Annotated in this window: 102 protein-coding genes and 3 tRNA genes (2 of these 105 only partly in view); 47 read left to right on the top strand and 58 right to left on the bottom strand. The window is 66.1% G+C overall.

The genetic code is table 11. The features are described from left to right. The 4 genes from K7G82_RS05510 to K7G82_RS05495 form a co-directional block, all read right to left on the bottom strand. Nucleotides 1–142, bottom strand: partial view of an Lrp/AsnC family transcriptional regulator gene (locus tag K7G82_RS05510; RefSeq protein WP_222988827.1) — the start only. Its footprint begins 350 nt before the window's first position; 142 of the gene's 492 nt are visible here — the first part of the coding sequence; its start codon is at nt 140–142; its stop codon lies beyond the left edge, outside the window. Nucleotides 143–144: 2 nt separating this feature from the next. Then, nucleotides 145–612, bottom strand: coding sequence for an Lrp/AsnC family transcriptional regulator (locus K7G82_RS05505; protein WP_246623288.1), 468 nt, complete (start codon nt 610–612; stop codon nt 145–147). Nucleotides 613–674: 62 nt separating this feature from the next. Beyond that, nucleotides 675–1,487, bottom strand: a complete 813-nt coding sequence (locus K7G82_RS05500) for an alpha/beta fold hydrolase (RefSeq protein WP_343228531.1) — start codon at nt 1,485–1,487, stop codon at nt 675–677. A 19-nt stretch (nt 1,488–1,506) separates the two neighbouring features. Continuing rightward, the gene (locus tag K7G82_RS05495) at nt 1,507–2,715 is read right to left on the bottom strand and encodes an acyl-CoA dehydrogenase family protein (RefSeq protein ID WP_222988824.1); all 1,209 of its coding nucleotides are present in this window, start codon (nt 2,713–2,715) and stop codon (nt 1,507–1,509) included. A 252-nt stretch (nt 2,716–2,967) separates the two neighbouring features. On the opposite strand from K7G82_RS05495, the gene K7G82_RS05490 reads away from it, so the two are divergent. Beyond that, the gene (locus K7G82_RS05490; protein WP_222988823.1) at nt 2,968–3,861 is read left to right on the top strand and encodes a VOC family protein; all 894 of its coding nucleotides are present in this window, start codon (nt 2,968–2,970) and stop codon (nt 3,859–3,861) included. A 182-nt stretch (nt 3,862–4,043) separates the two neighbouring features. Here the strand turns inward: K7G82_RS05490 and K7G82_RS05485 are convergent, their stop codons facing one another. Both K7G82_RS05485 and K7G82_RS05480 read right to left on the bottom strand, forming a co-directional pair. Beyond that, the gene (locus K7G82_RS05485; protein WP_222988822.1) at nt 4,044–4,709 is read right to left on the bottom strand and encodes a DUF2490 domain-containing protein; all 666 of its coding nucleotides are present in this window, start codon (nt 4,707–4,709) and stop codon (nt 4,044–4,046) included. Between the two features lie 332 nt (nt 4,710–5,041). Further along, nucleotides 5,042–5,117 (bottom strand) — tRNA-Glu (locus K7G82_RS05480). Between the two features lie 184 nt (nt 5,118–5,301). On the opposite strand from K7G82_RS05480, the gene K7G82_RS05475 reads away from it, so the two are divergent. Next, entirely contained in the window at nt 5,302–6,030 is a 729-nt protein-coding gene (locus tag K7G82_RS05475) for a L,D-transpeptidase family protein (RefSeq protein WP_222988821.1), read from the top strand. Nucleotides 6,031–6,045: 15 nt separating this feature from the next. Here K7G82_RS05475 and K7G82_RS05470 read toward each other — a convergent pair whose 3' ends face one another. The 5 genes from K7G82_RS05470 to K7G82_RS05450 form a co-directional block, all read right to left on the bottom strand. After that, complete coding sequence (locus tag K7G82_RS05470) at nt 6,046–6,504, bottom strand: hypothetical protein (RefSeq protein WP_222988820.1); 459 nt, start codon at nt 6,502–6,504, stop codon at nt 6,046–6,048. Nucleotides 6,505–6,630: 126 nt separating this feature from the next. Beyond that, nucleotides 6,631–8,832 carry an aldehyde oxidoreductase molybdenum-binding subunit PaoC gene (gene paoC / locus K7G82_RS05465; protein WP_222988819.1) on the bottom strand — a complete coding sequence of 734 codons (2,202 nt, stop codon included), beginning with the start codon at nt 8,830–8,832 and terminating at the stop codon, nt 6,631–6,633. Beyond that, nucleotides 8,829–9,785, bottom strand: coding sequence for an FAD binding domain-containing protein (locus tag K7G82_RS05460; RefSeq protein ID WP_222988818.1), 957 nt, complete (start codon nt 9,783–9,785; stop codon nt 8,829–8,831). Before K7G82_RS05460 ends, paoC begins: the two co-directional genes overlap by 4 nt. Beyond that, the gene (paoA, locus tag K7G82_RS05455) at nt 9,782–10,420 is read right to left on the bottom strand and encodes an aldehyde dehydrogenase iron-sulfur subunit PaoA (protein WP_222988817.1); all 639 of its coding nucleotides are present in this window, start codon (nt 10,418–10,420) and stop codon (nt 9,782–9,784) included. The genes K7G82_RS05460 and paoA overlap by 4 nt, the downstream gene beginning before the upstream one ends. A gap of 83 nt (nt 10,421–10,503) precedes the next feature. Then, on the bottom strand, nt 10,504–10,671 hold the full coding sequence (locus tag K7G82_RS05450) for a hypothetical protein (RefSeq protein ID WP_222988816.1): 168 nt from the start codon (nt 10,669–10,671) through the stop codon (nt 10,504–10,506). A gap of 165 nt (nt 10,672–10,836) precedes the next feature. On the opposite strand from K7G82_RS05450, the gene K7G82_RS05445 reads away from it, so the two are divergent. Beyond that, a complete protein-coding gene (locus K7G82_RS05445; protein ID WP_222988815.1) occupies nt 10,837–12,543 on the top strand; it encodes an Hsp70 family protein in 1,707 nt (568 codons plus the stop codon). Continuing rightward, nucleotides 12,540–14,297 (top strand): hypothetical protein, encoded by a 1,758-nt coding sequence (locus tag K7G82_RS05440; RefSeq protein ID WP_222988814.1) that lies wholly within the window; start codon nt 12,540–12,542, stop codon nt 14,295–14,297. The genes K7G82_RS05445 and K7G82_RS05440 overlap by 4 nt, the downstream gene beginning before the upstream one ends. Nucleotides 14,298–14,351: 54 nt before the next feature. On the opposite strand, the gene K7G82_RS05435 is transcribed toward K7G82_RS05440, so the two are convergent. Then, nucleotides 14,352–15,725 (bottom strand): class II 3-deoxy-7-phosphoheptulonate synthase, encoded by a 1,374-nt coding sequence (locus tag K7G82_RS05435; protein ID WP_222988813.1) that lies wholly within the window; start codon nt 15,723–15,725, stop codon nt 14,352–14,354. A 248-nt stretch (nt 15,726–15,973) separates the two neighbouring features. Further along, on the bottom strand, nt 15,974–17,416 hold the full coding sequence (locus K7G82_RS05430; RefSeq protein ID WP_246623287.1) for an 8'-apo-carotenoid 13,14-cleaving dioxygenase: 1,443 nt from the start codon (nt 17,414–17,416) through the stop codon (nt 15,974–15,976). 45 nt (nt 17,417–17,461) lie between these two features. On the opposite strand from K7G82_RS05430, the gene K7G82_RS05425 reads away from it, so the two are divergent. Next, nucleotides 17,462–18,046 carry a TetR/AcrR family transcriptional regulator gene (locus tag K7G82_RS05425; RefSeq protein ID WP_222988812.1) on the top strand — a complete coding sequence of 195 codons (585 nt, stop codon included), beginning with the start codon at nt 17,462–17,464 and terminating at the stop codon, nt 18,044–18,046. Between the two features lie 124 nt (nt 18,047–18,170). Here K7G82_RS05425 and K7G82_RS05420 read toward each other — a convergent pair whose 3' ends face one another. Continuing rightward, the gene (locus tag K7G82_RS05420; RefSeq protein WP_246623286.1) at nt 18,171–19,088 is read right to left on the bottom strand and encodes a tetratricopeptide repeat protein; all 918 of its coding nucleotides are present in this window, start codon (nt 19,086–19,088) and stop codon (nt 18,171–18,173) included. Nucleotides 19,089–19,222: 134 nt separating this feature from the next. Between K7G82_RS05420 and K7G82_RS05415 the strand changes: the two genes are divergently transcribed. The 4 genes from K7G82_RS05415 to K7G82_RS05400 all read left to right on the top strand — a co-directional run bounded on the left by K7G82_RS05415 (nt 19,223) and on the right by K7G82_RS05400 (nt 25,555). Beyond that, the gene (locus tag K7G82_RS05415) at nt 19,223–21,724 is read left to right on the top strand and encodes a cyclic nucleotide-binding domain-containing protein (RefSeq protein WP_425517247.1); all 2,502 of its coding nucleotides are present in this window, start codon (nt 19,223–19,225) and stop codon (nt 21,722–21,724) included. Nucleotides 21,725–21,976: 252 nt separating this feature from the next. Further along, entirely contained in the window at nt 21,977–22,849 is an 873-nt protein-coding gene (locus K7G82_RS05410) for a hypothetical protein (RefSeq protein ID WP_222988810.1), read from the top strand. 11 nt (nt 22,850–22,860) lie between these two features. Next, nucleotides 22,861–24,687: a cytochrome c3 family protein gene (locus tag K7G82_RS05405; RefSeq protein WP_222988809.1), complete on the top strand. Its 1,827-nt coding sequence runs from the start codon at nt 22,861–22,863 to the stop codon at nt 24,685–24,687. A gap of 19 nt (nt 24,688–24,706) precedes the next feature. Beyond that, the gene (locus K7G82_RS05400; RefSeq protein WP_222988808.1) at nt 24,707–25,555 is read left to right on the top strand and encodes a phosphodiesterase; all 849 of its coding nucleotides are present in this window, start codon (nt 24,707–24,709) and stop codon (nt 25,553–25,555) included. Between the two features lie 132 nt (nt 25,556–25,687). Here K7G82_RS05400 and K7G82_RS05395 read toward each other — a convergent pair whose 3' ends face one another. The 9 genes from K7G82_RS05395 to aroA form a co-directional block, all read right to left on the bottom strand. Beyond that, entirely contained in the window at nt 25,688–25,879 is a 192-nt protein-coding gene (locus tag K7G82_RS05395) for a hypothetical protein (RefSeq protein WP_222988807.1), read from the bottom strand. A 10-nt stretch (nt 25,880–25,889) separates the two neighbouring features. Next, nucleotides 25,890–26,024, bottom strand: coding sequence for an entericidin A/B family lipoprotein (locus K7G82_RS05390; protein WP_222988806.1), 135 nt, complete (start codon nt 26,022–26,024; stop codon nt 25,890–25,892). An 84-nt stretch (nt 26,025–26,108) separates the two neighbouring features. Next, the gene (locus tag K7G82_RS05385; RefSeq protein WP_222988805.1) at nt 26,109–30,131 is read right to left on the bottom strand and encodes a multiheme c-type cytochrome; all 4,023 of its coding nucleotides are present in this window, start codon (nt 30,129–30,131) and stop codon (nt 26,109–26,111) included. After that, nucleotides 30,131–31,972: a hypothetical protein gene (locus K7G82_RS05380; protein WP_246623285.1), complete on the bottom strand. Its 1,842-nt coding sequence runs from the start codon at nt 31,970–31,972 to the stop codon at nt 30,131–30,133. Before K7G82_RS05380 ends, K7G82_RS05385 begins: the two co-directional genes overlap by 1 nt. Next, complete coding sequence (locus K7G82_RS05375) at nt 31,972–33,894, bottom strand: heme-binding protein (RefSeq protein WP_425517248.1); 1,923 nt, start codon at nt 33,892–33,894, stop codon at nt 31,972–31,974. Before K7G82_RS05375 ends, K7G82_RS05380 begins: the two co-directional genes overlap by 1 nt. Nucleotides 33,895–34,061: 167 nt before the next feature. Beyond that, nucleotides 34,062–35,459: a cytochrome c family protein gene (locus K7G82_RS05370; RefSeq protein WP_246623284.1), complete on the bottom strand. Its 1,398-nt coding sequence runs from the start codon at nt 35,457–35,459 to the stop codon at nt 34,062–34,064. Between the two features lie 261 nt (nt 35,460–35,720). Beyond that, nucleotides 35,721–37,442 carry a 30S ribosomal protein S1 gene (rpsA, locus tag K7G82_RS05365; protein WP_222988804.1) on the bottom strand — a complete coding sequence of 574 codons (1,722 nt, stop codon included), beginning with the start codon at nt 37,440–37,442 and terminating at the stop codon, nt 35,721–35,723. Nucleotides 37,443–37,647: 205 nt separating this feature from the next. Beyond that, nucleotides 37,648–38,283 (bottom strand): (d)CMP kinase, encoded by a 636-nt coding sequence (gene cmk, locus K7G82_RS05360; RefSeq protein WP_222988803.1) that lies wholly within the window; start codon nt 38,281–38,283, stop codon nt 37,648–37,650. After that, nucleotides 38,280–39,617 (bottom strand): 3-phosphoshikimate 1-carboxyvinyltransferase, encoded by a 1,338-nt coding sequence (gene aroA, locus K7G82_RS05355; RefSeq protein WP_222988802.1) that lies wholly within the window; start codon nt 39,615–39,617, stop codon nt 38,280–38,282. Before aroA ends, cmk begins: the two co-directional genes overlap by 4 nt. 140 nt (nt 39,618–39,757) lie before the next feature. Here aroA and K7G82_RS05350 point away from each other — a divergent pair, with 140 nt between their 5' ends. The 3 genes from K7G82_RS05350 to K7G82_RS05340 all read left to right on the top strand — a co-directional run bounded on the left by K7G82_RS05350 (nt 39,758) and on the right by K7G82_RS05340 (nt 41,049). Then, nucleotides 39,758–40,087, top strand: a complete 330-nt coding sequence (locus tag K7G82_RS05350) for an FYDLN acid domain-containing protein (RefSeq protein ID WP_222988801.1) — start codon at nt 39,758–39,760, stop codon at nt 40,085–40,087. Between the two features lie 158 nt (nt 40,088–40,245). Then, a tRNA-Ala gene (locus tag K7G82_RS05345) sits at nt 40,246–40,321 on the top strand. Between the two features lie 158 nt (nt 40,322–40,479). Next, nucleotides 40,480–41,049, top strand: a complete 570-nt coding sequence (locus tag K7G82_RS05340; RefSeq protein ID WP_222988800.1) for a VOC family protein — start codon at nt 40,480–40,482, stop codon at nt 41,047–41,049. A 101-nt stretch (nt 41,050–41,150) separates the two neighbouring features. Here K7G82_RS05340 and K7G82_RS05335 read toward each other — a convergent pair whose 3' ends face one another. The 5 genes from K7G82_RS05335 to K7G82_RS05315 are packed head-to-tail and all read right to left on the bottom strand — an operon-like array spanning nt 41,151 to nt 46,494. Beyond that, a complete protein-coding gene (locus K7G82_RS05335; RefSeq protein ID WP_222988799.1) occupies nt 41,151–42,446 on the bottom strand; it encodes an MFS transporter in 1,296 nt (431 codons plus the stop codon). Further along, nucleotides 42,436–43,698, bottom strand: a complete 1,263-nt coding sequence (locus K7G82_RS05330; protein WP_222988798.1) for an acetyl-CoA hydrolase/transferase family protein — start codon at nt 43,696–43,698, stop codon at nt 42,436–42,438. The genes K7G82_RS05335 and K7G82_RS05330 overlap by 11 nt, the downstream gene beginning before the upstream one ends. After that, a complete protein-coding gene (locus tag K7G82_RS05325) occupies nt 43,695–44,513 on the bottom strand; it encodes an HpcH/HpaI aldolase/citrate lyase family protein (RefSeq protein ID WP_222988797.1) in 819 nt (272 codons plus the stop codon). The genes K7G82_RS05330 and K7G82_RS05325 overlap by 4 nt, the downstream gene beginning before the upstream one ends. After that, entirely contained in the window at nt 44,510–44,965 is a 456-nt protein-coding gene (locus tag K7G82_RS05320) for a MaoC family dehydratase (RefSeq protein WP_222988796.1), read from the bottom strand. The genes K7G82_RS05325 and K7G82_RS05320 overlap by 4 nt, the downstream gene beginning before the upstream one ends. Continuing rightward, nucleotides 44,962–46,494, bottom strand: a complete 1,533-nt coding sequence (locus K7G82_RS05315; protein ID WP_222988795.1) for an acyl-CoA dehydrogenase family protein — start codon at nt 46,492–46,494, stop codon at nt 44,962–44,964. The genes K7G82_RS05320 and K7G82_RS05315 overlap by 4 nt, the downstream gene beginning before the upstream one ends. A 171-nt stretch (nt 46,495–46,665) precedes the next feature. On the opposite strand from K7G82_RS05315, the gene K7G82_RS05310 reads away from it, so the two are divergent. The 7 genes from K7G82_RS05310 (at nt 46,666) to K7G82_RS05280 (ending at nt 53,212) form a co-directional block, all read left to right on the top strand. After that, nucleotides 46,666–47,637 (top strand): thiamine pyrophosphate-dependent dehydrogenase E1 component subunit alpha, encoded by a 972-nt coding sequence (locus tag K7G82_RS05310; RefSeq protein ID WP_246623344.1) that lies wholly within the window; start codon nt 46,666–46,668, stop codon nt 47,635–47,637. Next, complete coding sequence (locus K7G82_RS05305; RefSeq protein ID WP_222988793.1) at nt 47,634–48,626, top strand: alpha-ketoacid dehydrogenase subunit beta; 993 nt, start codon at nt 47,634–47,636, stop codon at nt 48,624–48,626. Before K7G82_RS05310 ends, K7G82_RS05305 begins: the two co-directional genes overlap by 4 nt. Nucleotides 48,627–48,637: 11 nt before the next feature. After that, nucleotides 48,638–48,877 (top strand): biotin/lipoyl-containing protein, encoded by a 240-nt coding sequence (locus K7G82_RS05300; RefSeq protein ID WP_222988792.1) that lies wholly within the window; start codon nt 48,638–48,640, stop codon nt 48,875–48,877. Next, nucleotides 48,874–49,554, top strand: coding sequence for a 2-oxo acid dehydrogenase subunit E2 (locus K7G82_RS05295; protein WP_222988791.1), 681 nt, complete (start codon nt 48,874–48,876; stop codon nt 49,552–49,554). Before K7G82_RS05300 ends, K7G82_RS05295 begins: the two co-directional genes overlap by 4 nt. Beyond that, nucleotides 49,551–50,417, top strand: coding sequence for an SDR family NAD(P)-dependent oxidoreductase (locus K7G82_RS05290; protein WP_222988790.1), 867 nt, complete (start codon nt 49,551–49,553; stop codon nt 50,415–50,417). The genes K7G82_RS05295 and K7G82_RS05290 overlap by 4 nt, the downstream gene beginning before the upstream one ends. 67 nt (nt 50,418–50,484) lie before the next feature. After that, the gene (locus K7G82_RS05285; protein ID WP_222988789.1) at nt 50,485–51,651 is read left to right on the top strand and encodes an acyl-CoA dehydrogenase family protein; all 1,167 of its coding nucleotides are present in this window, start codon (nt 50,485–50,487) and stop codon (nt 51,649–51,651) included. Nucleotides 51,652–51,655: 4 nt separating this feature from the next. After that, entirely contained in the window at nt 51,656–53,212 is a 1,557-nt protein-coding gene (locus tag K7G82_RS05280) for an AMP-binding protein (protein ID WP_222988788.1), read from the top strand. Here K7G82_RS05280 and K7G82_RS05275 read toward each other — a convergent pair. Next, on the bottom strand, nt 53,185–53,829 hold the full coding sequence (locus K7G82_RS05275; protein WP_222988787.1) for a TetR/AcrR family transcriptional regulator: 645 nt from the start codon (nt 53,827–53,829) through the stop codon (nt 53,185–53,187). The genes K7G82_RS05280 and K7G82_RS05275 overlap by 28 nt on opposite strands. A 102-nt stretch (nt 53,830–53,931) precedes the next feature. Beyond that, nucleotides 53,932–56,268 (bottom strand): TonB-dependent receptor, encoded by a 2,337-nt coding sequence (locus K7G82_RS05270; protein ID WP_222988786.1) that lies wholly within the window; start codon nt 56,266–56,268, stop codon nt 53,932–53,934. A 164-nt stretch (nt 56,269–56,432) separates the two neighbouring features. Here K7G82_RS05270 and K7G82_RS05265 point away from each other — a divergent pair, with 164 nt between their 5' ends. The 6 genes from K7G82_RS05265 to K7G82_RS05240 are packed head-to-tail and all read left to right on the top strand — an operon-like array spanning nt 56,433 to nt 64,020. Next, the gene (locus K7G82_RS05265; protein WP_222988785.1) at nt 56,433–57,545 is read left to right on the top strand and encodes a CaiB/BaiF CoA transferase family protein; all 1,113 of its coding nucleotides are present in this window, start codon (nt 56,433–56,435) and stop codon (nt 57,543–57,545) included. After that, nucleotides 57,542–59,089: a long-chain-fatty-acid--CoA ligase gene (locus tag K7G82_RS05260; protein ID WP_222988784.1), complete on the top strand. Its 1,548-nt coding sequence runs from the start codon at nt 57,542–57,544 to the stop codon at nt 59,087–59,089. Before K7G82_RS05265 ends, K7G82_RS05260 begins: the two co-directional genes overlap by 4 nt. Then, a complete protein-coding gene (locus K7G82_RS05255) occupies nt 59,070–59,882 on the top strand; it encodes an SDR family NAD(P)-dependent oxidoreductase (protein ID WP_222988783.1) in 813 nt (270 codons plus the stop codon). Before K7G82_RS05260 ends, K7G82_RS05255 begins: the two co-directional genes overlap by 20 nt. Then, entirely contained in the window at nt 59,879–60,706 is an 828-nt protein-coding gene (locus K7G82_RS05250; protein ID WP_222988782.1) for a mycofactocin-coupled SDR family oxidoreductase, read from the top strand. Before K7G82_RS05255 ends, K7G82_RS05250 begins: the two co-directional genes overlap by 4 nt. Nucleotides 60,707–60,717: 11 nt before the next feature. Continuing rightward, entirely contained in the window at nt 60,718–62,790 is a 2,073-nt protein-coding gene (locus K7G82_RS05245; RefSeq protein WP_246623283.1) for a 3-hydroxyacyl-CoA dehydrogenase NAD-binding domain-containing protein, read from the top strand. 33 nt (nt 62,791–62,823) lie between these two features. Continuing rightward, complete coding sequence (locus K7G82_RS05240; RefSeq protein ID WP_222988781.1) at nt 62,824–64,020, top strand: acetyl-CoA C-acyltransferase; 1,197 nt, start codon at nt 62,824–62,826, stop codon at nt 64,018–64,020. A 30-nt stretch (nt 64,021–64,050) separates the two neighbouring features. Here K7G82_RS05240 and K7G82_RS05235 read toward each other — a convergent pair whose 3' ends face one another. Continuing rightward, on the bottom strand, nt 64,051–64,692 hold the full coding sequence (locus K7G82_RS05235) for a helix-turn-helix domain-containing protein (RefSeq protein ID WP_222988780.1): 642 nt from the start codon (nt 64,690–64,692) through the stop codon (nt 64,051–64,053). A 502-nt stretch (nt 64,693–65,194) separates the two neighbouring features. Then, nucleotides 65,195–65,902: a helix-turn-helix transcriptional regulator gene (locus K7G82_RS05230; protein WP_222988779.1), complete on the bottom strand. Its 708-nt coding sequence runs from the start codon at nt 65,900–65,902 to the stop codon at nt 65,195–65,197. A 106-nt stretch (nt 65,903–66,008) separates the two neighbouring features. Between K7G82_RS05230 and K7G82_RS05225 the strand changes: the two genes are divergently transcribed. Beyond that, nucleotides 66,009–66,617 carry a glutathione S-transferase family protein gene (locus K7G82_RS05225; RefSeq protein WP_222988778.1) on the top strand — a complete coding sequence of 203 codons (609 nt, stop codon included), beginning with the start codon at nt 66,009–66,011 and terminating at the stop codon, nt 66,615–66,617. A 56-nt stretch (nt 66,618–66,673) separates the two neighbouring features. Here K7G82_RS05225 and K7G82_RS29685 read toward each other — a convergent pair whose 3' ends face one another. Continuing rightward, a complete protein-coding gene (locus tag K7G82_RS29685; protein ID WP_246623282.1) occupies nt 66,674–67,273 on the bottom strand; it encodes a YdeI/OmpD-associated family protein in 600 nt (199 codons plus the stop codon). A 163-nt stretch (nt 67,274–67,436) separates the two neighbouring features. Further along, on the bottom strand, nt 67,437–68,321 hold the full coding sequence (locus K7G82_RS05215; protein WP_222988777.1) for an alpha/beta hydrolase: 885 nt from the start codon (nt 68,319–68,321) through the stop codon (nt 67,437–67,439). A 102-nt stretch (nt 68,322–68,423) separates the two neighbouring features. Between K7G82_RS05215 and K7G82_RS05210 the strand changes: the two genes are divergently transcribed. Further along, a complete protein-coding gene (locus K7G82_RS05210; protein ID WP_222988776.1) occupies nt 68,424–69,407 on the top strand; it encodes an AraC family transcriptional regulator in 984 nt (327 codons plus the stop codon). 125 nt (nt 69,408–69,532) lie between these two features. Here K7G82_RS05210 and K7G82_RS05205 read toward each other — a convergent pair whose 3' ends face one another. The 7 genes from K7G82_RS05205 to K7G82_RS05175 form a co-directional block, all read right to left on the bottom strand. Further along, nucleotides 69,533–70,114, bottom strand: coding sequence for an aromatic-ring-hydroxylating dioxygenase subunit beta (locus K7G82_RS05205; RefSeq protein ID WP_222988775.1), 582 nt, complete (start codon nt 70,112–70,114; stop codon nt 69,533–69,535). Continuing rightward, the gene (locus K7G82_RS05200) at nt 70,101–71,447 is read right to left on the bottom strand and encodes an aromatic ring-hydroxylating oxygenase subunit alpha (protein WP_222988774.1); all 1,347 of its coding nucleotides are present in this window, start codon (nt 71,445–71,447) and stop codon (nt 70,101–70,103) included. The genes K7G82_RS05205 and K7G82_RS05200 overlap by 14 nt, the downstream gene beginning before the upstream one ends. Further along, nucleotides 71,444–72,337, bottom strand: coding sequence for an arylamine N-acetyltransferase (locus K7G82_RS05195; protein WP_222988773.1), 894 nt, complete (start codon nt 72,335–72,337; stop codon nt 71,444–71,446). The genes K7G82_RS05200 and K7G82_RS05195 overlap by 4 nt, the downstream gene beginning before the upstream one ends. A 53-nt stretch (nt 72,338–72,390) precedes the next feature. Beyond that, nucleotides 72,391–73,659 (bottom strand): amidase family protein, encoded by a 1,269-nt coding sequence (locus tag K7G82_RS05190; protein WP_222988772.1) that lies wholly within the window; start codon nt 73,657–73,659, stop codon nt 72,391–72,393. After that, nucleotides 73,656–73,823, bottom strand: a complete 168-nt coding sequence (locus K7G82_RS05185; RefSeq protein WP_222988771.1) for a hypothetical protein — start codon at nt 73,821–73,823, stop codon at nt 73,656–73,658. The genes K7G82_RS05190 and K7G82_RS05185 overlap by 4 nt, the downstream gene beginning before the upstream one ends. Nucleotides 73,824–73,900: 77 nt before the next feature. Then, nucleotides 73,901–74,788 carry an alpha/beta fold hydrolase gene (locus K7G82_RS05180; RefSeq protein ID WP_246623281.1) on the bottom strand — a complete coding sequence of 296 codons (888 nt, stop codon included), beginning with the start codon at nt 74,786–74,788 and terminating at the stop codon, nt 73,901–73,903. Then, on the bottom strand, nt 74,788–75,678 hold the full coding sequence (locus K7G82_RS05175; protein WP_222988770.1) for a VOC family protein: 891 nt from the start codon (nt 75,676–75,678) through the stop codon (nt 74,788–74,790). Before K7G82_RS05175 ends, K7G82_RS05180 begins: the two co-directional genes overlap by 1 nt. Before the next feature lie 223 nt (nt 75,679–75,901). Here K7G82_RS05175 and K7G82_RS05170 point away from each other — a divergent pair, with 223 nt between their 5' ends. From K7G82_RS05170 to K7G82_RS05130, 9 genes are all read left to right on the top strand, one after another. Beyond that, nucleotides 75,902–76,477 (top strand): amino acid synthesis family protein, encoded by a 576-nt coding sequence (locus K7G82_RS05170; RefSeq protein WP_222988769.1) that lies wholly within the window; start codon nt 75,902–75,904, stop codon nt 76,475–76,477. After that, nucleotides 76,474–77,691 (top strand): amidohydrolase family protein, encoded by a 1,218-nt coding sequence (locus K7G82_RS05165; RefSeq protein ID WP_222988768.1) that lies wholly within the window; start codon nt 76,474–76,476, stop codon nt 77,689–77,691. The genes K7G82_RS05170 and K7G82_RS05165 overlap by 4 nt, the downstream gene beginning before the upstream one ends. A gap of 63 nt (nt 77,692–77,754) precedes the next feature. Then, nucleotides 77,755–78,264 (top strand): flavin reductase family protein, encoded by a 510-nt coding sequence (locus K7G82_RS05160; RefSeq protein WP_222988767.1) that lies wholly within the window; start codon nt 77,755–77,757, stop codon nt 78,262–78,264. A gap of 37 nt (nt 78,265–78,301) precedes the next feature. Next, a complete protein-coding gene (locus tag K7G82_RS05155) occupies nt 78,302–79,786 on the top strand; it encodes a 4-hydroxyphenylacetate 3-hydroxylase family protein (protein ID WP_222988766.1) in 1,485 nt (494 codons plus the stop codon). Then, on the top strand, nt 79,783–80,184 hold the full coding sequence (locus K7G82_RS05150; protein WP_222988765.1) for a carboxymuconolactone decarboxylase family protein: 402 nt from the start codon (nt 79,783–79,785) through the stop codon (nt 80,182–80,184). Before K7G82_RS05155 ends, K7G82_RS05150 begins: the two co-directional genes overlap by 4 nt. Next, on the top strand, nt 80,177–80,737 hold the full coding sequence (locus K7G82_RS05145) for a MarR family winged helix-turn-helix transcriptional regulator (RefSeq protein ID WP_222988764.1): 561 nt from the start codon (nt 80,177–80,179) through the stop codon (nt 80,735–80,737). The genes K7G82_RS05150 and K7G82_RS05145 overlap by 8 nt, the downstream gene beginning before the upstream one ends. Nucleotides 80,738–81,013: 276 nt before the next feature. Then, nucleotides 81,014–83,332 (top strand): TonB-dependent receptor, encoded by a 2,319-nt coding sequence (locus tag K7G82_RS05140; RefSeq protein ID WP_222988763.1) that lies wholly within the window; start codon nt 81,014–81,016, stop codon nt 83,330–83,332. A 23-nt stretch (nt 83,333–83,355) separates the two neighbouring features. Beyond that, nucleotides 83,356–84,792, top strand: coding sequence for an NAD-dependent succinate-semialdehyde dehydrogenase (locus tag K7G82_RS05135; RefSeq protein ID WP_222988762.1), 1,437 nt, complete (start codon nt 83,356–83,358; stop codon nt 84,790–84,792). Nucleotides 84,793–84,857: 65 nt separating this feature from the next. After that, entirely contained in the window at nt 84,858–85,562 is a 705-nt protein-coding gene (locus tag K7G82_RS05130; RefSeq protein ID WP_222988761.1) for a glutathione S-transferase N-terminal domain-containing protein, read from the top strand. Nucleotides 85,563–85,702: 140 nt separating this feature from the next. On the opposite strand, the gene rutA is transcribed toward K7G82_RS05130, so the two are convergent. The 7 genes from rutA to K7G82_RS05095 form a co-directional block, all read right to left on the bottom strand. Then, complete coding sequence (rutA, locus tag K7G82_RS05125; RefSeq protein ID WP_222988760.1) at nt 85,703–86,770, bottom strand: pyrimidine utilization protein A; 1,068 nt, start codon at nt 86,768–86,770, stop codon at nt 85,703–85,705. A 19-nt stretch (nt 86,771–86,789) separates the two neighbouring features. Beyond that, nucleotides 86,790–87,614 carry a pyrimidine utilization protein D gene (rutD, locus tag K7G82_RS05120; protein WP_222988759.1) on the bottom strand — a complete coding sequence of 275 codons (825 nt, stop codon included), beginning with the start codon at nt 87,612–87,614 and terminating at the stop codon, nt 86,790–86,792. Then, complete coding sequence (gene rutC / locus K7G82_RS05115) at nt 87,611–87,997, bottom strand: pyrimidine utilization protein C (RefSeq protein ID WP_222988758.1); 387 nt, start codon at nt 87,995–87,997, stop codon at nt 87,611–87,613. Before rutC ends, rutD begins: the two co-directional genes overlap by 4 nt. 3 nt (nt 87,998–88,000) lie before the next feature. Beyond that, nucleotides 88,001–88,735: a pyrimidine utilization protein B gene (rutB, locus tag K7G82_RS05110; protein WP_343228530.1), complete on the bottom strand. Its 735-nt coding sequence runs from the start codon at nt 88,733–88,735 to the stop codon at nt 88,001–88,003. Nucleotides 88,736–88,786: 51 nt separating this feature from the next. Beyond that, entirely contained in the window at nt 88,787–89,623 is an 837-nt protein-coding gene (gene deoC, locus K7G82_RS05105; RefSeq protein ID WP_222988757.1) for a deoxyribose-phosphate aldolase, read from the bottom strand. Next, nucleotides 89,620–90,855, bottom strand: a complete 1,236-nt coding sequence (locus tag K7G82_RS05100; RefSeq protein ID WP_222988756.1) for a NupC/NupG family nucleoside CNT transporter — start codon at nt 90,853–90,855, stop codon at nt 89,620–89,622. Before K7G82_RS05100 ends, deoC begins: the two co-directional genes overlap by 4 nt. Before the next feature lie 383 nt (nt 90,856–91,238). Continuing rightward, nucleotides 91,239–92,813 carry an MFS transporter gene (locus K7G82_RS05095; RefSeq protein WP_222988755.1) on the bottom strand — a complete coding sequence of 525 codons (1,575 nt, stop codon included), beginning with the start codon at nt 92,811–92,813 and terminating at the stop codon, nt 91,239–91,241. Nucleotides 92,814–92,873: 60 nt separating this feature from the next. On the opposite strand from K7G82_RS05095, the gene K7G82_RS05090 reads away from it, so the two are divergent. Continuing rightward, nucleotides 92,874–93,341, top strand: coding sequence for a low molecular weight protein-tyrosine-phosphatase (locus K7G82_RS05090; RefSeq protein ID WP_222988754.1), 468 nt, complete (start codon nt 92,874–92,876; stop codon nt 93,339–93,341). 27 nt (nt 93,342–93,368) lie between these two features. Here K7G82_RS05090 and thpR read toward each other — a convergent pair whose 3' ends face one another. Then, entirely contained in the window at nt 93,369–93,902 is a 534-nt protein-coding gene (gene thpR / locus K7G82_RS05085) for an RNA 2',3'-cyclic phosphodiesterase (protein ID WP_222988753.1), read from the bottom strand. Nucleotides 93,903–94,022: 120 nt separating this feature from the next. Between thpR and K7G82_RS05080 the strand changes: the two genes are divergently transcribed. Continuing rightward, nucleotides 94,023–94,766, top strand: a complete 744-nt coding sequence (locus tag K7G82_RS05080; RefSeq protein WP_222988752.1) for a Bax inhibitor-1/YccA family protein — start codon at nt 94,023–94,025, stop codon at nt 94,764–94,766. 75 nt (nt 94,767–94,841) lie between these two features. Here the strand turns inward: K7G82_RS05080 and K7G82_RS05075 are convergent, their stop codons facing one another. Beyond that, entirely contained in the window at nt 94,842–95,459 is a 618-nt protein-coding gene (locus tag K7G82_RS05075; protein WP_222988751.1) for a glutathione S-transferase family protein, read from the bottom strand. Nucleotides 95,460–95,781: 322 nt separating this feature from the next. On the opposite strand from K7G82_RS05075, the gene K7G82_RS05070 reads away from it, so the two are divergent. The 5 genes from K7G82_RS05070 to K7G82_RS05050 all read left to right on the top strand — a co-directional run bounded on the left by K7G82_RS05070 (nt 95,782) and on the right by K7G82_RS05050 (nt 102,255). Then, nucleotides 95,782–97,653: a PhoX family protein gene (locus tag K7G82_RS05070; protein WP_222988750.1), complete on the top strand. Its 1,872-nt coding sequence runs from the start codon at nt 95,782–95,784 to the stop codon at nt 97,651–97,653. Between the two features lie 113 nt (nt 97,654–97,766). After that, nucleotides 97,767–98,234, top strand: coding sequence for a PH domain-containing protein (locus tag K7G82_RS05065; RefSeq protein WP_222988749.1), 468 nt, complete (start codon nt 97,767–97,769; stop codon nt 98,232–98,234). Further along, nucleotides 98,231–99,694: a PH domain-containing protein gene (locus K7G82_RS05060; RefSeq protein ID WP_222988748.1), complete on the top strand. Its 1,464-nt coding sequence runs from the start codon at nt 98,231–98,233 to the stop codon at nt 99,692–99,694. Before K7G82_RS05065 ends, K7G82_RS05060 begins: the two co-directional genes overlap by 4 nt. Beyond that, nucleotides 99,691–101,157 carry a phospholipase D-like domain-containing protein gene (locus K7G82_RS05055; RefSeq protein ID WP_222988747.1) on the top strand — a complete coding sequence of 489 codons (1,467 nt, stop codon included), beginning with the start codon at nt 99,691–99,693 and terminating at the stop codon, nt 101,155–101,157. The genes K7G82_RS05060 and K7G82_RS05055 overlap by 4 nt, the downstream gene beginning before the upstream one ends. Nucleotides 101,158–101,352: 195 nt before the next feature. Next, a complete protein-coding gene (locus K7G82_RS05050; protein ID WP_222988746.1) occupies nt 101,353–102,255 on the top strand; it encodes a helix-turn-helix domain-containing protein in 903 nt (300 codons plus the stop codon). A 13-nt stretch (nt 102,256–102,268) separates the two neighbouring features. On the opposite strand, the gene K7G82_RS05045 is transcribed toward K7G82_RS05050, so the two are convergent. The 5 genes from K7G82_RS05045 to K7G82_RS05025 form a co-directional block, all read right to left on the bottom strand. Then, a tRNA-Val gene (locus K7G82_RS05045) sits at nt 102,269–102,344 on the bottom strand. 72 nt (nt 102,345–102,416) lie between these two features. Continuing rightward, nucleotides 102,417–103,097: a murein L,D-transpeptidase catalytic domain family protein gene (locus K7G82_RS05040; protein ID WP_222988745.1), complete on the bottom strand. Its 681-nt coding sequence runs from the start codon at nt 103,095–103,097 to the stop codon at nt 102,417–102,419. A gap of 103 nt (nt 103,098–103,200) precedes the next feature. Continuing rightward, nucleotides 103,201–103,503, bottom strand: a complete 303-nt coding sequence (locus K7G82_RS05035; protein ID WP_222988744.1) for a hypothetical protein — start codon at nt 103,501–103,503, stop codon at nt 103,201–103,203. Nucleotides 103,504–103,505: 2 nt separating this feature from the next. Beyond that, entirely contained in the window at nt 103,506–104,987 is a 1,482-nt protein-coding gene (locus K7G82_RS05030) for a L,D-transpeptidase family protein (RefSeq protein WP_222988743.1), read from the bottom strand. 109 nt (nt 104,988–105,096) lie between these two features. Then, nucleotides 105,097–107,187 carry a TonB-dependent receptor plug domain-containing protein gene (locus K7G82_RS05025; RefSeq protein ID WP_222988742.1) on the bottom strand — a complete coding sequence of 697 codons (2,091 nt, stop codon included), beginning with the start codon at nt 107,185–107,187 and terminating at the stop codon, nt 105,097–105,099. Between the two features lie 112 nt (nt 107,188–107,299). Between K7G82_RS05025 and K7G82_RS05020 the strand changes: the two genes are divergently transcribed. Together K7G82_RS05020 and K7G82_RS05015 are read left to right on the top strand one after the other, a co-directional pair. Next, complete coding sequence (locus K7G82_RS05020; protein ID WP_246623279.1) at nt 107,300–107,818, top strand: homogentisate 1,2-dioxygenase; 519 nt, start codon at nt 107,300–107,302, stop codon at nt 107,816–107,818. Nucleotides 107,819–107,826: 8 nt separating this feature from the next. Beyond that, entirely contained in the window at nt 107,827–108,837 is a 1,011-nt protein-coding gene (locus tag K7G82_RS05015; protein ID WP_222988741.1) for a cytochrome-c peroxidase, read from the top strand. Here the strand turns inward: K7G82_RS05015 and K7G82_RS05010 are convergent. Together K7G82_RS05010 and K7G82_RS05005 are read right to left on the bottom strand one after the other, a co-directional pair. Further along, nucleotides 108,810–109,208, bottom strand: coding sequence for a winged helix-turn-helix domain-containing protein (locus tag K7G82_RS05010; protein ID WP_222988740.1), 399 nt, complete (start codon nt 109,206–109,208; stop codon nt 108,810–108,812). The two genes, K7G82_RS05015 and K7G82_RS05010, sit on opposite strands and share 28 nt — an antisense overlap. Nucleotides 109,209–109,299: 91 nt before the next feature. After that, the gene (locus K7G82_RS05005; RefSeq protein WP_222988739.1) at nt 109,300–109,932 is read right to left on the bottom strand and encodes a TetR/AcrR family transcriptional regulator; all 633 of its coding nucleotides are present in this window, start codon (nt 109,930–109,932) and stop codon (nt 109,300–109,302) included. A 109-nt stretch (nt 109,933–110,041) separates the two neighbouring features. On the opposite strand from K7G82_RS05005, the gene K7G82_RS05000 reads away from it, so the two are divergent. Then, nucleotides 110,042–112,243 carry a TonB-dependent receptor gene (locus tag K7G82_RS05000; RefSeq protein ID WP_222988738.1) on the top strand — a complete coding sequence of 734 codons (2,202 nt, stop codon included), beginning with the start codon at nt 110,042–110,044 and terminating at the stop codon, nt 112,241–112,243. A 19-nt stretch (nt 112,244–112,262) separates the two neighbouring features. After that, nucleotides 112,263–113,594 carry a sulfatase family protein gene (locus K7G82_RS04995; protein WP_343228529.1) on the top strand — a complete coding sequence of 444 codons (1,332 nt, stop codon included), beginning with the start codon at nt 112,263–112,265 and terminating at the stop codon, nt 113,592–113,594. Here K7G82_RS04995 and K7G82_RS04990 read toward each other — a convergent pair. Continuing rightward, nucleotides 113,591–114,150, bottom strand: partial view of an MFS transporter gene (locus tag K7G82_RS04990; RefSeq protein WP_222988737.1) — the end only. It continues 763 nt past the right edge of the window; only the last 560 of its 1,323 coding nucleotides appear in the window; its start codon lies beyond the right edge, outside the window; it ends in the stop codon at nt 113,591–113,593. The genes K7G82_RS04995 and K7G82_RS04990 overlap by 4 nt on opposite strands.

The raw sequence follows: 114,150 nt of genomic DNA, 5'->3' as shown, positions 1-114,150 counted from the left end.
TCTGCAGCCTTTTGATGCGGCCCCTCACCGTGCCTTCGGTGACGCCGAGCTGAGCGGCGATGGCGCGGTTCGACACGCGCGCATCCTGCGAGAGCAGGTCGATCAGTCGCCGGTCGAGTTCGTCGAGCTTGGCCGTCGCCATGGTCAGGCCTCCGGCTCGATGGGCACGACGTCGAACTGATATTTGACGATGTCGACGATGGTGGATGGCGTGACGCAGCGGATGCCCCGGATCGCGCCGATCCTGTCGAGCAGGAACGGCCCGAGTTCGTCGATCTCGTGCAGCGCGACCAGCAGGTCGATATCGTAGCTGCCCGTCACCAGATGCGCCGCGAAGACTTCCGGCAGCGCTGCGAGTTCGCGTGCGACATCCGATGCCGGCCGCCCCTCCACCTCGATGGTCACCCGCAGCAGCAGATCATAGCCATGCGCCGAAAAGTCGGATTCGGCGACGACGCGCAGCTGGTTCGCTTCCTCCATCCGCCGGATGCGCGTCGATACGGTCGTGGCGGTCAGCCCCAGGGCTTCCGCGATCTGCTGATTGGTCGCGCGGCCGTTGCTGCGCAACTGTTCGACGATGGCGTGATCGGTCGCGTCGAAACTGATGCTCAATTGACTGCCCTTCATCCGCGCGACGTCGCGATACCATATTCCCGGAGAGGTGGAACCGACTCTCAGACGTTTCCGAGAAAGGCGATCGAATAGCGGTTGAACTCCTCCGCGCGTTCCACCTGCACCCAATGGCCGGTGCGCGCGAAGCTGATCGTGCGGACATCCGGGCAACGCTCCAGGAACAGCCGGCTATGCGCTTCCGGGCAGAATTCGTCGTTCAGGCCCCAGAGCACCAGCATCGGATGGCTGACTTCGCCCAGCCTGGGGCTGAGATCGGGCGTACGCATCCGCGTCAGCACATCCTTGGGCTGGGTGCGCGCGACGGCGAAGCGTTCGGCGACGAGTGCGTCGGATATGCGCGATGCGAAATCGGGATGGACGAGATTCGAGACCAGCCTTTTCTGTTCGGCCAGGTCGAAATCCGGGCCGCCGAAACCCGATCGCATCTTCGCGATGCCCGGCATCGTGGCATAGGCGTCGAAAGGCGCAACGCAACCGGGCGCCATGAGGATCAGCCGGTCGACAAAGCCGGGGTCGTCGAGTGCGATCTGCAGCGCGACGCCGCCGCCCAGCGAATTGCCGACCAGTGTTGCGCGCTCCACGCCATGGGCCGCCAGCGCCGCGCGCAGCGTGCCGGCGAACAGCGCCAGGGTGTAATCCACACCCTCGGGCTTGGACGACGCGCCATAGCCGATCATGTCGGGCAGGATGACGCGGTAGCCCGCCGCGACGAAGGCATCGGCATTGGCCCGGAAGTTGGAGATGCCGGAGGCGCCGGGGCCGCTGCCGTGGATGAAGATGATGGCCGGGCCGGTTCCGATCTCCTTGATATGGATATCGTAACCGCCGGCGACGCGATGGGTGGTCTCGATCACTATGTCGTCTCCTGACCGACTAGAGATAATTGAAGGCAGGCATGTCGCCGGCCATGGTGGCGAGCACATCGGCGGTGCGGTTGCCGGGATCGTTGGCGACATGCGCGCGCGCGGCCTTCAGATCCAGCCAGGGCTGCACGATCGGGCTGGACATATAGACGGCGCGACTGCCGAGCAGCTTCACGATATCCTCGACCAGATCGCCCAGCCGCCGCACGACGGTTGCGGACTGATAGGCGAAGAGCGCGCGCCGCGCCATCGGGATCGTCGCGCCGGATGCGGCATGGCGCATCATTTCCTCGAAGCTCGCCTCGTGCGTCAGTTCCATCTCCTCCAGTTCGGCGACGGCGCGGGCAAGGGCTGCGTGAAGCAGGGGATCGGCCTTTGCCGCCTTGCCGGTATTGGTGGAGACCCGGCTGTTCATGATCTCGATGCCGGCATTGATCGCGGCGCGGGCGCTGCCCATCGCCGCGGTCGAAACCGCGCGCACGAATATCTGCGCCCAGGGCAGGCGATACAGCGGACCGTCATTCTCGATCTGCCCCGGGTTCGTGCCGGCAAAGCCGTCGATCGACCGATGTGTGCGATATTCGGGGACGAACGCGTCCTCGACCACGATATCGAAGCTGCCGGTGCCCTGCAGGCCGAACACCTCCCATGTGCCCTTGATCACCCGATAGTCCTGCGCGGGCAGCAGGAAGGTCCGCAGATCGGGTGGACTGTTCTCGGGAAAATGGAGCGAGCCGAGCAGGACCCAACCGCAGTGCGAGGATCCGGAGGAGAAACCCCAGCGGCCCGACAGGCGGAAACCGCCCTCGACCTTCTCGACCTTGCCGACCGGCTGATAGGTGGAGGAGACGAGCATGTCGGGATCGTCTTCCCACACCTCACGCTGGGCTTTGTCTGCGAACAGCGCCAGTTGATAGGGATGGCAGCCGAGCACGCCATAGATCCAGCCCGTCGACATGCAGGCTTCGGCAAGGATCTTCTGGACCGCGTAGAAGACGTTCGGATGCATTTCATAGCCGCCCCAGCGCCGGGGCTGGAGAATGCGGAAGAATCCCGCCTCGCGCATGTCCGCGATGGTCTCCGCCGGCACGTCTCCTTCGGCGACCGCGCGGCGCGCGCGTGCCCTGATCGCGGGCGCCATCGCGCGTGCTCTTTCGATCAGCTCCTCGGCTGAAGGCGGGCTCTGGATATCCGGTTGCGTCGAAGCTGCTGTTGCCATTTGCGCGATCCTCTCAGGTCGGACGTCGTTTGCCGAATGATTCGTAGTATGAGTGATAACTATTGCGCATTTTTTGATTTTGAAAGGGCAAGATTTTCGATATGTGCCGTTCGTGGCTGCTGCGATTCCGCATTTGCCGGATCGCGCGAGCCGGGTGGCGCATCCGTCCACCGTCGTGCTGGCGCTGCCGGCCCGGCGGGCAGGGAGGGGCGGGGCGCCACCCCAGGATCGATCGGCAAGGAGATGGTGAGGATGGGGATCAAGGCGCTTGGATATGTCGTCATCGAAACGACCAGGAGCGATGCATGGGACGATTATCTGACCGGGATCGTCGGCGCGATGCGGGGCGCCGGAGGGCTTGCCGGCATATCGCTCTATCGCATCGACGATCGGCCATTCCGCTTCTGGATCGAGCCTGGAACGGCCGACCGGCTGGTGCTGGCGGGTTATGAAGTGGGCGATGCGGGCGAACTGGCGCTATTGCGCGGCAAGGTTGCGGCGGCGGGGCGTCCGGTCGCCGATGGCTCGGCGGAGGAGGCGCGCGCGCGCGGCGTCTCCGCCTTTTTCCGCACGAGCGATCCGTCAGGCAATGGGCTCGAATTCTTCCATGGCGACCGGCGGGATACGGTTGCCTTCGTCTCGCCGGCCGGGGTCAGCGGCTTCGTCACCGGCGACATGGGCATGGGCCATGTCGTGTTCGCGGCCCCGGCCTTCGACGAGACCCATGGGTTCTACGAGGCAATCGGGTTCGGCGACACCGATGTCGCGCGCTTCCGCTTCAGCGAGGATCCCGCCGATCCGGGCATGGGCTTCACCTTCATGCATGCCGATAACGGCCGGCATCATTCGGTGGCGCTCGGCGACATTCCTCAGCCGCCCTCGGGCTGTGTCCACATCATGCTGGAGATGAAGACGCAGCTCGATGTCGGCCGCTGCCATGATCGCATGCGACAGGCGAATGTGCCCGAAAGCGCGACGCTCGGTTGCCATGTCAACGACAGGACCTTCGGCTTCTACATGCAGAGCCCGGCGGGCTTCGATCTCGAGATCGGTTGCGATCCGCTGGTGATCGATCCCGCGACCTGGGTGCCGACCGCGCATTGCAGGCCCAGCGAATGGGGGCATGTCTGGGCCTGGCAGAAGTAGCTTCACGGCCCGCCATTTCCGCCGCCGCTCGCGCTCCGTCGGAATGCGAGCGGTGAGCGGCCGACTGAAGCGCTGCTCCACCCGGTCGCGGAAGCGCGCGACAAGCGCCGCCTGGCGGCGCGGCGGCAGTTCGGCCGCCACCGCGTCCCCAGGCAGCGCCGGCGCCATCGGGTCGCGTTCGCCTAAAGCCGCACGAACATCGTCGCGCTGAGCACATGGTTCGTGCGGTCTTCGCCGGCGCGGAAGATGCGCTGGTTGAGATAGCCCGGCTCCAGCCGTGCGCGCCCGGTCACCGGAAAGCCCATGCCCATGAATGTGCGCCACTGGTCGACGCCGTCGCGCATGCCCCAGCTGGTCGTGTTGAGATTGAAAAAGCCTTCGGTGAACGCGACCGCCTGGATTTTGCCGTCCTTGGCCACCGGCAGCTGCACTCGTACGAACTGGCGCAGTCGCCAGCCGGTGCCTGTCCGGTTCTCGATCATGCGCTGCTCCAGCCGTGTCCGGCTGATGATGAACGGCATGCCGTTCGCATGGCGGACGGGCACGAACTGGACCTGTTGCCAGGGCCGATGCTCATGCGTCACGGCCCCGGATGCGGGGGCCGTGCGGACATAGGCATAGCCCGCCACCGCGTGCGCGTCGCTGCCGATGCGCGCACCGATCGCCGGTCGCAGGATGATCTGGCTGCCGCCGCCGATCTCGTCGGTGATCCGGCTCTGCCCCTCGAGCCACAGGAACAGGTTGCCGCTGACCGTGCCCGATGCCGCGATCGCACCCCAGGCCTGGATATCCTCTTCGGCCCGCGCCGGCCCGGCCAGCGCGATCGCGAACACAGCGCCACCGATCAAATATCTTCCAGGCCCGAACCGCATCAAAACCCTCCCGAAACAGTCCGCGCCGCCTAGCATGAACGCGCCCGCCCGCCAGACATCAGCGCCCGGCGGACCGGTTCGTGCGTCAGGCCGCCGCCAAATATTGCCATGGAAACAATGTGGCCGGCCGGAGCCGCCGCAAGGGGGCGCATCATAGTCGGCGCGTGGTCTGCAATGCGGGGGCGAATTGCGCCGAAAGGCCGATAATCGAACATATCGCCCAAGCCGGACCATGGCTGGCCATGGACGACATCTCGTTGATGCTTGGATCTGTCCCGGCGCTGAATGGACCAGGCAGTCGAAAAGCCTGGTGACCCCTACGGGACTCGAACCCGTGTTTTCGCCGTGAGAGGGCGACGTCCTAGACCGCTAGACGAAGGGGCCGCGGTGCGCGAGCGGCGTCCCTATGCCCGGCGGATGATTCCGTCAAGGGCGGCCGTGACACCATATGTCGATAATCCGTCATGATCGATCGGGTGGGGAAGGGTCGGGCGCGGATGCGACGATCCGTTCAGGCTTTTGTTAACCATGTCTTGCGGTCCGCCCCCCGCGATGAAATGCTGCGGTCATGGCCCGAGTCCCGTTCTCCCGGAGCGCCCTGGCGGCTGTTTCGCTGATGCTGACGGCCTGGCTGTGCGCCTTGCCCGCGATGGGCGGTGCACAGCCGATCGATGCCGGGGCGCGGCTGCATCGCGCCGCGGCTTCGCTGCAGCCGGGCGAATTTCTGTGGAATGCCGCCATCCCCGACGATTCGCCGCTGACGATCGGCATCAGCATCGCGCTCCAGCGAATCTATGTCTATCGTGGCGATACGCTGATCGGCGTTTCGAGCATCTCGACAGGCAAGCCGGGCAAGGAGACGCCGCTCGGCGATTTCCGCATCCTGCAAAAGGCCAAGTGGCATCGCTCCAATCTCTACAGCAATGCGCCGATGCCCTTCATGCAGCGGCTCACCTGGGACGGCATCGCGCTCCATGCCGGCTGGAACCCCGGTTATCCGGCTTCGCATGGCTGCATCAGGCTGCCCTTCGCCTTTGCGCGGGCATTGTTCGACATGACGACGCTGGGCAGCATGGTTTCCGTGACCGACTATCCGCTCCGTCCGCCCGTCTATCTGCGCTTCGCGGAACTGGAATGGGCGGCGATGGACGAGATCGTGACGCAGGACGATGGCCGGGTGATCGGCAATCACGGGCGCGTGCAACCCTTGCGACGCCCGTGGCGAGCGGGCGCCGGGGGGGATCGCATCGCCGCGATCCGGCTCGAATATTCGTCGGCGGTCTTCGCCTATGAATGATCCGGCGATCCGGGATCAGCGCGCCTGGATGCGGACGACGGGCAGGATGCCGCGAATCCGCGAATAAACAATCTGGACGCTCTGCATGTTGCGCCGCCGGCCATTCAGATCCCTGGGGGCCGTGCAGCTTCCCGCTCTGATGATCTGGCGCACGCGGATATCCTGACGTCCGCCATTGGCGAAACGGACGTCCAGATCGCGCATCTCGATGGAGCGGTTGAGCGCACAGACGCGGATCTGGCGATGGCGATCATTGCCGCGCACCCGGATCACGTCGCGGTCGCGGCCGGCGCCGACGGTGGTGTGGCCGATCGTCGTCCAGCTTCCGCCGGGGCCTTGGCCAGGATTGTGGCCAGGATTGGGGCCGGGAAGCGGCGGGCGCGGCGGCGGGCGATGATGCTGGGGCTGCTGCGCCGCTGCGATGCCGGTGCCGCCGAGAAGTGCGATCGTCGCAAGCAATGCGAATGGCTTCATGTCCTGCTCCTGTCCATGCCGCGGAAGCGGCCGATCATATCGGCTGCGTTCCCTTGCGGCTTCGTTCGAACGCGTGCGCGATGATTTGGGTCCCCGCATCACCGTGGACCGGTGTCTTTGCCCTTTTCAGGCTCTTTTCTCCGCCATGCCGCCGATGATCTTGTCCAGCGTCAGCGGATAGTCGCGGATGCGGACACCGCAGGCATTGTAGATCGCATTGGCGACCGCCGCGCCCGCGCCGCATATGCCGAGTTCGCCGACGCCCTTGGCCTTCATGGGTGAGGATTTGTCGTCGAGTTCCTCGATGAACAGCACATCCTGCTCGGGAATGTCGGCATGAACGGGCACATGATATTCGGCCATGTCGTGATTGACGAAATAGCCGAAGCGCGTGTCGACCGTCAGTTCCTCCATCAGCGCCGCGCCGACGCCCATCGCCATGGCGCCGATCACCTGGTTGCGCGCCGATTTCGGATTGAGGATGCGGCCTGCGGCAAAGGCGCCGCCCATGCGCCGCACCCGCGTCTCGCCCGTGAACATGTCGACGCCGACCTCGCAGAAATGCGCGCCGAAGGTCCCTTGCGCATAGCGTTCGGTCAGGTCGCCGAATTCGATCTTGTCTTCGGCGCTGGTGCCCCGGCGGCCGGCGGCATCCTTCAGCGGGATCGTCCGGCCGGCCGATCGGATCGCCCGGCCTTCGAAAACCGCATCCTCGGCATTGAAGCCCGCCTGCTGCGCCAGCTTGCCGCGCAGTGCGGCGCAGGCGGCATAGACCCCGGCGGTGGCGCTGTTCGCGCCCCATTGCCCGCCCGATCCCGCCGATTCCGGATAATGGCTGTCGCCCAGCCGGACCGTGACGTCGGACAGCGGCACGCCGAGCATCTCGGCGGCGGTCTGCGCGATCACGGTATAGCTGCCGGTGCCGATATCGGTCATGTCGGTTTCGACCACGACGCGGCCCTGGCCATCGACGCTGACCCGCGCGCCCGACGTCTGGACGAGGTTGTTGCGAAAGGCCGACGCCATGCCCATGCCGACCAGCCAGCGGCCGTCGCGCACCTGGCCGGGCACGGCCTTGCGCCGCGACCAGCCGAAACGATCCGCGCCCTGGCGCAGGCATTCGACGAATTTCCGGCTCGAAAAGGGGCGCTCCGGGCCCTTCTCCGGATCATATTGGACGTCGTTGCGGATGCGAAGTTCGACGGGATCGACGCCGCAGGCCTCCGCCAGTTCGTCCATCGCGACTTCCAGCGCGAGCAGGCCGACCGCTTCGCCCGGCGCGCGCATCGCATTGCCCTCCGGCAGGTCCAGCGTCGCCAGGCGATGCGCCGTCATCCGGTTGACGCCGCGATAGAGCAGTCGTGTCTGCTGCGCCGCGACTTCCGGTCCGCCGCCGGGCAGATCGCCGGACCAGACTTCATGGCCGATCGCGTCGATCACGCCATCCTTGCTCGCACCGATCCGGATGCGCTGGATGGTGGCGGGGCGATGCGTGGTGTTGTTGGGAATCTGTGGTCGTGCCAGCGCGACCTTCACTGGCCGGCCGACGGCGTGTGCGCCCAGCGCGGCCAGCACGGCATCGGCGCGCAGGAACAGCTTCGCCCCGAAACCGCCGCCGATATAGGGGGACATGACATGGATGTCCTCTGCCTTCATCCTGAAGGTGAGCGCCAGTTCCCTGACGGCCCAGGCGATCATCTGGTTCGCGGTCCACACCGTCAGCTTGCCGCCCGTCCATGCCGCGGTCGTCGCGTGCGGTTCCATCATCGCATGGCTGTGATCCGGCGTGGTATAGGTCTGGTCGATCCGGACCGCCGCCTTGGGAAAGGCGGTGGCGAAATCGCCCGCGCCGGTGTCGGGATCGCTCTTGGGCGGAACCGCCTTGTTCTTTTCGGCCTTCAGGTCGAAGCGGCCGTCCTCGCGGGCATAGTCGATCCTGACCAGCCTGGCCGCGTCGCGCGCCTGTTCCAGCGTCTCGGCGACGACCACCGCGAGCGCCTGGTCATAATGCTCGATCCTGGGGCCGCCGAGCAGATGCGCCGTGTTCATCCGGCCCTTGCCGAGCGGCCCCGCATTCTTGTGGGTGATGACGGCGAGCACGCCCGCCGCCGCCTCGGCGTCGCGCGTGTCGATCGATCTGATGCTGCCCTTCGCGATCGCGGAGCCGACCATCCAGCCATAGGCGGCATTGGGCGCGACATCATGGCGTTCATAGGCATAGGGCGCGCTGCCCGTCACCTTGGCCGGGCCGTCGATGCGATCGTGCGGGATGCCGACCACGCGGCCGCGATCGATGGGGTTGGCGGTTGCGGGGCGATCGAACTTCATTTCCGTGCCTCCCGTTCCGCATAAAGCGCCGCCAGCGTCCGGCGCGTCAGATCGGTCTTGAAGCCGTTGAGCGGGGTTGTCGTCGCGCCCGCCAGCGCGATATCGGCCACGGCATCTGGCCCGTTCCGCGCGACCGCATCGGCCGCATCGATCCGCCAGGGGCGTGGCGCCAGACCGCCGAACGCGAAACGCGCCCCGCCGTCCTTGCCGAATATCGCCGCTACGGACACCAGTGCGAAGGCATAGGATGCCCGGTCGCGCACCTTGCGATAGATCTGGGTGCCGCCAAGCGGGCGGGGCAGGGTGACGGCGGTGATCAGCTCTCCGGGAACAAGCGCGGTTTCGATATGCGGGGTATCGCCGGGCAGGCGGTGGAAATTCGCGATCGGGATGGCGCGGGCGCTGCCGTCGGGGGCCACGGTTTCCACCACCGCGTCCAGCAGCCGCATCGCGACCGCCATGTCCGACGGATGCGTCGCGATACAGGCTTCGCTCGTGCCCAGGATCGCCAGGTTTCGGTTGAACCCCTTGATCGCCGCGCAGCCACTGCCGGGGCGGCGTTTGTTGCAGGGTTTGCTGGTGTCGTAGAAATAGGGGCAGCGCGTGCGCTGGAGCAGATTGCCCGCGGTCGTCGCCTTGTTCCGCAATTGCGCGGAGGCGCCCGCGAGCAGGGCGCGGCTGAGCACCGGATAGTCGCGGCGCACGCGCTTATGCGCCGCAAGATCGGTGTTGCGGACGAGCGCGCCGATGCGGAGCCCGCCCTGAGCGGTCTCCTCCACCTGATCGAGCCCGAGCGGATTGACGTCGATCAGATGCGCCGGGGTTTCGATCTGCAGCTTCATCAAATCGAGCAGGTTGGTGCCGCCGGCGATGAAGCGGGCGCCCTGATGCGCGGCCGCCGCGCGCGCGGCGGCCGCCGGAGAGGCGGCGCGCTCATAGGTGAAGGGCCTCACGAATTCTCTCCCGCGACGTCGCGGATCGCGGCGACGATATTGGAATAGGCGGCGCAGCGGCAGATATTGCCGCTCATCCGTTCGCGCACTTCGGCATCCGAAAAGGAGACGCGGGCAAGATCCTCGGTCACATGGCTGGGGACGCCCGCCTCGATCTCGTCGAGCATCGCGACGGCCGAGCAGATCTGGCCGGGCGTGCAATAGCCGCATTGATAGCCGTCATGGATGACGAAGGCGCGCTGCATCGGATGCAGCCGCTCGGGTGTGCCCAGGCCTTCGATCGTGGTGACATCGTCGCCCTCGTGCATCACCGCAAGCGTCAGGCAACTGTTGATCCGCCGTCCGTCGACGATGACGGTGCAGGCGCCGCACTGGCCGTGATCGCAACCCTTTTTCGTGCCCGTCAGCCGCAGATGCTCACGCAGCGCATCGAGCAGCGTGGTGCGCGGATCGAGATTGAGATGCAACTCCTTGCCGTTCACCTTGAAGGTGACGGGCAGCGTGGCACCGGGCCGGCCACTCCGTTCGCCGCGAACCGGCGCCCCGGCCGAAGCGACCACCGGCGCCGCGCAGGCGGCGGCGCTGCCACCGAGCACCGCGCGTCTCGAAATGCCGCCATATTTGTCCGATGTCATGCTTCGTTGCCCTTCCGAGGGGTTTGAAGACTAGACGCAGGACAGGGCAATTCGATCCGTAGGCGATACGAGCCGGTCGCTGCTCAGCGCGTCAGCGCGTACCAGGCGACGTAGAACCACGAGAAGAAGCCGTGGATGATCGCCCAGATGATCGACTTGTTGACGCTCCACGAGATCGCGATGGCGAGCGCCGATCCGAAGCTGATGCCCGTCTTGACGACGGTTTCGGTGTAGCGATGGATCTGCGGCATGGCGGTCCTTTCGGGCAATTGCCACGCACGCCGGCGGCAATCTTTATCGTGTCTGTGGCAAGCGTATAGCGTGAGATTTCGCGCATGGGCAGGAAAACGGGCGGCGGCCGGGGCGGGCTGGAAAGCGGATGGCTTTCTGCTACCTCGGATCGGCAGGGGGGAAGCATGATTGTCGGCATCGATCTTGGAACCACGAACAGCGCGGTCGCGGTCTGGCGGGACGGCCAGTCGCATCTGATTCCCAATGCCTTGGGGGAATATCTGACGCCTTCGGCCGTCAGCATCGTCGATGGCGACACCATCCTGGTCGGCGCCGCCGCCAAGGAGAGGCAGTCGACCCATCCGCGCGATACCGCGACCGTTTTCAAACGCTATATCGGAACCAGCCAGACGACACGCCTTGGCCGGATGGAGTTTGGCGCGGAGGATCTGTCCGCGCTGATCCTGCGCAGCCTGAAGGACGACGCCGAAGCCTTTCTCGGCGAGCCGGTGACGGGCGCGGTGATCACGGTTCCCGCCTATTTCAACGACAGGCAGCGCAAGGCGACGCGCCGCGCCGGCGAACTGGCGGGGCTCAAGGTGGAGCGGCTGATCAACGAGCCGACTGCGGCCGCGCTGGCCTTCGGTGTGCATGAACGGGCGGAAAGGGAGCCGTTCCTGGTTTTCGATCTGGGCGGCGGCACGTTCGACGTGTCGATCGTCGAAATGTTCGACGGGATTGTCGAGGTGCGCGCGTCGGCCGGCAACAATCGGCTGGGCGGCGAGGATTTCAACGATTGCCTGATCGATCTCGCGCGTCGGCGGATCGATCCCGATGGCTGCCTCGATGGCGCCGATCCCATCGCGCTGCGTGAATTGCTGCGCGTATCCGCGGAGCGGGCGCGCCGCGAACTCAGCGACAGGGACAATGCGGTTTTTTCGCTGACCCATGACGACACGGTCTTCAGCGCCACCATCGGCTCGGCCGAATTCGAAAGCCATGCGGAAACACTGATGGCGCAGTTGCGCGATCCCGTTCTGCGTTCGCTGCGTGACAGCGGCATCGCATCCGAAGCGCTGAGCGAGATCGTGCTGGTCGGCGGGGCCACCCGCATGCCGATCGTTCGGCGCGCGATCACGCGCATGTTCGGCCGTTTTCCGAATGCGTCGGTCCATCCCGATCATGCCGTGGCGCTGGGCGCGGCGGTGCAGGCCGGGCTGCTCGCGCGCGATGCGGCGTTGGACGAGATCCGCCTGACCGACATCTGCCCCTTCACCCTGGGGGTCGACCAGGCCGAACGCGACATGCGCGGAAACCTCCGTTACGGACTTTTCTCTCCGATCATCGAACGCAACTCTCCGATACCGATCAGCCGGGTGAACTATTATTGCACCATCGGTGATGGCCAGAGCGCCATCCAGTTCGGTATCTATCAGGGCGAAGCGCGCGACGTTTCCGCCAATGTGAAGCTGGGCGAACTGAAGATCCCGGTGCCGCCGCGTCCGGCGGGCCAGATTTCGGTCGAATGCCGCTTCAGCTACGACAGCAGCGGGCTGCTCGAAGTCGATGTGCTTGTTCCTGCAACCGGCCTGAAGCGCAATCTGGTCATTATCGACGATGCGGATGCGATGACGCCAGACGAGGTCGAACGCCGCCGGGAATCGCTGGCGGCGCTGAAATTTCACCCCCGCGAAGACGCGCGGAACGCGGCGCTGCTGGCACGCGCCAAGCGGTGTTACGAAGGCTTTATCGGCGAAAATCGCGAACGCGTCGGGCAGTGGATCACCACTTTCGAAGCCGCGCTGGACAGCCAGGACGATCGCCTGATCCGGGATGCCCAAGCCGAACTGGCGCGGGTGCTGGATGCGCTTGAGGGCGAGCGGTTTCTGTGAGGCCTGATCCGATCTGGCAGGCCCTGGGGATCGCTCCGACGACCGAGGTCGCCGCGATCCGCCGTGCTTATGCGCAGCGATTGAAGGCGCTGGACGTCGATGCGGATCCGGATGCTTTCATGGCCCTGCGCGAGGCCCGGGACGAGGCGTTGAGGCACGCGGCGGCGGGGGAAGCACCGGTCGTGCAGGCTGTGGCTCCGGCTCCGATGTCGGGCGAGGGGGCCACAGACCGGCTGTCGGCATCGGGGGGCGCGCCGGTTCTGGGCGGCCGGACAGGATATGATTCCGGCGAACTGATCGCCGCAGGCCCGCCTGCCGAAGATGACCGGGTCGACTTGATCCTGGGCGCCATGGCGACGGTGCGCATCGGTGAGGCGACGGATCGTTCGGATCCCATCGCCGCCATCGTCGTCGGCGTTCCCCTGCTGGCGGGGCATGAGGCCGTCGACGGCGTCGGCATTCCGCGCCAGTCGGCGCCTCCGGGGCTGGAGGCGGATTACAACGCCTTTGTCGCGCTGCTTTTTCCGCCCGAGGAGGGGCCATTCCCCACACCGCGGGAACAGGCTCAACTCGGTGTTCATTTCGAAGCGCTGCTTGCCGATCCGCGTTTGGCGGAACTCGCCTTCTATGCCGATGCGGAGCGCTGGTTCAGCGAAGTGCTCGCCAAGTCGATCCCCTTGTCCGATCCCATCCTGAGGCGGGCGGCCGAGTTTTTCGGCTGGCTCGATCGTTCGGGCGAGATCAGCCAGACCCCGGCCATCGCCTATGTGACCGATCGTTTGCGGGCGATGGATTTCCTCGACGCCGTCCAGCGCAAGGGGCATCCGTTCCACAAGGCATGGCAGGAATTGCGAAGGCCGGCCAAGGAGGGGTCGTCGCGCGGCTGGGTGCGCCGTGGGAAGGTTCTGGAACTGCTGGCGCTGGTTCGGCGCGACTATCCCAGCCTGGAAGGATATTTCGACTGGTATCGCGTGTCGTTGTGGGAAGATCCGCCCGCCACCTCATGGGGCGGCAGCGGGATCTTTGTGGGCGGCTTCCTGGTGCTTCAACTGGTGATGGCGCTTGCCCGATGCAGTAGCCCACCGCCTCCATCGCTGCCCGTGGATCCGCCGAGGCAGGTAGAGAATGAATTCGTTTCCCAGGATGCTGAAATCGGCGCGGCGCTCGACAGCATCTTTTCGGGCGCGCTGACTTTGCAGACCATCCGGGCGCGCAATACCGAACTCTACGACATATTGGTCGTCAACTGGCGTGTCGCGCGCGACAACAGGGTGAGCGGACAGGCCTTCGTCAAGGCTGTCGATACGTTGCTTCTGGATCGTGCATTCCGCGCGCGGGCAAGGCTGAAAGGGGCTCTGCTCCTCGAACAGCGCCGGCTGGATCTCGATGTGGCCCAGGTTCTGAAGCGGCGGGATGCGGACCTGTGCAACCAGTATTTCCGTTATGGGACCGCGCCGGCGGAATTCGTCCCATCCAATCTGCGCGACCGCCAGAAAGCATTGCTGATCCGGCTGTTGATGGAGGTCGATGGCAGTCCGCCGAAATCGGGCGAACCGGCGAGGGAGGGCTATACCATTTCGGGCGAAATGGTGGATGCCGTGGCGGAGCGCGCCGGGATGGATCGCGATACGCTGATCACCGCACTCGATGGCGGTGGCTCGGCATCTCAGCAATGCAGCGCAAAGATCGCGTTGCTCGGTGTGGCGCTGATGCGCTCCGGCGGGGAAGGCCTCCCCGTGCTTCGCAACATGTAGTCCGCATCGGCAAGGCATCGGCATAGCCGTGCCCTGCCGATGCGGAAAAGGGGGTCAGGCCGCGACCTTGCGGCGCTCCTTCAGTTCCTGATTGAGCATTTCGGCCAGCAGGAACGCCATTTCCAGCGACTGGCCGGCATTCAGGCGCGGGTCGCAATGGGTGTGGTAGCGATCGGCCAGGCTCTGCTCGGTGACGTCGACGGCGCCGCCGGTGCATTCGGTGACGTTCTGGCCGGTCATCTCGGCATGGATGCCGCCCGCGAAGCTGCCCTCGGCGCGGTGCACCGCGAAGAAGCCGCGAACCTCGGCCAGGATCCGCTCGAACGGCCGCGTCTTGTAGCCATTGGCGGCCTTGATGACGTTGCCGTGCATCGGATCGCAGCTCCACACCACCGGATGGCCTTCGCGCAGCACCGCGCGGACCAGCTTGGGCAGGCCCGCCTCGATCTTGTCATGGCCGTAGCGCGTGATCAGTGTGATGCGGCCGGGCTCGCGCGCTGGGTTGAGCGTGTCGAGCAGGCGCAGCAGCGCATCCGGCTCCAGGCTCGGGCCGCACTTCATGCCGATCGGATTGCCGATGCCGCGCAGGAACTCGACATGGGCGCTGCCCTCGAAACGGGTGCGATCGCCGATCCAGAGCATGTGCGCGCTGGTGTCGTACCAGTCGCCGGTCAAGGAATCCTGCCGGGTCAGCGCCTGCTCATATTGCAGCAGCAGTGCTTCATGGCTGGTGTAGAATTGCGTGCCCGCCAGTTGCGGCACGGTTTCGGGGCTGATGCCGCACGCTTCCATGAAGTCGAGCGCTTCGCTGATCCGGTCGGCGACGTCCGCGAACTTCTTGGCCCAGGGGCTGCGGCCCATGAAATCATGCGTCCAGCGATGGACCTGATGGAGATTGGCATAGCCGCCCTGCGCGAAGGCGCGCAGCAGGTTGAGCGTCGCGGCCGACTGGCTGTAGGCGCGGATCATGCGCTGCGGATCGGGCACGCGGCCGGCGGGGTCGAATGCGATGTCGTTGATGATGTCGCCGCGATAGCTCGGCAGCGAGACGCCGCCGATATCCTCCATGTCGGCGGAACGCGGCTTGGCGAACTGGCCCGCCATGCGCCCCACCTTCACCACCGGCAGCTTGCTGGCATAGGTGAGCACCACCGCCATCTGCAGGATGACGCGGAAGGTGTCGCGGATATTGTTGGCCTGGAACTCGGCGAAGCTCTCGGCGCAATCGCCGCCCTGGAGCAGGAAGGCCTTGCCCTCCGCGACCTTGGCCAGCTCGGCGGTCAGGTTGCGCGCCTCGCCTGCAAAGACGAGCGGGGGATAGCTTCCCAGCGCCTTCGTCGCGTCGGTCAGCGCCGTCGCGTCGGGATAGGTCGGCAGCTGGCGGGCTTCGTGTTTCGTCCAGCTTTCTGGGGCCCATTTGGCGGCCATGATCGTCGAGTCCGAATGGTGGAAAGAGCGGCGTTCCCTTGCGGAAATATGGTGCGGAAAGCAATGGGTGAAAAGCTTGGGGCTGGGATAGTGCAAGTCTGGCTGCCGAAGTTTCCCGGTATTTCCGTTCGCTTCGAGCAGCGTCGAGCCTGCCGAGACGCGATCGTCGAGAAGCCTTTGGGCGCGGCATCGTCTCGACTGCGGTTCTCGACAGGCTCGACCCTGCGCTCGAAGCCAACGGAATGGTGTCAGCCCAGCGTCGGCACCCAATTGCCGTGGAAGCCCGGCGGAACGCGGTGGGGCAGGCGGATGCTCGCGACCGGCGCGCCCTCGAAATCCCGCGCGTCGAGAATGGCGAGATCGGTGGTCTCGTTGGGCAGGTCGATCACCAGTCCGATCAGCCAGCCTTCATCCTCGGCGCTGTCGGCATGGGCGGGCACGAAGACGAATTCGCCCGGAAAACGGCCTTCGCCGAAATCATGGGTCTGGCGCGTGCCCGCTTCCAGGTCATGCTTGATCAGATGCGTGCCGCCCGAGAAATTGATCGCCGGATCCTCGGGCAGCGCCATCGTATAGGCGTAGCGATAGGGTTGGCCGAAGCGGCGTTCGTCGGGGCGCGGGAATTCCTGCGGACGCGCGTCCACCACCCGGCGCTCGACGGTCCGCGTCGCGGGATCGATCGTCCAGCGCTCGAACGCGCTGCGCGGGGAATCGGGGCCGTGCACGCTCTCGGCGAACATCGTCTCGTGCGCGACGACGTCGAGCACGACGCGGCCGTCGGGCAGGTCATAGGCATTGGCGGGGTGGAAGACATAGCAGGGATCGACATCGCACCAGATGACGTCGTCGCTGCCGCCATCGCGCGGCAACAGGCCGACCCGCGCCCGATGATCGGGCTTCCAGCGATAGGGGAAGGGATGGCCGCCGATCAGCGCCTTCATCGAAAAGGTGACGGGCAGATCGAGGATGATCGCATAGCGCGCGGTGATCGCGCAGTCGTGGATCGACGGGCCGTCGCGCACCGCGATCGGCTCCTCGCGGATGACCGTGCCGTCCGCGCCGACGACCACATGGCGCACGATATTCTGATCGGCGCCTTCATAGCAGATGGCGTGCATTTCGCCGGTCAGCGGATCGAGATGCGGATGCGCGCTGAACGATCCGGCCAGCGTGCCGCCGAAATTGTCATAGGCCAGGCTGTCGAGCGTTTCGCCCAGCCGCACCGGATAGCTGCCGGCCTCGACGAGCGCCCAGGTGGAGCCCGCGAAACCCAGAATATTGGTGTTCACGGTATCGCCATGGCCATGGCGCGGGCCTGGGGTGGCGGGGTCGCCCAGCGCTGCGGCGACGGGCGTCGAGCGGATCCAGCGATTGCGGTACCAGCGGGCATGGCCGCCCTCGATGCGCAGGCCATGGACCATGCCGTCGCCGATGAACCAGTGATGCGAAGCCGGATCCGCCGCGATCGGATTGGGGCCGATCCGCAGATAGCGGCCGTCGAGCGCGGCCGGGATCGTGCCGGTGACGGGCAGGTCCTCGATCGTCAATTCCTCGGTCATCGGTGCATGGATGCCGGTCAGATAGGGATTGGGCGTGTCGGGGGCCGGCATGCGCTTGCGATTATAATCCGCGAGTACGGTGATGCCCTTGGTGACCACGGATCGGATCGCGGTTTCGACGGTGCTTGCCATGAAGGACCTCCTCGTCCAATGTTGATGCTGTTCACATAGGGCTCAATGATAACAGTGTCAACATCAAAACGAGAAAGCTATCATCATGGCGACCTGCGGGCCGCGTTGATCGAAGCGGGGCTGAAACTGATCGAGGAACGCGGCGCCGACGATGTCGGCCTGCGCGAGGCGGCACGCGCCGTCGGGGTGAGCGCGACCGCCATCTACCGCCATTTCCCCGACAAGGGCGCGTTCCTCCAGGCATTGGCGCAGGCCGGGCTGGAGCGGCTGGCGGCGGCGCAGATCGCGGCATCCGATGCGGCGGGGGGCGGCGCGGCGGGCTTCAATGCGACAGGCCGGGCCTATGTCCGCTTCGCGCTCGCCAATCCCGGATTGTTCCGGCTGATCTTCTCGACCGCCAAGGGCGATCCGCTCGATTGGGACAATGCGCCCGACGACGCGATGCGGCTGCTGCGCGACAATGCGGTCCGCCTGGTCGCCAAGGAACGCGGCGCGGAGGAGGCGAAGCTTTTCGCGCTACACTCCTGGGCGCTTGTCCACGGCCTGGCGGTGCTGATGCTCGACGGGATGGTGGCGGTGGACGATGCGCTGATCGATCGGGTGATCGATGTTCGAAAGGTCGAGTGTTAGGCGCCGGGCCCGTTTGCTTCGAGCAGCGTCGAGCCTGTCGAGACGCGACCGTCGAGAAGCTGCGGTGTCGGGAGGTTCTCGACAAGCTCGAACCGAACGGTATGTGGGGCTGAAGTGGAAGCGCTCAGCCCCCCGGTATTCCCAGCGCCCGCGCCGCTTCGTCGATCTGTGCCTTGGCACCGGGATTGGCCGCGATGGCTGATTTCCACGCCGCGGATGCGCGCGCGGTTTCGCCCAGCGTCATCCGGCTGCGCATCAGCATGATCCAGCCATTGGGGTTGGCGGGATCGGCCTTCAGCTTCGCCTCCAGCCCGTCGACCATCGACTGGATCATCATCTCCTGCTGACCCTTGGGCAGGGCCGCGGCCGCCTGCATCTGTTCGCGCGTCGGGCCGGGAATGGCGGCGGTGGCGACCGATGGCGACGGTGCGGCCGGCGCCGGCTTCACCGCCGCGAGCCGTGCGGCGACGTCGATCTTTTCGCGTGCGGCGACCTCTTCGATCGTGCGCCGCAGATCGGCTTCCCAGGGCGCGCCGGCGGGCGTGTCGGCAAGCAGCGCGAACCAGGCGTCGAGCGCGCCCTTGTGATCGCCGGCGACATCCTTGCCGACCGCCAGGAAATAGCGCGCGCGGGCGTCCTTGGGGTCGAGCGCGATCGCCCTGGCGAAGGCGTCGGCCGCATCCTTCGGCAATTCGCGCTTCTCGGTGGAGAGGGCGAGCGCCTCGCCCAGTGCCGACCATAAATCCGCCTTGTCGGGGGCCAGCGCGGTCGCGCGGCGATAGGCGGTGGCGGCTTCGGGAAAACGGCCGGTTTCGAAGAACGCCCAGCCGAGCAATTGCCAGCCCTGAACGTCCTGGGGGTTGGCCTTCAGCCGCGCTTCGAGCTTGGCGATCGCCTGATCGGGCGTTTCGGTCGATTGCGCCTGCTGCGCGGGCGCCGGGGGCGGGGCATCGTCCTTGCGTATGACCGCGACGCCGATCGCGGCGAGCGTGATCACGCCTGCCGCGCCCAGCGCCCATCGACCCATTTGCGTGCTGTCCATCATGTCCCCCTTTTTACGGCCGCCACTCTAGCCGTCCGCAACCGACATGGTAGAGTGGATTATCGGGTTCGCGCCGCAAGGTCCGCGCAATGTGCCGAAAAGGCCGTCGCGGTCCGCTACAGGGGGACAGTCGCGTGGCCGGGCGGTATCGTATCGCCATTGTCGGTTCGGGGCCTGCGGGCCTGAGCGCTGCCGCGCGTGCGGCTGCGCTCGGCATCAGCCACGTCCTGCTCGAAAAGACCGACCATCTCAGCGACACCATCTTCAAATATCAGAAGGGCAAGCATGTGATGGCGACGCCGAGCCAGCTCGTGCTGCGCTCGGACATGGCTTTCGAAGCGGGCAAGCGCGAACGCATCCTGGACGTATGGCGCGATCAGGCCGCGGCGGGCGCGATCGAGGTCCGCTACCATGCCGAGGTGAAGGCCATCACCGGGGCGGCCGGCGATTTCACCATCACCACGACGAAGGACGATACCATCCTGGCGGAAACCGTGGTGCTCGCCATCGGCACCCAGGGCAATCCCAATCTCGTGCGCTGCCCGGTCGGCGAAGGCGCGGTTGTCCAGTATCAGCTCGACGATCCCGGCGAATATATCGACGAGCATATCGTCGTGCTCGGCACCGGCGATGCCGGAATCGAGAATGCGCTGGGGCTCGCCGCCGATCCGGAACAGCGCAACAGCGTCACCATCGTCAACCGGTCCGCCGAATTCGCGACCGCCAAGGACGCGAACGTCAAGGCGCTGCTCGCGGCGGAGGCCGCCGGCCGGTTGCAGGTGCGCCGCGAAACCACCACCGCCGCGATCGACAAGGGCATGATCCGTTTCGACACGCGCGACGGCGAAGTGTCGATGCGCTGCGACCGGGTGATCGCGCGCATGGGATCGGCGCCGCCCCGCGCCTTTGTCGAGAATTGCGCCGCCCGGTTCGAGGATGTGGAGGGCAAACGCGCCCGTGTCGCCGGCACCGGCGTCGAATTCAGCAGCGCCGATCGCGTCTCCTATCCCGTGCTGTCGCCGACATTCGAGACGACGACGCCCGGCATCTTCGTGATCGGGGCGCTCGCGGGCTATCCGCTGATCAAGCATTGCATGAACCAGGGCCATGACGTGGTCGAGTTCATCAACGGCAACACGACGTTGAAGCCCGCCGACGAGCCGATCCTGGAAAGCCGTTTTCGCGATCTGCCGGGTACGCGCGGCGTCGACGAATGGCTGGAATTCCTGCGGACGCGCATCACCGTGCTGGAGGCAATGAGCCCGCTCCAGATGCGCGAGTTCATGCTCGACAGCGAGGTGCGTTTCTATCGGCGCGGCGCGGTGGTGTTCGAACGCAACGCGCCGGGATCGTCGCTCTTCGCGATCGCCGACGGATCGGTGCTGGTTCAGGTGAATCCTTCCGATCCGTCGGTGACGGTGCCGATCGCCTGCGGTTCGATCTTCGGAGAGGTCGGGCTGATTTCCGGCCGCAGGCGTGGCGCGACGATCCGCGCGGCGGAGGATTCGATCCTCGTCGAAGTGTCGCGCCAGGCCGCGCTCAAGCTGCAAAGCCAGGTGCCGGCGGCGCGCGCGGCGATCACGCGCATCTCGATCGAGCGGCAATTGCTCCAGATGTTCGGATCGGGGCTGGCGAGCGAGGATCTGGGCGAGGTGCTCGACAGCGCGGAGATCATCGCGGTCAGCGCGGGCAAGCCCGTCATCACGGAGGGCGAGGAGGGCGACGATATCTTCGTCATCCGCTCCGGTTCGATGGTGGTGGAGAAGCAGGTCGGCGGCAAGCCGGTCTTCCTCTCCTATTTGCCCGCCGGATCCTATGTGGGGGAGATGTCGCTGATCGCGGGCGGGCGGCGCACCGCCACGGTCAAGGCCGCGATCAAGTCCGAAGTGATCAGGCTCAAGGGCGATGCGATCCGCGCGGTGATGGCGAAGAAGCCGGCCTTGCTGGAGAAGGTCCGTCGCGACATGGCGTCGCGCCAGGATCTGAACGCCTTTATCGAAGCGAAGAAGGACAGTTTCTCAGGGGTGGTCGACCTCTATTCCTCGGTTTCCAACTTCCTTGTCGAACAAGGGGTGGGCGAGGCGACCGACGTGCTGCTGATCGACGAAAATCTCTGCGTCGGCTGCGACAATTGCGAAAAGGCGTGCGCCGACAGCCATGACGGCCTGTCGCGGCTCGATCGCGAGGCGGGGCGCACCTATGCGCATCTTCATGTCCCCACGAGCTGCCGGCATTGCGAGCATCCGCATTGCATGGCCGATTGCCCGCCCAACGCCATTCACCGCGGGCCCGATGGCGAAGTGTTCATCGACGAAACCTGCATCGGCTGCGGCAATTGCCAGCGCAACTGCCCCTATGGCGTGATCCGCATGGACGCGGTGCCGCCGAAGAAACCCGGCCTGCTGAGCTGGCTGTTCTTCGGCCGGGGGCCGGGGCCGGGGGAACCGGGCAAGGCCTGGTCCTATGCCAATGCCAAGCCCGGCGTCGAGCGGCCCAAAAAGGCGATCAAGTGCGACATGTGCTCGGGGATCGACGGCGGCCCCGCCTGCGTACGCGCGTGCCCGACCGGCGCTGCCATCCGCGTCGCGCCCGAGGATTTCCTGAGCGTGTCGCGGCTGGAACGGGGGGAGGGGTGAGGTGGCCCTGCTTGCCCCAACCCCGTTTGTGTCGAGCCCTTCGACTGCCTGCCAAGGCAGGCGCTCAGGACAAGCTTCTCCGCAAAGCGGAGAAGTCGAGACACCCCTTCGAGCGAAGTCGAGAAGGAAAGGACCTCGGCTATGCTCGGTCGCGTGTCTCGACTTCGCTCGACATGAACGGAGTGGGGGGCGACGCATCGTGACAAATTCCGCTCCTCCGCCGTCGCTTCATCCATCCAGGCCCACCCCCTGATGGCCACCCGCACCGCATCGCGCCGGGTGAAGGGCGAAACGCTGCACGACGGCTTCCTGCGCCATCGCGGTTTCCGCTGGCTCAAGATCTGCACCGTTTTCTCTCTGGTCGCGATCGTCGCCTATTGCCTGGTCGACGTCACGCCGCGTCACAATGGCGGAAGCTGGCTGGGTTATGTGCTGGGCACGATCGGCGCGCTCCAGATCCTGTGGCTGACCGCTCTGGGCCTGCGCAAGCGGGCGATGACGCGCGGGCGATGGTCGTTGAAGGCCTGGACATCGGCGCATGTCTATATCGGCCTCAGCCTGATCGTGATCGCGACGCTGCACACGGGGTTTCAGTTCGGGCTGAACGTCCATACGCTCGCCTATGCGCTGATGATGGTCGTGATCGTTTCCGGCATGGTCGGCGTCGGTTTCTACGCCACCTTGCCCAGCGCGCTCAGCAGCAACCGCGAGGAGATGACGCAGCCGCAGATGATCGATGCGTTGCGCTCGATCGATCGCCAGCTTCACGACGCCGCGCAGCCGCTCGATCATCATCTGGCGGCGCTGGTACGGGGATCGCTTGAGCAGGATCCGTTCGGCGGCGGGCTCATGCGGCGTTTGTCCGGCCATTATCCCGGTTGCGCGACGCGCGCGGCACAGGCCGCGATCCGGCGCGAAACCGCCTATAAGCCCAAGCTGGGCGAGGATCCGATCGACAAGGTCGATGCGCTGCTGGTGCGCAAGGAAGCGATCCTCGGTCGCGTCCGGCGCCATCTGAAATTGAAGGCCATGCTGGAGGTCTGGCTCTATATCCACGTCCCCGTCACCTTCGCGCTGATCGCCGCGCTTTCCGCGCATATCGTTTCTGTGTTCTTCTATTGGTGAGGGAAGGGCATATGCGTTTCCTGATCCGCCAGATCTCACGCACCGCCGACGGGCGGGAGATCGTGCGGCCCGTGACGCTGGAGCAGCCGGTGATCACGGTCGGCCGGCTTGCCGACAACGATATCCATCTCGCCGACCTCGCGGTGACGCCGCGTCATGCCGAGATTGCGCGGCTCGACGCGCGCGGGATCGTGGTGCGCGCGCTCGATACGCTTGGCTTCGATGTCGATGGCCGAACCGTCATGTCGGTGGAAATCGACGCGGCGGAGGGCGCTGAGCTGAAATTCGGTGCACACCGGCTGACGATCGGGCTGGATGGCGACGCGGTGACGATCGCGGTCGAGCGCGTCCAGGCGCTGTCGGACGCAACGGGCGACAAGGACGAGCAGCGCGTCTTCTCTTTGAGAGGCCTGCTGCCGGGCAAGCGGCTGAGCGCCTGGGCCTTTGCCGGCCTGGTCCTCGCCGCCTTCCTCGTTGCCCCGATCATGACCTGGGCGACGTATCGCGCCGCGCCGCAACGTCCCGCCGGTTTCCATGCCGACAGCCTGTGGTCGAGCGGCGCGCTCAGCCAGGCGCATCAGGGGCTGAAGGACAATTGCCAAGCCTGCCACAAGGATGCGTTCGTTTCCGTGACGGACGATGCATGCCTGACCTGCCACAAGGATACGCACGATCATGCCGATCCGATGCGGCTGGCGGCGGCGAAGGCGCCGCCCGGCGCCGGCGCGCGCGTCGGGCTGATGTTCGCGGCGGCGTTCAACCGGCCGCAGGGGCGCTGCGTCGAATGCCATGGCGAGCATGAAGGGGCGGGGCCGATGCAGCCCGCCGCGCAGCGTTTCTGCGCCGATTGCCATGGCGGGATGAAGGAGAGGCTGGGCGATACGCAATTGCTCGACGCCAGCGATTTCGGCACGGCGCATCCCGAGTTCCGCCCGGCGGTGATCGTGCGGCCGGGCGGTGACCATCCGGTCGTGCGGCGCATTTCCTTCACCGCGCATCCGCGTGAGGAGAATGGCCTGAAATTCCCGCACAAGCTGCATCTCTCGACCACCAACGGGGTGGCGCGGATGGCGCAGACCATGGCGGGCGAACAGGGCTTCGGCCAGAGCCTGGTCTGCAAGGATTGCCACACGCCCGACGCGACGGGCACGCGCTTCCAGCCGGTCGACATGGAGCGCGATTGCGCGATGTGCCACAGCCTTGCTTTCGACCAGATCGGCGGGACGATCCGGACGTTGCGGCACGGCGATCCCGCGCAGGTCGTGGCCGATCTGCGCGCCTATTATCGCGGCACGGGCCCCGAACGGCCGCCAAGCCTGGGCGGCATGGCGCGGCGGCGGCCGGGCGATTATGCGCAGGGGCGGACCTATTATGCCTATTTTGGCGCGGTCGCGGCGCGTGGTGGGCAGGCCGAACAGGCGGTGCGCGCGGTCTTCTCGCCCGGCGGCGCCTGTTTCGATTGCCACAGCATCGACAGGCAAGGCGATGCGGCGAGCGCGGGCTTCCGCGTCCAGCCGGTCAGCCAGAATGCGCGCTATTTCCTGAAGGGCTGGTTCGATCACGACGCGCATCGGACCGAGACCTGCGAAAGCTGCCATGCCGCGCCGACGTCCGGTTCGGCCGGCGATTTGCTGATCCCGGATCTGGCCTTGTGCCGCACCTGCCATGTCGGCGAGGGCGGGGCTGCGTTGCGGCGCGTCGCCGAGCCGGTGGCGTCGGGCTGTGCGCTGTGTCACAGCTATCACGCCGATGACGGCGCACCATGGTCCACCCGGCAGCGAGTCGCGCGGATCAAGGATGGAACGAATGCTGGAGCCGCGCGGGGAGGACGCCGTTGAGCGAGCAGGGTCGCAGTCCATGCTGATCGGTCAGATCACCGACATCCATCTGGGGTTCGAACCGGACAATCCGGCCGAATTCAATCGCAAGCGGCTCGATCAGGTGATCGCCTATCTCGCGCGGCCCGGTCATGCGCCGGATATGTTGGTGGCGACCGGCGATCTGGTCGATCGCGGCGATGGGGACAGCTATCGCCGGCTCCGCAACGCGCTCAGCCTCTGCCCCTTTCCGGTCTGGCCGTGCGTCGGCAATCACGACATCCGCGAGAATTTCATCCAGTATTTCCCCGAGATCCCGATCGCCGACGGCTTCGTGCAATATGAAGTGCCCGGTACCGGCGATCTCCGCATCCTCGTGATCGACACGCTGGAGGAAGGCCGCCACGGCGGATCCTTCTGCGAGCGTCGCGCCGCCTGGCTGACGGCACGATTGGCGGAGGCGCCCGATCGGCCCACCATCATCGTCATGCATCATCCGCCGCTGGAGATGGGCATAGACTGGATGGATGGCGGGCCAAGCGAACCCTGGGCCATGCTCTTCGCAGCGACGATCGCGCCGCATGCCCAGGTCCGCGCGCTCATTTGCGGGCATCTTCACCGCTCGATCTCCGCGGCCTGGAACGGGGTGACGGTGACCGTCTGTTCTTCCACCGCGCCGCAACTTGCGCTGGATCTGTCGCCGATGGACCCTGACAGGCCTGACAATCGACCGATGATCATCGCCGATCCGCCCGCTTACGCGCTGCACCGGTGGAATGGCCGCGAACTGGTCAGCCACTTCGATACGTCGGGCGAACATGTCATGCTCGCCAAATTCGATCCGTCGATGCAGGCACTGGTGCGCGAGCTTATGGGCGAGCGCGGCTGAGGGCGAACCCGATCTGAAAACATCGTCATTCCGGCGAAAGCCGGAATCTTCCTGGGCATCGAGCGGAGATTCGGGGCCTTCGACTTCGCTCAGGAGAGCCTTTCGCCGGAATGACGGTTATGAGTTGGGAACTCAGCCCTTGGCGTGGCTTCTGCCTTCCGCCTCGGCTCGCTCCAGTGCGCCGGCTTCGTCGCCATCCAGCGCGTCCTCGGCCTCTTCGGCCGCTTTTTCGACGCGATCCTTGTCCTTCGCGAAAGCACTGGTCGCTTCGTCATAATCGCGCGCGGCCTTGTAATTGCCTTCGCCATGCACCTTGTCGGTCATAACGGCCTCCTTATTTGGCGTCGTGCGCGGTGTCTTCAACCGCGTCGCCTGCCGATTTCAGGTCCTTGCCGGCGCCTTCCACCGTATTGCAGGCGGCAAGCGCGAAGCTGCCGATCAGCGCGAGCGAGAGAATGAGCTTCTTCATGACGATCTCCATCCGGGCGGCTCCCCGGAGCGCCGTCCATGATCGAGAAACGCCGCAAGCGGCGTCAGGTATCCGCGATAGCGATCAACCGCCGGGATTGAGCGCCGGAATCCAGTCTTCGATCGTCACCGTATCGCGCACCTTGTAAGGAATGCCCCGGCGATTGAGGAACAGCCGCTCCATCTCCGCCCGTGTGAAGGGGCGCGAACCGAGCCGGCCGAACACCGCGATCTGGCCGCCGGTCTCGTCGACGGCGCGATCGCGGTCGAGCCCCTTGGAAAGCGCGCGCGCGGGTGAGGGCGTGCGCGCCCAGGCGATCAGTTCGGGCACTGGCGCGGGCGAGAAGCCGTAGAAATTGGGCTGGCTGTCGGGGGAGGTGAGCTGGATCACCTTCAGTCCGTTCCTCCCGTCGGCGACATAGGCGAAAAGCGACGCGTTGGTGGTGCCGATAATCACGTCCTGCGCGTCGTTCATCGCCCCGCCGAAACTCTCCATGCGATAGACGCGGGGGCGGCTGGGGGCCTTCACATCCACGATCGCCAGCCCGTCGCGGCCCGCCGCGACATAGGCATAGGTGCGTGCCAGATAGAGGCGGCGGGCGTCGGCGAGCGGGATGGTGCCCGACGGGACCGCGACGGGCGTATCGAGCCGGGTGACGTCGAACAGCTTCACGCCTTCGGCATCGGTCACCCAGAGGTAGCGGAACTGGATGGCGGTGGCGCGCGCGTCACTCAACGGGATCGTCGCGGCGAGGCGCGGCTTCAGGGGATCGTCGAGGTCCACGACCACCAGCCCGGCATCGGCGGCAATATAGGCGATGTGCCCTGCCAGCGTGATATGGCGCGCGCCCTTCAGGACATTGTTCGGGTTCCAGGTGGCGGCGCGCTTCAGGAAATTGTTGCGGAACTCGCCGTCCGCCAGGGGGGTGACGTCGACCAGGATCAGCCCCTCCACGCTGTCGGTGACGATCGCGTAATTGTAGATCGGATGGAAGGGCTGCTCCTGGTTCATCGCGCGCATCTCGGCGGTGTTGCGCAGCGGGTTGATCGGCTGGTTGGTGGCGAGCGCCATGCAGGTGGCGTTCGTCGATTTGACCTGCGTGTCCTGGCCGAGCGCGGAGAAAGGCGCGGTCACGATCCGTTCGGAAAAGCCCTTGTTGCCGATCGAAGCGACATCATAGACGCGGAAGCCGCCGCGCCCTTCCGCCACGAACATATATTCGCCGCGCAACTGCAGGCAGCCGACCGTGCCCGCCGTCCCTTGCGTGATGTTGCGGAATTCCTCCAGCGCATGGGTTTCGCCCGACAGGCGCTTGTCGAACGTCTTGCCGCGCGTCCAGTCCTTCAGTTCGCGGCCATTGCGCTCGACATGCAGCCGCCACCAGTCGGGATAGGCGTAGCGCTGCAGATAGGATCCGATGACGGCCTGGGGCTCCTCCCATTCGGTGACGCGCACCGCCTCGAAACCGCCGTCCAGCCCCGTCCAGGCGTGGAGCCCGACGAAATTGACGAAATTGGTGCCGAGCAGCAGCAGTTGCGACATGATCGCATTGTTGTCGTCGTCCGCGCTCAGATGGCAGTCGCTGCAGGTCTTGGTTTCGGTCTTGCGCACCGTGTGCGGGAAATGCGGCGCGAAGGCCTGGGACGAGAAGCCGGCGGACGAGATCGGCGGCTGCTGGATATAGATGCGTTCGCGATTGATATTGGTGGAGGAGAGCACCAGTGCGGATGTCGATCGCACCGGCGCCACGATATTGCCCTTGGTCGTCTGGTGACGGCCGAGCTGGAACATCTCGTCGCGCGCGACCTGGGGGTTGTAAGTCGCGAAATTGCGCGTCTCCTTGCCCTCATATTTATGCTCGCTGGTCTTCCAGTTCGCCTCGATCGGCAGATGGCAGCCGCCGCAGGAGGTGGTCCACGACAAATGGCAGGTGAAACAGGCCATGGTGTCGTCGCCATGCGCGCGATCCGCTTTTGCGATGCCGGGGCCGAAGCCGAATTTGCCGTCTTCCGCGCCCGTCCGGCCCATCAGCTTGGCGCGCGCCGCCTTTGCGTTGAAATGCGGATTGCCCCGCGTCACCGCATCCTTGACCAGCGACACCTCCCATTCGAGTGTCGGATCGACGATCGATCGCTGGATGAGCACGCGGTTCCCGGCCGCGTCCTGTTGCCATTCGAAACGGCGCCGGCCGTCGGCGTTGCGCAACAGCGCCAGATTGCTGCCCTGCGGCCGCGCGGCGGGGCCGGAGGTGAGCAGCGTGGGATAGGCGTCGGCGGTGCCGTGGCAATCCTTGCAGCCGATCTCGATCGCATTGGCGACCTCACCATAGATCAGCCCGTTGCCGTGGCTGTCCTGGCTGAAATGGCAGTCCGCGCATTGCAGGCCCTTTTCGGCATGGATATCCATCATATGGACGGCCTTGCCCTTCTGCTCGCCCGGCTGGACGAAATCGGGCGCGTCCTTCTTCCGGAATTTCTCGGGATCATCGGGGGCGACGATCCCGCCTTCGGCATCGAGCAGATTGCCCTCGCGGTCGCGTTTGTAGATGGCGCGGAAATTCCAGCCATGGCCGTGATAATCGGCGAATTGGGTGTCCTTCGCCTTTGGATTGACGTCGTCATAGACGCGGCGGAGGAATTCGAGATCGGCCCAGCGCCCGCGCGCGGCGGCGGCTTCCGGGTTGCGTTCGTTGACTTCGCGGACTTCGGCCGCCGTCGGATATTTCTGCTTCTCAGGCCACATCAGCGGCGCGTCGGACTCATAGTCCCACATGGTGTAGCCGAGATAGGAGTTCAGGAAGATATTGGGCTGGTGCATGTGGCAGTTCATGCACTGGGCGGTCGGGATCGCGCGGGTGAAGACATGGCCGATCGGATGGCCTTTCTCCTTTGCTCCTTCGGCATGCGCGTCGCCCGGCTGCTTGACCGCGCCATGCTTGCCCGCACTTTCCAGCTTGCCGGCGATCGTCGGGTCGATGGTCGCGCTCTGCCCGTCGCGGCCATATTTCGCATAGGTCAGGCTGTGGCGCGGTTCGCGGTCGTTGGCGTAGATGACATGGCAGCCCGCGCAGCCCGAATGGCGATAGTCGCCGGGCTGGTCGTTGGTGCCCATGAACCACATGAAGGGATCGTTGAGCCGGGTCTTGTGGATGTTGAGCACCGGAATGGCGACGCGCAGGCCGGTGGCGGGGCCTCGGCTCGATTGCTTCAGGTCCGGCCGGCCGGGCTCTTCCAGGCGCTGGATGATGCCCGCCGGGTTGGGCAGGCCGATCTCGGGGAATTGCGTCGCGATGTTGCGGCCGCCGCGCTCGAACACGCGGAAGATGTCGCCGGGCGGGATCACATGCCAGGTGGGCAGCGGATAGAGCGCGGCAAGCGCGCCGCGCGCCTGTTGCGCGGGGGTGACGCTGCCGTGCGGGTCGCCGGGCGAGACGATCTTCGCGGGCTCGCCGGTGCGGGTATAGGCCTCTCCGAAGACGTAGTTCTTGTAGGGGACGATGCCGTTATTGTACGCGGCGCCACCCCACAGCATCGCGCCCGACGCCATCAGCGAGCGCTCCGCCGCCTCGATCACCTCGATATGGCAGGCGCCGCACGCCTCGCGTGCGACGCGATAATCGGACGGATTGACGAAGCGGACGAATTCCGGCGCCTCACGGTTGAGCAACGTGTAGCTGCGTTTCGGGTTGGCGGAGGACGGCCAGTGCCAGCTTTCGGGATAGCGCGGCAGCACATGCGCGCGATCGCGCGCCGAGACATAGCGGGGGTCGTCGTGCTGGAGCGTCGAATCCCCAGCCACCTTGGGATCGCCGCCATGGCAATCGACGCAGCCGAGCTGGACGGCGGGGCTGACATGCATGGTCGGCGCTTCGGAGGCGGTGTGGCACGTGACGCAGCCCGCCGATTTCGCTGTGGCTTCGGCGGGGTCCTGTGTCTGTGGCGCGGGCGCGGTGAAGGCATAGATGCGCTTGACCGGCTTCTCGCCCTCCGCGGCGATCGAGACGGCGGCGGGGATGAGGAGGAGCAGGAGAATAAGGACCAACCCAGCCCAAAAACCAGTTCTTGTCGAAGGGCTCGGGACAAACGGTGGAGAGGTGAGCCAACCCATCAGAACGCCAGGATCGCGTTGGCAAGGACGGAATAGAATCGATCGTCCCCGCGCCGGTTGGTGAAAAGATCGGCAAAGCCCTTGCCCGGATCGAGGATCGCGGCGGACAGCCTGAAGACGATGTTCTGCGTCGCCTTGGGGCGCCAGATTGCCGCCGTCGACAGGTCCCAGCCGATCGCCCTGGGGATGCTGCCTTCGTTGCGCAACGCCTGGAGCGAGGCGGTGTTTTCGAACCAGAGGTGATTGGCGTTGGCGGACAGGCGGAACGTTGGCGTCAGATCGAAATCGGCGCCCGCGCCGAGCAGCATCGTGCCGGGATTGTTGAAGTTGCTCTGGCCCTGTTCCTTGGACGAGCGCAGCGAATTGAGCACGCCGTTGCGTCCGTTGATCCCGATCGCGCGCCCGCCGCCGGCAAAGGGTATCGACTGGCGGATCCAGTAGCTGGTGTCGGCGCCCGCGAAGATCGGATTCTCGAAGATCGCGTCGAAGCCGCCTTCGGTATCGTCATAGGGATCGCCGTCGCCTGTCGCGTAGAGGCCGGACAGGCGGAAACGCATCCAGTCATGGTCATAACTCGCTTCGGCGGCGGCGAAGCCCGCGCGGATCCTGGCCGGGCGGCTGGTGAAGAAGCTGTTCCGGTCTTCGCCCAGCGCCGCGTAGAGCGATGCGGTCAGGTTGATGCGCCCGATCCGGCCGTCTCCCGAATAGCCCAGATAGACCACGTCATATTCGCGGCCGCGCAGATCGCCGAGCAGGGCAGGGCGTACGGGAAAGCCATTGTCGTCGATCGCCAGCCGATTGGCCTCGCGGTTCCAGTTATAGGTGGCGGAAACCTGGCTGGTGAAACCCGCGAACGGAAAATCCTGTCGATAGAGATTGGCGAAGAAGATCAGATCGTTGCGCGGGCGCTGGGTGACGTCGTTCAGGCCCGAATTGGTGTCCTTCTCCAGCCGCCAGAAGGCGGCGAGGTTGAACTGGAAGCGGTTATTGTCGCGATTGCCGAAAAAGCGGACGCCGAGTTGATTGTCCTGGAACAGGAAACCCCGGAAATCGGCCTGGAAAGGCTGGATGCCGACGCGGATCGATTCGAAGTCGTACCGATCGGAGGTGTTGCGCAGGTGGTAGTCGACAAAGGCTTCCTGCACGCCCAGGAAATCGTCGGTGCGATGCGTGGGCTTCGAAGGCTGGACATGCAGGATCCGCCGTTCGGCGACATCGGCGTGATTGACCTGATAGGCAAGCGTCAGCCGATATTCGACATGCGGGGGCATGAACGCCGTCGATCCCTTGATCAGCGCCGCGCCGATGATGAAGGTCTGCGCCGCGACCAGGCTGTTCGATCGGCCGAACACGTCCAGGCTGCCGGGCCGATCGGTGGTCTGGACGCCGACGGGAATGGGAAAGCTGCGCGGTTCGATCACCGTGTCCGAAACCGCGTTCAGGACGAAGAACCAGTCGTCGCCCTTTAGCGGCAGCCATTTGTGCCTGGTCAGGTCTATCGGCCGGTCGCCCTTCAGCGTGTTCTGATGATAGGGATCGAACCAGCGTTCCTTGACGAGCCCCAGCGTTTCGATCAGCCGCCAGCGATCGGGGACGGGGAATTCGTCGGTCGGAAAGGCCTCGGGCGGCGGGGCGCGCACCGCGCCCGGATTTTCCTGCGTGACCCTGTCGGGCAGGGTAGGGCGCCGGCCGGGGCGCTTGCGGCCTTCGATCAGCGCGTCATCGGCATCGATTTCCGGTTCGGCCTGGGCCGGTGCGGGTGGCTGCTGAACCTCTTGCGCGTCGGCCTCGGCGCCGATCAGCGCCAGCATCGGCATGATGGAGGCAGCGACGGCCGGCATCACAGCCCCTCACACACATTCTGCTGCGCGGTGTCGAGGAAGGGAGCGAAGGGACAGCTCACATAGCGCAGCCGGACATTGGCGTTGCCGACATTGACGGTGATCATGTCCGCCCGCACCGCCTTTGGCGCATTGCCGATCGATCCCACCCGCAGGCCGGCATTGTGGAGCCCCAGGAAACTGATCATGTCGTCCTGGTCGATGCCGTCGCCGGAGATGCCGATCGCGCCCACCAACTGGCTGCCGCGATAGATCGGCACCGATCCGGGAAAGATCTGGATGCCGTTCTGCAAACGGTTCTGGCCGGGGACGACATCGGGAAGGAAGGTGCAGCGGCGCGGCGTGTCGGTCGGAATGGCGAGCACCAGGAACGCGACATGGGTCAGCAGGTTCTGGAAGACGATCGCCGATTGCAGCCCGGTGGAGAAGGGGCTGAACTGTTCGATCGGACGGGAGAAGGGGCCGGGGCCGCGCCCGACTTCACCGTCGGGGAAATAGGGGCGGGCGACATTGCCGTTCGCCCGGTCCGAAAAGGCGAACTTGCCGGTCAGCGCCGTGGGGTCGTTGAAGAAACCGCGTGCGCGGGGAACGACGTCGCGTACGTCCGGGCTGGCATTGGCGGCGAGTTCGGCCGCGGCCGCGCCGTTCGAAAAGAACGCGGCGGTACGCGCCTTCTGCAACGAGACGTCGATGCCGAAGATCGGCGCGTCGGGCGCACGGACGATGCCGAGCGGCGTGCCGAAGCTGTCGACCACCGAAATCGAAACCTGTGCGCGGCTGTCGAGCGGGCGACGGATCTGGCCGCGCGCACGGCTCATGACGGTGAAGGCCTCTTCCATCACCGCCCGCACTTCGGCGGCGGTCAGTGGCTGGGCCACGGCGGCGCCGTCGGTGCCGGCCCGGATCGGGTAGCGATTGGCTCCCGATCCGTCGGTCAGGACGAAGGCGTCGGGATTGGCGAACTCGCTCGTCGTCGCCTTGCGAATGCCCGATGCCTCGGTTCCATAGGCGGTGCCGGCGACCACCGCGATCGTCGAATAGTCGCGCACCGGCCCGACCTGGCCGACGCCGCCGATCAGCGAGGCGAAGCTGGGGGGGCTGGCCGGATTGCTCTTGAGGTCGGCGCGCACCGCGTCGCTGAAGCGCAGTGTCGTGCCGTCCACGGTGATGCGCGGCGCCTTGATCTCCTCGGGCGCCTCGAAACCCGTGGTCGCGGCGAGCGCGATCGCTTCGTCGTCCAGATTGGCGTCGAGATCGAGGATATTGGTGTCGAAATCATAGACGCCGTCGGCCATCACCCCGACGCCGCCGACAAGAACGCCGTTCTTGTAGAGCGGAAAACCGCCGGCATCGGCGGCCAGCCCGAGCGGTGAGCGTTTGGGGCCGATCAGCGCGGCGGGGCCGCCCGACGCGATGAAGGTGCGGGCCAGGTCCGAACAGGGGAGCTGGCTGAACTGCACGCCGAACAGCGGCCCGCTCTCGAGCCCCACGGCATTGGGGGCGGGCGGGAAATGCTGCTGGACGATCTGGCTGGCGGTCCGCGTCGAAAAGGCGTTGCCGCCGCTCGACAGATAGGCGCCGGTGATCGCCTTGGCGATCGCGCCGCCTTCCTGTGGGAAACGGATGCCGGCGACATCGATCTGCTCGTTGCTGGGCGTACGCGGCGTCACCGCATCGGCGAATGCGCCGGTCATGCGGAACACCGTCAGCACATTGCCGACCCGATCGACCACCGCGATCACGGCGGGTTTTCCGCGCGCCTGCGCCTCACCCACGCCTTGGGCCACGATGCGCTCGACCTCGGCCACAGTCAGCGATTCCTGCGCGGGGACCGAATAGATCGATGTCGGGGTCGGGGTGGGTGTGGGGGTCGGCGTTGGCGTCGGGGTGCTTCCGCCACCGCCTCCACATGATGACAGGATCAGGGAGGCCAGTGCGATGGTGGAAGTTATCCGCCTGGATCGACCCCATCCCCGTTTGTGTCGAGCGAAGTCGAGACACGCCTTCGAGCCAAGTCGGGAAGGCTTGAGTTTCGCTCGGACACGTCCCTCGACTTCGCTCGGGACAAATGGGGGTGGGGGAGGCGACACTATCTCAACGTCCTGATCGTGCGGACCGCGCCGCCCAGAGCGCGGCGGAATTCGAGCGGACGATAGTCGTTGGGGTCGCGCACCGCCGCATAGGCGCGGTTGATGTCGGCGCGGATGCTGCCCGCCGCGCCGCCGTTCACCTGGCCGGCATTGACCAGCGCGTTGAGTAATGTGTCCACCGCCATCACCGCCTGGACGCTCCCTTCATAATCGGTGAAACGCGGGCTGATCGCTTCGCTCGCGATCGTCTCGATGATCGCGAAGGTCTGGTCGCGGCCGAAACCGGCGGACGAGAAGGTCGCGGCCAGCGCGGTCGTGCTCGCGCGCAGCTTCGCCGCCGCAGCAACCGCCGTCGCGCGATCCTGCGCCAGCCCGGCATGGAAGGCGCGGCTGTCCGCGTCGAAGCGGCTGGCCATGCCGGGGGCGGCGACGCGTATGGCGGCGGAGAGCATGATCATGCTTTCGTCGTTGAAGGCGGGCATGCCTTCGGGGATCGGGCGGGCGGGATTGCGTATCCCGGTGCGGATCGCCTCGTCCCCGTCCTGGATGCGGCGATGGCAGGTGTGGCAATCGAAGAAATAGAATTCGGGGAACACGCCTTCCTGCCCGAGACGGGGATTGGCGTAGAGGTTCAGCGCACGTTCCAGCGCCATCGCCTGGCCGACCGCCCAGAAACGCACATTGTTGGTCCGGCCCTTGCGCAGCGCATAATCACCATCCTCGTCATGATGCTGCTGCAAGGTCGAGAACAGGTCGAGCTCGAACGAGATGCGCGGATGGCCGGCGGCCATGATCCGGTGATTGACGAACTGCCCCTGGTCCGCGCTGCCGAAATGGCAATCGAGGCAGACCGAGGCGCGGGTGCGGGGATCGTCGAGCGCGGTCATGCCCAGCGCGACGTTGCGCTTGTGATTGGCGCCGACCGCATAATGGGCGGAGATCCAGCCCGATGCCGCGCCGTGGCAGCTTTCGCAGCCGACGCCATCGGCCGCCTGGAAGCGCGGGCCGCGCGATGCTGCGGGGGCGGAATGGCAGCCGAGGCAGGTTGCCGATGCGGTCGCGTCGCCGATGCCGAGCCGACCCGCGATGGCCCGGCTCCGCGCGTTCGAAAGAATGCTGAAGGCACGGCTATGCGCGCCGCCGGGCGTGGAGGGCTCCTGCCAGCGCATCAGTTCGTCCTGGCGGACGATCCTGCCGTCAGCCTCCTGTCGGCCATGGCAGGTCGATCCGCTGCACGATGCCACGCCCAGGAACGTGCCGCCGCCGGGCGCCGCGGCGGTGGCGGGCGGCGTCGCCGGCCACAGGCCGAGCGCGAGCGCGAACGCCGCCATCGCCGCAAGCAGCAACAGCGTGGCCAACGCCACCACCCGGTTTTCAGTGAACCCCCTGTCACCCATTCCGCAACGCACCTCCGCTGCCGGCGCGATGGCCGGAGTGCCCTCGTCAGCGATGCGACCCCTTTTCCGAGTGTTTATGTGCGCTTGCCGGCGGCTAGGCAAGCTGATCCGAGGTTCGGCGCGGCGTCCACGCTCGATTTGCGGCATGTGTGCAACACCGGGTTCGGTGGGCGCGAACACTAAGAAAAGGGGCGGGGAAACCGAAGTTTCCCCGCCCCTCATCGAACTGCCCCGGCCGTCGCCGGGACACTCCGATATCTCTTACTTCTTTTCTTCGGTGCGGGCCTTGAGGGCCTCGCCCAGAATGTCGCCCAGCGACGCGCCCGAATCGGACGAGCCATACTGCGCAACCGCCTGCTTCTCTTCGGCGATCTGCATCGCCTTGACCGAGAAGGTGGGCTTCTTCGAACGATCGAAGCCGGTCACCATCGCGTCGAACTTCTGGCCGACCTGGTAACGCTCCGGACGCTGCTCGTCACGGTCGCGGCCGAGATCGGTGCGCTTGATGAAGCCGGTCGCGCCATCGTCGCCCGCCTGGACCTCGAGGCCGCCATCGCGGATCTCGAGAACGGTGACGGTGACGACCGCGTTCTTGTTGAGGTTCGAACCCGAAGTGGCCGAAGCGCCGCCGATGGCGGGCGCGCCCTTTTCGAGCTGCTTCATGCCCAGCGAGATGCGCTCCTTCTCGGCGTCGACGTCGAGAACGATCGCCTGAACGGCCTCACCCTTGCGGTGCAGGTTGAGCGCGTCCTCGCCCGAGATGCCCCAGGCAATGTCGGACATGTGGACCATGCCGTCCACATCGCCGTCCAGGCCGATGAACAGGCCGAACTCGGTGGCGTTCTTGACTTCGCCCTCGACGACCGAACCGATCGGGTGGGCAGCGGCGAACGCTTCCCAGGGATTGGTGATCGCCTGCTTGAGGCCGAGCGAGATGCGACGCTTGTCTTCGTCGACCTCGAGGATGATGACTTCGACTTCCTGGCTGGTCGAGACGATCTTGCCGGGATGGACGTTCTTCTTAGTCCAGCTCATTTCGGAGACGTGGACGAGGCCCTCGATGCCCGGCTCCAGCTCGACGAACGCACCATATTCGGTGATGTTGGTCACGCGGCCAGACAGCTTGGCGCCGACCGGGTACTTGGCGGAAGCGCCATCCCACGGATCGCTCTCGAGCTGCTTCATGCCCAGCGAGATGCGCTGCGTCTCGCGGTTGATGCGGATGATCTGCACCTTCACCGTGTCGCCGATGTTGATCATCTCGGACGGGTGGTTGATGCGCTTGTAGCTCAGGTCGGTGACGTGGAGCAGGCCGTCGATGCCGCCCAGGTCGACGAACGCACCGTAATCGGTGATGTTCTTGACGACGCCTTCGATCACCTGGCCTTCGGCCAGCGTCTGGATCAGGCCCGAACGCTGCTCGGCGCGGGTCTCTTCCAGGATGGCGCGGCGCGAGACGACGATGTTGCCGCGGCGGCGATCCATCTTGAGGATCTGGAAGGGCTGGGGGATGTCCATCAGCGGGGTGACGTCGCGGACGGGGCGGATATCGACCTGCGAGCCGGGCAGGAACGCCACGGCGCCGCCGAGGTCGACGGTGAAGCCGCCCTTGACGCGACCGAAGATGACGCCTTCGACGCGCGCGGTTTCGGAGAATTCGGCTTCCAGCTTGTCCCAGGCGGCTTCGCGGCGTGCGCGGTCGCGCGACAGCATCGCTTCGCCATGGACGTTCTCGACGCGGTCGACATAGACTTCGACTTCGTCGCCGACCTTCAGATCGGCCTTCTGGCCCGGCGCCGCGAATTCGCGCAGCGGCACGCGGCCTTCGGACTTGAGGCCCACGTCGATGACCGCGAGATCGTTCTCGATCGCGGTGACGGTGCCCTTGACGACGCGGCCTTCGAAGCTTTCGCCTTCGCCGCCGAGCGATTCATTGAGGAGGGCCGCGAAATCGTCGCGGCTCGGAAATGCCGTAGAGGCCATATATGCTTCCTGTCTTCCATTTTTCCGGCCAGCCGGTTGTATCCGGCGGTCTTGACCAGAACCGCCGCACAGGCCCCATGCCGGTGCGGCATCCCGTGAACGAACGGCACGCCGACGCCCTGAGAGGGAAAAGCGAAAAGGGCGCGGGGAACGAGTTCGGCCTTGGCCGAACCAGTCTTCGCGCCGTCTTCTTATTCTCTCGTGATCAGCTCGCCAGGCGTCTGCCGATCCGGGCGTCCACGAGCGCGATCGCGCGCTGGACGGCGGCGTCTATAGAGAGATAGCTGGTATCGAGCAAGTCCGCGTCGGGGGCGGTCTGCATCGGGGCGATCTCGCGCCCGGCATCGCGCCGGTCGCGTGCCCGGATATCGGCCAGCACCGAATCGAGGCTCTTGAGGCTGCCGGCCTTCTGCATCTCGGCATGGCGGCGGCGCGCGCGCGTCTGCGGCGTCGCGGTGACGAACAATTTGGCGTCGGCTTCGGGCGCGATCACCGTGCCGATGTCGCGGCCGTCGAGCACCGCGCCGCCGGCCTGGCGCGCGAAGTTGCGCTGGCGCTGGATCAGCGCGGCACGGACAAGCGGATGCGCGGAGACGATCGAGGCGATGCGGCCGGTCTCCTCGCCCTTGAGCGCGGGCTCGTCGAGCAATCGGTCCTCGAACGAACAGGCGGCCAGCGCATCCTGCTCATTCTCCGGATCGCCATGCGCCGACATCAGATTATGCGCGACCGCGCGATAGAGCAGGCCGGTATCGAGATGCGGAAGGCGATAATGTTTGGCGAGCGCGCGGGCGATCGTGCCCTTGCCCGACGCCGCCGGGCCGTCGACGGCGATGATCATGCCGCCTCCGCGCCCAGCGAGGTCATGAGCGTGGTGAATTGTGGGAAGCTGGTTGCGACGGGTGCCATGTCGTCGACAATGACGGGCTGGCGCGAAACAAGTCCAGCGACCGCGAAGCTCATTGCGATGCGATGATCCAGATTTGCGGCGATCGTCGCGCCGCCGGCAAGCGGATCGCCGCCGGTGCCTTCTATCACCATGCCGTCCGGGAGTTCCTCGACGCGCGCGCCGATCGCGGACAGTCCCTCCGCCATCACCGCGATCCGGTCCGATTCCTTGACGCGCAACTCGTCCAGCCCGCGCATGACGGTGCGGCCCGATGCCAGGGCTGAGGCGACGAACAGGATCGGGAATTCGTCGATCATCGACGGTGCGACCGAGGGCGGAACCTCGATTCCACTCAGCGGCGAATGGCGGACATGGAGATCGGCGACGGGTTCGCCGCCGACGACGCGCTCATGCAGCAGCGCGATATCCGCGCCCATTTCGCGCAATACGCCGATCAGCCCGGCGCGCGTCTCGTTGATGCCGACATTCTCGATCACCACATCGGATCCCGGCACCAGCAGTGCCGCGACCAGCGGGAAGGCGGCGGAGGAGGGGTCTCCGGGCACGGTGATCGCCTGCGGCCTGAGCTCTGCTTCACCGGTCAACGCGATGATGCGAGCGCCGTCATCGTCTTCCGTCACCTCAAGTGCTGCGCCGAATCCGCGCAGCATGCGTTCGCTGTGGTCGCGCGTCGGCACGGGCTCGATCACGCGGGTGGTGCCCGGCGTGTTGAGCCCGGCCAGCAGGATCGCCGACTTCACCTGCGCCGAGGCGACGGGCAGGCGATATTCGAGCGGCACGGCGGGGCACAGGCCGCGCACCATCAGCGGCAGCCGGCCGCCGGGGCTGGCGGTGAACTCCGCGCCCATCAGGCCGAGCGGTTCGATCACGCGGCCCATCGGACGTTTCGAGAGCGATGCGTCGCCGATGAAGGTGGCGGTGATCGGATGGCTGGCGACCAGCCCCATCAACAGGCGAGTCGAAGTGCCGCTATTGCCCATGTCGAGCGCTTGTCCGGGCTGGAGCAGCCCGCCGACGCCGACGCCATGGATGCGCCACAGTCCGTCGTCGCCGCGCACGATATCCGCGCCCATCGCGCGCATCGCCGCGGCGGTGGCGAGCACGTCCTCACCCTCCAGCAGCCCGCTGACGCGGCTTTCGCCGACCGCGAGCGCGGACAGCATCAGCGAACGGTGCGAGATCGACTTGTCGCCGGGCACGCGGATGCGGCCGCGAAGCGCGCCGGGCGCGGAAAAGGACGAAGGCGAGGGCGCGGCGGCGTGCATGGTTTTTCCAGGATGGGGATAGAGAAATCGTCGCGGCTTTTGACAGCGGCGTCCCGCTATGGCAAGGCGCGCGACGATTGGCGGGCGGCCGGCTTCGGTGGGCCCGCTTCTTTCATTTTACTGGAGGTTAGAGGCGGCACATGGTGAAGCCTGAATGGGGCACGAAGCGGACCTGCCCGAAATGCGCGACGCGCTTCTACGATCTGACCAAGGACGACCCCGTCACCTGCATCGAATGCGGCAATGTGTGGGAGCCCGATCCTATCCTGAAGTCGAAGCAGCCGCTTCCCTATGACGTTCCCAAGAAGGAAAGCGACACCAAGAAGGATGTCGATTCCGATCTGGTCGACGACGATCTGGATCTGGACGTCGAAGAGGATAGCGATTCGCCCGACGACGAGGTCGATCTGGGCGGCGACGACGATCTGGGCGTGGTCACGTCCGACGACGACGACGACGGCAATAACTGATCGGACGGGCGATGTTCCGATGCATCTTGCCGATCCGGTCGGCGCATGCATCGGAACCTCGAAAAAGGTAAAATAAGATAGTTGCAAAGCGCGCGAAGCCGACATAAAGGCAGCGCCTCACCGCCGCAGCCCCCCAGGGCACGGCGCGAAAAATGGACGGGGCCGTAGCTCAGCTGGGAGAGCGCTACAATGGCATTGTAGAGGTCAGGGGTTCGATCCCCCTCGGCTCCACCATTTTTCCATACGTCCGATTCAGGGCGATCCAGTCACCGAAAATCGATTGTCCCGAAAGGGGCTGTGTAGCGGGCACTGCTTTCCGCGCCTTGCCATGCTAATGATTGCCGCGAAGACTGAGCGGTGTTGGAGCCCGCTCAATTCGAGGGGGAACGCGCATGACAAAGCCGGTCAAGTTCGCGCATGTCGTGTATCAGACGCGCCGTTTCGACGAGATGATCCAATGGTATCAAACGGTGTTCGAGGCGGACATCGTCCATCGCAATCCCGCGCTGGCCTTCCTGACCTATGACGACGAGCATCATCGCTTCGCCTTCGCCAACCTCTCGCTGTTGAAGCCGGACGGCGAGAATATCGGCGAACGCGGCGATATCGGCGTCAATCATGTCGCCTATACCTATGCCGACGCGGGCGAACTGATGAAGACCTATGCCCGGCTCAAGGCCGCTGGCATCCTGCCTTACTGGCCGGTTCACCACGGCATCACCCTGTCGCTCTATTGTCGCGATCCCGATGGCAACAGGATGGAATTCCAGGTCGATTGCGGCACTGTGGAGGACGCGAACGCGTTCATGGCCAGCGAGGCGTTCGGCGCCAATCCGATCGGCATCGATTATGATCCCGACAGGCTGCTGGAGCGATATGAGAGCGGCGAGAGCGTGGACCTGCTGGCGCAGCGACCCGCAGGGCCGATGTCCGATATTCCGCCGGAACATGGGATGACCTGATCCGCGGCCGGCGAAGTGCCGGCCCACCGAATCGACCGGGGCCGACAGCGTCGTGCCGAATCGCTCATATCGCTCTCTGAAAGCGGGCGTGCTGCGCCTCGTCAGCTCTCGCCCTGTGCGGTCAGGTCCGCATGCGGCCGCGCCGCTTTCCAGAACAATATGGCGGCGATCGGCGCGCTGGCGAGCGCGACGGTCGCCAGCGACCAGCGCAGTCCGTCCGTTCCGAAGACATTGTCGGTCAGCAGCGCGATGGTGAGGGGACCGAGCGCCATGCCGAACAGGCCGATGAGCAGATAATAGAGCGCCGCCGCCATGCCGCGATGCGCGCTGGGCACCGCGGACTGCATCGCCGCGATCGCCAGGCCGCTGGGCACGGTGTAGGTCAGCAGCGCGGGGGCGAACCACAGCAGCGCGATTGTAGGCGTATGCGAAGCGAAGGCGAAGGCCATCAACGGGCCGGTAAGGGCTGCGGCGATCGCACAGGCGATCAGGCCCGGTGAGCCGAAGCGACGAGTGAGGCGTGCCGCGAATGCGGCGCCGGCCAGACCGCCGCCGCCGCCGAAAACGAGCAGGACGAGCCCGTATTTCAGCCCCACTTCGGCGGCACCCATTCCATAGCTGCGCATGAAGAAGGCCGGCACCCAGGCGAGCAACCCATAGGCAAGGATCGCGTAAAGGACCATCGCGGCGATGAGCGGCAGGAAGACCGCCCGATGCGCCAGAAGGTGACGCCAAAGCTCGGCGGACGTGCTTTGCGGGCCTTGGCGCGTGGCGCGGGGCGGCTCTGCGATGGTGAGGGCAAGCGCGGAAATGCTGAGCCCGCCAAGGCCGACGATCAGGAACACTGCCTGCCACGATGCGATCGGACCGATCAAGGGAATGTCCACCCGTGGCGATTGGGCGACGGCGGCGACGACCGCGCCGCCGAGCAGCAGCGCCGCGCCCGCGCCGATGCTCGATGCGGCGGTATAGACGCTCATCGCGAGCGCGCGGTTTCGTGGCGGAAAGCTGTCCACGATGAGCGAGACCGCCGATGGCGGCAGCACCGCTTCGCCCGCGCCGACGCCGATGCGCGCGGCCAGGAACTGGCCGAACGAGCCGGCAAGCCCGCAAGCGGCGGTGGCGAGGCTCCATATCGCGCTGCCGGCTGTCAGCAGCCATCGCCTCGGATAACGATCGGCCAGCCAGCCGCATGGAAGCCCGAGCACAGTATAGAGCAGCGCGAACGCCATGCCCTGGAGCAGCGCGAACTCGGTGTCGGTGAGTTGCAGGTCCGCCTTGATGGGTTCGACGAGCAGGCCGATGATGACCCGGTCGACGAACGAGACCAGATATGCGGCGAACAGCACCGCCACCGTCCACCACGCCGCACGGGGGCTGGGCATATCAGTCGACATCGGTACGGTCTTCTCCGGCGGACAGGGGGTCGCGGAAGGCCGGCGCCGCGATCGCGATCAGGCGGCGGCGGCGTTCCGCCTCGCCGCAACCGGCCAGTTCAGCCGCCCCATATTCGGTGACGACGATATCGACATCGGCGCGCGAGGTGGTGACGCGCGGTACCGGTGCGGCGCTGATCGTGCTGCGTCTGCCGTCCGGGCTGGTCGCGGCGAGCGCGATGATGCTGCGGCCGCGCGTGGCGATCGTGCCGGCGCGCGAGAATTCTGCCTGGCCGCCGATCGCCCCCACATGGCGCCGGCCCGCCAGTTCGGCATTGACCTGACCGTAAAGATCGACGCCCAGCGCGCCGTTGATCGCGACGAGATTGTCCACCTCGGCCGCTCGGCCATGCGTGGTCTCGATCCCGGCCAGGTGGAGGGCGGCATTGCCGCGAACGAAATCGTAAAGCGCCCGGTCGCCCATCACCGCGCCGAAAACCGCCCTTCCAGGAACGATCGGCTGATGCTTGCCGGTGGCGACCCCCTGTTCGATCAGCCGCGCCAGGCTGGGCGAGAGCAGCCCGCTGTGAATGCCCAGGTCGCGCCGGTCGGCGAGTTCGCGGCAGATCGCTTCGGGGATCGCGCCGACGCCGAGTTGAAGCGAGGCGCCGTCGCCGATGAACCGCGCCGCATGGCGCGCGATCGCTTCGACGGTTCTGCTGCCTGCCGCCGCCGGCAATTCGGGGGCGGGGCGTTCGCTTTCGATCATGATGTCGATTTCGGAAGCCGCGATGGTTTCGCCCGGAATATAAGGCAGGGCGTGATTGACCTCCGCGATCACCAGCCGTGCCGATCGGATCGCGGCGGGCAGGTGCATGGCGGTCAGGCCGAACGAATGCCGCCCGTCGGGGCCGGGCGGCGACAGCGCGACCGCGACGACGGGCAGGTTCAACGCCCCGCGCGCCACAAGAGCGGGAACCTGACCAAGGCCGATCGGCAGGATATCCAGTACGCCGGCATCCGCCAGCTTGCGGGTCTGGCCGAGTGCGCCATAGCTGCTGAAGGCCAGCGTATCGGCATGTTCGGGGCGAAAGGTTCCGGCCAGCGTCATGCCCAGAAAGACGCGGATATCGCGCAACCCGTGCCGTGCGGCGACAAGGCTTTCCGCGAGCGTCAGCGGCTCGCCCGCACCTTCGCCGATCATGACCGTCTCGCCCGGCTTCAGGATCCCGGCCCAGTCGATCGCGTCGGCATCGGGCAGGCGCCGGGTCATGTGGCGGCTCCGGCGATTGCGCGCGCCTGGCGCAGCAGCGGTTCGTCGACCATCCGGCCCTCGAACGCGATCGCGCCCAGCCCCCGCGCCTTGGCTGCTTCATAAGCGGCGATCAGCCGCGCGGCCTGTTCGACGGCCTCGGGCGCCGGCCGATAGGCGGCATTGGCCCGCTCGACCTGCCGGGGGGTGATGCACATCTTGCCGGTATAGCCCAGGTCGCGGCCCGCTTCGGCATCGGCGTCGCAGCGCGCATCGTCCCGCATGTCGATCGTGACGAGATCGAGTGCGGGCACGCGCGCGCGGCGCGCGGCGAGCGCGACCTGCGAGCGCGCATACAGGACTTCGAGTCCCTGGGCGGTGCGGCGCCCGCCAAGGTCCACGACATAGTCTTCGGCGCCGAAGAAGACCCCGAGTTGCGCGGCGTGCGCGATTTCCGATGCGGCGAACAGGCCGGCGACCGATTCGATCCCCGCGAGCACCGGACGGCCGGTGAGGGTGGCGGCACGTTCCACCTCTTCCCCGCTTTCCGCCTTGGCGAGGATGATCCCGTCGCAACCGCAATCCGCCGCGGCCGCGCAGTCGGCGCCGAAGTCCGGCGTATCCGCGGCATTGACCCTGACCCAGACCGCCGTGCCGGCTGCTGCCCGCGCGCGCGCCGAATGGACGATTTCATCGAGGCGGGCCCGCGTTTCCGGGCGCGCGACGGGGGCGAGGCCGTCTTCCAGGTCGATCGCCACCGCATCGGCGGGCGCGCGATCGAGCTTCGCGATGAAATCGGCGCGATTGGCGGGCACGAACAGCAGCGAGCGGATCACGATGCCGGCTTGCCCTTCATCAGGGCCGCACGCTCGCACAGCGCGACGAGTTCGTCGCGCTGGTTATAGGCCTGATGGACGAAGGTGACGATGCCCTGGCCGGGACGGGAGGCGCTTTCGCGCTTGTCCTTGACCGTCGTCGTCACCCGGATCGTGTCGCCATGGAAGACGGGCTTGGGGAAGCGCACATCGGACATGCCGAGATTGGCCACCGTCGTGCCGAGCGTGGTGTCGTTGACGGTCATGCCGATCATCAGCCCCAGCGTGAACAGCGAATTCACCAGCGGCTGGCCGAATTCGGTGGTCTTCGCGAACTCGAAATCGATGTGCAGCGGCTGGACGTTCATCGTCAGGTTCGAAAAGAGCATATTGTCATATTCGGTGACGGTGCGGCGCCAGGGGTGATCGAACACCTGCCCGATCTCGAATTCCTCGAACCAGAGCCCGCTCATCGTGCGGCCTCCGCGAACAGGGCGTTGGCGATGGCGAGCGCGAGCCCGTCTTCATGTGCGCCCGCATCGGCGACAGCGCGGTCGAGCGCATCGATCGCCGCGCCGCCGCCCGTGCGCTGGATATTGCCGATGATCGCGCGCGCCGCCGCGAGGGCGAGGTAGAGCTGCGCATCGCCCGGAGCGACGGTTTCCGCCGCTTCCAGCGCCATCGCGCTTTCGGCAAGGCGGACCTGGAAGGCCGGCTGCTGGGTGCGCCCGTCCACGGATGCGGCGGCAAGCCAGGCCTCGTAGCAGTCGCGGGCACCGGCGAGCAGTGCCGTCGCGGGGCCGTCCACCGCGGTTCCGCGCGATCCGCCCGCTGCGGCGCGCTTGGCCTCCGCCTTGCCGATGATCGAGCGCTGCACTTCGGAGGCGCCTTCGTAGATGGTCGTCGGGCGGACCGCGCGGGAGAGCATTTCGATCTCCTGCCCGACGATCACGCCGCGCCCGCCATGGATCTGCTGGGCTTCATAGATGATCTCGACGGCGGCTTCGGTCGAAAAGGCCTTGGCGATCGCGCCTTCCACCAATGTGCTCCGTCCCGAATCCCGCATCGTCGCCGCGCGGTTGATCAGGGCGCTGCCGCCCTGGATCAGCGCCGCCATGCGGCCGAGCTTGAGCCTGATGCCCGGCAGGTCGGCAAGCGTGCCGCCGAATGCCTGACGCCCGCCCGCGAAACCGAGCGCCAGATCCAGCGCGCGGCGCGCCATGCCGATCGTCGCGGCGCCGACCGACGGGCGGAAGATCTCGAGCGTGCCGAGCGATGCGCGCAGCCCGTCGCCGACCTCACCGATGCGCTGGCTGTCGGGCAGGCGGCAATCGTCGAAATCGAGATAGCCGATGGCGTGCGGCGCCTGCAGGTCGATGCCGCCGCGCGCGGTGAAGCCGGGCGTGTCCTTCTCGACAAGGAAGGCGGTGACTGAACGCTTGTCCTCCTCGCCGCCGGTGCGCGCGAAGGTGATGTAGACATCGGCATCGGGTGCACCGGAAATGAACATCTTCGATCCGTTGAGCACCCAGTCGTTGCCGTCGCGATGTGCGCGCGTCTTCATGCCGAGAACGTCGGATCCGCTATGCGGCTCGGTCAGCGCGAACGAGAACAGCGTACGGCCGGCGGTGAGGCCGGGCAGATAGCGGGCATGTTGTTCCGCCGTTCCCATGCGGACGATCGCGCTGGTGCCCAGGCCCTGGACCGCGAAATGCGTGTCGATCAGCGCATCGTGATAGCCGAAGCGTTCGCGCAACAGGCACAGGATCGCGGAATAGCGATCGACCTGACCTTGGCCGCCATAGCCCTCGGGCAAGGCCAGGCCGAGAAGATTCTCCGCCGCGATCGCTTCGATCAGCGGGCGGCAGGTGACGGCGTGGTCGCTCCAGCCGTGCACGATCGGCAGCAGCGTCTCTGTGCACAGCCGATCGATGCGCGCGACGAGCGCGGCATCGGACTCGCTGTGCGGCGCCTCGCCGGTCGTGATGGTGTCGGCTTGCATTGATTCAATCTCCCTAGCGTTTGGCGAATCCCGCCCTTGGGGCAGTACTTGACAGGGTTTAGGGCACATACTACTCAGTAGGTCAACGGATTTCGACGCTGTTGCGAAATTCCACCAGCCCCCGCATGGACGGGGAATCCTGAAGAGAGGGGAGTGTTCGCCTTGCCGCCGATGACCGACGAGCAGCTTCTTCACGTCTACCGAATCATGGAGCGTGCCATCCTGCTGGAGCAGGCGGTGTTGCGCCTGATCGAGGATGGCAGCGCCCGATTGCTGCTCCATTCAGGGCGTGGCCAGGAAGCGATTGGAACCGGCGTCTGCGCGGCGCTGCGTGACGACGACATGTTGTTCTACAGCCATCGCGGGCTGACCCAGTTGCTGGCCAAGGGCATGGCGCCTGGGCCGTTGCTCGGCGATTTCCTGGGGCGGACGAGCGGGGCGACGCGTGGGCTGGGTGCCGGCATCGTCCATGCCGTCGATCATTCGCTGGGGCTGATGGGGTCGAGCGGTACGCTCGGCGGCGGTTTCGTCCTGTCGGCGGGGGCCGCGCTCGGCGCCCGCCGATTGGGCGACGACCGCGTCTCGGTGCATATCTTCGGCGAAGGATCTGCCAATCGCGGCACCTTTCACGAGGCGGCCAATGCCGCGGCGCTCTGGAAGCTGCCGATGGTGTGGCTGTGCGAGAATAACGGCCTGTCGGTCTCGGTCGCGCATCGCGACGCGACCTCGATCGAGGATGTCGCGGATCGCGCCGGGGCCTATGGCATGCCGTCGCGCATCGTCGACGGGCAGGATGTCGAGGCGGTTTACGACGCCGTCGCCGAAGCCGTGGCACGCGCGCGGGCGGGCGACGGGCCGACGCTGATCGAGGCGAAGACGCTGCGGTTCCGCGGCCATTATGAGGGCGATCCGCAAACCTACCGCAGCAAGGAGGATATCGCCGCCGCGCAGCAGCGCGATCCCGTGCGGATCGTCGCGGAGAAGCTGGCCGCGCGCGGCATCGCCGGCGACCGGCTGGGCGCCATCCGAAACGAGGAAGCGGCGGCGATGGAGGCGGCGATCACCCAGGCACTGGCGGCGCCCAAGCCCGGGCCGGAACGCATTCACGAAGGGCTGCTGGCACCCAGGGAGACGGCGGCATGAGCGGGATGAAGACATTGAGCTACCGCGCCGCGCTGCGCGAAGCACTGATCGAGGAACTGGAGCGCGATCCGCGCGTGTTCGTCATGGGGCAGGATGCCGGGCCGTTCGGCGGGGTGTTCGGCGTGACCAAGGGGCTGACGGAGATGTTCGGCGCCGATCGGGTATTCGATACGCCGATCTCGGAAGCGCTGATCGTCGGCGGCGGCGTCGGGGCGGCGCTGGCGGGCGCACGTCCGGTAGTGGAACTGCAATATGCCGATTTCGCGCTGATCGCGATGGACGAGATCGTGAACAAGGCGGCGAAATGGCGCTATATGCATGGCGGCGGCCAATCGGTGCCGCTCGTGATCCGCGCGCCGGAAGGCGTGGTCGGGGGCCTGGGGCCTGAGCATTCGCAATCGCTGGCGCAATATTTCTGGAGCAGTTTCGGCCTCAAGGTTGCGATGCCGGCGACGCCCGCCGATGCGAAGGGTATGCTCAAATCGGCGATCCGCGACGATGATCCCGTGCTCTTCCTCGAGAACAAGTCGCTCTACAACCGGCGTGGGCCGGTGCCGGAGGGCGAACATCTCGTTCCCCTTGGCGTCGCTTCGACCTGGCGGCGCGGGGGCGACGTGACGGTTGTCGCGTGGTCGCGCATGGCGACGGTCGCGGCGCAGGCGGCGGAAACGCTGGCGGGTGCGGGTATCGAATGCGAGATCATCGATCCACGCGGCATCAGCCCGTTCGACCTCGATACGATATTGGAATCGGTCGACCGGACCGGACGGCTGGCGGTGGTGCATGAGGGGCCGGTGACCGGCGGGCTTGCCGGCGAACTGATCGCACAGGTGGTCGAGCGCCGGTTCGCGGCGCTCAAGGCGGCGCCGGTGCGTATTGCCGGGGCGGATACCTATGTGCCGCAGAACCAGGATCTGGAAGGGCTGCTGACGCCCGACATCGAAGCGGTGTCAGCCGCGATCACCGCATTGGCCCAGGCCGGACGATAAAGGAAATGGCGATGTTCGATATCAAGCTCACCAAACTCGGCCAGACGATGGAGGAAGGCACCGTCGTCGGCTGGCTGAAGCAGATCGGCGAACGCTTCGAGGTCGGCGATCCGCTGTACGAATGCGAGACCGAAAAAGCGGTGGCGGAGGTCGAGGCCACGCGTGCGGGCATATTGCGCGAAATCCTGGTCGGCGAAGAGGATGTCGTGCCCGTCGGCACGGTTATCGCGCGCGCTGACGACGTCGAATGAGCGGCGCGGTCGAACGGCTGAGCGGCGTGCGCAAGGCGATGGCGGGCGCGATGGCGCGAAGCTGGGCCGAAATCCCGCATTTCGCGGAGATCGTCCAGATCGACGCCAAACCGCTGCTCGACCGGCTCGCGAAACTGCGCGCCGAGCCGGCCGGTGACGGCGGCCGCGCTTCGGTCAACGACCTGATCGTGCATGCCGCGATCGCGGCGCTTGCGGAGATGCCCGCTTTCAGGGGCGTGTTTCGCGATGGCGCGATCGAGCGCCCGGCGGATCCCGCGATCGCCTTCGCCGTGGCGACCGATCACGGCCTGATGACACCCGTCATCCGGGGGGCGTGCGATCTGGCTTTTCCCGAACTCGTCGCGCGCATCCGCGACCTGAGCGATCGCGCGCGCGCGCGTCGCCTGGCGCCGGAGGAGTTCGAAGGCGCGGTGATGACGGTCTCCAATCTCGGGACGCTGGGGATCGACACCGGCTTTCCGGTGATCAACCATCGGCAGACGGCCTTGCTGTTCGCCGGCGCGATCGCGGAACGGCCGTTCGTGATCGACGGACAGGTCGTCGCGCGGCCGACCATGTATCTGACGCTCGCGGCGGACCACCGCATCATCGATGGCGTCACCTCCGCGCAATATCTCGGAAAGCTGCGCGCCCTGTTGGAGAGGAACGAAGCATGAGCGGCGTATCGGGCAAGGTGGCGATCGTGACCGGGGCAGGGCAGGGGCTCGGCCGTTCCTATGCGCTTGCATTGGCGGCAGCGGGCGCGCGCGTCGTCATCAACGATATCGGCGAGACCGATGGCGTCGCAACGGCGGAGCGTGTCGCGACCGAGATCCGCGCTGCCGGCGGCGAAGCCGTGGCCAATCTCGACAGCGTCGCCCGGGCAGAAGGCGGGCAGGCGATCGTCGCGACGGCGCTCGACAGCTTCGGGCGCATCGACATCCTGGTCAGCAATGCCGGGATCGAGCGCAACCAGTCCTACGCCAAGTCGAGCCAGGCCCAGTGGCATGACGTGATCGACGTCCATCTGAACGGCACGCATAATCTCTGTCACGCGGCCTGGCCGCATATGCTGGCGCAGCGTTTCGGCCGGCTGATCCTCGTCACCTCGCCGTCCGGATTGTGGGGCAATTTCTCGCAGGCATCCTATGCGGCGGCGAAGATGGGCATCATCGGCCTGGCCAATGTGCTGGCGATCGAGGGGCGTTCCAAGAACGTGCTCGTCAATTGCCTGGCGCCGATCGCGACGACGCCGATGTCGGCGCATCTGCTTTCGCCCGAACTCGCGGCGCGGCTCGATCCCGATCTCGTCGCGCCCGCCGTGCTCGAACTGGCCTCCGATACGCTGGAAACGACGGGCGGCATCTTGGTGGCCGGCGGCGGCTGGTTTTCGTCCGCGCATATCGCGATGTCGCCGGGCATTCATCTCGCCGCCGGCGACACCTTGTCCGCGCATTGGCCTGCCGTCATCGATGGCGCCGCCGCGACGCCGGGCAGGGCGCTCGACCCCGAAACATTGCAGAAAATGTTCGTCGGCTGACGGTTTCCTGCTTGCAACCTACTGCGTAGTATGTTGAGTGCGTGAAGGAACAAGGCAGGAAGGACCTATGGATTTCGAGCTCAACGCAACCCAGCGCGAGGTTCAGCGCGCCGTTCGCGCACTGGCCGGCAAGTTCGATGACGCCTATTGGCGCGAACGCGACACCAACCACGAATTTCCGTGGGATTTCTACAATGCCTTCGCCGAAGCCGGCTGGATCGGCATCGCCATTCCCGAACAATATGGCGGCAGCGGTCTGGGCATCAGCGAAGCGGCGCTGCTGCTTCAGGAGGTCGCGGCCTCCGGCGCCGCGATGAATGGCTGCAGCCCGATGCACCTGAGCATCTTCGGCGTGAACGTCGTCGCCAAACATGGCTCGGAGGAACTGCGCCAGAGCCTGCTGCCCAAGGTGGCGACGGGCGAATGCCATGTCTGTTTCGCGGTGACCGAGGCCGATGCCGGCACCGATACCACGCGGATCCGCACGTTCGCGCGGCGCACCGAAAACGGCTATGTCATCAACGGGCGCAAGATCTGGATCACCAAGGCGCTCGATTCGCAGAAGATGATCCTCGTCACGCGGACCACCCCGCGCGAGGAATGCGCGAAGCCCACCGACGGCATCACGCTGTTCCTGATCGACATCGATCGCAGCAAGATCTCGATCCGTCCGATCGACAAGCTCGGCCGCAATGCCGTGGCGTCGACAGAGGTGTTCATCGACGACCTGGAAGTGCCCGAAAGCGCGCGCATCGGCGACGAGGGCAAGGGTTTCCGCTATCTGCTCGACGGGCTCAATCCCGAACGCATCCTGCTCGCGCATGAATCGCTCGGCATCGGCCAGGCCGCGCTCCGGCGCGCGATCGCCTATGCCAATGAACGTTCGGTCTTCGATCGGCCGATCGGCGCCAACCAGGCGATCCAGCATCCGCTCGCGCAGGCGCATGCCAATCTGCAGGCGGCGGAACTGCTGGCGCGCAAGGCGGCGTGGCTCTACGATCGCGGCGAGCCTTGCGGCGCGGAAGCGAATATGGCGAAACTGCTGTGCGCCGATGCGGCGTTCTTCGCCGCCGATCGCGCGGTGCAGACGCTGGGCGGGCTCGGTTATGCCAAGGAATATGATGTCGAACGCTATTTCCGCGAGGCCCGCCTGATGCGGATCGCCCCGATCAGCCAGGAAATGGCGCTCAACTATGTCGCACAGCAGGTGATCGGCCTGCCGCGATCCTATTGAGCCCTTGTCGGACCGGCGCCTCGTCGAACCGATCGCCGGACATGCGCGCGACGATATAGCGCTGATCGTCGCGCATCCGGACGGGGACGAGACGCTCAGCTACGGCGCCCTGCTCGACGGAGCGACCGGCTGGCGCGTGCGGCTCGCCGCCGCGGGGCTGGGGCGGGGCGACAGGGTCGCGCTCTGGCTGCCCAATATCGCCGCCTGGCCGATGATCGAACTGGCGGCGGCGGGGGCCGGCCTGGTGGTGGTGCCGCTGAACACGCGCTGGCGGGCGGCGGAGGTGCGTCACGCGCTTGCGATCTCGCGCGCGCGCGTCGTCGTCCTGCCCGAGGATTTTTGCGGCATCCCGTTCGACGAGATACTCGACGAGGCGCTGGACGGTCTCGGAGACGTGGCGCGCATTCGCGTGCCGCAACGCGCCGTCGCGCATGAGGGCGGCGCAGAACCCGCTCCGATCGACGAGGATCTGCCGCTCAACCTGCTGACGACCAGCGGATCGACGGGCACCCCCAAATTCGCCATCCATCGCCGATCGGCGCTCGTCACCCGTTTTTCGGCGGCGGGCGATCGCTTCACCATCGAGCGTGGCGATCGCCTGCTGTGCATCCTGCCGATGTGCGGGGTGTGGGGGCTGGGTATCGTGCTTGCCGGATTGCTGAAGGGGGCGACCTGCGTGCTGGCGCCGGTCTTCGATCCCGATCATGCCGCTGCCCTGATGGGGCGGCTGGGCATCGCGCATCTGCATGGCGGCGACAATCTCGTGCTGTCGCTGATCGCGTCGGCCGCGCTCGACGTGGAATTGCCGCTGTGGCGGACCTGCTATTTCGGGGCGTTCACGGGACGGGCGGCGCTGGAGACGATCGCGGCGATCGAGACGAAGGGCGGCGGGGCCCTGTGCGCGGCGCAGGCCTATGGATCGTCCGAAGCGCTGGCCTTCGTGGCCGGCTGCGCCCCCGATGCACCACGCGACGATCGCGCACGGCCCGGCGGGCCGCTGGTCGACGAAGCGACCGAGGTTCGCTTGGGCGATCCGGAAACGGGCGCACCGCTCATCGGTCGGGACGCCGGCGAAATCCAGTTGCGCGGGGCAACCGTCGCGACCGGCTATTGGGGCGATGACGACGCGACCCGCGCCGCGCGCACCGCGGACGGCTGGTATCGTACCGGCGATCTCGGGCGGATCGTGCCGGGGGGCGTGGTCTTCATCTCAAGGCTTGGGGACTCGCTGCGGCTGAACGGCAACCTGGTCGCGGCGGGAGAGATCGAAAATCATCTGTGCGCGCATGACGCGGTTGCGGAGGCGCATGTCGTGGGCGTGCGCACATTGGAGCGCGGCGATGTCGCCGTCGCCTTCGTGCGGCTGGCGGAAGGCGAGGGCGTCGACGAGGCGGCGCTGCTGGCGTTCGCAAGGGGGCGAATGGCGGGTTACAAGATTCCCGCGCGGATCGTGGTCGATGTCGAGATTCCCGTCACCATCGGCGCGAACGGCACGAAGGTGAGGAAGAATGTGCTGCGCGCGCTGGCGGAAGGCTATTTGCGGACGCCGCCCACCACATAGTCGACGACGATTTCGGCGATCTCCGCGCGGGTTTCCGGGGTGGTGCCGTCGCGATCGACATACCACATCGTCGTCCAGTTGAGCGAGCCGAGCAGGGGTTTGGCGAGCAGCCGCGCGCGCGTCTCGCGGAATTCGCCCTGGCGCATGCCGCGTTCGAGCACCGTCACGAACAGATCCTCATAGGCGCGACGCACCTTGCCGATCTCGCCCACGAAATCGGACTGCTTCTCGTTCATGAACAGGTCGGTCGTGCTGAGCAGCGCGACACGCGTGAACGCCAGATTCTTCATGACGATCATGACATGGCGATACGCCATGTCGCGCAACGCGTCCGCCGCGTTCTCCGCGTCGGCCAGCGGCTCCACCTCGGCATACATCATGTCGAGAACGTGCCGATGGATATCCATCAGGATGTCGGCCTTGCTGCGATAATAATGATAGACGCGGCCCTTGGTCGCGCCCAGCCGGTCCGCGATCTCGTCGATCGACGCGCGGGCATAGCCCAGTTGCATGAACGACGTGGTCGCGGCGGTCAGGATCTCCAGCCGCCCTTCTTCGTTCCGGCCGGGCCGGACACGCGTCACCGGCTGCCTGTTGTCCTGTACTGTCTTCGTCATGATCGCCCGTCCGTTGCCCCGTGCGACATACCTAGCGGTATCGTCGCGGCGGGCAAGGCCAAGGGCGACCGGCGATGCGTATCGCCGGTCGCCCCTTCATCCTCAGAATTTGAACGAAAGTTCCGCGCCATAGGTCCGCGGCGCGCCGAAGCGCGACACCTCGTCGTTCAGCGCATAGTTGACGTTCACGCGATAGGCTTCGTTCGTCAGGTTCTTGCCCCAGAGTGCGACGGTCCAGTTGCCCTCGCCCGGCGTCAGCGCGATGCGCGCGTCGAGCAGGCCATAGGGCTTTTCGAACTGGGCGTTGGTCGGGAACCAGTAGGAACGGCCCTTGCGGGTATAGTTGACGCGGACGCTCAGCCCGTCCTGCCAGGATCCGATCGCGGTATCGTACTGGAAGCCCAGGTTGAACTGCGACTTGGGCGTGCGCTGCAGGAACTTGCCCGCATTGTTGTTGCCCAGCGAATCCCGGAAATCGAGATATTTGGTGTCGAGCAGCGTGAGGCTGCCGAACAGCTGCAGCCCGCGCACCGGCAGGAACTGCGCTTCGACCTCGACGCCCTTGATCCGCGCGTTGGCGGCATTGTCGGTCACGCTGCACAGGCAGTTGCTGTCGGTCTGCGTTACCTGGAGATCGTTGTAATCCATCTGGAAGGCGGCAAGGTTGATCCGCGCGCGCCGGTCGAGGAACTGGATCTTCGCGCCGACCTCGTAATTGGTCACCGTTTCGGGATCATAGCTGATCGCGGCGGCGATCGCGTTTGCCGGCGTATCCTCGAACCCGCCGCCCTTATAGCCGGTCGAATAGGTCGCATAGAACAGCATCGACTGGTTCGGCGTGAACTCGATCGTCGCCTGCGGCGTGAGCTCGCCCCATTTGTCGGAATAATTGGCGGTGAAGGATTGGCCGGCGGCAAGGCCGGTGCCGAGCGGTGACAGCGGAACGGTGCCGCCCGGATTGAAGCGATCTCCGGTCGCGATCGCGGTGCCTGTGACGGTGCCGCGCTTGCTGTCGTGCGAATAGCGCAGGCCCCCGACGACGCGGAACTTGTCGTTGAAGCGATAGCCGAGCTGGCCGAAGATCGCCCAGGATTCGCTCACCGCGCGGTTGTGCCAGCGCGATTCACCCGAAAGCTGGTCCAGCGCGGCGAGCGGTACCTCTCCCCAGAAATGGTCGATCTTGGTGACCTCGTCACGCTGGTGATAGGCACCGACGATCCAGTCGAAGCCGATATCGACCGGTTTCGACACCAGCCTGATTTCCTGCGAGAATTGCGACGCCTTTTCATATTCGCCGACGGGCGTGGCGAACAATGTGGGGGTGAGCACGCCATAGCCGTTGGCCGGGCCGACGCCGGTCTGGTCATAGAGATTGTCGGCGGTGCCGCTGCGATAGCCGATGACGGTTTCCAGCGTCGCCACATCACCCAGGCCCTTGCTCGCCTGGAAGTTGACGCCGACCGCCTCGCGATCGGTGCCCTGCGGCGTTTCGAGCGTGTCGCCGGCGAAGCGCGGGAATTGCGGCAGCGATTCCCGGATGGTGAGCGGCTTGCCGCGCAGCAGGCCGATCTGGGTGCGCGCGGCGCTCCACGGGCCATTGCCGGGGTTGGGGCCGTCGATCGCGATCTGGGTGACGCCGCTCGATTTGTCGCGGGTATAGTCGACGATCAGCCGCGCTTCGAAATCGGAGTCCTTCGGCGCGAACAGCAATTGAGCGCGGCCCTGGATCGATCGGATGTCGTCGAGCGGCCGATCGTGCAGGATGTCGCGGCCATAGCCGTCGTTGCGGCGGGCCTGGAACGAGAAACGGCCGGCCAGCGTATCGGTGAGCCCGCCGGTCACATGGCCGCGCGCCATGATCTCGTCGTAATTGCCGTAGGATACGGTGACGCCCGCCGATGGCGTGAAGCTGGGGCGGGCGGTCACGATATTGATCGCGCCGCCGACGACGTTGCGGCCCAGCAGCACACCCTGCGGTCCGCGCACGACCTCGACGCGCTCGACATCATACATGTCGAAATTGAACAGGCCCGGCCGGCCGGCATAGACGTCGTCGGAGAAGATGCCGATCGACTGATCGGCCGATGGCGAATCGAGCCGGGTGTTGGTGATGCCGCGAATGTTGAATTCCTGATCGAGCACGGAAATCGCGGTGAAGGAAAGCGAGGTGATGCGCTTCGCCACATCCTCGAAGCTCAGGATGCGATCCTGGGCAAGCTGTTCGCCGCCGAGCGCGCTGACGGCCACCGCCGCGCGTTGCAGGCCGACTTCGCGGCGCTGCGCGGTCACCACGATATCCTCAAGGTGATCGCCGCCACGTTCGGCCGATTCGGTCGGCGCCTGGGCAGGCGCGGCGGCGTCCTGCGCGATCGCCGGAACGGCGGCGAAACCAAGGCCGAAAACCAGCGCAACCACTGACGTACAGGTACGAAGACGCATCCAAATCCTCCCCGGGAAGAAGCCGTCCATGGCTGAAAAGCCGCCATGGGGTTGGGCATTGTTTAGACCTACTGAGTAGTATGTTTGCTCGCATCGGTCAACACGGGTTGCGCCGATGCGATCGCTCTTGACGCGGTCGGCAATGACATACTACTCAGTAGGTCATGACTTTTCATCCACTCCGCGATGTCCGCGTCATCGATATGGGGCTGCTCCTGCCGGGGCCGGTCTGCGCGCTACACCTTGCCTGGCTCGGCGCCGACGTGCTCAAGGTCGAGCCGCCGCACGGCGATGCCGGGCGGGTGCTGTATGACGGCGCATTTTTCGACACCTATAATCGCGGCAAGCGCTCGATCGCGATCGACCTCAAGACCGAACAGGGGCGGGCGGTCTTCCTCGATCTCGCCGATCAGGCGGATATCCTCATCGAGAATTTCCGCCCGGGCGTGGCAGAGCGGCTGGGTATCGGGGCGGGGGTGCTCCAGGCTCGCAATCCCCGTCTGATCTATTGCGCGATCACCGGATTCGGCAGCGGCAGCCGCGCATCCGCCCCCGCGCACGACCTTAATTTCCTCGCGCGATCGGGGGCGCTCGGCCTGCCCACCACCTGGTCGGGCCAGGGGCGGCAATCGACGCGACCGGCGATGCCCATCGCCGATTTCGGCGGAGCGGCGATGGCGGTTCAGGCGATCCTGGCGGCGTTGTTCGAACGGACGCGCACCGGCAACGGCGCCCGGATCGAGATCGCGATGCAGGAAGTGATGCTGCACTGGATCGGCTGGCGGACCTCTGCGGACGAACGCGCGGACGAGCGCGCCTGGACGCGTCATCTCGAGCCCGCCAACGATCTTTATCTCACCGCGGACGGCCGGGGCATCGCGATCGGTGCGATCGAAAGCCATCTCTGGCGCGGTCTTGTCGCCGCCCTGGAGGATGCCGGGGCGGTGCTGCCGCCCGGCGCCATGGATTGGGACTGGCAGGCGCGCCGTATCCACGCGCAAGAGCTGTCCGACGCGCTTGCCATCGTTTTCGCGGCACGCCCGCTTGCCGAGTGGCTTGAGCGGCTGGAGGCGGCCGGCGTTCCGGCCGATCCGGTCAATACGCCGCCCGAAGCGTTCGCCGATCCCTGGGCGATCGAGCGAAAGCTGGTAGGGGATGATGGCTGGATCCGTCCGCCGCTTCCCGGGGTCGGTGCGCTCTCGCCCGCCCCGGCGGTGGATGCGGACGGGCCCGCAGTCCGGCAGGGAATGGCATGGAAGGCGCCGCCGCTCGCATGAACACCATCGACGATATCCTCCGTCACTTCGCCGCCGAAACGCCCGGCGCGCCGGCATTGACCTTCAACGGCGCGACGCAGAGCTATGCGTCGCTCGACCGCCGCACCAATGCGCTGGCCGATGGTCTGGCGAAGATCGGCGTGGGGAATGGAGACCGGGTCGCCTTTGTCGGGCGAAACCGTGTCGAGCATTTCGAACTGATCTTCGCCGTCGCCAAGGTCGGCGGAATCTCGCTCGGCCTGAATTGGCGCCTCGCCGCGCGCGAACTGGAGGCGCAGTTGCGCGATTGCACCCCGGTGCTGATCTTCGCCGCTGCCGAAAACCTGCCGCTCGTCGAAGCCGCGATCGCGCCGATGGAGGAACCGCCGGCGATCCTGTCGTTCGAGGATGCCGCCGGTTATCCGGCGCTCGTCGCCAGTGGCGACCCCGCGCCGCGCGCGAAGGTCGCCGCCGCCGACGACCTGTGCATGATCTGTTATACATCAGGCACGACGGGCGAGGCGAAGGGCGTCACCTTCACCCATGGCAGCCTGTGGTCGATCTTCCCCGGAGCAGCCGCCGCCTGGGGCTTCGACCGGTCGAGCGTCAGCCTGGTATGCATGCCGACTTTCCATACCGCGGGCGCATGCTGGGGGCTGCTGGCCCTGTCGCAGGGCGGGCACGACGTCATGGTCGGCGATTTCGATCCGGACGCGATCGTCGCGTTGATGGCCGAAGCGCGCGTGACCAACAGCATGTTCGCGCCGATCATGCTGGAACAGGTGATCGCGGCGCTGGAGGCGCGGCCGGCGCTGTCGCTGCCCGATCTGCGCAAGATCCTCTATGGTGCCGCGCCGATCACCGAACCGGTGCTGGCGCGCGCGCTGGCGACGCTCTCCTGCGGGCTTGTCCAGGGCTATGGCCTGACCGAGATCAACGGAACGATCACGATCCTGGGGACGGAAGATCATGTGCTGGCCGGAAGCGGGCGCGCGCGGCTCCGCTCCGCAGGCAGGGCGGTGCCCTGGGGGCAGGTGCGTGTCGTCGATCCGGCGACGGGAGGCGATCTTCCGTCGGGAGTGGTCGGCGAAGTGTGGGGGCGGAGCCCCGGCATGATGCGGGGATATTGGCGGCGCCCCGCCGAGACTGCCGCCGCGATCACGCCGGATGGCTGGCTGCGCACCGGCGATGCCGGATATCTGGACGAGGACGGCTATCTCTTCCTGACCGATCGCATCAAGGACATGATCGTCACGGGCGGCGAGAATGTCTATCCGATCGAGGTGGAGCATGTGCTGGCCGCGCATCCCTCGGTCGATGCGGTTGCGGTGATCGGCGTGCCCGATGCGAAATGGGGGGAGACGGTGAAGGCCGTGATCCAGCCGCATGGCGAAGCGCCCGAACCGGAAACATTGATCCAGTGGGCGCGCGAACATCTGGCGCGCTACAAATGCCCGACCTCGATCGATTTCATCGCCGAAATGCCGCGCAATGCGTCGGGCAAGATCCTGAAGCGCAGCCTGCGCGAACCCTATTGGAGCGGAAATGCCCGGCGCATCGGTTGAGGGGGTGTTCCGTCCGGGGCTGCTCGCCGGCCAGGTCGCGGTCGTCACCGGCGCGGGCAGCGGCATCGGCCGGGCGATCGCGCTGACGCTCGTCGGGCTGGGCGCGGCGGTGACGGGCATCGGCCGGCGTGCCGAACCGCTCGCCGAAACCGCGGGACGGGCCGAAGGCCTTTGCGGAACCTTCGCGGCCGTGCCCTGCGACGTGCGCGACATTGCCGCCATGACGGCGGCGATCGACACGGTCGGTGCCGATCGGGGTATCGATCTGCTCGTGAACAATGCCGGCGGGCAATTCTATGCGCCGGCGACCGCGATTTCGCGGCGGGGGTGGGATTCGGTGCTGGATCTCAATCTTTCCGCGGTCTTCAGCCTGATCCTCGCGGCGCGGCCGCATCTGGCGCGGCGGCGTGGGGCGGTGGTGAACATTTCGCTGACCGGCATCGATCGCGGCATCATGGGGGCCTCGCATTCGGTTGCCGCGCGCGCCGGCGTGCTTGGTCTCACGCGCACGCTGGCGCTGGAATGGGGGCATGACGGGATCCGCCTCAATTGCATCGGGCCCGGCATCGTCTTCACCGAAAATCTCGATCCGGCTGCGCGCGCGCGGGCAGAGGCGCGTTTCGACGCGATCCCGCTCGGCCGCGCGACCGAGGCGATGGAGGTGGCCGATCTCGTCGCCTTCCTGGCAAGCAAGGGGGGAAGAATGATCACCGGTCAATTGCTGCAGATCGATGGCGGCGCGCATATCGGGCGCGGGCTGCACGGCTGGGATCCCGCCGAGGCGGCGGCATGAGCGGGCGTTTCGAAGGGCGGGTCGCGTTCGTCACCGGCGCGGCGCGCGGACAGGGGCGCGCGATCGCGGTCGGCTTCGCACGCGAAGGCGCCGATGTGATCGCGGTCGATGTCTGCGGGGCCGTCGCGGCCGACTCCCCGGCCGCGGCGCCGGCGGATTTCGACGAGACGGTTGCCGCCGTCGAAGCGCATGGCCGACGGATCGTCGCGCGCCACGCCGATATCCGCGACCTGGCGGCGCTCGAAACAGTACTGGAAGAAGGGGCCGGGCAATTCGGCCGCCTCGATTTCGTCTGCGCCAATGCCGGCATCGCGGGCATGGGGCCTGCGGATGCGCTGAGCGAAGACCAGTGGGATACGATGGTGGACGTGAACCTGTCCGGCGCGTGGCGAACCTGCCGCGCGGCCATTCCCCATCTGAAACGGCAAAAGGGCGGCGCGATCGTCTTCACCGCATCGGCGACGGGTTTGAAGGCGCTGCCCGGTGTCGCGCATTATTCGGCCGCGAAGCACGGCGTCATCGGCCTGATGCACGCGCTGGCCGTCGAATTGGGGCCCCACTGGATTCGCGTCAACGCTGTCTGTTCGACGACGGTGAAGACCCCGCTGATCGCGCATGAAGGGCATTACAAGCTTTTCCGACCCGATCTCGATCGCCCCACCGAGGCCGATGTCGTCAAGGCCGCTTCACGGATCAACGCCCTGCCGGTCCCCTGGATCGAGGCGGAAGATGTGAGCAACGCGATCCTCTGGCTGTGTTCGGACGAAGCCAGATATGTGACCGGCGCCGCACTGCCGGTGGATGCCGGCTTCTGCGTCAAATGATTGGAGTTTCAATGGATGTCGTCACCGTGACGCGGCAGGACGGCATCGCCGTCCTGTGCGTCGATTATCCGCCGGTCAACGCGCTGAGCGTCGCGGTGCGCAAGGGGCTTGCCGAAGCGATCGCGGAGGCGAACGCCGATCCGGCCATTCGCGGCATCGTCATCCGCGCCGCCGGCAAGACCTTCATCGCCGGCGCCGATATCAAGGAACTGGGCCAGGGGCTGCATCTTGTCAGCCCTACGCTCCGCGAGGTTCAGCAATTGCTGGAAAACGGCAAGCCGAGCGTCGCGGCGATCCATGGCACGGCGCTGGGCGGCGGGCTGGAGGTGGCGCTGACCTGCACCCACCGCGTCGCCTTGGCCGACGCGCGCCTGGGCCTGCCGGAGGTGAAGCTGGGTCTGCTGCCCGGTGCCGGCGGCACCCAGCGGCTGACCCGTCTCTGCGGACCGGAAGTCGCGCTCGACCTTTGCCTGAGCGGGCGCCAGGTCAAGGCGGCCGAGGCGCTGGAACTCGGCCTGATCGACGCGATCGTGCCCGACCTCGATCGGGCACCCGCCGCATTCCTGGCGACCGCCGCGCCGGCGCCGGCGATCCTGCTGCGCGGGGACAGGCTGGCCGATATCGACCAGACCCTGTTCGACGATGCACGCAGGACCTGGAGCCGCAAGGCGCGCGGGCGCGATGCGCCGGCCGAGATCATCGGTGCGATCGAGGCTGCATGTGGATTGACGGGGGAAGAGGGGTTGCGCGCGGAACGCGCCGCATTCGATCGCCTCTATGCCGGCGAGCAGCACCCCGCGCTGGTCCATGCCTTTCTTGCCGAACGTCAGGCCGCCAAGCTTCCCGGCGCGCCGGATCCCTCAATTCCGGTGATTTCTCGCGCCGGTGTGATCGGCGGCGGGCTGATGGGTGCCGGGATCGCGGCTGTGCTCGCCAATGCCGGGATCGCGGTGACCATCGTCGATATCGACGACGCGGCGCTTTCGGCGGCGCGCGAACGGATCGCCAGGCTGTATGCCGGATCGGTCTCTCGCGGAATTCTCTCGTCCGACGACGCGGGGGCCGCACGGGCGCGGATCGGGTTCGCCACCGATTATGCCGCGCTCGCCGATATCGATCTGGCGATCGAGGCAGCGCCGGAGATCATGGACCTGAAACGGCGCATCTTCGCGGCGCTCGATGCCGTCGCGCCGCCCCATGCGATTCTGGCGACCAATACGAGCTCGCTCGATATCGATGCGATCGCCGCCGCGACGTCGCGGCCCGGACAGGTGATCGGCCTGCACTTCTTCTCCCCGGCAAACATCATGAAGCTGGTCGAGGTGATCCGTGGGCGCGCGAGCGCTCCCCAAGCGCTGGCGACGGGGATGAAGCTGGTCCAGCGGCTGGGCAAGGTGGGCGTTTCGGTCGGCAATTATGACGGTTTTCTCGCCAATCGGACCTTGCAATTCTACACCGGCCAGGCCGAATTTCTGATGGAGCAGGGGGCGAGCCCGGAGCAGATCGATCGTGTCGCCGAAGCATTCGGCATGCCGATGGGGCCGGTGGCGATGCGCGATATGGCCGGGCTCGATGTCGCGGCACTCGTGCGCAAGGTGCGGGCATTGAGCCTGCCGCCCGAGGAACGCCTGTCTCCGCTGATCGAAAAGATGGTCGAGGCCGGGCGGCTTGGGCAGAAATCGGGTGCGGGCTTCTATCGTTATGACAATGGCAAGCGTTTGCCCGATCCGGAGGCGCAGGCGATCATCGATGATGCCGCGCGCGCGCTGGGCGTCGAGCGGCGAAGCTTCGACGACGACGAGATCCGCGACCGCCTGTTCCTCCCGATCGTCAACGAAGGCGCGCGCGCACTGGAAGACGGCACCGCTACGCGCGCCAGCGACATCGATGTCGCCTGGATCAACGGTTATGGATTTCCGGCGCATCGCGGGGGCCCCATGTATGGGGGTATGAAGCATGGGTTGCAGCGGGTAATCGCGCTTGCCGATCGACTGGGGGCTGAACTAGGCCCTCGCTGGAAGGCCGCCGATCTGCTCGTTCGCATGGCGCGCACGGGCGAGGATTGGCGCGCTGCAGGATATTGAGGCCACAGGCCGCCGAGAAAGGACAATCCCGAGATGCGTGAAGCTGCTATCGTCTCAACCGCCCGCACCGGTATCGGCAAGGCCTATCGCGGATATTTCAACGATACCGAGGCGCCGGTGCTTGCCGGGCACGTGATGAATGCGGTGGTCGAACGGGCAGGGATCGATCCCGCCCGGATCGACGATGTCTTCTGGGGCGTTGCGAGCCAATGGGGCATGCAGGGCGGCAATGCCGGCAGGATGGCGGTCTTCGCCGGCGGCCTGCCGCAATCGGTTCCGGCCTTCACGCTCGATCGCAAATGCGGTTCGGGCCTGACGGCGATCGCGCTCGCCGCCCGATCGATCATCGCGGGGGATATCGATGTCGGCCTCGCCGGCGGCATGGAATCGATCAGCCACAGCGTGACCAAGGATGCGCCCCGGTTCGCGAACAAATCGGTGCTGGCCGCCGAGCCCCATGCCTATATGGCGATGATCGAGACCGCGGAGATCGTTGCGGAACGCTATGGCGTCACCCGCGATGCGCAGGACGCATTCGGCGCGATCAGCCAGCAGCGCGCCGCGGCCGGCCTGGAGAACGGGGCCTTTGCCGAGGAGATCGCGCCGATCACGGTGGAAAAGGCGCTGTTCGACAAGCAGGGCAATCGCACGGGTACCGAGACGGTGACCGTGACGCAGGACGAGGGCATTCGCGCCGGTACGACGTTTGAGGCGCTGTCGTCGCTGCGAACTGTCTGGTCGGGCGGGCAGGTCGTGGCGGAGGGGCAGCATGTCACGGCCGGCAATGCGAGCCAGCTTTCCGATGGCGCCTCCGCGCAGATCCTGATGGACCGCGCGACCGCACAGGCGGAGGGCAAGGAGATCCTTGGCATCTATCGCGGCTTCCAGGCGGCGGGCTGCGCGCCGGAGGAAATGGGGATCGGACCGATCTTCGCGATCCCGAAATTGCTCGATCGCGCGGGGCTCAAGGTGGAGGATATCGGCCTTTGGGAGATCAACGAGGCCTTTGCCAGCCAGTGCCTTTATTGCCGCGACACGCTGGGGATCGATCCCGAACGGCTCAACGTCAATGGCGGCGCGATCGCGGTCGGCCATCCGTTCGGCATGACCGGATCGCGGCTCGTCGGCCATGCCCTGATCGAGGGGCGCAAGCGGAACGCGCGTTTCGTCGTGGTTTCGATGTGCACCGCTGGCGGCATGGGCGCTGCCGGGCTGTTCGAAATCCCCTGATCCGGGTGCCGGCGTCCGCCGGCTCCGTCCTCAGCGCGAAATGTCGGACTCGTCGTGCTGGCCGAGCAGCGAATCGAGCAGATCCTCGTCCGCGCTGGAACAGACGCCCAGCACGATCGCCTCGTCGCAATCCTCGGCGGCGAGATAGGCGTGGCCCATGCTCGAATCGAGATAGATGGATTCGCCTTCCTCGAGCACGACGGGATCGTAGAACTGGGTGTGGACGACCACCCGGCCCTTGAGCACATAGGTGAATTCCTCGCCGGGATGGCGAACAAGGCCGTCGAATTCGACCATCGATTTGGCGCGGACGCGGATGATGATCGGGATCATCCGCTTCTGCCGCAGCTCGGTGCAGAGATAGCGATAATCGTAATTGCTGGTGTTCACGCGGATCGCGCGATCGAGCTTGCCGACGCTGCGACGCGCGGTGAAGGCCGGTTGCGCGCCGGTTTCGACATCTCCTTCGGCGAAGAGTTCCGACATGCGGATCTTCAGGCGCCGGCTCAACTGTTGCAGCTTGTCATAGCTCAGCGTCAGCCGTCCGTTCTCGACCTTCGACAGCGTCGAGAGCGGAATGCCGCTCTTGTCGCTCATTTCCTTCACCGTCCATCCGTTGCGCTTGCGCAGTCCGCGCAGAAGGTCGCCGAGCGTGGGTTCTTCCGATTTCATCTGTGTCGCCTCTTTACCCCGCCCAATCTCTATCAGGCGCGTTCGGTTTCGCAATTGGGTCTGGACTCGATCCGTTTCGGATTGAACCGGACCGACTCCCGATACTCCTTTGCTTGCCGTGATTTTCGAGCCGGCAGGTGGAGCCACCTGCCTCGAAATCACTCCAGGGTCCGGCGCCATGACTGCTGAGGTCGTGATGGTATCAGATCGGGATGAGCCGCCAGGAGGAAGGTGCGGCGCGTGGCATCGCCACGTGCAAGCGTTCCGACGCCGCGGATCGCCCGATATGATGCCACCCTTCGGGCGAGGAGGAATTGGGTCCCTGGCGTCGTTGCTCGATTGCCGGATAGCGCTGCTATCCGGCGCACTCGCGCCTGGCCATGAACCCAATTCGTCCTCGTCACGGCCTCATCAGTCATGGCGCCGGACCCTAAGGTTGAAACTGTCCCGATCGGATATTGTCTGTTCAAAGCAGGACGCGGCCGACTTGGGGGCTTCGCAATCAGGCTGTTCGGTCCAGCTCCTGACGCCGGGCCTGCATGAACGCATACCAGCGCGCGCGAAGTTGCGCCGGGCGCGCCGGATAGCGCTCGTCCAGAAACTCCAGCGTGGAGACCCGGTCGGTCCTGAACATGCGGAAATCCCCCCGCAACTCGCACCAGGCGACAAGCATGCGCGTGGTTTCGCGATAGCCGACCAGGAAGGGCCACACCGTCCGCCGGCTTTCCCGATCCTCGCGGTCGCGATAGCCGATACCGAGCTTGCGGCCGGCATGGATCGATGCGCGGATCGCGGCCATGTCGATCGATTCGGCCGCCCGGTCCCATGCCGGGGGAACGACAACGGCGGGTTCGAGGATGACGGGGCGCAACTGCCCGGGCACGGTCGCGGCGATCTTGGCGATCAGGTCGCGCGCCGCGTGCGCCAGTGCTGGATCGCCCCGCGCGATGACCCATTGCGCGCCGAGCACCGCCGCCTCGATCTCGTCGGAGGTCAGCATCAGCGGCGGCATGTCGAAACCGCCGTCGAGGACATAGCCCAACCCGGCTTCTCCACGGATCGGCACGCGCTGGCCCATCAGCGTCGCGATGTCGCGATAGACGGTACGTTTGGTGACCTCGAGCTCGGTGGCGATCGTGTCGGCGGTGATCGGCTTCGTCGTTCGGCGAAGGATCTGGATGATCTGGAACAGTCGGTCGGCGCGTCTCATCTTTTCCTCCTATCCCAACGCTGCTGACATCATGCTGTCAGTAGCATGTCAGTAGTCAATCCCCATGGCCGCCGCATCCCGCTGCGGGCCAAGACGGAGAATCGCCATGCTGACATTGTTCCACGCCCCCTGGTCGCGTTCGGGCCGGCTGGTCTGGCTGCTCGAGGAACTGGGCGTCGATTACGAGATCCGCTATTGCGACATTCCCCGTCGCGACGGATCGGGCGCCCGGGATCCGGGCAATCCGCATCCCGACGGCAAGGTGCCGGCGCTCAGGCATGACGATGTGCTTGTCACCGAATCGCTCGCCATCGCGCTTTATCTGACCGATCTGTTTCCCGAAGCCGGGCTCGGCGCGCCGGTCGGCTCCGCGGAGCGCGGCGCCTATCTGACCTGGCTGGCATGGGTCGCCGGCGAACTGGAGCCTGTGCTGTGGAGCGCCATCAGCGGCGAGGTCGCGCGCGACGGCATGGCGAAGGCGCGTTACGATGCCGCGATCGCCCGATTGTTCGATGCGCTGGCGCGGGGGCCTTATCTGATGGGCGATCGCTTCACGGCGGTGGACATCATGGTGGGCAGCAGCCTGGGCTGGGCGCGGCAGCATGTGCCGGCGAGCGACGCGCTCGACGCCTATCTGGCGCGCATGGGCGAGCGGCCGGGCAACGGCCGCGCGACCGAGAAGGACGGCACGCCGCCGGCCATCGCCGCCGCCTGACCGGATTTGCCGCGCGATCGCCGGGCGTCACCACGCCCGCGGTCGCGCGGTGCGTCTCAGCTCTTCTTCTGCGGATAGATGGTTTCGCCGCGCCGGAGCATCTGCACGAAGGTTTCGATCTTCTTGGCGCGGCCCGCAGCGGTCTTCATGTTGCGCGTTCGAAACGCCAGCGCGAAGCGGTTCTGAGCGTTCAGTCGCGCGAACATCTCCCTGGCGGCGGGATCGGCATCGATCGCCGCCTGCAGATCCTCCGGGATCGTCATCGCCTGGCCGCTTTCATAGGCGCGATCCCAGCGTCCATCGGCCTTCGCGGCTTCGACCTGCGCCAGCCCATGCTCCGTCATCCGGCCTTCTTCGATCAGCCGCGCGACATTGTCGACGTTGATCCTGCTCCAGATGCTCCGTGGCCGCCGCCGCGTATAGCGCTGCAGAAAGCTGGTATCGTCGAGCCCCTTGCGCAGCCCGTCGATCCAGCCCCAGCACAAAGCCACGTCGATCGCCTGTTTCGGGGTGATCGTCGCCAGACCGGAATCGGTCTTGTAGATCCGGATCCAGACCTCGTCGGCGGTGTCGTGATGCTTGCTCAGCCAGTCGTTGAAGCGTTGTTCGTCCGCGAATTCGAAAAGCTTTTCGGGGTCGACCTTGACTGGCGCCATAAGCGGCATTCTCCTTGAGGAGGATGCCGAATTGTTCGGGATTTCGGGACGAAGTGCAATCGCTAAGATGCGCCCGGTGTCAGCATCGCGAACGATGGCGGATCGTCGTGTCGCTTTGGCCACAGTCGATGGACGCGGCGTTGGTCGAGGGGCGGACCGATGTTCAGGATGCGGGCGGGCGCAAGCAATAGCGAATATGCGTGCTCAGTTCGGCGATCGCCCGCCCGCTTTCGGGGAGATGGCGGCCGAACAGGTGCCATACATGGATCATGCCCGGCCATTCGCGATAATCGGCCTCGCATCCGGCGGCACGCGCCTTTTCGGCGAGACGCGCGGCGTCGTCGCGCAGCCGCTCGCGTTCGCCCACCTGGATCAGCATCGGCGGCAGGCCTTCAAGATCGGCGAACAGCGGCGAGAGGCCGGGGTCGGCGGGTGGCCGGTCCGTCGCATAGCTGGCGATGGCGGCGCGCAGCGCGTCTTCGGTGACCATCGGATCGATCGCCGCGCGTTCGGTCATCGATGCGCCGCTCAGCGTCATGTCCGTCCATGGCGAGATCAGCGAAAGGCTGGCAGGCATGATCTCGCCACGATCCCTGATAGCGAGCGCGAGCGAGAGGGCGAGCCCGCCGCCGGCGGAATCCCCAGCCAGGCTGACCTGGCGACCGGCCGCGACCAGATCCAGATAGACAGCGATCGCATCGTCGAGCGCGGCGGGGAAGGGGTGTTCCGGCGCCAGCCGGTACAGCGGCAGCAGCACGTCCATATCGGTCGCTGCCGCCAGCAAGGCGGCAAGGGCGCCATGCGACGTCGCCGATCCCGCCATATAGGCGCCGCCATGCAGGTAGAGCACGGCATGCGCCGCCATATTGCCCGGGGCGTGGAAATGCGCGGCCGCTATGCCGCCGATGACGATGTCCTCGCGTTCCACCGTCTCGGGCGCGATCGATCCCGCGCCGAGCCCGTCGACCCATCGCCGCAGATCCTCCAGCCCGGCATTCTCTCCCGGCATGTCGCGCTGCATGAAGGCGATCGCACCATCGATTTGCATATCTAAAATAGCTTTCTTGCAAAGTTAAATTTGGCTGTTTAAGTTCGCTTCATCCTGGTTCACATTTCACCTGGCCGTCTGGCCGCCAGCAAGGAGGGGAAGATGTTCCCGCAGGGCCACTTGCCGTTCGAGAGCCGGCCGGTGCTCGCCACCCGCGATCCGGGCGAGGCGCGCGAATTGATCGGCCGCCAGTTGAAGAGCCACGCGCTTCGCTTCACCGGCGGCCAGCGCGAGGTCGACAGCCGGATGAACCAGATCGCGCTGGGCGACGTTTCGATCTTCTATCTGCGCTACGGCGCCGATGTGCTGATCGATCCAGGCCCGTTCGGAACCTTCTATATCGTCCACATCAATATCGGCGGCGCATGCGATATCGCCTTCGAGGATCGCGCCCTGTCGGTGGGCGGCAGCCGCGCCGCGATCTGCCTGCCCGATCGGCCGGCGCGCTTTCGCTGGCGCGAGGACAGCGAGGTGCTCGGCATCAAGATCGCCAAGACGGCGCTGGAAAACCATTATCAGGAACTGACCGGCCTGCCGCTCCAGCGGCAGATCGATTTCGACGCCGAACTCGATCTGTCGACGCCCGCGGGCCAGCGGCTGGTGTCGCTGCTGCGCTATATCGATGCCGACGCGCTTTCGCCGGCGGGGCTGTGCACCACCCCGGCCGGGATCGGCCAGCTCTCGCGGCTGGTGATGACGACCTTGCTGATCGGCCAGTCGGGCAGCCATCATGCGCTGGTCAATCCGCCGGTTTCTCCGGCCGCTCCCCATTATGTGCGGCGGGCCGAAGCCTATATGCACGCCAATCTTCAGCGCGCCCTGACACTCGACGAGATCGCGGCGCATGCCGGGGTCAGCGGGCGATCGCTCACCAACGGTTTCCGCGATTTCAGAGGCGCGAGCCCGATGGCCTATTTCAGCAATTTGCGGCTGGAACGCGCGCGCGACGATCTGATGCAACGCGCATCCGGAGCGACGGTGACATCGGTCGCCAATCACTGGGGTTTCCATCATCTGAGCAGCTTCGCCAGCCTCTATCGTCGCCGTTTCGGCGCATCGCCGGCGGAGACGCTGCGGCGGGGGTGAACCATCCTCCCTTGTCATTCCCGCGAAAGCGGGAATCCAGCTTTTCCGTGAAGCATCAGAAAGAAGAAGAAGCTGGATTCCCGCTTTCGCGGGAATGACAAGGAGATGTGGATGGTTGAGAGGCGTCACAACAGGGTCGGAATGTCGTAGCCATCCAGCCCGTTGACCAGCAGCGCGCGCTTGATGGCGATCTTCCACTGCCCCCCCTCGCGACGCAGCACATGATCGACCAGCGCGACATGCTGCTGAACGCCATGCCCCTTGCGATGCTCGAAGGCGATCTGGTTGCTGACGATGCGCCGTTCCTCACCCTGCTCGTCCTGCCAGGCCTCGATGTTCGAGATGCAGCGGCGCAGCCTGCGATGCGGGATCTGGTTGTAGACGAAGCCGGTGCCGAAGCGGACGAGCCGGTCCTCCAGACGGCGCCGGTCGTCGAGCCACAGGCTGACCGATCCGCGCGGATCGGAGCTCTCGTCCTGCGGCAGCCAATAGATCAGCTCTTCCGCGAACAGGCCGAGCCAGGCGGAGAAGTCGCGCGTGTCGAGCAGCCGCGCCTCATGGTTCAGGAACGCCTCCGCCTCGAACCGCAGCGCGGCATCGTGCATCGGCGGCCGGCCCGCCAGTTCGCCATGCATCGCGGCGAGTCGGGTATAGAGCGCGTCATCGAGATAGCGCGCGAATTGCGGGCCCTTTTCAAGCGACGACAAGCTTGGTCTCCCGTGAGAGAGTATCGGCATAGTGCCGGTAGAAGTTGCGCATCGGCGCTTCGTCGGTGGGCGGCACGGTGCGCACGCCGGTCACCGGATCGAGCGTGTCCGCATCGGCGCGGTGGCTGCCGCGCCCACACATCACCCATTCGGCTTCCTCGGCGCGCATGCCTTCCCAGCAGCGCTCGAACATCTCGAGATCGTCGGTCTCGCCCAGGATCGGGAAGTCCTCGGCGACGCGCATGCGCAACTGGTTGACCTCGGGCTCCGCGCCCTTGAGCGTCGTCGCATACCAGCTGAGCTGGGTGCGATCATGCACCAGCGGTTCGACCACCTGCACCTGATTGCCGATCAGCAGCAGGTTGGGAAAGATGTTGAGGTTGATGCCGCCGCCCGGCACGCCCTCCAGCGCGGCGCGCGCACCGTCTTCGCCCAGCCGCGCGACCAGGCTCGCCACCTGCGCTTCCGATCCGGGCGTGGGACGGACGCGGTCCCACAGCGAATTGCCCATGCCCGGCCGCTGGTGCAGCAGGCCATGGCCGTTGGGATAGGCCTTGCAATACATCGGCGAATTATCGGGGTTGGTCGCGAAATGGCGTCCGCCCTTGTCGCCGCCGTTGCGGATCCGCGTCATGTCCATGATCGAACGGTGCGAAAAGGCGGGGTGATAGCCGTCGGCGGCATTGTCGAAGACCAGCTTCCAGTTGCCGCCGAAGACGCCCCGGAACGATCCGGCGCCCAGCACGATCTCGCCGCCCGGCGCGCGGCCGATGAACTCGTCGATCAACTCGGTCGCCGCGCCGAGATGATCGGCGAGCGAAGGCATGTCCGGATTGAGCGTGCCGAAGACGAAGCCGCGATAGGCCTCGATACGCGGAATCCGGCGCAGGCCGTGCAGCGACTTGTCGAACGCGTCGCCATAGCCGTCGTCGAACGGCACGCCGATCAAGCGCCCGTCATTGGCATAGGTCCAGCCATGATAGGGGCAGGTGAAGCGCGCGGTGGCGCCCGTATCATCCTGACAGATCGTCGCGGCGCGATGCGCGCAGCGATTGAACAGGCCGTGGATCGCGCCGCTTTTGTCGCGTGTCATCACCACCGGGCGCAGGCCCAGGCGAACGCGCTTGAACGCATTGGCCGCAGGCAGTTCGCTTTCGTGACAAAGATAGGTCCAGAGCCCCCCGAACAGCTTGGTCATCTCGTGCGGGAACAGCGCCGGATCGGTGTAGAGCGATTGATGGATGCGATCGGGCTGCACGAGATACGCCCAGTCGCGATCGACGCGCGGGGCGAGCGTGACGCGCGCCGCTTCGGCCTTGCAGGGCGCGCTCATGCGAAGCCGGCTCCGTCATCGTCGGCGATCGGCACGCGCGCGACGATCGCTTCGGACAGGGCGAACCGTTCGACCAGGATCGCCGGTGCGTCCTTCGGATCGACCGGTGTCGCGGAGAGATTGCCCTGCGGATCGACGGTGATCAGCGCGCCACGGCCATAGGTCAGCACGCCGTCATCGCGGTTCTTGCGGACGTAGAGCGAGTGGTTGAAGATGCTGAACGCCTTGGTCGCCTCATTGCGATAGGTGTAGAAAGCGGGGCTCAGATCCTCGAGCCACATCACCGTCGACAACGGGTTGCGCATATGGCCGGGCCGCCACCACACCACGCCGTCGCCTTCGCACCAGATGCCGTGCGCCTGGCTTTTCTGCGCGGTGCGTTCGCCCGCGATCAGCGGCAGCGCGGCTTCGGCGCCCAGGCTCGGATCGGCGCGATAGACGCGTCCGTCGATCGTGACGTTGAGCCCGCCATGCGCGGGCAGCAGCGGATCGGGCACTTCGGGCATCGTGCCCGCCAGCCGCGAGACCCGGAAGCCGAGCAATGCGAGCAGGCCGTACATCGCCTCCGCCGATGGCCAGCAGCCCGCGGCGACGCCATGCTCCAGCCAGGCGGCGAAGAACTCGTTGGGATCCTGCGACGGGAAGGCGCCGGTCTGGCGCTCGGCGATATAGATGCGCTTCAGCACATTGTCGTAGCCGATCCGGCGCGACCATTGCCTGATGATCTCGTCGAGCGTCTCGCGCGTCGGATCGGGGCGCGTGGCGAAGCCGAACCGCTCGAGCACGCGTTCGAGCATGGCCTCGCGCAGATCGGTATGATCGGGTGGCCCGTCGAAATTGGGCGGGATCGTGCCCGGCCGGTAACTGTTGATCGCGGCTAACTCGGTCATCACGCTGCTCCTTGGCGATATCCAAGGGTCTAGCGTGACGGTTCGTGGCGGCGCTAACGGGTTCCGGCAGCGTCTGCCGCGATCCGGCATCCTTCGATCAATCGCGCGGCGGCGGCGAACAGCCGCGCTTCGCTGCCCATCGGCCCGATCAACTGGATGCCGGTCGGCAAGCCGGCCGAAGTCGCCAGCGGCACCGTGATCACCGGCAGGCCCAGCAGCGAGATCGGCTGGGTGTAGAGGCCGAGTGCCGCGCGCAGCGGGATATTGGTGCCCGGCAGCATCGCCAAGGCATCTTCGGCCGGCGGCGCCAGGCAGGGCACGGTGGGTGCGACCAGCATGTCGAAGCGTTCGAACAGCGCATCGAACTCGGCGCTGTAAGCGGTGCCGACCGCGCGTGCTTCTTCGATCCACGCGTCCGGGATCAGCAGGGCGGCGGTCAGCCGGTCGCGGATCGCGGTGTCGAACAGATGGCGGCGGGTGCGCAACCGTTCGGCATGCGTCCGCGCCGCTTCCGCCGCGACGATGGTATAGGCGGCCGCGCGTGCGCGCGTGCTGAGTGGCGCTTCGATGGTCTCCGCGCCAAATGCGCGTGCTGCTTCGCCGATCGCTTCGGCGACCGCCGGCTCCATCGCGTTTGAGAAATGGCCGCCGAGCAGGCCAACCTTGCACGGCGCCGCCGGATCACTCTCAGCGAACTGGCGCTGGTCGGCATCGTCCGGGTCGGCGGCGTCGAGTACATCATAGACCTGGCGTGCGCGATCGAGCGTGTCGGCGAAGAAGCCGACATGGTCCAGGCTGGGCGAAAGCGTCTGAACGCCCGATTTGCTCAGCCGCCCCAGGCTCGGCTTGACGCCGATGACGCCGCAGAGCGCGGCGGGCACGCGGATGGAACCGCTGGTGTCGGTGCCGAGCGCGAAGGGCACGATGCCCGCCGCGACCACCGCTGCCGATCCGCCCGATGATCCGCCGCACAACCGGCTCGGATCGCGCGGATTGCGCGCGGTGCCGTAAAGCTCGGTTCGCGACACGAAGCCATAGGCGAGTGAATCCATATTGGTGCTGCCGATCAGCACGCCGCCGGCACCGCGCAGCCGTGCGACCGCGAAGGAGTCACGCTCGGCCGGCGGATCGTCGGCCAGCGCCTTCGATGCCGCCACCGTCGTCATGCCCCGGACGGCGAACAGATCCTTGGAGAACCAGGGCAGTCCGGCAAGCGGTCCGGTGACGGTTCCGGGGTTCACCGGCTCGATCGCACGGGCGAGCCAGCCATTGGCCGCCGCTTCGGGCAACCGCGCGATCGCGGCTTCGACCTTGTCCGTCATGGCCGGGGCGCCGCCGCTTCGTCCGCGCGCATCGCGTCGCGGAACGTCAGGATCACCTGCCAGTCTCTCCACACCGCTTCGGCATCTTCCAGGGGCAGGGCGACGCCCTGTTCGGTCAGCCGGGCGCGCAGCGCCTCGGCGGTGTCTGGGAGGGGCATGTCCATGTGTCGCTCGCGGTTCCCGGTCCGGTGATCGCTGTCCGATAGCGGAAGGCGGCCGGTCCGGGAACCGGCAGATGGGATCAATCGTCGAACAGGAACCGCAGCGAGTGGCGCGCGAAGGCTTCGGGATATTCCATCATGGCCCAATGTCCGCAATGCGGCATGATATAGCCCGCGCTGTTCTCGATCAGTTCGAGCAGCCGATAGGCGCTTTCCACCGGCACGACCGCGTCGTCCTTGCCGTGGAAGACCAGCGTCTGATGCTTCAGCGCCGCGATGAATTCCTCCGGCCGGTGCAGGCCGCCTTGCGAGCCGATCCAGCCCATGAACGCGGAATAGCCCTTGCGCGTTTCCCGATCGACCGACAGGCGATGGCGATATTCGACGAGATCGTCGCTGACGGTGAAAGCGGGGTTTGCGAGCGAGCCGATGATCCGCCTGATGCCCTGTTCGGTGAAATCATATTCGGTCAGCGCCTTGAGCGGGGTGATGATGCCGGTCTCGATTCCCGCGCTGCCCATCAGGATCACCTTGTTGACCAGTTCGGGCACCAGTTGCGCCGCGCCGATCGAGGTGAGGCCGCCGGTGGAATTGCCGGCCAGGTTCACCGGGCCGGCGTCCAGAGCGACGATGAATTCGGCAAGCTGGCGGTCGCGGTCGTCCTGCGAATAGGCGAAGCGCGCGGGATCGGGCACGTCGCTGCGCCCGAAGCCGACCAGGTCGATCGCGATCGCACGGCAGCGTTCGGCGAACAGCGGCATCGATATCCGCCAATTGCCCCAGCAGTCCGCGCCCGCACCGCCGCCATGGATCAGGATGGTGGGCATGCCTTCGCCCATCTCGACATAATGGGTCAGGATGCCGCCGGCATCGAGATAGCGGCTTTCGGGCCGGCTGCGCTCGATCGCGTTTCCGGCGGGCATGTCGACGATGCGGCCGGGGCGGTCGATCGTTGCGGTGGTCTCCATCAAATCAGCTCCTTCAGGCGTTCATGGGGCAGCAAATGCCCCCAGATCTTCGTGGTGTCGTATTGGCGGACCTCCCATCCGGCTTCGTCCTCGACCAGCGTGCTGCCATGGCCGATCTCGATGCCGAAGCCGGACGGGCCGACGAAATAGAAGGATATGGTCCGGCAATTGCTGTGGCGGCCCAATGTCATGATCAGCGGATCGCCGCGCGCGAGGACGCGGTCGTACGCGGCCACCACATCCTCCAGCGCCCGCATTTCGAACATGATATGGTTGGTGTCGCCCGATGCCATGCCCAGGCATTCGTTGATCAAGGCCAGGCTGTGATGGCGGGGATTGCAGCGCATGAAGGTGGCGTCGGCGCCGTCCCACACGATCTTGTCCGATGTGCGCAGGCCCAGCACGTCGCGATAGAAGGCGACGGCCTCCGGGTAATGCGCGCAGTGGCGCATGACATGGCCGATGCCGAGTTCGCCGGTGACGAAGCCGCCATGCGGTAGCTCCGGTTCGGCTCGCGCGATCGCGCCATGGTAGAGTTCGTTGGGATAGCCGTCCGGATCGCGGAAGCGCAGCAGCCCGGCGACGCCCCGCGCCGCGCATTCGGTGGCGTCGGCTGGTTGCGGATCGGCGCCGGCCGCGCGCAGCCGTTCGGCGAGCGCGTCGAATGTCGCGGCATCGTCGACTTCCCAGCCCGCGAAGGGCGGAGCGTCCTGCGCGCTCTCGATCAACAGATAGCGATAGGGATGCGTGTCGAGCCGGAGCGCGAGCGCTGGGGCTCCCCGTTCGGTGCGCTCCTCGATCTCCGCGCCCAATATGTCGGTCGCGAGCGACCGCCATGCGTCGAGCCTGTTGGTGCCGATACCAAGATAGCCTAGCCGCGCGACCTGCATGCGCCCCTCCGACCGTGATGCCTGAATGGCGGGCACATGGCGCATCCGCCCCGGGGCCGCGCAACCGGAATCACCCGTAACGGCCGGTCATGGCCCACTCTCTTTCGGGATCGCGTCAGCGGCTGCGCGATCGCGTTTGGTTTCAGGTTTCAAGAAAGGTTTATTGACTAGCTTTGTAACAGAGCTAAATAAGCAGGGAGACCGGTTGAAAGGGGTGATTCACATGGACGTCGTCAGAATTCTCAGCTTCATCGATGAAGCGCGTTTCGAGGCCGGCCGCAGGGCAGATGCGCCGCTGCGCAAGGTCGCCGTCGCTGCCGTCGTCAAGAACCCGTTCGCGGGCCGCCCCTATCAGGAGGATCTGTCCGATCTGATCGCGGCGAGCACCGCAGTTGGGGCGGAGATCGCCGCGATCGGCGTCTCGCTGATGGGCGGGTTGCCCGTCGAAAGCTATGGCAAGGGTGCGATTGTCGGCGTCGCGGGCGAGCAGGAACATGGCGTCGCCATGCTGACCACCGTCTATGGCGACGTGCTGCGCCAGGCGGTGGGCGGCGGCACCGCCTGGATATCCTCGGCCACCAAGGTTGGCGGCATGGGCAGTGCGATCGATATTCCGCTGGCCTACAAGGACGCGCTGTTCGTGCGCTCGCATTATGATGCGATGACGGTCACGCTGCATTCGGCGCCGCGTCCCGACGAAATGGCGATCATCTGCTGCTTTGCCAGCCGTGGCCGGCTCAATCACCGCGTCGGCGGCATTTCGCGCGACGAGGCCGAGGGCCGGGACGGGCTGAGGTGAGCGGGACGGCGGCGGCCGTGCGCATCGCCATCGTCAATATCGGCATGATCGTGACGGGATGCTGGCGCGATCCCTTCGCTAAGGGCGACACGATCCTGACCGAGGGCGACCGGATCGCGCGGGTCGGCACCGCCACGGCGGCCGAGATCGAGGCGGCCGATCTTGTGGTCGATGCGATGGGCGGCACCGTCTGCCCCGGCTTCATCGACAGCCAGGTTCACAACACCTTCGGCGATTATACGCCGCGCCAGAAGACCGTCGGTTTCCTCGAAAGTTATCTGCACGGCGGCACGACGACGAGCATTTCGGCGAGCGAGGTTCATGTGCCGGGGCGGCCGAAGGATCCCGAAGGCGTCAAGGCGCTCGCCGTCGCCGCCTTCAAATGCTTCGAAACCTATCGGCCCGGCGGCATGCGTGTCCATGCCGGATCGGTGATCCTGGAACCCGGCCTGACGCGCGAGGATTTTATCGAGCTGCGCGCCAGGGGCGTCTGGCTCGCCAAGGCGGGTTTCGGCGGTTTCGCGACGCCGTTCGACTATGCGCCGATGGTGGGCTGGGCGCGCGAGGCGGGGATGATCACCACTGTCCATACCGGCGGCGCCTCAATCCCCGGATCCTCGCCGATCCGCGCCGATCATCTGCTGGCGATGCGCCCGCATGTCTCCTTCCACGTCAATGGCGGCCCGGTCGCGCTGCCCGATGCCGAATATGAGCGGCTGACGCTGGAAAGCGACATCGCGCTCCAGGTCTGCACCGCGGGCAACCTGCGCACCGCCATCCTCTGCGCGCAGACGGTGAAAACGCATGACGCGTTCGCGCGCTTCCTGATCGCGACCGACACGCCCACGGGCACCGGGGTGATGCCGCTGGGCATGATGTACACGATCATGAATCTGGCGGCGCTGACCGACATGCCGCCCGAATGGTTCATCGCGGCGGCGACCGGCAATGTCGCCGATGTCTATGGGCTCGATTGCGGTTATCTCAGGCCCGGCCGCGCGGCCGATCTGCTGATCCTCGATGCGCCATTGGGGGCGACCAGCGACACCGCGCTCGGCGCGCTCGCGAACGGCGATCCCGCCGCGATCGGGGCGGTGATCTCCGCCGGCGTCGCCCGGTTCGTCGGGCGCAGCCGCAACACGCCCGCGCCCACGCGCATGCCGCGCGTCGCCGCATGCCGCATTCCCGCCGATTTCAGCGGTGCGGCACATTGAGGAATGATATTTACTTTGTAACAAAGATATTATACAAAGTTTAAAATCATTGAGGAGCGGACCATGGTCGAGTCGATGGAGCGGGGGGCCGCGCTGCCCGATCAGCATTTCCTGCGCGCGATGTTCGGCCGTTTCGCCAGTGGCGTCACCGTGGTGACGTGCGGCGCGGGCGATGCTGTTCATGGCATGACCGCCAATTCCTTCACCTCGGTCTCGCTGGAGCCCGCGCTCGGCCTGGTCTCGCTGTCCCGCAACTGCCGGATGCACGACCGGCTGGTCGCGGCGCGGCGGTTCGGTGTCAGCGTGCTGGCGGAGGGGCACCGCCATGTCTCCAACCATTTCGCTGGTCGGCCGGTCGACGGCTATCTGCCGGCGTTCGAGGAGCGCTGCGGCGTCGGGCTGCTGTCCGACGCGCTGGCATGGATGATCCTCGAAACCGAGGCGGAGCATCGGGCGGGCACGCACACGCTGTTCGTGGGCCGGCTCGTCAGTTGCGGATACCGCGCCGATGCGCATCCGCTGATCTTTTTCGGTGGCGGCTATGGCGCGCTTTCCGCGCCGGCATCGGCCTGACCGCCATCACACACATCAGGATTTTCCAGGAGAGCATATGAACAGGGGCGTAAAGACCGGGGCGGACCATATCGAAAGCCTGAGGGACGGTCGCGCGGTCTATCTCGACGGCCAGCGCGTGGAGGACGTCACCGTTCACCCCGCCTTCCGCAACATCGTGCGTTCGGCGGCGGCGCTCTACGATTATCAGGCCGATCCCGCCAATCTGGAAGCGATGACCTTCGCTTCGCCGAGTTCGGGGCGGCGGGTGGGGCGATCCTGGCAATTGCCCGGCAATTATGAAGAGATGGTGGTCCGCCGCCGGGCGCTGACGCGCTGGGCGGAGCTTCATGGCGGTTTTCTCGGCCGCTCGCCCGATCATGTCGCGTCCGCATTGGCCGGCCAATATGCGGGGCTCGCACGGCTGCAGGCCTATGACGAGGGCGGCGCGCGCAATCTCGCCGATTATTTCGAATATGCGCGCGATAACGATCTGTTCCTGACCTATGTCATCATCAATCCCCAGGTGAATCGCGGGCTTTCGACATCGGAACAGGTCGCCGACGACGTGATCATGCGCGTCGTCGACGAGGATGGCGAAGGCATCACCGTGCGCGGCGCCAAGATGCTGGGCACGAGCACGATCGTCGCCAACGAGGTGTTCGTCGCCAATCTCCAGCCGTTGCGCCCCGGCGAGGAGGATTATGCGGTCTCCTTCGCGCTGCCGATGAATGCGAAGGGGCTCAAGATCGTCTCGCGCAAATCGTTCGAGGCGAGCGCGGTCAGCCTGTTCGACAATCCGCTGGCCGCCCGTTTCGACGAGAATGACGCGGTCGTCTATTTCGACGATGTGAAGGTGCCGTGGGAACGCGTCTTCGTGAACCGCAACGTCGCGATGGCGCGCGCGCAATTCCACGAGACCGCCGGCCATGTCGCGCAGAATTATCAGGCGCAGATCCGCCTGATGGTGAAGCTGCGTTTCCTGGCCGGGATCGCGCGCCGCATCGCGGAGACGATCGGCACCATCCAGATGCCGCCCGTCCAGACCATGCTCGGCAAGCTCGCGTCCGACGCGGCGGTGGTCGAGGCCTTGGTCCAGGGCATGGAGGCATCGGGCGAGATGCACGGCACCGCCTATATGCCCAACCGGCATCTCGTTTATGCCGCGCAGGTGTTCACGCAGGAGCTTTATGCCGGGTTCGTCAACACGGTGCGCGAACTGGCCGGCGGATCGCTGATCATGCTGCCATCGTCGGCGCGCGACTATGGCAATCCGGAGATCGCGACTATCCACGATCTGCTCCAGCAGTCGCCGGCCGGCTCGCCGCGCGACCGGGTGAAGTTCCTGAAGCTTGCCTGGGATGCGCTGGGATCCGAATTCGCGGGCCGTCACGGTCAGTATGAGATGTTCTATGCCGGCGCGCAGTTCGTGACGCGCGGACACAGCTTCCGCACCTATGACTGGGCCGGGGCGGGGCGCCTCGTCGACGGATTGCTCGACGGTTACGATCTGACGGGATCGCTCGTGGCGGAGAGGGCGTGAACGACCCCGATCGGCATGCGGCCGGCATGGCGGTGCGCCGCGCCGTGCTGGGTGACGCCTATGTCGACAGCATGCTCGCGGCAGCCGATACGCTCTTCGATCCGCTTCAGCACCTGATCACCGAATTCTGCTGGGGCACCGTCTGGACGGGCGAGGCGATCGACCGGCGCACGCGGAGTCTCGTGAACATCGCGATGTTGAGCGCGCTCAACCGGCCCCACGAAACCGCGCTGCATCTGCGCGGCGCCTTGCGCAATGGCTGCTCGCGCGAGGAGATCGCGGAAATCATACTGCAGGTTGCCGCTTATTGTGGCATTCCGGCGGCGATCGAGACTATGAAGCTGGCGCGAGAGGCGTTCGCAGACGACGAAGGAATGGGCGGTCGGGATGGTGGCTAAGCGGTCGGCGCGCAAGGGTGGGGCGGAGGAGTCCCTGCTGACGGTCACGCGTCCCGAACTGCTTGACGACGGCAGCGACGATCGCTTCCGCGCGCTCGTCCATGCCTCGCTGGCGTTCAGTTCACGGCTCAACGCCATCCGTGACGGCTATGCCCGGCTGATCGGCGTCGCCGGGCCGCAATATACGATCCTGATCTCGATCGGGCATCTGCAGAAAAGCGGCGACGTCAATGTGAAGACGATCGCCGATCATTTGAGCCTCAGCGGCACCTTCGTCACGACCGAGGTCAACAAGCTGGTCGCCCAGGGGCTGGTGAAGAAGGCGCGCGACAAGGTCGATGCGCGCAAGGTGAAGCTGGAGATATCGGAGGCTGGCCGCGACCGGCTGGCGCGGCTCACCAGCATCCAGCAGCAGGTGAACAACGTCCATTTCGGCAGCCTCAGCCGCGAGCAGTTCGACGCGATCGGCACGATCATGCCAGAACTCGTCGCCAGCACCGATCAGGCGCTGTCGCTGCTGCGCCATCTGACCATGGCCGAAGGCGAGATCTGACGGCGGGCGCAGCGCCGCGTCTCCCGGTTCGTTCCGCCCCGTCACCCCCCACATTGTCATTCCCGCGCATGCGGGAATCCAGTGTCGTAGGGCTCTATGATCGACATCTCCTGGATTCCCGCGTTCGCGGGAATGACAGGCAGGGTTAATCCAACTCCGCACGCAACCCACCCGAAACCCCGTCGCCCCGCCGCGCTCCATCCCAATTCATCTCTGTTGACTACCGTTGTAACAAAGCTATCTTACCTATGTTCTAAAAATAGGGAGGGGCGAATCATGAAAAGGGATATCGGCAGGACCGGCCGCACGACGCGGCACCGCGCCAGCCTGTCGCGGAGCGCGGCGCTTCCCATCCTGGCGCTGTCATTGGTCGCGGGCGCTTGCCCGGCAAATGCCCAGGCCGCCGACGACACGATCGAAAGCGGCATCGAGGAGATCGTGGTCACCGCGCGCAAGCGCGTCGAGAGCCTGCAGGATACGCCGATCTCGATCTCCGCCTTCACCGAGCAGGGGCTGGAGGCGCGGCAGGTCCAGCAGGTTTCGGGCATCGCGCAGCTGACCCCCAATCTGATCTTCGACACCACATCGCCGATCGCGGGCAGTTCGGCGGCCGCAACCATGTTCATCCGCGGCGTCGGTCAGGCCAATTCGGTGCCGACCGTCGATCTCGGCGTCGGTCTCTATATCGACGGCGTCTATGTGGCGCGTTCGGTCGGCGGGCTCGTCGACCTGCTCGATGTCGAGCGGATCGAGGTGTTGCGCGGGCCGCAGGGCACATTGTTCGGCCGCAACACGATCGGCGGCGCGATCAGCATCACCACCGCCAAGCCGGACGACCGGCTGCGTGGCGAGGCCTCGCTGCTCTACGGCACCGACAATCATGTCGTCTCGCGCGGCACCATCAACGTGCCGCTCGCTGCCAATCTGTTCGCCAAGGCCAGCGTCAGCTACGAAATGCAGGACGGCTATGTCCGCCGCCCCGATGGCCATCATACCGGCGACAAGAACCGGCTTTCGGGCCGGCTGGCGCTCCGCTGGCAGCCCGCGGACGCGGTGACGGTCGATCTGGCATTCGACGGCACGCGTGAGCGCACCAACGGCGCCGCCTATGTGTTGACCGACGCGGTGCCCGGCGCCGCTTTCCCGAGCTTCTCCAATCTCGTGCTGAATGCCGGCACCTGCGCGGTGGGGGCGGATCCACTCAACAATCCGCCCGCGCTTGCCGCCTGCTTCGGACCGCACTGGATCTCGCCGGGGCGCAACCGCGATTACAGCGACCTGCCGGCCTATTCCAATCTCGACCTTTGGGGCGTTTCAGGCGTCGTGACGATCGATCTCGGCGGCGTCGAACTCAAGTCGATCACCGCCTATCGCGATCTCAAGTCGCGCTTCAGCCTCGACCAGGATCACTCGCCCGTCGACGTCGCGAGCGTCGTCACCAGCTACATCCAGTGGCAGTTCAGCCAGGAGATCCAGCTGCTCGGCAAGTTATTCGACGACCGGCTCGACTGGGTCGTCGGCGGCTATTATTTCAAGGAAAAGGCGAACGATCAGCAGCGCGTGACCTTCCCGGTCGCCGATTTCAATTCCGGCGGCGACAATGACAATGACAGCCTCGCCGCCTTCGCGCAGGGCACATACGCGATCGTGCCCGCGCTCGATCTCACCCTGGGCATCCGCTACACGCGCGATACCAAGCGTTTCCTGCCGCGTCAGCCGATCCTGTCCACCGTGTTGCCGTTCCCGCCGGGAACGCTGATCCTGCCCAATGTGGAGGCGACGCGGCGGTTCGAGAAATGGACGCCGATGGCAAACCTTTCCTATCGCTTCAGCCCCGAACTGCTCGCTTATGTGACCTATTCGGAGGGCTTCAAGTCGGGCGGCTTCACCCAGAGCGTGTTTCCGCCGATCTTTCCCGCGCCCGGTCAGAATCCGGCCGATGTGATCCCTTCGTTCGAGCCGGAGACGGTGAAGGTGATCGAAGGCGGCTTCAAATCCGATCTGTTCGATCGCCGGCTGCGCCTGAACGGGGCGCTGTTCCGCACATCCTACCAGAATGTGCAGATCACCGTTCAGAATGTCAGCGTCGCGCCGATCATCCTGAATGCCGCAGAAGCCCGGATCTGGGGCGCTGAGCTCGAGGCGGTCGCGGTGCCCGTCGATGGCCTGACGTTCGAAGGCGGGCTCGGCTGGCTCGACGCCAAATATCTGGAAACCGCGCCGGGCGCACAGGTGACGGTGACCGACAAGCTGATCAAGGCGCCGAAATGGTCGCTGAGCGGCGCGATCGCCTATGAATTCCGGATGGGTGGCGACTGGGCGCTGACGCCGCGCTTCGACTATGCCTATCGCGGCGGCGTCCACAACAATGCGATCAATTCGCCCCAGGCCTATCAGCCCGGTTTCAGCCTGTTCGATGTCGGCATCGCGCTGGAGAACAAGGCGGCGGGCGTCACGATCATCGGCCGCGTCCAGAATATCGGCGACAAGCGCTATATCGACAGCGCCTTTTCCGATGACGCCAATCTCGGGCTCACCGAACTGGTGCTCAATCGCGGGCGGCAATTCTCGCTGAGCATCCGCAAGCGCTTCTGACGGCAGGGGGCGAGGAGAGTCCGATGGGGCGGGAATTGCTGAAGCCCCTGGGCTTCATCGATGGCCGATGGGTGCCCGCCGATGATGGCGGGACGATCGCGGTCGACGATCCGGCGACCGGCGAAACGATCGCGCGGGTGCCATGGATGGGGGCGGGGGAAACGCACCGCGCGATCGACGCCGCGCACCGGGCCGGCCCGGATTGGGCGGCGCGGACGGCGGGCGAGCGCGCCCGCATCCTGCGCCGCTGGCACGATCTGATGCTGGAGGAGCAGGAGGCGCTCGCGACGCTCCTGACGCGCGAGCAGGGCAAGCCGCTGCGCGAGGCGCGGGCGGAGATTCTTCACGCGACGGCCTTCCTCGAATGGTTCGCCGAGGAGGCCAGGCGCGCCCATGGCGAGGTGATCCCGGCGCACGCCGCTGACCGGCGATTGCTGGTGCTCAGGCAGCCGATCGGCGTGGTCGGGGCGATCACGCCATGGAATTTCCCCTCCGCCATGGTCACGCGCAAGGTGGCGCCCGCACTGGCGGCGGGCTGCACGATCATACTCAAACCCGCCGAACAGACGCCATTGTCCGCGCTGGCGCTCGCCACGCTTGGCGAGGAGGCGGGGGTGCCGCCGGGCGTGTTCAACATCGTGACCGGCGATGCGCCGGCGATCGGCAGCGTGCTCACAACCAGCCCCGTGGTGCGCAAGCTCAGCTTTACCGGCTCGACCGCGACCGGACGGCTGCTGATGCGCCAATCCGCCGAGACGGTGAAGAAGCTCTCGCTCGAACTGGGCGGCAACGCGCCGTTCCTGGTCTTCGACGATGCCGATCTCGACGCGGCGGTGGAGGGTGCGATGTTGTCCAAATTCCGCAATGCCGGGCAGACTTGCGTCTGCACCAATCGCTTCCATGTCCAGTCGGGCATTCACGACGCGTTCGTCGATCGGTTCGCCGCGCGCATCCGCGGGTTGCGCCTGGGCCATGGTCTGGACCCGGCGAGCGATATCGGGCCGCTGATCGATGCATCGGCGGTCGCGAAGGTCGAAGCCCATGTGGCGGACGCGCTGGCGAAGGGCGCCGAACTGGTCGTGGGAGGGCGTCGTGGTGCGTTCGACGGTGGTTATGAGCCGACCCTGCTGACGCAGGTGCGCGCCGACATGCTGGTGAACCATGAGGAGACCTTCGGGCCGCTCGCCGCCGTTATTCGCTTCGAAACCGAGGATCAGGCGATCGCGCTCGCCAATGACAGCATCTTCGGCCTGGCCGGTTATCTCTACACATCCGATCTCGCGCGCGCCTGGCGCGTGGCGGAGGCGATCGAGACCGGCATGGTCGGCATCAACACCGGCCTGATCTCGACCGAGGTCGCGCCGTTCGGCGGGATCAAGCAGTCGGGCCTGGGGCGGGAAGGGGGGCGACAGGGGCTGGAGGAGTATCAGGAACTCAAATATCTCTGCATCGCGGCCTGATGCTTGGCGATGTGCCGGGTTAATCCTATCTCTCGGTCACCGTTCCCCGCCGGAGGCAATGCCCGATGTCAGACCTGTCGCAGTTCCCGATCACGACCCGCTGGCCGGCCAGCCATCCGGACCGGATCCAGCTCTATTCGCTCAACACGCCCAATGGCGTGAAGGTGTCGATCGCGCTTGAGGAACTCGAATTGCCTTATGAGCCGCATCTGGTCGATATCGGCGCCAACGAAAGCTGGACGCCCGAATTCCTGTCGCTCAACCCCAATGGCAAGATCCCCGCGATCATCGATCCGGACGGGCCGGGCGGCAAGCCGCTGGCGCTGTTCGAATCCGGCGCGATCCTGGTCTATCTGGCCGAGAAGACCGGCCGGCTGATCCCGGCCGATCCGGCCGGCCGCTACGAGACGATCCAATGGGTGTTTTTCCAGAACGCCGCGATCGGCCCCATCTTCGGCCAGGTCGGCTTCTTTCACAAATTCGCGGGCCGCGCGATCGGGGACAAACGCCCGCTTGAGAGATATGTGAATGAGTCCAAGCGGTTGCTTGGTGTGCTTGAAGATCGTCTCAAGGATCGTCCCTGGATCATGGGCGATGAGTACACGATCGCGGACGTCACCACGCTGGGTTGGGTGCGCAACCTGATCGGTTTCTATGAAGCGGGCGAACTGGTCGATTACGCGGCGCTCAAGAATGTGCCTGCCTGGCTCGAACGCGGCCTCGCGCGCCCGGCGGTGCAGCGTGGCCTGGAGATCCCGAAAAAGGGGTGAGTGCCTCCCCACGTCATTCCGGCGAAAGCCGGAATCTCGTGCACCATGCCGAGGGAGATTCCGGCTTTCGCCGGAATGACGTGGACAAATTAAGGAGGTGACTCCGCGATCTCGCGTCAGATCAAAAAAATCCTTCCATTTCAACCGATATGCGCGCGACTCTTCATCAGTGGCTGAATGCGCGTGCCGAAATTCTCGACGCCCTCGATAAAGTCGTCGAAGGTGAGCAGCACGCCGCCCGTATTGGGAACCGCCGCCATCTCGTCGAGCATGCGCGCGACGCTGGCATAGGATCCGACAAGCGTTCCCATGTTGAGATTGACCGCCGATTCCCGGTCGGCGAGCTGGCGGACATTGGTGGTGGTCGATGTCTTGTCGGCTGCGCCCTGTTCGCCCAGCCAGGCGACCGCATCCTGGTCGACGCCCTCGCGATAGTGGATCCACTTCTCCATCGCGGCTTCGTCGGTTTCGTCGGCGATGATCATGATCAGCACGAAGGTCTTGACGTCGCGCCCCGTCTTCGCGGTCGCGGCGGCCAGCCGGTCATTGTTGAAGGCGAAAGCGGTGGGGGTGTTGACGCCCTTGCCCAGGCAAAAGGCATAGTCCGCCCATTGCGCGGAAAAGGCGAGGCCGTCGTCCGATGAGCCGGCGCAGATGATCTTCATGTCGCCCGTCGGCAACGGCCGGACGAGGCAGTCCTCCATCTGGTAATAATCGCCCTTGAAGTCGCTTCGCCCGGTTTTCCAAAGCTCGCGCAGGATTCGAGCATATTCGGACAACATAGTGTATCGATTGCGAAAATGTTCGTCCCCCGGCCACAGGCCCATCTGGCTATATTCGGGGCGTTGCCAGCCGGTGATGAGGTTCAGGCCGAAGCGGCCATTGCTGATCGAATCGATCGTGTTGCACATCCGCGCGGCGAAGGCGGGCGGGATGATCAGGGTCGGGCAGGTCGCATAGATCTTGATCTTCTCGGTGACGGCGGCGAGCCCCGCCATCAGCGTGAAGCTTTCCAGCCCATATTCCCAGAATTCGGTCTTGCCGCCGAAACCGCGCAGCTTGATCATCGACAGCAGGAAATCGAGCCCGTGCTTCTCCGCGCTGAGCGCGATCCGTTTGTTGAGATCGAAGCTCGGCATATATTGTGGCGAGTTTTCAGAGATCAGCCAGCCATTGTTGTTGATCGGTACGAAGACGCCGATTTCCATTTTGATAATCCCCCGAGTTTCAGGCTGCCGGTATCGGTCCGATCTGATTGAGGAAGCCTGACACGACATCGTTAAAAGCATCCGGTTCGGTGACGTTGCAGGCATGGCCGCCGCGCGCCATCGCGGCGAAGGCCGCGCCACGCACGCCGGCGGCCAGCCGGGAGCCGGCGGGAAAGGGCACAAGCATGTCGTCCTCCGCCGAAATCACCAGCAACGGCACCTGGATATCGCCCAGCCGATCCGTGATATCGAAGGCGCCGAGCGCGGCGATGCGGCGCTCCACAGTCTCGCACCCTGGAAAGCTCGCGATATGGTGCGCAGCCTCTTCGTCGAGCCGGGCGAGATGCGGGCTGATCCAGGGGGCGGGATAGAGGAATAATGGCTGTGCACGGACATAGGCACCGATGCCGCTGTCGCGGAGCAGCGCCAGCCGGGTTTCGAAGCAGCGCAGGAAATGCGGGTCGGGGCTCGCCCAACCATTGACGACGATCAGCCGGCCGATCCGCTCAGGCGCCTTCAGCGCCATCGCCAGCCCGGCGATCCCGCCAGCCGCATGGCCGATCACATCGGCGCGCGCGATGCCCAGCCCGTCGAGAACCGCCACCATATCGTCGGCCATAGCCTCCACCGAAGCATCGGGCAGCGCGCGGTCGCTCCGCGCCGTGCCGCGATGATCGTAGAGGATGACGCGCCGCGCCTTGGCGAGGCTTCCGATCTGTGGCGCCCAATAGGCGCCCGATCCGCCGAGCCCCGGTGAAAGCAGTAGCGGCGGCGCATCGGCCGGTCCGTGCTGTTCGACATGGAGGCCGGCGATCGTCAGCGCATCGCTCGCGCCGTCGGTCATTGGCCGATATGCGCCACGCTGGCGATCTCGACCAGGCAATCGGGCTTCACCAGCTCGCATTTGACGCAGTAGCGCGCCGGCTTGTCGCCCGGGAAATATTCGGCGTAGACCGTGTTGAAGGCGGCGTAATCGGCCAGGTCCTTCAGGAAGATATGGTTCATCGCGATATCCGCCATGGTCGCGCCGGCGGCTTCCAGGGTGGTCTTGATCGTTTCCAGCACATGGCGCGTCTGCGCTGCCGCGTCGCCGACATGAAGCACCGCGCCGCCTTCACCCAAAGCGAGCACGCCGGAGACATAGACGGTGTTGCCGGCCTTGGCTGCGGCCGAATAGGGCGCGATGGGCTTCGGGAATTGCGGTGGATTGATCGGTTCGAACGGCATGCTCTACTCCCTGACTGGCTGGCTTGGCGACTGGCCGAATGCGCCGCAGAAATCGGCGACGGTCGAGACCCAGCCGAAGAATTTCTCGACATTGTAGATGGTGGCCCGGTGCATCGCCTCCGGCCCCAGATGATGCGTCGCATCCTCCAGCATCACGCCGAAATATTCGAGGTGGAAGCCGTCGCGCAGCGTGCTTTCGACGCAGACATTGGATGCGATGCCGACAAACACGATGTTGCGGATGCCGCGCGCGCGCAGCGTGGAATCGAGCTGTGAATTGAAGAAGGCCGAATAGCGCGTCTTGTGCAGCGAGATGTCGCCCGGCCGGGGTTTCAGCGCATCGACCAGTTCATAATCCCAGCCGCCGCGCGCGAGCAGCGTGCCGGCGAGTTCGGGGCGGTCGCGCATCGTCTTCAGCGCGTTGGACTTGTGCCAGTTGGGCGAGCCCGGCCCTCCGGCCTCGGCATAGTCGGGATCCCAGCCATTCTGGAGGAAGATCACCTGCACGCCCGCGGCGCGCGCCGTATCCAGTACCGTGGCGATCTTGCCGATCACGCCGGCCGCCCCCGAAATGTCGAAGCCCGCCAGATCGACATAGCCGCCAGGGGAGGCATAGGCATTCTGCATGTCGATGACGACCACCGCGGTTTCGGCGGGGGAGAGGCGCAGCGCCTCGGGCCGCGCGGGCAGGGTGATCGCCGAGCCGTCTCCCTGTCGTGCCGTTTCGACGACCGTCACGCGTCACTCCCCGTTTGCCCGATCGAAGTCTCCGTCGCTGCGCGGGCCGCGTCAATCCCCGTGCCGGGCAAGGATATCGTCGAGCAGCCGCGATGCGCCGATGCGGAACAATGCCGGCGTGAGCCAGTCCTCGCCCAGCATCGCGTGGACCAATGTGATCCATTCCAGCGCCTGGGATGCGGTGGCGATCCCGCCCGCCGCCTTGAACCCGATCCGCTCGCCGGTTTCGCGATGCCAGTCCCGGATCGCGGACAGCATCGCCGCACCGGCGGGAAGGGTGGCGTTGACGGTTTCGAAGCCCGTCGATGTCTTGATGAAATCGGCGCCCGCCGCGATGCAGACATGGGCGGCCCGCGCGATCATCGTCGCGTCGGCCAGTTCGCCGGTCGCCAGGATCGCCTTCAGATGCGCCGGCCCGCAGGTCGCGCGGAACGCCGCGACCTCCTGGTGAAGCGCTTGCCAGTCGCCGGCCAGCGCATGGCCGCGCCGGATGACGATGTCGATCTCGGTGGCGCCGTCCGCCACCGCCGCCTCGATCTCGGCGATACGTGTCGCAAGCGGCGACAGGCCATGCGGAAAGCCCGCCGCGACCGAGGCAATGGCGATACGGCTGCCGGCCAGTGCTTCGACGGCGGTGGGCACCATCACGGGATGAACGCAAACCGCCGCGACGCCGGCTGAGATGGCGCGCTCGCAAAGCGCGCGGACGCGCGGTTCGGTATCGTCGCCGCGCAGCGTCGTCAGATCGATGCACGAAACCGCCAGGCGCAGATCGGCATCCGCATCCATGGCGGGCCGAATGGCCGCGACCGCCGCGTCGATCGCGCCGGGCGCGATCTCGATCGCGGCAACGGCGGCGGCGTCGAACGGCCCCGCCGTGCGTGTCACGGCGTGATCAGCATGCCCGCCAGCGCCGCGCTCATCAGGTTGGCGAGGCTGCCGGCGATCAGCGCCTTGATGCCGAGCCGCGCGATCACCGGGCGCTGATTGGGCGCGAGATTGCCCGTCACCGCCATCTGGATGGCGATCGAGCTGAAATTGGCGAAGCCGCACAGCGCAAATGTGACGATCGCGACGGTCAGCGGCGAAAGCTGCGACTGCGTCGCGCCGAGATGGATGAACGAGACGAATTCGTTGAGCACGATCTTCTCGCCGAACAGTCCGCCGGCGGCCAGCGCCTCGTGCCATGGCACGTTGAGCAGGAACATGACGGGGGCGAAGATATAGCCGAGCAGCATCTGGAAGCTCAGTTCGGGATGGCCGAACAACCCGCCCACCGCACCCAATATGCCGTTGGCGAGCGCGACCAGCGCGACGAAGGCGAGCACCATCGCGCCGACGGCGACCGCCAGCTTCACGCCGGTCTGCGCGCCCTGCGCGGCGGCCATGATGATGTTGGCGGGGCGTTCCTCGTCATGGATCGAATCGACGAAGTCGATCGGCTCGATATCGGCGTCGGCCGGATTGTCGGGCATGATGATCTTGGCCATCAGGATGCCGCCCGGCGCGGACATGAAGCTGGCGGCGAGCAGATAGTCGATCTTGATCCCCATCGCCGCATAGGCTGCCAGGATGGTGCCCGCGACGCCCGCCATGCCCGATGCCATCACGGTGAAGAGCTGCGCCGGTGTCAGGCTCGCCAGATAGGGCCGGATGACGAGCGGCGATTCGCTCTGGCCGACGAAGATGTTCGCCGCCGCGCACAGCGATTCGACCTTGGAGATGCCGATCACCTTGCGGATGCCGCCGCCGATCCATTTCACGACGAACTGCATGACGTTCAGATAATAGAGGATCGAGATCAGCGCCGCGAAGAAGATGATCACCGGCAGTGCCGCGATCGCGAAGCTGTTGCCGCCCACTTCGGGTGAGGCGAGCGGGCCGAAGATGAAATTGGTGCCTTCCTTCGAATAGCCGAGCAGGTGCGAGACGCCGTTCGACAGGCCGGAGATCAGCGCGCGGCCGGCGGGTACATAGAGCACGAGCACCGCGATCGTCGCCTGCAGCGCGAACGCCGCGCCGACGACGCGCAGGCGGATATGGCGGCGGTTCGAGGACAGGGCGACGGCGATGGCGAGGATGACGGCAATGCCGGCAAGGCCGATCAGGAATCTGGTCATGCGGTGAAATTGTCCCCCAAGGCGGGCATGTCGCCCTGCATCTTGCCCCTGTTCTTTGCCGATATGCGAAGAAAGGCAAGCGCTTCGACCGTGCGGGCCGGGGCCGCAGCCTGCGTCCCAAAGCGGTACGCCGCGCGATTAACCTTATTTAGCGCTTTTCAAAGGTAAACGCTTTGTTAACTTTTGGCGCATGGAACCCGCGATCGCCTTCGCCAATGATGCCGCCGGCCACTCGATCCGCCGCGGTTTCCCGCCTCCGGCACTCATCCCGCCATCGCGCCTCGGGAGCGATATTCGGCTGTTCCTGATGACCTATGTCGCAGGATTCGTCCTGATCTACGGGCTGATCGCATAGGCAGCGATCCAAGGCGGCGAGGGCCTCCTCAGATCGCCTCGCCCGCCGCGCGCGCACGCTCGGTCCGGCTGGCTTCGGCGGCGGGCAGCAGGCGGTAGGCCGCGATCGCGGCGCCCAGCCCGACCGGAACGGTGGCGATCAGCGAAAGCATGCCGGTCGCGAGGTTGCCGGTCAGCGTCGAGACATAGCCCGCCAGATAGGGGCCGAGTCCCAGACCCAGCAAGGTCGTGCCGATGAAGAAGGTCGCAGTCGCGGTGCCGCGCATGCGCGGCAGCACCAGATCCTGCGTTGTCGCCGCCGCGGCGCCCAGCGCGGCGCTGGCCAGCGCCTGGGTGGGCAGCACGATCGCGTAGAAGATCGGCAGGCTCTCCGCAGTGAAGCCCAGGATCATCAACGGCACGGGCGCGACCGCGCTGAAGATCACCACGGCCAGTCGTCCGGCCGGATTGGTGCGGCGCAGCCGGTCGGCGATGCGGCCGCCAAGGACGACGCCTAGGAAACCGCCGAGCGCGCCCGAGCCGCCGATCAGGAAGCCGGCTTCATCGGCGGGCGCGCCGAGCACGCGCATCGCATAGGGGGCGGCCCAGAAGCTCATCGCATAGGCGATGAAGGCATTGAGGCCATAGGCGACAACGGTGAGTATGAACGCGGGCGTGCCGACGATCAGGCGATAGGTCGGCAGATCGCGGGCACGCAGCGCCGTCGCCCAGCTGAACACGGCATAGACGCCGAGCCCGATCGCCGCCCATTGCTGCCAGCTGGTGGTCAGCACCGCCAGTCGCCAGGCGATCGTGCCGATCAGGATCGCGGCGACCAGATTGACGGCAAAGGCCCTGGCGCCGCGCGATGCTGCATAAACCAGTGTCAGCGGTGGCACGATCGTCGTCAATTCGGTCAGGAAATCGCGAAAAGGGCGTTCGGCGGGCGGCGTCACCGTGCCTTCGATCAGGCCGCGCACCGGCTCGCGCAGCGTCGAGACCCAGAGCGCGACGAGCAGGCCGGGCAGTCCCACCGCCAGGAACGCCGCCTGCCAGCCGACCAGCCCCATCGGCCCGCCATCGGGATAAGCGAGATTCCAGTTCTTGACGATCAGCCCGCCGATGAACAGCGACAGGCCGCCGCCCAGATACAGGCCGGCCGAATAGATGGCGAGCGCGGTCGCGCGCTTCTCGCGCGGGAAGGAATCGGAGATCAGCGAATAGGCGGAAGGGCTCGCCGTGGCCTCGCCGATGCCCACGCCGATCCGCGCGGCGGCGAGTTGCAGGCCGTTGCGCGCGAAACCCGAAAGCGCGGTCATCGTGGACCACAGGGCGAGACCGGCGGTCATCAGCCGGACGCGATGCCATTTGTCCGCCAGCCGCCCGAGCGGAATGCCGAACAGCGAATAGAAGACGCCGAACGCCGTGCCGTAGAGGAAGCCGAGATCGGCATCGGTGAGATCGAGGTCGCGCTTGATGTCCTCGGCCAGGATGCTCAGGATCTGGCGATCGATGAAGTTGAGCATGTAGACGAGCACGAGCACGCTGAGCATGTACCAGGCATAACGCTCGCTCGGCGGCGCGGGCTGGCCGGTCTGCGCGTCCTGGATCCCCGTCACGGCCATCCCCCCGATTGTTCTTGTCTTTGCGAATGGCTAGCAGAGCCGAATTGAAAGGGAAATCATTTGACCGTTCGCGTGCTGTTCGTCTGTCTCGGCAATATCTGTCGATCTCCCCTGGCCGAAGCTGCCTTCCGCCTTGAAGCGGCGCGGATCGGGCTCGATGCCGAGGCGGATTCCGCCGGCACGGGCGATTGGCACGTCGGCAATCCGCCCGATCGGCGGGCCCAGGCGGCGGCACGGCGGGGAGGGGCCGATATATCGGGCCTGCGGGCACGCCAGGTCGCCCCGTCCGATTTCGACCGCTTCGATCATGTGATCGCGCTCGACGGGCAGAATTTGCGCGATCTGGAGCGGCTGCGGCCGGACGGAGCCCGCGCGGCGCTCAGCCTGTTGCTCGATCATGCGCCCGGTCGTGCGGGGCAGGCTGTGGCCGATCCCTATTATGGCGACGATGCGGGGTTCGATGTGACCTGGGCGGATGTGATGGCGGGTGCGCAGGGCCTGGCGGAGAGGATCGCGCGGACCGGGTAGTTTCAGCCCGGCGCGCGGGGCGCCGCTTCACCCCAGCGCGTACCGTTCGATCAGCTCGTAGCGCGCGCCTTCGCTGCCCAATGTCGATTCGTACAACCCGAAATGCGCGACCGCGAAGGGCTGGCTTGAAGTTCCGCCATGTGCGGACACGAAGCCCGAGAGGTCGCCGGCACCGCGCGTGAAACGCGCTAGCGTGATGTGCGGCTGGAAAGCGCGGCCCTCAGGGGGGAGGCCGGCGCGCACCACCGCCTGGTCCACTTTCCGGTGAAGCGCCTCTACATCGTCGTGCGGGCGAACGCCCGCCCAGAGCGTATCGATCCGCCCCTTGCGATCGAAGGTGCCGATTTCCGACAGGGACAGTTCGAACGGTGGATGGCGCACGCTGCCGAGCGCGGCGGCGACATCGGCGGCGACATGACGGTCGACCTCCCCGATGAAGCGCAACGTCAGATGCAACTGGTCATCGTCCTGCCAGCGCGCGCCGGGAACACCACCCATGCTGCCGAGCAGCAATGCCCGGATCGTTGCGGGGGGACGGATGGCGACGAACAGTCTGTGCACGGCAATTGTTTCCAAATGTTGCTGGATTGGCTGGACTGTCCGGTTTTCCTTGAATCGCACCCCGATTGCCACGATATTCGGACCATCCGGCAAATTGCCGGTCAAAGGAGATGTATTTCAATGGCTGACTGGTCTGATCCCCGGGCGACCGCCGCGCCTTTCCCTGCACAGGCGGGTGCGCGCGATGCCGCATATGATGCGGGTCTGCGGTCGTACATGCTTTCCGTTTACAACTATATGGCGTCGGGCGTCCTGCTGACGGGTATCGTCGCGCTGCTCTTCTCGCGCGGCGGCATCGAATCCCCGGCTGCGACGATCATCATGTCCGGCGGCCTGCTGGCATGGATCATCATGCTGGCGCCGCTCGGCTTCGTGATGGTGCTGAGCTTCGGCATCAATCGCCTCTCGACCGGCGCCGCGCAGGCGCTGTTCTGGGCGTTCGCGGTGGTGATGGGCCTTTCGATGTCCACCATCTTCCTGCGCTTCACGGGTGAATCGATCGCGACGACCTTCTTCGCGACCACCGCCGCCTTCGCCGGTCTCAGCCTGTTCGGCTACACGACCAAGAAGGATCTGAGCGGCTTCGGCACCTTCCTGATCATGGGTGTCGTCGGCATCCTGGTCGCTTCGCTGATCAACCTGTTCCTCAAGTCCAGCGTGATGTCGCTGGTGATCAGCATCGTCGGCGTGCTGCTGTTCGCGGGCCTGACCGCTTACGATACGCAGCGCATCAAGAGCATGTATGCCTATGTCGCGGGCACGGACATGATGGGCAAGACCGTGATCATGGGCGCGCTGTCGCTCTATCTGGACTTCGTCAACATGTTCACGTTCCTGCTCAACCTGCTCGGCAGTCGCGATTGATCGCGGCGGCCACAGGCCAAGGAGAAGGGCCCGGCGGAGCGATCCGCCGGGCCCTTTCTTTTTCGTTCGCGATGGTCAGGCCGGTTTGGGCATCAGCGCGTCATCCTTCTCGTTTCCGCGCCGATAGGCGGGGCGGGCGAACAGTCTTCCCACATAGGCCTCGAAGGCCGGGCGCCTGGGCAACGTGCCGAACTGAAGGCCCCAGCCGAGCGCCGATCCGACATAGACGTCGGCGGCGGTGAAGGCGTCTCCGCTGATATATTCGCGATCCGACACGGCCTGTTCGATCACATCGACCATCCGGTCGAAGCTGCCATAACCGACCATGCGGCCCTGTTCCGCGGTCGGCGTCATGCCCATCGCCTTGTTGGTCACCGCCTGTTCGACCGGGCCGGCGGCGTAGAACAGCCAGCGATAATAATCGGCGCGGTCGTCGGTCGGCGGCGCCAGCCCAGCCTCGGGAAAGGCATCCGCCAGATAGGCGCAGATCGCCGCGCATTCGGTGACGATCCTCTCGCCATGCCGGATCGCCGGCACCTTGCCCATCGGATTGATCGACAGATAGGGTTGCTGCTTCATCGTGCTGGCATAGTCGAGCACCTGCGTCTCGTACGGCGCGCCGGTTTCCTCCAGCATCCACCGCACGATCCGCCCGCGCGACATCGGATTGGTATAGAAAGTCAGGTCGGTCACATCGCTCTCCCTTGCGGCCAGGCCGGATTTCGAACTTATACTAGGATGCGATGAGCCTGACTCATCGCATCCTGGTCAAGCCCGCACGGCGCTTGAGCGTTCCAAGGTGCGGATGCGTCTGCATCCCTGCACCTTGATATTAGCGAAGGAGAGGTCGCCGGGCGATATCAGGTTCGCCGGGCCGTAGATGTTTCCGGATTGTCACGCGATTGTCGCTCGTTCGTCATGGACGATACGCCGCGCCGTCATTGCCCGCCGCTAACGACGCCGCAGCGCCCCAGCGCTTTCGATTCATAGCCTTTACATTAGGGGGACATCCTAAATGTCGCATCTCACGGACGAAGCGCGCGCGCCTTATCGCGACGCTGACGGCACGATCACCGTTCCCGGCCAGTCGCTCGAAGAACTGGTTGCCGCCAATCCCGGCCGCCGCTCGATCCTCAAGAGCTTCGGCCTGATCTCCGCGCTCGGCCTCGCCGGTGGCCTCGCCGCCTGCTCGGACGACGATACGCCGACGCCGACGCCCACACCGACTCCCACGCCGACCCCGACGCCCACGCCGACCCCGGTCAGCTATGCGGTCGATTTCACCGCGGTCGCTGCCAATCAGGACGACAAGGTCACCGTTCCGGCGGGCTATGTCGCTGAAGTCCTGTTCTCGGCGGGCGATGCCGTCGTCGCCGGTGCGACCGCCTGGTCGCCGGGCGCCTTCCTCGCCTCGGCCGATGCCGAGAAGGTCGCGGGCGGCAATCACGACGGCATGCATCTGTTCGAGCATCCGACGCTCGGCGCCAATCAGGGCGGCCTGCTCGCGATCAACCACGAACTGCCCGACTATAACATCCTGTTCGCCAGCAAATCGTACAACGCATCGACCGCGACGGCCGAACAGAAGAAGATCGCGCTTTCGGCGGTAGGCGTTTCGGTGATCGAGGTCACGAAGGCCAGCGACGGTAAATGGTCGGTCAACAAGAACTCGACCTACAACAAGCGCTATACCGGCAACAGCATCTACCGCGTCGGCGGCCCCGCCGCGGGCATCGTCGGCACCAGCGTCGTCGGCACGCTCAACAACTGCGCGAGCGGCGCCACGCCCTGGGGCACCTATCTCACCTGCGAAGAAACGACGGACAACTATCTCGATCCGACCCGTCCGGCCGTCGGCTATGGCTGGGTGGTCGAGATCGATCCGCGGGGCGAGCTGGCCGAACCGACCAAGCGCACCGCGATGGGCCGTTTCGATCACGAGAATGTCGCCTATCTGACCGATACGGGCAACCGCGTTGCCTTCTACATGGGTGACGACGGCACGCCCGGCTGCATCTACAAGTTCATCCCGAGCCGCGCCTATTCGCCGAGCAACCGGGCGGCGAACACCGATCTGCTCGACAGCGGCACGCTCTATGTCGCACGCTTCAAGGCGGACGGCACCGGCGACTGGGTCGAACTGACCCAGGGCAAGAACGGGCTGGTCGTCGGCGCGGTCGATCCGGGCAACGTTTCGCAGGGGCCGCAGACCCCGGCGACCGTGAACTTCGCCACCCAGGCGGACGTGCTGATCAACACCAAGGTCGCCGCGCGCGTCGCCGGCGGCACGGTCATGGATCGTCCGGAGTGGATCACGGTCGCGCCCGACAAGTCGGTCTTCTGCACGCTCACCAACAATTCGGGGCGCCGCGTCGTCGATGCCGCGAACCCGCGCGTCACCAACCTCCACGGCCATATCGTCAAGTGGAAGGAAAACGGGGATTCGCCGTTGGCGACCAGTTTCACCTGGAGCATCTTCCTGATGGCGGGCGATCCGTCGCTGGCGAGCGGCGGCGACAATCTGGTCGGCAATATCGTCGGCGACACCTTCTCCAGCCCGGACGGCATCCGTGTCGATCCGCAGGGCCGGCTGTGGGTGCAGACCGATCACTCGGTTCCCGGCAATTCGGGCGTCGCCGGCAAGACCATCGACGGCACTTTCGGCTATAATGCGATGTTCTATATCGATCAGACGAGCAAGCGTTCGCGCCGCTTCCTGGTCGGGCCTGCGGGCAACGAGATCACCGGCATCGCCTATTCGCCCGATCTCACGACCTTCTTCATCAACGTGCAGCATCCGACGGGCAACTGGCCGGAATCGGGCAAGGAGCCGCGCTCCTCGACCGTCGTCATCCGCCGCACCGATGGAAAGCCGGTCGGCGCCTGACGCCACATTGCGATGGCATAGGGGGCGGGGGCGGCGCGTATCGGCCGCCCCCGTATTCCCGTCGCGGCGATTTGCGTAGATATCCCGGTGGAACGCATGACCGGGAGTGACTCGTGACAGCTTTGGATTCGGGCCAGCTCTGGGTGATGCGCATCCATGGCGCCATCGCCGCGATCATTCTGATCGTACTGGCCCTTGCCGCCGAACTCGTCGTGGCGACGGTGGCGGACGGCCTGCCTCCACCCGGCCTGATCGCGGGCCTTGTCGTGCTTGCCCTCATCTATCCCTGCCTGATCGCCCCCGGCCGCCGCTATCGTGCCTGGGGTTATCGTGTGGAGGCCGATGAGCTTCATCTCGCGCATGGCGTGCTGACCACCGTCTTGACCGTCGTGCCATTCGTCCGCGTCCAGCATATCGATGTGGCGCAGGGGCCGATCGAGCGTGTCTTCGGCGTCAGCCGGCTGATGCTGCATACGGCCGGAACGGCGCACAGCCTGGTGGTGCTTCCCGGGCTGGACAGCGAAACCGCGGAACGGCTGCGCGACGATATCCGCACCCGCATTCGCGCGGACGCGGCGTGACCGAGCCCGTCGTCGCCGACCGGCGGCTGCATCCCGGCACGATGCTGTTGCGCCTGCTCAAGGCGCTGCCGCAGACATTGCTCGTCTTTCCCGCGATCCTGACGATGGCGTCGGACATCGGCTGGCGGTATTTCCTGCCGATCGCGGCCGGGAGCCTTGCCCTGTCTGGCCTGGTGCGATGGGTCGCCTGGCGCTGCTTCCGCTATGGCGTGGGATCGGGCGAACTCGTCATCGAACAGGGGCTGATCCAGCGCAGCCGTCGCACCATTCCTTTCGACCGGATCCAGGACGTGGATTTCGAGCAGGGGCCGCTGCATCGCATCTTCGGTCTGGTCCGGCTGCGTTTCGAGACCGGCGGTCAGGGCGCCGACGAAGGCGTGCTCGACAGCGTGATGGTGGCCGAAGCCGAGCGGATCCGCGCGGCGGTGCGCGGTGCGCCACGCGCCATCGCCTCCGACGAAACGGCCCCCGCCGCAGCGCCGCTCTTCATCATGCCGCTCGGTCGCGTGATCCTTTCAGGACTGTTCAATTTCTCGCTGTTGTGGATCGCCGGTATCTTCGCCGTCCTGCAAAGCGCCTCCGACTGGTTGCCCTTCGACGTGCGCGACATCGGCGCATGGATCGGGCTGGCGGAGCGCAATCTGGCGGGACGGGTGACTCCTGGCGCGATCGCCGGGGTGTTGTTGCTCGCGATCATGCTGGGGCTGGCAAGCGGTGTCGTGAAGACGCTGATGCGCGATTTCGGCTTTCGGCTGACGCGCGAGCGGACCGGTTTCCGCTGCGAACGCGGCCTGCTGACCCGCCGCGACATGCTGATCCCGCGAACGCGCATCCAGCTTGGACAGCTTCTGTCCGGGCCGGTCCGTCGCGCCGCCGGTTTCCAGACGCTGGCATTCCAGACATTGGGCATGGGCGAGGGGGAGGACGGTGGCGGATCGCAGGACGCGGCGCCCTTTGCGCGTAGCGACGAGATCGCCGCGATCCTTGCCGAAACGGGCCGGCTGCGGCTGCCCGGCGATGCCCGGCTCATCCGCGTGTCCCGGCGCCATGTGTGGAAGGCGCTATTGCCCGCCGCCGTCATCCTGTCGGTTTTTGTCGTGGTCGCGACCATGTTCGATCCCAGGCTGATCCTGACCGGGCTTGCGGTTCCGGCGCTTCTTGCCTTCATGCTCGCGGAGCGGCGGAGCCACCGTTATGTGCTCGATCGGGACCTGCTGTTCATTCAGGCGGGATTTTGGCGCCGCGCGCTGTGGATCCTGCCGATCGCCAATATCCAGACGTTCGGGTTGCGGCGGAACTGGCTGCAGCGCCGGCTGGGTCTCTCGACGCTGATCTTCGATACGGCGGGGGCTGCGAGCGGTTGCGGTGCGGCGATCCGCGACCTGCGAAATGACCTTGCCGACGCCTTGCTTCATGACGTGACGGAACGAAACCGTAACGGACGGGTTTCACGCGCATGAGTGGTGGGGATCCGAAGCAGTCGGTCATCGAACCCGGCAGAAATTGCTGGCAGGTCGCACGTGCGGATCGTGCGGCGGTCATCGTCGATGCCTGCGATTATTTTCATGTCGCGCGCCAGGCGATGGAGAAGGCCCGGCATCGTATCCTGCTGATCGGCTGGGATTTCGACGCGCGCATCGAACTCGAACGCGAAAAGGGCAAGCAGGGCCAGACGCTCGGCGCCTTGCTTCTCGATATCGCGCGCCGGCGTCCGGAGATCGCGATCGACATCCTCAAATGGGATGTCGGCGCGCTCAAGCAGCTTGGTCGTGGCGCGTCGCTGCTGATGCTGGGGCGCTGGGCGATGACGCGCCAGATCACCTTCAAGTTCGACAGTGCGCATCCCACGGGATGCAGCCATCATCAGAAGATTGTCGTCATCGACGACAGCTTCGCGGTCTGCGGCGGTATCGACATGACCGGCGATCGTTGGGACACCAGCGCGCATCGCGACGACGATCCCTGCCGCCGCAGGCCGGCGGGCCAGCCCTATGGGCCCTGGCACGATGTGACGATGGTGGTCGATGGCGCGGCGGCCAAGGCGCTTGCCGAACTCGGACATGATCGCTGGCAGGTTGCGACCGGCGAGGATCTGCCGCCGATCCCGCAGGATAATGACCCTTGGCCCGATGATCTCGAACCGCAGTTTCGCGATGTCGACATCGCCATCGCACGGACGCGCGCCGAATATCGACAAGTCGCCGAAGTCCGCGAGATCGAGGCGCTCTGGCTCGATCTGATCGCCGATGCGAAGCGCTTCCTCTATATAGAAAACCAGTATTTCACCTCCGGAAAGCTGGCGGCCGCGATCGCGCGGCGCATGCAGGAGCCGCATCCCCCAGAGATCGTGATGGTCAATCCGGTCAGCGCGGATGGCTGGCTGGAGCAGAAGGCGATGGACGGCGCGCGCGTTAAGCTGGTGCGCGCGATCGAGGCGATCGACAGCAGCAGGCGCTTCCGCATCTATACGCCAAAGACGGTGCGGGGCGACGACATCTATGTCCATGCAAAGGTGATGATCGTCGATGATCGCGTGTTGCGCATCGGATCGTCCAACATGAACAACCGCTCGCTCGGGCTCGACAGCGAATGCGATCTCGCGCTCGATTGCCGCCTGCCGGGGAATGGCGACTGCACGGCCGCGATCGCGGCGATGCGCACCCGGCTGCTGGCGGAACATCTCGGCGTCACCGAGGACGCGGTGGCCGAAAAGCTCGCGGAAACCGGTTCGCTGATCGAGACGATCGAGGCGCTGCGCGGGCATCGCAAGACGCTGGCACCGCTGATCCTGGAAGAACCCGACGCGGTCGAGGATTTCATCGCCGAGAACGAACTGCTCGATCCCGAACGACCCGAGGAGATGTTCGAGGCGCCGGCGAAACGCGGCCTGTTCCGGCGATGGCGACGCCGGACATTGCGCTGACTCCTCCGCCGTCCAGCGAGGGGCGGCGGGAACCATGGATCTTGCGGCTCCCACAGCCATTTGAGGTCGCATCGCTTTTTCGGGAAACCGGCTCCAATCCCCGCCTTTGCGGGGGCATGCTTTTTCGTGGGATATGGTTATTTGTGGTGCAGCATGTGCCGGTCGCATGGTGCCTTGGGTTGCTGGGGGGATGATTTGGGCGATGGGGGCGCAGGCCCGGTCGCGTATCGGGCGCAGGCCGATATGCTGATCCTGGGGCAGGATATGCTGGCGACGACCGCGGCGACGGCGGCGGCGCAGGCGGTCGGATGCCGTCCGGTCGGCCCGCTCGATCATGCCGAAGCGATCGCGCGGATCGAGGCGGGCGGGGAAACGCGGCACCTGATATTGGCGATCGGCGCGGACGAAGGGCGCGCGCTCGACATGCTTCTCGCGGCAATCGATCGTGCGGCACGCCAGGGACGTTGCCATGGCATGGTGACGCTGCCGGTCGCGATGATCGATCGGGTGGCTGCCGCCATCACGCATGCCGCAATCGAACTTCTCTGCGAGCCCACACCGCTGGAACTCGCGACCGCGATTGCCCTGCGCGCCGCGCAAACCGGATTGCCGGGCGATGCGAGCGGCCAGAGCGAGGGTCTCCGCCGTATCGCGGAGGCATTCGCCGCGTCAGCGGACGAGCCTCGATCGGGCCGGACCGTGCGTGAGCATGCGCGCGGTTATCACGCCGGTCCGGCTGAAGCTCGGGGCGATGCGATGACGGCGGGCGATTTCCGCCGCGTCATCCGCGCACGCCGGCTGCGCGCACGCTTCTTCGGCGACGACCTCTTCGCCGATCCCGCCTGGGACATGCTGCTCGATCTCGCCGCCGCGCGGCTGGAGGGCGGTGCGGTCGCGGTCTCCAGCCTGTGCATCGCATCGGCGGTGCCGCCGACCACCGCATTGCGCTGGATCCGGATCATGACCGAACAGGGGTTGCTCGTTCGCACGGCCGATCCGATGGACGGCCGCCGCGTGTTCATCGGCCTTTCCGATGCGGTCGCCGGATCGATGAACGCCTATTTCACCGCAGTGAAGGACGCGGGATTACTGGCATGATCGGGGAAGCTCCTGGTGGGCGCTGACGGGCTCGAACCGCCGACCCTCTCGGTGTAAACGAGATGCTCTACCAACTGAGCTAAGCGCCCCAGGAAATGCCCCCATGCCAGCGACGCGGCGGCAGGGCAAGCCACCGGACCGGAGAAGTCTTTCCTTCGGGATCAAACCTTGTCGGCGTAGAGCAGCCGGCCCGGCCCCAGCATGCCGAGCACTTGCGGCAGCATATGCGGCGCGACGGCGAAGCAGCCTTCGCTTCGGCCCAGCTTGCCCCAGGTCGCGATCTGGTTCTCGCCCACATAATCGGCGCCGTGAATGACGATGGCGCGCGATTCGGCATTGTTGTTGCGCGAATCGAGCCCGATCAGCCGCATCGCGGCGCCATGGACGCCATGGTAGATCTCGCCGGTCTTGTAGGCGCCGTCTGATGTCGCGAGCGATCCTGGCTCGTTGGAGAAGCTGCGAAGCCAGCCCGAATGCTCGGGATCGGATCCGCGGCCATGCGCGACCAGATAGGAATTGGCCTGGCCGCTCACGAGGTCGACGATGTGGAAGCGCAACGCGCGGGATGCCATGCTGAAATCGGCGATCGCGATCCGGTCGCGCAGCGCGAAGGCGCCGGCATGGGTGTCGAGCATCGCGCGCGCGCGATCGAGCAGGCGCGCATAGGGCTTGTCGGGCACGCCCGGCGTGCGCGCCGATGGTGGCGCCCATGACGAAAGCGGTGCGGCGCCAGTGCCTTTGGCGGCGGTCAGATCTTCGGGTTCGGCACGTGTGACCGATGGCGGCAGGACGGCAATGCCCAGCCCGGTCAACGCAAGCCTTGAAAAGGTGCGGCGGTCCATACGGGAGATATAGTATCAAAATCCCGCTTCGCCAATTCCCGGCCCGGCGACGATGCGCCGGGCCGGGGCTCACCAGAGCCGGTTCGCGGGAACCGTTCCGATCCTAGCGCTCGGCGGCCTCATTGGCGACGGGTGCTTCGGTGTCGCTGCGCGGCAGGCGAGCGGTCAGGCCGGTGGCGTCGGCATCGTCGCGCATCTGCTCGTCATCGGTGAAGGCCGGCGGCGGTGCGGCCGGCGTCACTTCATTGGTCAGATTCTCCGCCGGCGGGGTTTCGTTCACCGGCGTCAGGTCTTCGGGCATTTCGACGACATTATTTTCGAGCGCGGGCGCTTCGGGTTCCTTGCTGCCGCAGGCGGCGAGCGAAAGCGTGGCCGCCGCGGCGGTCAGAAGCAGAACGATACGCATGGTCATTTCCCCTTGGATGCAATGGCGATGGTGGCCGCACGGCGGCTGGATGCCTCGATCTTGCCGGCCAGCAGCTTGTCCCAGCCATAGGGATCGGCGCGGAAGTTCATCGCGCCGTTACCGCTGGCAAAGGCGGTCCAGTACAACAGATAGACCGCCACCTGCTTCGGAAGCTGGACACGCTGGGTCTTGCCCGTGTCGATCGTGGCCTGAATCTGGCCGCCGAACTTCGGATCGTCCTTCATCATCAGTTCGGCCAGCGGAATCGGTTTTTCGAGGCGGACGCAGCCATGGCTGGCGAGGCGATCATAGCTCGAGAATTTCGTGCGCAACGGCGTGTCGTGCAGATAGACCGCGAACGGGTTGTCGAAATCGAATTTGAGCTGGCCCAGCGCGCTGTTCGGCCCCGCCGGCTGGACGATGCGCTCGCCCGTCTGCGGCGTGCCGACGATCTTGTAGCCCTGCCGCAGCAGCGTGGCGCGGCCCTTGGGCCATAGTTCGCGCTTGGCGATCGAACTCGGCACGTTCCAGGGCGGATTGAGCACGATCGAATGGATGCTGGATACGAGCATCGGCGTCTCGTTGCCCGGGCTGCCGGTGACGGCGCGCATCGACGCGACGGGCGCGTCGCCTTCGAACACGGTCAGCACGGCGGCGGCGATATTCACCTGCACGCGATTGACGGGCAATTCTCGCGGCAGCCAGCGCCAGCGCTCCATATTGGCCATGATCGCGGCGATCCGGTCCGCGACCGGCACGTTGAGCGCCGCCAATGTCCGCGCATCGAGCTGGCCAGTGGGGTTGAGGCCGTAACGCCGTTGCGCGCGCTGGATCGCATCGGACAGCTTCTCGGTCGCGGTGACGTTCTTGTCCTCGACCAGCAGCCGTTCGCGCACCGCCGCCGGGGGGGAGGCGGCGACGAGCTTGGGCCAGCCACCGGCGTCGCGGATCTTCTCGTAATTGGAGAGGCCGGCCTTCAGCCCCTCATAGCCGGCATAGGGCGGGGTGAGGTCCGCCGCCCATTGCGGCAGGCGATCGGCCGCTACAGCGGCCGCGAAGGCGGGCAGCGGATCATAGGCGGCGGGGCGCAGCGCCCAGATCTCCAGGAAATCGCCGGTATCGACGCGACCGACATGCAGCGCGCGCGCGCGATCGAGCGCGGCGCGCACCAGCGCTTCGCCGGCCGGTGCCTGCTGTTTCGCGGCGCTCGCCGTCAATCCATGTTCCGCGCCGTCGCCGAGCCAGTCGGTCAGCCAGGCGGCCTGCGCCGGCGACAGGGCCGGCAGCGGCACGACAGGCGCGACGGGCGTCACCGCCGGAGGCGTGACGCGTTGCGCGGCCGGCGCGGCAGGCGGAGCGGGTGGCCCGCCCGGCTGGCCCGGCACAAGCTGGGTCGGCGCCGATTGCGCGAAAACGGGACCCGCCAGCGCGATCGCCGGCAGGATGGCGGTACTCAGGGTACGAAGGACACTATGATTACGCATGGGCGCACAGATAGCGCGTCTCGCGGCCCGATCAAATCGGGATTTGAAGGAAAATCGGTGCAACATGGGCGCCGGGAGGTCCGTGGGCTCTCCCGGCGCGTCGTTCGGGTCAATATCGCGCGCGAATGCTCGCGAACAGGGTACGGCCGGGCTCGGGAAAACCATCGGTCAGCACATAATCGGTGTCGAACAGGTTGCGACCGCCCACGCCCAGCGTGATCTGCGGGGTAATCGCATAGTCGATGCGAAGGCCCGCGGTCACATAGCTGCCGGTATCGTAATAGACGGGCGCGAGGCCATTGGCCGATGCCGGAGTGACGGTGGTGCGGTCCGATGCGAATTCCAGGTTCGGCACGATCTCCAGCCCGCCGAGCGGTTTCCACGACAGCCAGGCGAAGCCCTTGTGATCGGGCACGTCGGTCAGGCGGAACGGCCGGATGAGCCCGCCGGTGGGCGGCGTGCCGACATCGAAGCTGCGATGGATATAGCTGTAGTTGATGCCGATCTGCAGCGCCGGGCTCAGCTCTGCGTCGAGCGCGAGTTCGCCGCCATAATAGTCGGCCGAACCGTAATTTTCGCGGCGGTTGAGATTGGCGGAGGTCCGCACCGAAACCAGCGCGTCGTCGAGCTTGCTGTAGAAGATCGCCGCCGAAGCGCGGACAGCGCCGAACCGATGCTCGCCGCCCAGCTCGATGGTGGTTGCGCGCTCGGGCTTCAGGTCCGGATTGGCTTCGGCCGTGCCGAACTGGCTGCTGAAGCGTTCGAACAAGGTGGGGAAGCGCACGCGTGACGAGATGCTGAGATGCGCCGCCGCGCCGGTGTCCCCACGCCAGTCGAGCCGCCCCTGCGCGTTCCAGGCGCCGGCATTGCGCAGAGGATAGCTGTAGAGGCGGCTGGCGCCGGTCTGGCCCAGCGGCACGCCATATTCCTCGGCGGCATCCAGGTCGCGCCAGTCATAGCTTGCGCCGACGGTCAGGCTGAACGCCTCATTGAACGCATAGCGATTTTCCGCCGCGATGCTCCAGGTCCGTTCGATGCTGGTCTGTTCCGGTTCGGGCACGCTGGCGGGCAAGCCCGGGCGGCTGGTCTGCGATTCATTGTGCTCGTCGCGGCGATAGTGGAAGGCCAGGCTGAATGTGTCGGCCGGGGTCAGCGCCACCGCCAGTTCGGCGGATCCGCCATAGGCATTGTCGTCATAAGGGCTGTCGAACGCGCGCCCCAGAATCTGCGTGGTCTGTGTGCGATCGTCGAACGAACGCAGCATGTTGTCCAGCTTGTTGTAATAGGCGCGCGTCTTCAGCGTCGCCTTGTCGCCGAGCGCGGTGGTCGACAGGAAATAGATGCTTTCGATGTTCCAATAGGGCCATGCCCAGTTGCGCAGGCTGACATTGCTGGTGTCGGTCAGGTGGAGCGGCGCGTTCTTCGAGCCTTCCTGCCGGGTATAGCTGATCGCATATTCGTCGGTGGCATTGGGGGTGAAGCCGATCTTGGCGTTGACGCGCCAATCCTCGGTACGGCTGAAATCGCGCTCGCCGCCATTCTCGTTGACGGTGGGCGTGAAGCCGCCGGCCAGATCCCAATGATCCTGGAAATTGCGCGCGAAGCTGGCCTGCGCGTACCAGCGCTCCTGGCGGGTGCCGACAAGGCCGAACACGGTATAGCCGTTATAGTCGCCGTCGCGGCCGAGGTTGAGCACGCCGCGCGCCTCCGCCTCGAATGGCTTTGTCGGCTTGCGCGTCACCAGATTGACCGCGCCGCCCATCGCACCGGGGCCATCGAGCACCGAGGCATAGCCCTTGGCGACCTGGATCTCGGCGATGTCCGGGGTCAGGAACCGGCCATAATCCAGCCGGTTGTCGGCGGGCAGGTAGACGCGGATGCCGTCGATCGACAGCGGCACCTGGAACCGGTCGAAGCCGCGCACGAACAACAGGCGTTCGTTGCGCGATCCGCCGCTGTTGCCGGCGGTGACGCCGGGGATCAGGTTCGCCGCATCGTCGAGCGAATTGCGGTTGAAGGTCTCGATCGCCTCTTGCCCCAGCGTATGGATGCCGATCGCCGGGCCATCGGGCCGCTGGCCGGTGACGATGATCTGGCCGAGTTCGAAGCTGCCATTCGCGGTCTCCGCCTCGTCCTCGGCGAAGGCCGGCGATGCGAGCAGGGCTGCGGCGCAGCTCGAAACAAACAGGATGGTGCGCATGCGGACTCCCTTTTCGTGGCGTCGATTGCCGACGTTCGGGGCGCCGTATATGGTGAGATATAGTTCGCTGTATATAGCGGAATATCGTGTTCCGATCCGGAGGCTCAAGATCATGAAATCCATGTCGGCGATCGTCACAGCGATGGTGCTCGCCGCAAGCCCGGCCATGGCGCAGAAGGCGGAGCCTTCATGCCCCGCCGATGCAGCGCCGCTGCCCGCCGAGCTCGCCGGCTGGACCGGGCGTGCCGGCCTTGCCGCTGCCGTCGATCCCGCCGCGCTCGATGCGGCGATGCTTGCCATCGGCAAGGGCGTCGATCTGTCGCTCCAGCCGACGCCGAGCGTGCGCTACGCGCTGCGCCCCGAAAATCCGGGCGGTTCGGTCAGCCATGGCGGGCTGGTCGGCTTTGCTGTCGATCGGGCCGGCACCTACCGTGTGGCGATCGGATCGGCGGCCTGGATCGATGTGGTGCGGGCGGGCACCGTGGCGGTGTCGGTCGCCCATGGTCGCGGACCCGCCTGTTCGGGCATCCGCAAGATGGTCGATTTCGCGCTGGAGCCGGGGCTCTATGTGTTGCAGATCGCGGGCAATGGCGGGCCGAGCCTGCCGGTCATGATCGCACGCCTGCCCTGATTGCACAGATGAGCCGCGGGCGAAGGCTGTGGCTGGCGGTCGCCGGGCTGCTGCTCGGCGCAGCCATTGCCGGTCCGGCGGGCTGGCCATGGCCCGAGGGGCGGCCCGCGCCGCGCGTGCCGGCGGATAATAGGATGAGCGCGGCGAAGGTCGAGCTTGGCCGCAGACTGTTCTACGACGCCGATCTTTCGATCGACGGCAGCATGTCGTGCGCGACCTGCCATGTGCAGCGCCGCGCCTTTGCCGACGGCAACGCCACGCATCCGGGCGTCCATGGCGATCCGGGGCGGCGCAACGTGCCCGGCCTCGCCAATATCGCCTGGGCGAAAAGCCTGACCTGGGGCGATCCGCGCGTAAGGACGCTGGAGGCGCAGGTGCTGATCCCGGTGACGGGCCTGTCGCCGGTCGAGATGGGCATGAACGGCAAGGAAGGCGAGATCGCGGCGCGGCTGGGCCGCGACGCCTGCTATGTCCGCATGTTCCGCGCCGCCTTTCCCGAAGCGGACGGGCGCATCGACATGGCGGGCGTGGCGAAGGCGCTGGCGGCGTTCCAGCGCACGATGATCTCCAACCAGTCGCCCTATGATCGATGGCGGAGCGGGCGGCGCGATGCCTTGAGCGAGATCCAGCAGCAGGGGGAAAGGGCGTTCGCCAGGCGCTGCGTCGCCTGTCATGCCGGGCCGGACCTGAGCGATGGCCGGTTCCATCGGATCGAGCCGGAAGCAGACGACCCGTCGGCAGGTGATCCGGGGTTGAGCGAGATCACCGGGCGCGCCGCCGATATCGGCCGTTTCCGTACGCCGGGGCTGCGCAATGTCGCGCTGACCGCCCCCTATCTCCATGACGGCAGTGCATCGACTGTCGCGGCGGCGATCGATCGTCATGCCGATATCGCGCGCCGGCTCTCCGACGGGGATCGGCGGGCGATCGAGGCGTTTCTCGATACGCTGACCGATCGCGTCTTCACCGGCGACCGGCGCCTGTCCCTGCCTCAATCCGCCTGCGGGGTGGAGCTGTGATGTTTCGGGTCCAGCGGAGCCGCGCGCAGCAGCGCCGATAGCTCGGCGAAGGCCTCGCCCGACGCGACGGATTCGAGCTGATGTTCGATCGCGCGATACAGGCGCAGAACCTCCTGGCCGCAGGGCGTGAGCCGCGCGCCGCGATTGCTGGCGCCGCCGGAAATGGTCTCCACCAGCCGTTCGGACCAGCAACGGTTCATCGCGTCGACGAGCAGCCAGGTGCGGCGATAGCTCATGCCCATCGCCTGTCCCGCGCGTGAGATCGATCCTTCGCGTTCGATCGCTTCCAGCAGATCTGCCTTGCCGGGGCCCATCGCGATCTCGTCGCCGCAATAGAGCTGCGCCTTGAGCTTCAGGGGACCGATCTGCATCTGGATTGTCCTGCGTTGCAACGCCGATATCGTGCCGAAGCGTTCCGGATAGCGCGGCTTGCGCCGCAATGAAATCGTTCGCGATCGCGCGTCAGGCGCGGAGCCGCGCGATCACGCCGCGTACATAGTCGCGCATATTCTGCGCCATCGAGATCGATCCGCCGCTCAGCAGCCATTGCAGCCGCAGCCCATCGATGACGGCGGTCATGTTGACCGCCTCCGCCGCGGGATCGAGGTCGGCGCGCAGATCGCCCGTGCGCGCGGCATCGGCAAAGGCGGTTTCCAGCATCGATCGGAACCGCTCGTACCGCGCGACGAAATAGCGGTTCACTTCCGAATCTTCCTGCAGATGCTCGGCCGAAAGCGTCACGTCGAGCGCGGTCAGCAGCGGATCGGCCTCCAGATCGGCGCCGAACTCCGCCATGCGCTCGATCAGCGGCAGGCCCTTCGCGGTCTGCACCTTCTCCAGCGCCTCGTCCTGCTCGCGGTCGCCTTCCGCCACCACGGCGAGCAGCAGATGGTTCTTGCTGGGGAAATGATAGAGCAGGCCGGCATCGGTGAGTTCGGCTTCCTGCGCGATCGCGGCGAGGCTGGCCCCCTTGAAACCCTGTTGCGCGAACAGCCTGCGCGCGGCGGCGAGCACCGCCGCGCGCCGTGCGCGGCCGCGCGACTGGCGGGTGCCGGGCGGGGCGCTGCTCGCAGTCTTGCTCTGCTTTTCGCTCATGGAATTGGCTCTTGCACATATTTCTAGTGACTGCTAGCAATTCAAAAACCTAGTGATCACAAGGAATATGAAGATCACGGGTTGCGGGGCGGATGAGGGGAGGACAGCAATGAACCGGTATCTTCTGTGCGGGACCATGTTGAGTGCGTTCGCCGCCGCGTCCGCTGCGGCGCAGAAGGCGCCTGCGGAAACCGAGGACAGCGCGGGGCTGAGCGAGATCGTCGTCACCGCGCAGAAGCGAAGCGAAAACCTCCAGGACGTGCCGATCGCGATCAGCGCGGTGGGCGGTGACCGGGTCGACGCTCTGCACGCCACCCGTCTGTCGGACCTGACCGGCGTCGCCCCCAATTTCAGCGTCGAGCGCGCCAATGGCGCCGTCTATATCCGGGGTGTCGGCGGCGGCGGGCGCAATATCGGTTTCGGCGGTCGCGCGGGCGTCTATCTCGACGGCGTCTATATCGGCCAGGTGGCCTCGCTCAACCAGACACTGCTGGACATCGACCGGATCGAGGTGCTGCGCGGGCCGCAGGGGCATCTGTTCGGCCGCAATACCGTGTCGGGCGCGGTCAACATCGTCACGCGCGCGCCGTCCAACGATTTCGGCGGCGAGATCAGCGGCGGCATCGGCAACAGCGACTATCGCAGTGTCGGCGTCCAGCTCAACATGCCCGTGGTCGAAGACAAGATCATGGCCAAGGCGTCGTTCGGTTATGAGCGGCGCGACGGCTTCACGCGCAATCTCTTCAACGGGGATCGCACGATCGGATCGCTCGACACCCAATCCTATCGTTTCGGCGTGCGGCTGAAACCGACCGAGCGGCTGACCATCGACCTGAGCGCCGATTATATGCGCGACTTCTCGTTCCGTGGCGGGCCGGAGGCGATTTCGGGACTCACCGGCGGCGGAACGATCGATCCGGGCGCGCCGGCGCCCTTCGAAACCAACACCAACACGCCGCGCTTCAAGCACGCCAAGACCGGCGGCACCTCCGCCAATATCGATTACGAGATCGGCGATCATGTGCTGACCTCGATCACCGCCTTTCGCGACAGCCGTCTCGCGATCCAGGCCGATAACGATTACAGCTCGGCCGATTTCATCCACACGCTGTATGTCGACCGGTTTTCGCAGCTTTCGGAGGAACTGCGCATCGCTTCGCCCACCGACGGGCGGCTGCGCTATGTCGCGGGCGTCTTCTACATGGACGAGACCGCGAAGACGCGGCGCACCGCTTTCTGGGGCGTCGCGGCGGGCGCGCTGGGGCTGGGCATACCACTCAATTCGAGCACGCCGTCCTCCGCCAGGATCGGCACGCGATCGATCGCCGCGTTCGGCTCGATCGATTTCGACCTGTTCGACCAGCTCACGCTCAATCTGGGCGGCCGCTACACGCATGAGCGCCGCAAGATCCTGTTCAATCTCGACGGATCGAACAGCGGCCTGGTCGGCATCGCCATACTCAACAATTTCCGCGACGAGGATACGGAGAACCGCTTCACGCCCAGCCTGGGCGTGACCTTCAAACCCGCCGAAACCGTCAATATCTACGCCAAATACGCGACCGGCTTCAAAAGCGGCGGCTGGAACGTCGATTTCCTCAATCGCAATCAGGTGCGCGACCTGAACGGCGACGGCCGCGCCGATTTCGCCTTCGATACCGAAACCGTCAAATCCTACGAAGTCGGGCTCAAGGCGGAGATGTTCGACCGCAAGCTGCGCACCAATCTCGCGGCCTTCATCGCCGATTACGACAATTACCAGATCAACCGCTTCTATCTGTTCCCCGGCGGGATCACGGTGATCCAGCTCAGCAACGCCGCCAAGGTCCATACCAAGGGCGTGGAGGCGAGCATCGAGGCGGCGCCGGTGCGCGATCTGAAGCTCACCTTCGACGCGGCCTATATGGATGCCAGCTTCAGGTCCTTTCCCGGCGGCGGTGCCGCCGGTGCGGACGCGTCGGGCAATCGCTTGCCCTTTTCCCCCAAATGGTCGGGCAGCGTATCCGCCGAATATGGCATCGCCCTGCCGGGCATGGATTCGCGGCTGTCGCTGTTCGGGCAATATAGCTATCGTTCGCGCACATTCTCGGGTCAGGAGAATCTAGCCAATCAGCGGCTGGAGAACCGCAAGCTCGTCAATGCGCGCATCACCTTCGCGCATATGGGCAGCGGGCTCGAGTTCAGCCTGTGGGGCGTGAACCTCACCAACGATCTCTTCACCGTCAACCGCGCCGCCGATTTCCTCGGCACGCGCTTCGTCGAGCGCGGCGAGCCGCGCACCTATGGTATCGAGGCGAAATACAGATTCTAGAGAATCGGGTGGAGGGCAGGTGAGGCGCAGGGAGATCATCGGCGCGGGGGCGGCGGCGCTGGTTTCGGCGATGCTGCCCGGCGCCGTCAGGGCCGCCACACGCCGGAAACCCAATATCGTGCTGATCCTGGCGGACGATCTCGGCTGGGGCGATCTGGGCAGCTATGGCGCGCGGCTGATCCGCACGCCGGCGCTCGACCGGATGGCGCGCGAGGGCATCCGCCTGACCGATGCCTATGCCTCCGCCAATGTCTGCACGCCATCGCGCGCGGGTCTGCTGACCGGGCGTTATCCGATCCGCACCGGCCTTGCCTATGACGTGATCCGCGCCAGCGACACGATCGGCCTGCCGCCCGGCGAAGTGACGATCGCCGAAATGCTGAAACCCGATTATGCGACCGCGCTGATCGGCAAATGGCATCTCGGCCATGTCGCGCCCTATTGGCCGCCGACCGTGCAGGGTTTCGATCTGTTCTTCGGCCTGCCCTATAGTCACGACATGACGCCGCTCTCGCTGTATGAAGCGCATGCGCCGGGAGTGGAACTGACGCGCGAGGATGTCGATTTCGCACGACTGACCGAGCGCTTCTTCGATCGCGGCTTCCGTTTCATCGAAACGAACCGTGCGAAACCCTTTTTCCTGATGATGGCGCTGACCGCGCCGCATTATCCGCTGGTGCCCAATCCCGATCATGCCGGCCATTCGCCCGCCGCCGCCTATGGTCAGGTGGTGGAGGAGGTCGATGCGGGCGTCGGCCGGCTGTTTGCCCGGCTCGCGCGCCTCGGCATCGATCGCGACACGCTGGTGATCGTGACGTCGGACAACGGCCCCTGGTTCGAGGGATCGTCCGGCCCCTTGCGCGATCGCAAGGGCGGGGGCGGCTGGGACGGTGGCTTCCGCGTGCCCTTTATCGCGCGCCAGCCCGGCAGGATCGCACCGGGACGGACGAGCGCCGCGCTCAGCATGAATATCGATCTGCTGCCGACGCTCGCGGCATGGACGGGCAGGCCGTTGCCGGCCGTCGAACTGGATGGGCGCGATATCGGCGCGCTGCTGCGTTCGGGCGGGCCGTCACCGCATGAAGACCTGTTGCTGTTCGACAATGAGAGCGTGGCGGCGATCCGCACCGCGCACTGGAAATATGTGCGGCGATCTTATTATCGCACGGTCGACCTGCCCTTGTCGGATCATGGCTACGATCTGTTGTTCGATCTGCGCGTCGATCCGGCCGAAACCTATAATGTTTCCAGCCTGCACGCCGATGTGATGGCCGATATGCGCGCGCGCGCGGCGCGCGCCGATGCCCGGTTCGGTGCGTTCGCACGCGGGCCGCGCAAGAAGGTCGGTTAGCGACGCCGATATGCCAGCGCGCGCAACAGGCGATTGTGGAAGGCCTCGTCGATCACGTAGAACCACATGAACGCCATCGAGATCGCACCGCCGAGCAGGGTGGGGACGGTCAACATCAGATGGAACCCCGTCAGCGTCTCGGGCGATTGGCGCGCCGCTGCGACATAGCCGATCAGATCGAGCAGCACGCCGCATAGCGCGATGGCAAGGCCGGTCGCGACTTTCTGGACGAGCGTGACGATGCCGAAGGTCATGCCTTCCGCGCGGATGCCGGTGCGCCATTCGGCGACCTCGACGGTATCCGGGATCAGCGACCAGAGCGTGACCGGGATCGCTGCGCCGCCGAGCCAGGTGAGCGCGAGCAGGACCAGCACGATGGCGGGATCGCCACCGGTATAGGCGATGAACGCCGCCTGGCCAGCACAGGACAGGCCCGATCCCCAGAGCCAGGCGAGGCGCTTGGAGAAGCTCCGGCCCACCCAGCCCCAGACGGGGGTGAGCAGGATCACCGCCGCCACCTGCACCGCCAGCCCATAGCTCGCCAGTTCGGGGCGGC

The organism is Sphingomonas colocasiae (assembly GCF_019880585.1).
Classification (GTDB): Bacteria; Pseudomonadota; Alphaproteobacteria; order Sphingomonadales; family Sphingomonadaceae; genus Sphingobium_A; species Sphingobium_A colocasiae.
The sequence above is the reverse complement of the archived record's forward strand: the minus strand, read 5'-3'. Positions and strand labels throughout refer to the sequence as shown.

Excerpts from the sequence above, each read along its gene's own strand:
- K7G82_RS05260 (WP_222988784.1), top strand. The coding sequence starts at position 57,542 with ATGAACACCATCGACGATATCCTCCGTCACTTCGCCGCCGAAACGCCC.
- K7G82_RS05210 (WP_222988776.1), top strand. The coding sequence starts at position 68,424 with ATGTTCCCGCAGGGCCACTTGCCGTTCGAGAGCCGGCCGGTGCTCGCC.
- K7G82_RS05180 (WP_246623281.1), bottom strand. The coding sequence starts at position 74,788 with ATGGAGACCACCGCAACGATCGACCGCCCCGGCCGCATCGTCGACATG.
- K7G82_RS05000 (WP_222988738.1), top strand. The coding sequence starts at position 110,042 with ATGAACCGGTATCTTCTGTGCGGGACCATGTTGAGTGCGTTCGCCGCC.
- K7G82_RS05305 (WP_222988793.1), top strand. The coding sequence starts at position 47,634 with ATGAGCGGGATGAAGACATTGAGCTACCGCGCCGCGCTGCGCGAAGCA.
- K7G82_RS05425 (WP_222988812.1), top strand. The coding sequence starts at position 17,462 with ATGATAACAGTGTCAACATCAAAACGAGAAAGCTATCATCATGGCGAC.
- cmk (WP_222988803.1), bottom strand. The coding sequence starts at position 38,283 with ATGATCATCGCCGTCGACGGCCCGGCGGCGTCGGGCAAGGGCACGATC.
- K7G82_RS05405 (WP_222988809.1), top strand. The coding sequence starts at position 22,861 with ATGCGTTTCCTGATCCGCCAGATCTCACGCACCGCCGACGGGCGGGAG.
- K7G82_RS05130 (WP_222988761.1), top strand. The coding sequence starts at position 84,858 with ATGTCAGACCTGTCGCAGTTCCCGATCACGACCCGCTGGCCGGCCAGC.
- K7G82_RS05255 (WP_222988783.1), top strand. The coding sequence starts at position 59,070 with ATGCCCGGCGCATCGGTTGAGGGGGTGTTCCGTCCGGGGCTGCTCGCC.
- rutA (WP_222988760.1), bottom strand. The coding sequence starts at position 86,770 with ATGGAAATCGGCGTCTTCGTACCGATCAACAACAATGGCTGGCTGATC.
- K7G82_RS05155 (WP_222988766.1), top strand. The coding sequence starts at position 78,302 with ATGAACAGGGGCGTAAAGACCGGGGCGGACCATATCGAAAGCCTGAGG.
- K7G82_RS05290 (WP_222988790.1), top strand. The coding sequence starts at position 49,551 with ATGAGCGGCGTATCGGGCAAGGTGGCGATCGTGACCGGGGCAGGGCAG.
- K7G82_RS05200 (WP_222988774.1), bottom strand. The coding sequence starts at position 71,447 with ATGAGCGCGCCCTGCAAGGCCGAAGCGGCGCGCGTCACGCTCGCCCCG.
- K7G82_RS05015 (WP_222988741.1), top strand. The coding sequence starts at position 107,827 with ATGAGCCGCGGGCGAAGGCTGTGGCTGGCGGTCGCCGGGCTGCTGCTC.
- K7G82_RS05470 (WP_222988820.1), bottom strand. The coding sequence starts at position 6,504 with ATGAAGCCATTCGCATTGCTTGCGACGATCGCACTTCTCGGCGGCACC.
- paoA (WP_222988817.1), bottom strand. The coding sequence starts at position 10,420 with ATGACATCGGACAAATATGGCGGCATTTCGAGACGCGCGGTGCTCGGT.
- K7G82_RS05300 (WP_222988792.1), top strand. The coding sequence starts at position 48,638 with ATGTTCGATATCAAGCTCACCAAACTCGGCCAGACGATGGAGGAAGGC.
- rpsA (WP_222988804.1), bottom strand. The coding sequence starts at position 37,442 with ATGGCCTCTACGGCATTTCCGAGCCGCGACGATTTCGCGGCCCTCCTC.
- K7G82_RS05135 (WP_222988762.1), top strand. The coding sequence starts at position 83,356 with ATGGGGCGGGAATTGCTGAAGCCCCTGGGCTTCATCGATGGCCGATGG.
- K7G82_RS05225 (WP_222988778.1), top strand. The coding sequence starts at position 66,009 with ATGCTGACATTGTTCCACGCCCCCTGGTCGCGTTCGGGCCGGCTGGTC.
- K7G82_RS05185 (WP_222988771.1), bottom strand. The coding sequence starts at position 73,823 with ATGGACATGCCCCTCCCAGACACCGCCGAGGCGCTGCGCGCCCGGCTG.
- rutD (WP_222988759.1), bottom strand. The coding sequence starts at position 87,614 with ATGACCGACGGCGCGAGCGATGCGCTGACGATCGCCGGCCTCCATGTC.
- K7G82_RS05010 (WP_222988740.1), bottom strand. The coding sequence starts at position 109,208 with ATGCAGATCGGTCCCCTGAAGCTCAAGGCGCAGCTCTATTGCGGCGAC.
- K7G82_RS05310 (WP_246623344.1), top strand. The coding sequence starts at position 46,666 with ATGACCGACGAGCAGCTTCTTCACGTCTACCGAATCATGGAGCGTGCC.
- K7G82_RS05240 (WP_222988781.1), top strand. The coding sequence starts at position 62,824 with ATGCGTGAAGCTGCTATCGTCTCAACCGCCCGCACCGGTATCGGCAAG.
- K7G82_RS05340 (WP_222988800.1), top strand. The coding sequence starts at position 40,480 with ATGACAAAGCCGGTCAAGTTCGCGCATGTCGTGTATCAGACGCGCCGT.
- K7G82_RS05450 (WP_222988816.1), bottom strand. The coding sequence starts at position 10,671 with ATGCCGCAGATCCATCGCTACACCGAAACCGTCGTCAAGACGGGCATC.
- K7G82_RS05330 (WP_222988798.1), bottom strand. The coding sequence starts at position 43,698 with ATGACCCGGCGCCTGCCCGATGCCGACGCGATCGACTGGGCCGGGATC.
- K7G82_RS05295 (WP_222988791.1), top strand. The coding sequence starts at position 48,874 with ATGAGCGGCGCGGTCGAACGGCTGAGCGGCGTGCGCAAGGCGATGGCG.
- K7G82_RS05400 (WP_222988808.1), top strand. The coding sequence starts at position 24,707 with ATGCTGATCGGTCAGATCACCGACATCCATCTGGGGTTCGAACCGGAC.
- K7G82_RS05335 (WP_222988799.1), bottom strand. The coding sequence starts at position 42,446 with ATGTCGACTGATATGCCCAGCCCCCGTGCGGCGTGGTGGACGGTGGCG.
- K7G82_RS05350 (WP_222988801.1), top strand. The coding sequence starts at position 39,758 with ATGGTGAAGCCTGAATGGGGCACGAAGCGGACCTGCCCGAAATGCGCG.
- K7G82_RS05285 (WP_222988789.1), top strand. The coding sequence starts at position 50,485 with ATGGATTTCGAGCTCAACGCAACCCAGCGCGAGGTTCAGCGCGCCGTT.
- K7G82_RS05140 (WP_222988763.1), top strand. The coding sequence starts at position 81,014 with ATGAAAAGGGATATCGGCAGGACCGGCCGCACGACGCGGCACCGCGCC.
- K7G82_RS05420 (WP_246623286.1), bottom strand. The coding sequence starts at position 19,088 with ATGGACAGCACGCAAATGGGTCGATGGGCGCTGGGCGCGGCAGGCGTG.
- K7G82_RS05430 (WP_246623287.1), bottom strand. The coding sequence starts at position 17,416 with ATGGCAAGCACCGTCGAAACCGCGATCCGATCCGTGGTCACCAAGGGC.
- K7G82_RS05235 (WP_222988780.1), bottom strand. The coding sequence starts at position 64,692 with ATGAAATCGGAAGAACCCACGCTCGGCGACCTTCTGCGCGGACTGCGC.
- K7G82_RS05070 (WP_222988750.1), top strand. The coding sequence starts at position 95,782 with ATGTCGCATCTCACGGACGAAGCGCGCGCGCCTTATCGCGACGCTGAC.
- K7G82_RS05100 (WP_222988756.1), bottom strand. The coding sequence starts at position 90,855 with ATGACCAGATTCCTGATCGGCCTTGCCGGCATTGCCGTCATCCTCGCC.
- K7G82_RS05445 (WP_222988815.1), top strand. The coding sequence starts at position 10,837 with ATGATTGTCGGCATCGATCTTGGAACCACGAACAGCGCGGTCGCGGTC.
- K7G82_RS05080 (WP_222988752.1), top strand. The coding sequence starts at position 94,023 with ATGGCTGACTGGTCTGATCCCCGGGCGACCGCCGCGCCTTTCCCTGCA.
- K7G82_RS05005 (WP_222988739.1), bottom strand. The coding sequence starts at position 109,932 with ATGAGCGAAAAGCAGAGCAAGACTGCGAGCAGCGCCCCGCCCGGCACC.
- K7G82_RS05320 (WP_222988796.1), bottom strand. The coding sequence starts at position 44,965 with ATGAGCGGGCTCTGGTTCGAGGAATTCGAGATCGGGCAGGTGTTCGAT.
- K7G82_RS05265 (WP_222988785.1), top strand. The coding sequence starts at position 56,433 with ATGACTTTTCATCCACTCCGCGATGTCCGCGTCATCGATATGGGGCTG.
- K7G82_RS05410 (WP_222988810.1), top strand. The coding sequence starts at position 21,977 with ATGGCCACCCGCACCGCATCGCGCCGGGTGAAGGGCGAAACGCTGCAC.
- K7G82_RS05475 (WP_222988821.1), top strand. The coding sequence starts at position 5,302 with ATGGCCCGAGTCCCGTTCTCCCGGAGCGCCCTGGCGGCTGTTTCGCTG.
- K7G82_RS05495 (WP_222988824.1), bottom strand. The coding sequence starts at position 2,715 with ATGGCAACAGCAGCTTCGACGCAACCGGATATCCAGAGCCCGCCTTCA.
- aroA (WP_222988802.1), bottom strand. The coding sequence starts at position 39,617 with ATGCACGCCGCCGCGCCCTCGCCTTCGTCCTTTTCCGCGCCCGGCGCG.
- K7G82_RS05380 (WP_246623285.1), bottom strand. The coding sequence starts at position 31,972 with ATGCCGGCCGTCGCTGCCTCCATCATGCCGATGCTGGCGCTGATCGGC.
- K7G82_RS05160 (WP_222988767.1), top strand. The coding sequence starts at position 77,755 with ATGGTCGAGTCGATGGAGCGGGGGGCCGCGCTGCCCGATCAGCATTTC.
- K7G82_RS05230 (WP_222988779.1), bottom strand. The coding sequence starts at position 65,902 with ATGAGACGCGCCGACCGACTGTTCCAGATCATCCAGATCCTTCGCCGA.
- K7G82_RS05370 (WP_246623284.1), bottom strand. The coding sequence starts at position 35,459 with ATGGGTGACAGGGGGTTCACTGAAAACCGGGTGGTGGCGTTGGCCACG.
- K7G82_RS05275 (WP_222988787.1), bottom strand. The coding sequence starts at position 53,829 with ATGACGAAGACAGTACAGGACAACAGGCAGCCGGTGACGCGTGTCCGG.
- K7G82_RS05385 (WP_222988805.1), bottom strand. The coding sequence starts at position 30,131 with ATGGGTTGGCTCACCTCTCCACCGTTTGTCCCGAGCCCTTCGACAAGA.
- paoC (WP_222988819.1), bottom strand. The coding sequence starts at position 8,832 with ATGAAGTTCGATCGCCCCGCAACCGCCAACCCCATCGATCGCGGCCGC.
- K7G82_RS05055 (WP_222988747.1), top strand. The coding sequence starts at position 99,691 with ATGAGTGGTGGGGATCCGAAGCAGTCGGTCATCGAACCCGGCAGAAAT.
- K7G82_RS05095 (WP_222988755.1), bottom strand. The coding sequence starts at position 92,813 with ATGGCCGTGACGGGGATCCAGGACGCGCAGACCGGCCAGCCCGCGCCG.
- K7G82_RS05215 (WP_222988777.1), bottom strand. The coding sequence starts at position 68,321 with ATGCAAATCGATGGTGCGATCGCCTTCATGCAGCGCGACATGCCGGGA.
- K7G82_RS05035 (WP_222988744.1), bottom strand. The coding sequence starts at position 103,503 with ATGCGTATCGTTCTGCTTCTGACCGCCGCGGCGGCCACGCTTTCGCTC.
- K7G82_RS05390 (WP_222988806.1), bottom strand. The coding sequence starts at position 26,024 with ATGAAGAAGCTCATTCTCTCGCTCGCGCTGATCGGCAGCTTCGCGCTT.
- K7G82_RS05245 (WP_246623283.1), top strand. The coding sequence starts at position 60,718 with ATGGATGTCGTCACCGTGACGCGGCAGGACGGCATCGCCGTCCTGTGC.
- K7G82_RS29685 (WP_246623282.1), bottom strand. The coding sequence starts at position 67,273 with ATGGCGCCAGTCAAGGTCGACCCCGAAAAGCTTTTCGAATTCGCGGAC.
- K7G82_RS05395 (WP_222988807.1), bottom strand. The coding sequence starts at position 25,879 with ATGACCGACAAGGTGCATGGCGAAGGCAATTACAAGGCCGCGCGCGAT.
- K7G82_RS05250 (WP_222988782.1), top strand. The coding sequence starts at position 59,879 with ATGAGCGGGCGTTTCGAAGGGCGGGTCGCGTTCGTCACCGGCGCGGCG.
- K7G82_RS05170 (WP_222988769.1), top strand. The coding sequence starts at position 75,902 with ATGGACGTCGTCAGAATTCTCAGCTTCATCGATGAAGCGCGTTTCGAG.
- K7G82_RS05190 (WP_222988772.1), bottom strand. The coding sequence starts at position 73,659 with ATGACGGACAAGGTCGAAGCCGCGATCGCGCGGTTGCCCGAAGCGGCG.
- K7G82_RS05025 (WP_222988742.1), bottom strand. The coding sequence starts at position 107,187 with ATGCGCACCATCCTGTTTGTTTCGAGCTGCGCCGCAGCCCTGCTCGCA.
- K7G82_RS05040 (WP_222988745.1), bottom strand. The coding sequence starts at position 103,097 with ATGGACCGCCGCACCTTTTCAAGGCTTGCGTTGACCGGGCTGGGCATT.
- K7G82_RS05175 (WP_222988770.1), bottom strand. The coding sequence starts at position 75,678 with ATGCAGGTCGCGCGGCTAGGCTATCTTGGTATCGGCACCAACAGGCTC.
- K7G82_RS05435 (WP_222988813.1), bottom strand. The coding sequence starts at position 15,725 with ATGGCCGCCAAATGGGCCCCAGAAAGCTGGACGAAACACGAAGCCCGC.
- K7G82_RS05270 (WP_222988786.1), bottom strand. The coding sequence starts at position 56,268 with ATGCGTCTTCGTACCTGTACGTCAGTGGTTGCGCTGGTTTTCGGCCTT.
- K7G82_RS05490 (WP_222988823.1), top strand. The coding sequence starts at position 2,968 with ATGGGGATCAAGGCGCTTGGATATGTCGTCATCGAAACGACCAGGAGC.
- K7G82_RS05315 (WP_222988795.1), bottom strand. The coding sequence starts at position 46,494 with ATGCAAGCCGACACCATCACGACCGGCGAGGCGCCGCACAGCGAGTCC.
- K7G82_RS05020 (WP_246623279.1), top strand. The coding sequence starts at position 107,300 with ATGAAATCCATGTCGGCGATCGTCACAGCGATGGTGCTCGCCGCAAGC.
- K7G82_RS05030 (WP_222988743.1), bottom strand. The coding sequence starts at position 104,987 with ATGCGTAATCATAGTGTCCTTCGTACCCTGAGTACCGCCATCCTGCCG.
- rutC (WP_222988758.1), bottom strand. The coding sequence starts at position 87,997 with ATGCCGTTCGAACCGATCAATCCACCGCAATTCCCGAAGCCCATCGCG.
- K7G82_RS05195 (WP_222988773.1), bottom strand. The coding sequence starts at position 72,337 with ATGACCGAGTTAGCCGCGATCAACAGTTACCGGCCGGGCACGATCCCG.